Here is a 113,929-nt window from a genome sequence, read left to right as displayed (position 1 = left end):
GGGCTGTGTCATGTGCCGATGGTAGAGCGGCACAGCGCAGGTCGAGGCCCGTAAAAACGCCCTTGCGTGGCGCGTTCGCGCTGCGCCTGCCCGCCCTCAGAGCGCAGGCACGCTCTGGCAGTGCGGCAAGGTGGCCGCGAGCTGCACCACGGCCTGCGCTGTGGGGGCATGGGCGCCGGGCTGGGTGCAAGCCAGAGCCCCGGCGGCCAGGGCCTGGCGCAGGTGCAGCTCGGGCGCGGCGTCGGGCTGCTGCATCAAACTGGCCAGCAGTGCCGCCACAAAGGCGTCGCCCGCGCCCACGGTGTCGGCCACAGCCACTTCGGGCGCGCGCCCTTGCCAGCCCTGGCGACCGGCCCACAAGGTGGCGCCTTGCGCCCCCTGGGTGCACACCACCAAGGCCTGTGGCGCCCACTGGCGCAGCTGCTGCAGGCCCTGCGCCAAATCCGTGCAGCGCAGCAGGCCCAGCACGTCTTCGTCAGAGACCTTGATCAGATGGGCCAGCGCGCACATCTCGCGCAGCATGGGGTCGTAGTCCGGGCCCATGCTGGCGCGGAAGTTGGGGTCGTAGCTGATGCGCACCCCGCGGGCCTTGAGCGCGCGGGCCTGTTCCAGCAGGCGCGCTGCCAGCGGCTCACGCGCCAGGCTGATGCCGCCAAAGTGCGCCCACTGCACGGCCGCCTGCCAGCCCTGGGGCAGCGCAGCGGGGTCGAAGTGCAGATCGGCGCTGTCGTCCCCGATGAAGAAATAGCGTGGGGGCGCCGTTTCATGCACCACGGCCAGCAGCGGTGCGTATTCGGTGCGCTGCAAAAAGCGCGCATCCAGGCCCGCCTCCAGGGAAGCCTGCCAGAGCTGCTGCCCGAACACATCGCGGCTGATAGCGCCCGCAAATCCGGTGCTCACGCCCAGCGCCTGAGCGGCACGCGCCACGTTCCAGCCCGCGCCGCCACAGCGGCTCTTCCAGTCCTGGGCGCCGACGCGGATCAAATCGGTGAGGGCCTCGCCCAGCACCACCAGCTGCGGCAGGGGTGCGGCGGGCGTCACGGCGCAGCTCCCACGGCCCCGTCAGCGCGCAGAGGCAAGGGCAAACGGCCGCCGCGCGGTGCACCTTGCAGCGCCCGCACCACCTCGTAGCAAGCGCCCATGGTGTGGTAGTCCACCTTGCCCGCCGGGCTTTTTTCGTCGGAGTAAGCGCGGCCTTCGCGGCTCTTGATGCGATACCAGGCGCCATGCTGGTGGTCCACAAAATGCGCCCAGCTGTAGGCCCAGATGCGGTCGTACCAGCTCCAGTAGCGCACGGCCTCGACCGCGTCGGATTGGCGCAGCGCCAGCAAGCCCGCCGTGGCCAGGCTCTCGGCCTGCACCCAAAAGTATTTGTCGCTGTCGCACCAGCTGCCATCGGGGCCAAAACCATAGACCAGGCCGCCGTGTTGCTCGTCCCAGCCGCGCTGCATGGCCACATCAAACAACTCTTGCGCGCGCGGCGCCAGCCAATGCACCTCAGCCCAGGGCTGCAACAGCACGGCAGGGTCGAGCTGGGCATGGGCTTGAATCTGGCGCTCCAGCGTGAGCAGCAGCTTGGCCCACTCCGTGAGGTGGCCGGTCTGAAAGCCCCAGGGGCGAAAGATATTGGTTTTGTCGTGGCGGTTGTAGTCCCAGTCGGGTTGCCAGTCGGCGTGGTAATGCTCCCAAATCAAGCCACCGGCCAGCGCAGCCTGACGCTGGCACATATGCCGCGCCAGCACCGCAGCGCGCTCCAGGTAGTGCGGCTGCGCCGTGGCTTCATGCGCGGCCAGCAAGGCCTCGCACAGGTGCATATTGGCGTTTTGGCCGCGGTAGCTGTCCAGCTGCGACCAATCGGCCGAGGCTTCATCGGCGTAAAGCCCGTGCTCCGGCTGCCAGAAGCGCGCCTGCAGCAAATCCCAGGTTTCTTCCAGCCAGGGCTGGGCTTGGGTCTGCCCGGCCATCACGGCGTGGGCGTAGGCCAGCATCACAAAGGCCAGGCCGTAGCAGTGGTTGGTGGCGTCGAGGCTCTGGGCGCGGCCATCGCGCCAGCTCAGCTGCCACCAGTAGCCGCCGGTGTCGCTTTGGCGGTGGGCCTGGCGCAGAAAACGCAGGCCGTGCTGCAACTGCTCCCCATGCTGGGGCTGGCCGAAATGGCGCCACGCCATGGCGGCGTTGAACACCATGCGGGTGCTGGAGACGAGATGACGCGTGTGGCGGTCATAGACCTCGCCATCGTCGCGGAAGAAGTGAAAGAAACCGCCGCTGGCGTCGACCGCCCGGGGGTCGTAAAAGGACAGCGTGTGCCGCACATGTGCCAGCAGCACAGCGGGGTCTCGAACGTCGGGCAGGGGTGGGTGGTTCATGCCCGAATTGGAGCGCAAACAGCCCCAGGCTGTCGCGCTGCCAGCGGGCTCACAGGCCCCGAGATTTTCTGCAGTCGGGCGCGAGTCCTGCTCGCGCCCGGGAAGGCCGCTGGCCTTACTTGATGGACTTGAAGCGGGCGCGCTTGGGACGTGCGCCTTCTTCGCCCAGACGCTTGACCTTGTCGGCCTCGTACTCGGTGAAGTTGCCGTCAAAGAAGGTCCACTTGGCGTCGCCCTCGTAGGCCAGGATGTGGGTGCAGATGCGGTCGAGGAACCAGCGATCGTGCGAGATCACCATGGCCGAGCCACCGAACTCCAGCAGCGCCTCTTCCAGCGCGCGCAGGGTTTCGACGTCCAAGTCGTTGGAGGGTTCGTCCAGCATCAGCACGTTGCCGCCCTGAGCCAGGGTCTTGGCCAGATGCAGGCGACCGCGCTCACCACCGGAGAGCTGGCCCACCATCTTCTGCTGGTCGTTGCCCTTGAAGTTGAAGCGGCCGATGTAGGCGCGGCTGGGCATGACAAACTTGCCCACCACGATGTTGTCCAGCCCACCCGAGACGTCTTCCCACACCGTCTTGTTGGCGTCCAGGCTGGCGCGGCTTTGGTCCACAAAGGCCAGCTTGGCGGTCTTGCCGATGACCACTTCGCCGCTGTCAGGCGTTTCGGTGCCCTGGATCATGCGGAACAAAGTGGACTTGCCCGCGCCGTTGGGGCCGATGATGCCCACGATGGCGCCAGGGGGCACCTTGAAGCTCAGGTCTTCGATCAGCACGCGGTCGCCAAAGCTCTTGGTGACGCCCTTGAACTCAATGACTTCATTGCCCAGGCGCTCGGCCACGGGGATGAAGATTTCATTGGTTTCGTTGCGCTTTTGGTAGTCCATGTCGGACAGCTCTTCAAAGCGCGCCAGACGCGCCTTGCTCTTGGCTTGACGGCCCTTGGCGTTGGAGCGCACCCACTTGAGCTCCTCCTTCATGGCCTTCATGCGCGCGTCTTCGGACTTCTGCTCCTGCTCCAGGCGGCGCTCTTTCTGGTCCAGCCAGTCGGAGTAGTTGCCCTTCCAGGGAATGCCGTGACCACGGTCCAGTTCCAGAATCCACTCCGCGGCGTTGTCCAGGAAGTAGCGATCGTGGGTGATGGCCACCACGGTGCCAGAGAAGCGCTGCAGGAACTGCTCCAGCCAGTGCACGCTTTCGGCGTCCAAGTGGTTGGTGGGTTCGTCCAGCAGCAGCATGTCGGGCTTGGACAGCAGCAGGCGGCACAGGGCCACCCGGCGCTTTTCACCACCGGAGAGGTTGTCGATCTTGGCGTCCCAGGGCGGCAGGTTCAGCGCGTCAGCAGCCAGCTCCAGCTGCAGGTCGGTGTTCTCCGAACCGGCTGCGGCAATGATGGCTTCGAGCTCGCCTTGCTCGGCGGCCAGGGCGTCGAAGTCAGCGTCGGGTTCGGCATAGGCGGCATAGACCTCGTCCAGGCGCTTCTTGGCCGCCAGCACGCCACCAATGCCCTCTTCCACGGCTTGACGCACGGTTTGATCGGGGTCGAGCTTGGGCTCCTGCTCCAGGTAGCCGATCTTGATGCCGGGCATGGGCACGGCTTCGCCTTCGAACTCCTTGTCCACGCCCGCCATGATTTTCAAGATGGTGGACTTGCCCGACCCGTTCAGGCCCAAAACACCAATCTTGGCGCCCGGGAAGAAGGACAGGGAAATGTCCTTGAGGATGTGGCGCTTGGGGGGAACCGTTTTGTTCACACGGTTCATTGAAAAGACGTACTGAGCCATGGCTGGGTGTCTTGTTGAGTCGAAAAATCTGGGGGCACGGGGCTGCCCCCGTGAAAGCGCAATTGTCGCAGCTTCCAATTCCGCACTGGCCATGCCCCTAAACTGCGCGGTTCCAGTCACAGACAAGAGAACACGATGCGCCTGCTGAACATCTGCTTGCTGGGAGCTGCCCTGTGCTTGGGTGGCGCGAGTTCCGCCCAGACCCTGCGCTGGGCCAGCCAGGGGGATATGCAAACGGCTGATCCGCACGCTCAAAACGAGGTGCTGACCAACGCCATGAACGGCCATGTGTATGAACGCTTGGTCTCGCGCGACCGGCTGCTGGCCATTGTTCCGGGCCTGGCCACGGAATGGGCACAGGTCAACCCGCTGCTTTGGCGCGTGAAGCTGCGCCAGGGCGTGAAGTTCCACGACGGCACCCCCTTCACCGCAGACGATGTGGTGTTCTCCATGATGCGCGCCCGCGCGCCCACCTCACAGCTGAGCAACTACGCCAACGCCCTGGGCACGCCCAAGCGCATTGACGACCACACGGTGGAGTTCCAGCTCGAGCGCGTCAACCCGGTGTTTTTGCAGCACCTCGACACCATCAACATCATGAGCAAGCGCTGGTGCGAGCAAAACCGCGTCACCCAGCCGCAGAACTTCAAAGACCGCGAAGAAACCTACGCCGCCACACGCGCCAACGGCACCGGCCCCTACATGCTGGCGGCACGCGAGCCCGGCATCAAAACCGTGTTCCGCCGCAATCCCAACTGGTGGGGCAAGTTCGAAGGCAATGTGCAGGAGGCCGTGTTCACGCCTGTAGGCAACGATGCCACGCGGCTGGCCGCCTTGGTCTCGGGCGAGCTGGACTTTGTGCTGGACCCCGCCCCGCGCGACGTGCAGCGCCTGCGCAGTACCACCGGTGTGAAGGTCTTGGACGGCCCGGAAAACCGCATCATCTTCATCGGCATGGACCAAGCGCGCGACAAGCTGCTGCACGCCAAAGTGCCTGGCGACAAAAACCCCTTCAAAGACATTCGCGTGCGCCAGGCGCTCTACCAGGCCGTGGACATCGAGGCCATCAAGAGCCGGCTCATGAACGGCCTGTCAGCCCCCACCGGCGCGCCCACGGCCACGCCGCTGGCCAACTTCCACGACGGTGGTATTGAAGCGCGCCTGCCCTACGACCTCAACAGCGCCCGCAAGCTCATGAGCGACGCCGGCTACGCCCAGGGCTTTGAGGTGACGCTGGACTGCACCAACAACCGCTACATCAACGACGAAGAAATCTGCCTGGCCCTGGCCTCCATGTGGCAAAAGATTGGCGTGAAGGTGCGCGTCAACGCCCAACCCCGCGTGCTGATGTTCCCCAAGCTCGAAAAGCTCGACACCAGCCTCTACATGTACGGCTGGGGCGGCTCCATCACCGACGCTGAAACCATCATGACCCCCGTGCTGCGCAATCGCGGCGACAAGGGCGTGGGCTACTACAACTACGGCAACTGGAAGAACGACAAGTTCGACCAGCTCGCCGCCGCCTCCAGCGTCGAGCCCGACGCCAAAAAGCGCGAGGAGCTGATCAAGAACGCGCTGCGCGAGTTCAAAGCAGGCCTGCACGTGCTGCCGTTGCACCGCCAAGTCATCCCTTGGGCCATGCGCCAAAACGTGCAAGCTGCACACCGTCCGGACAACTGGCTTTGGTTGCCCTGGGTGCAGATCAACAGCAAATAAGCATTCGCCCGGTACAATCGGGCCAATCGCCACGCGCGCAGTCTTGCCGTGGCGATTGTTTTTTGGGCCTTGTGCTCCTGCGGTCTCAAGACTGGCGCTGTGGCGCTTCGCATGCGAAGCCTTGGGCGCGGCCGCGAAGCTGACTCGCCGTTGCTGCCGGGGCGCCCCACTTTGGGAGGCCTGAGGCAGGCCGTGCCTTACCTACTCCACCGCACTCATGAGTTTTGATTCCCTGGGGCTGTCACAGCCTCTGCTGCGCGCCATTGCTGACGCCGGCTACACCTCCCCTACTCCCATTCAGGCCCAAGCCATTCCGCTGGTGCTGCAAGGAGGCGACCTGATGGCAGGCGCCCAGACCGGCACTGGCAAAACCGCAGGCTTCACCCTGCCCATGCTGCAGCGTCTGAGCACCGGTGCCCCGGTGCGCGATGCACGCGGCCGTCTGGCCGTGCGCGCCCTGGTGCTCACGCCCACCCGAGAACTGGCCGCACAGGTTGAAGACAATGTGCGCACCTACGGCAAGTACCTGCCGCTGTCGAGCATGGTGATGTTCGGCGGCGTGGGCATGAAGCCGCAAATCGACCGCCTGAGAAAAGGTGTGGACATCCTCGTGGCCACGCCCGGGCGGCTTTTGGACCACGTGGCGCAAGGCACGCTGGACCTCTCGCAAATCCAGATCCTGGTGCTGGACGAAGCCGACCGCATGCTGGACATGGGCTTCATCCACGACATCAAAAAAGTGCTGGCCCTGCTGCCCAAGAACAAGCAAAGCCTGCTGTTCTCGGCCACCTTCAGCGACGACATCAAAGCCCTGGCTGACCGGCTGCTCAATCAACCCGGCTTGATCGAAGTGGCGCGGCGCAATGCCACGGCCGACACCATCGACCAGCTCATCCACCCGGTCGACCGGGACAAGAAAAAAGAGCTGCTGGCCCACCTCATTGAGCGCCACGACTGGCACCAGGTGCTGGTGTTCACGCGCATGAAGCACGGCGCCAACCGCCTGGCTGAGTTCCTGAACAAAAACGACATCACCGCCATGGCCATCCATGGCAACAAGAGCCAGGGTGCACGCACCAAGGCGCTGGCCGACTTCAAAAGCGGCGCGCTCAAGGTGCTGGTGGCCACGGACATTGCCGCGCGCGGCATCGACATCGACCAGCTGCCCCACGTGGTGAACTACGAGCTGCCCAATGTCAGCGAAGACTACGTGCACCGCATTGGCCGCACCGGGCGTGCGGGCGCGCAAGGCCAGGCTGTGAGCCTGGTGTGCGTGGACGAAGAGGGCTTTCTGCGCGACATCGAAAAACTCATCAAGCGTGAGATTCCGCGCCAAGTCATCGCCGGTTTTGAGCCCGATCCCAACGCCAAGCCCGAGCCCATCGTGATGGGCCGCATGGTGCTGCACGGCGGTCTGGGTGGCGGCGGAGCCAAGCGCAGCGCCCCCGGCGGTGGTGGCGGACGCGGCGGCCCAGGCCGTGGCGCTCCAGGCGGTCCACGCCAGGGCGAAGCACGTTCAGGCCATGGCGGCGGCCGCGGCGGCGCGCCCAAGCCCGCAGGAGGCCGTCCCGCACAAGGTGGCCGGCCTCAGGGTTCGGGCGCTGCGAATGGGCAAGCAGGTTCAGGCCGTGGCCCCGCTTCTGGCGGCCGCCCTGCCAACGCAGGCGCAGGCACCGGTGGCAACAATGGCGGTAACGGTGGCAATGGTGGCCAGGGTGGCAACGGTGGCCGTGGTGGCCGCAGCGCCCAGGCCGGCACAGGTGGCTCGCGCCTGCTGCAACCCAAGCGCTAAACCCGGCACGAGCCCTGCCATAGGCCACAGCCATGCCCGCGCCTTTGCAAGCTGCCGAGGTGGATTTCAGCGATGCCAGCGCCCCCCAGGCGCCGGCCTATGGCGATGTCTACCACGCGCGCGCAGGAGCACTGGCACAGGCCCAGCACGTCTTTCTCGCTGGCAACCGCCTGCCGCAGCGCTGGCAATCGCGCCCGCGCTTTGTGGTGCTGGAAACCGGCTTTGGCCTGGGCAACAACTTTCTGGCCACCTGGGACGCCTGGCGAGCTGACCCGCAGCGCTGCGAGCGGCTCGTCTTCATCAGCGTCGAAAAACACCCTCTGCGCCTGCAAGACCTGCAGCGCGCCCATGCGCATTCACCGCTGCCTGACTTGGCCCAGCAGCTGCAGGCCCTGTGGCCAGCGCTGACGCCCGACCTGCACCTGCTGGACTTTGAAGGCGGGCGCGTGCAGCTCATGCTGGCACTGGGCGAGGCGCAGCACTGGCTCGCCCAGCTGCAAGCCCAGGTGGACGCCATCTATCTGGACGGCTTCGCACCCGCGCGCAACCCCGATTTGTGGTCGCCCACCGTGTTCAAGCAACTGGCACGCCTGGCCGCCCCGGACGCCACGGCCGCCACCTGGAGCGTGGCGCGCAGCGTGCTCGACGGCCTGCAAACCGCCGGCTTTGACGCCCAAAAAGTGCCTGGCTTTGCCAGCAAAGGGCAGATGTGTATGGCGCAGTTGCATGCCGCGCGGCGTGCCTCACCGCCACCGGGCCGCCAAGCGCTGGCCCCACAGGCCCGCCATGTATTGGTGCTGGGCGCGGGGCTGGCCGGTGCCGCCTGCGCCCGTGCCCTAGCCCGCCAGGGCTTGTCCGTGACGGTGTTGGACGCACGCAGCGCGCCCGCGCAAGTGGCCTCGGGCAACCCCGGCGGGCTCTACCACGGCAGCTTGCATGCCGACGACGGGCCGCACGCACGCTTCAACCGCGCCTGCGCCTTGCGTACAGCACAAGAAGTGGCGCGCATCGGCTCCGCGCTGAGCTGGCATCAAGCAGGCATGCTGCGCGTGGAGCGCAAGCCTCAGGCGCTAGAGGCCATGCAGGCCCTGCTGCAGCGCAGCGCCCTGCCACCGCAGTATGTGCAGGCCCTCGCGCCCGAAGCGCTCAACACCATGACAGGCCTGCCCTTGAGCGCCCCGGCTTGGTTCTACCCCACGGGCGGCGCCCTCTGCCCGGGTGAGCTGGCGCGGCTGTGGCTGCAAGAAGCGCAGGCCCAGCTGCTCATGGGGGTGCAAGTGCACAGCCTGGAGCCGCTTGCGCACGCTCAAGGCTGGCGCGTGCTGGACGGCGCTGGCCGCCCCCTGGCCCAGGCCGATGCCCTGGTGCTGGCCGCGGGCACCGAAAACGCGCGCCTCGCCGCCCCCTGGGTAGCCGGCCCTGCCCTGCCCTGGGTGAGCCAGCGCGGCCAGCTGAGCATGGCCACGGGCACGCAGCTGGCAGGCATGCCCAGGCCACCCCTGCCTCTGGCCGGGGTGGGCTATGCCTTGCAAGGGCCTGATCAAGCGCTCTGGTTTGGCGCCACCACCCAGGCCCATGACCCCGAGCCCGAACCCCGGCCGAGCGACCACGCGCAAAACCTGCAGCGCCTGCAGCAGCTCATGGGCCACAGCCTGAGCGACGCCGAGCTTGACGCGCAAACCCTGGCCGGGCGCGTGGGGTGGCGCAGCCTGGTGGCGGACCGCCTGCCCCTCATCGGCGGCCTGCCCTGTGCCGTACCCGCACAGCGGGCCGAGCAGGCCCGTTTCTGGCCACGCCACGCGGGGCTGCTGTTGTGTGGGGGGCTGGCCTCGCGGGGCATCACCTGGGCCACCCTGGCCGGAGAGCTGGTGGCCGCGCAACTGCTGGGTCTGCCCATGCCATTGGGCGCCGATTTGCTCGACGCCGTCGACATAGCACGCTTTGCGGCACGAGAGCATCGCTGACACGAACTAGCACCACTGCCAAGTCATCAAATCTGATTACTTGCCACTCAAGTACCGGGGTTTACGCTGCGCCTCGTTTTCCGAGTCGTTGGGACAGTTGGAAAACACCTACCCAGGCAATTTCGCCTGTTTGGGTCACTTTCTCTCTGATAACAAGCATCTAGGAGACTGACTATGCAGCATCGCCGTGTTACCAAACACAGCGCCCTTGCGCTTGCGGCCGCTACCTTGGCCCTGTCGTTGAGCCCCCTGGCCGCCTCGGCACAGAGTGCAGCCAAAGATCTTGGTTTGGTCAAGCAAGGCGCGGAGACCCGCGCCCGCGCCCACGTTGAGGCCTTCCGCGGCCTGAGCTGGAATGGCCCTGAACAAAGCTACACCGTGCGCGACACCCACATCGACCCCGATGGCACCGAACACGTGCGCATGGACCGCAAGTTCAAGGGCTTGCGCGTCATCGGCGGCGACTTGATCGTCAGCTCCGATGCGCGCGGCACCCTGCGCGCCATGCAACACACCCTCTCGCGCGCCCCGGAAGTTGAAACCAAGCCCACCGTACCCAGCCTGCGTGCCGTCAAACACGCAGTGCGGGCCAACGAAGGGTCCAGCCTCTTAGGCACCCCCGAGCTGGTGGTGTACGCCCGCCAAGACCTCCCCCGCCTGGCCTGGGACGTGCTGGTGGTGGGTGACGAGGCCGACGGCACACCGTTTGAGCGTCACGTCATCGTTGACGCACACACCGGCCAGCAGCTCGACAGCTGGAACGACATCCACACGGCCGCCGCCAATGGCACAGGCAAGACGCTCTATAGCGGCAATGTGCCGCTGACCACCAACAGCCGCACGACGGGCGGGTTTGAGCTCAAAGACCCCACGCGTGGCAACACTTACACCCTGAACATGAGCAACCGCACCAGCGGTGGCGGCATCGTCACCGATGCCGACAACACCTGGGGTAACAACGCCACCTCTGACAGCGCCTCCGCAGCCGCTGATGCGCAGTACGGCACCGCTGTGACCTGGGACTATTTCAAAAACGTACACGGCCGCTCGGGCATCCGCAACGATGGCGTGGGCGCCTACAACCGCGTGCACTACGGCCGCAGCTACGCCAATGCGTTTTGGTCGGACAGCTGTTTTTGCATGACCTATGGCGATGGCGACGGCCGTTCGCTGCGCCCCCTGGTGTCGCTGGATGTGGCCGGTCATGAAATGACCCACGGCGTCACCAGCCGCACCGCTGGGCTGATTTACTCGGGCGAGTCCGGTGGGCTCAACGAAGCCACCTCCGACATCTTCGGCACCATGGTGGAATTCCATGCCGCCAGCGGCACCGATGTGGGCGACTACCTCATCGGGGAAAAAGTCATGATCAGTCGCGCCTATCTGCGCAATATGGTCAAGCCCAGCGCCGATGGCTCCTCCGCCGACTGCTGGTACAGCGGTGTGGGCAATCTGGACGTGCACCTGAGTTCAGGCGTGGCCAATCATTTCTACTTCCTGTTGGCCGAAGGCACGCAAAGCAGCTACGGCGCCAGCCCCACTTGCCGCAGCACGGACACGCGTGTGGCCACGGGGTCGGACGCTTTGAATGGCATTGGCCGCGCCAAGGCTGCGGCCATTTGGTACCGGGCCCTCACCACCAAGATGACCTCCAACACCAACTTCGCCGCTGCACGCCGTGCCACCGTGGCTGCGGCTGAAGAACTCTACGGCATCGGCAGCACCGAATCCACCGCCGTGGCCAGAGCGTGGACTGCAGTGAACGTCAACTAAGCCTGAAGCAAGACCGAGCAGCGCACTGCTTGCCGATGCGCTGCGCACAAAAAGGGCAGGTGCCGCACTCAGCGGCCCTGCCCTTTTGAATAGCTGCAGCGGAGCTGCCGCCTCAGAACTGCAGCTGCTGCACGCCCGTGGGCGTGCCCAGCAAACACACCTGGGCTTTGTTGCGGGCAAACACGCCCACACACACCACGCCAGGCCATTGGTTGATGTCGCGCTCAAAGGCCACTGGGTCGGTGATGGACAGGCCATGAACGTCCAAGATGAGCCCACCGTTGTCCGTGACCACGCCTTCGCGCAGCTTGGCCTGGCCACCCAGTTCAGCAAAGCGTCGCGCAATCTGCGCCGCAGCCATGGGAATGACCTCCACGGGCAAGGGGAACTTGCCCAGCACCGGCACTTGCTTGCTGGCATCGGCAATGCAGACAAAAGTCTGGGCCAGATCAGCCACGATTTTTTCGCGCGTCAGCGCCGCGCCGCCGCCCTTGATCATGTGGCCTTGAGGGTCGATTTCATCGGCACCGTCGATGTAGACACCCAGCGCAGGCACCTCGGAGGCCTCCAGCACCGCAATGCCCAGCGCGCGCATGCGCTCGGTGGAGCGCACCGAGCTGGACACCGCGCCCGCGATCTTGATGCCGCTGGCAGCCAGCGCGTCGATGAACTTGTCCACCGTCGAGCCCGTGCCCACGCCGATCACGGTGTCGGGCTTCACGTATTGCAATGCCGCCTGGCCCACCAGGGCCTTGAGTTCGTCTTGATTCATCGCTTCCTACCGTCAGAGAAAAATTCGGTGCACGCTTTCCTATGCTCAGCGCTGGCGTGCGCTGCGCCGCTGCGCCACGGCCTGCGCCAGGCGGCGCAGCAGGGGTTCGGTCTGCTCCCAGGAAATGCAGGCGTCGGTGATGGAGACGCCGGGCTTCAAATCAGCCTTGGTCTGGCCCGGGCCGAGGTCTTGGCGGCCGCCGTGCAAATGGCTTTCGATCATGACGCCGCAAATGCGCCCCTCGCCCGCGGCGATTTGCTGCGCCACCTCCTCACCCACCACCAGCTGGCGTTCGTGCTGTTTGCTGGAGTTGGCGTGCGAAAAGTCGATCATGAGGGGCTCGCGCAAGCCCGCCGCCGCCAACTGCGCGCAGGCGGCCTGTACCGATGCTGCGTCGTAATTGGGCGCTTTGCCGCCGCGCAGGATGAGGTGGCAGTCCTCGTTGCCGCGCGTCTCGAAAATCGCGGCCACGCCCATCTTGGTCATGCCCATGAAGGCGTGGCTGGCGCGTGCTGCGAGCACGGCGTCAGCCGCCACTTTGATGCCGCCATCGGTGCCGTTTTTAAAGCCCACCGGGCAGGACAAGCCCGAGGCGAGCTGGCGGTGGCTTTGGCTCTCGGTGGTGCGCGCACCAATGGCGCCCCAGGCGATGAGGTCCGCGATGTATTGCGGCGAGAGCAGGTCCAAAAACTCCGTGCCCGCCGGCAGGCCCAGCGCCGTGATGTCCAGCAGCAACTGCCGCGCCAGGCGCAGGCCTTCGTTCATATTGAAGCTGCCGTCGATCTGCGGGTCGTTGATATAGCCCTTCCAGCCGACCGTGGTGCGGGGCTTTTCGAAGTAGACCCGCATCACCACCAGCAGGTCCTGGCGCAGCTCTTTTTCGGCAGCCTTGAGCAGGCGGGCATAGGCCATGGCCTGGTCATGGTCGTGGATGGAGCAAGGCCCCACCACCACCAGCAAACGGTCGTCAAGGCCCTGCAGCACATCGCTGATCTCGCGCCGTGAGCGCTCCACCAGCTCCAGCGCCGCGTCACCAATGGGCAGCTCGTCCTGCAGCAGGGCGGGCGAGATCAGGGGGCGCACCGCACCAATGCGGGTGTCGTCCGTGCGGGTGGTGTCCACCGTGGCATCCCGCGAGCCGGCTTCACGATCGTGCAGGGGGTTGTCCAGGGGTTTCATGCGCCAGTGCTCCTTGGGTGAGCCTGTCATTATCGGCGCTGCGCCAGCGCAAAGCTGCTGGGACTGCGGCGTCCGCCTGCGACAATCCCACCCCATGTCGCTCCTGCCCTACTCCCTCACCCGTCCTTTTTTGTTCGGCCTAGACCCCGAGCACGCCCACGAACTCACGCTGGGCACCATAGCCCGCCTGCAGAACACACCGGCGCAATGCCTCTGGGCCCAAGCCCGCATTGCCGACCCTGTGAATGTGGCCGGACTGAAGTTCCCCAACCGCATTGGTCTGGCGGCTGGCCTCGATAAAAACGGCCGCTGCATCGACGGCCTGGGCGCCATGGGTTTTGGCTTTATCGAAGTGGGCACCGTCACGCCCAAGGGCCAGCCCGGCAACGACAAGCCGCGCATGTTCCGCCTGCCCGAAGCCAGTGCGCTCATCAACCGCCTGGGCTTCAACAACGAGGGCTTGGAGAGCTTTATTGCCAACGTCAAGCGCTCACACAGCTTCCGCGCGGCAGGCGGTCTGCTGGGCTTGAACATTGGCAAAAACGCCATCACGCCGATTGAAAACGCGGTGGACGACTACCTCATCGGGCTCGAAGGCGTGTTCCCGCACGCGGACTACATCACCGTCAACATCTCCAGCCCCAACACCAAAAACCTGCGCGCGCTGCAAAGCGACGAGGCCCTGGATGCGCTGCTGTCGCGCCTGCAAACGCGCAAGCTGCAGCTGGAGCAGCAGTCGGCGCGCAAGGTGCCGATGTTTGTGAAGATTGCGCCGGACTTGGACGAAGCCCAGGTGGGCGTGATTGCCCAGACTCTGCTGAAAAACGGCATCGACGGCGTGATTGCCACCAACACCACCATCTCCCGCGAGGCCGTGCAAGGTCTGCCGCACGCCGATCAAGCCGGAGGGCTCTCTGGCAAGCCGGTGTTCGAGGCCAGCAACCGCGTGATTCGCCTGCTGCGTGCGGCGCTGGGGCCCAAGTACCCCATCATCGGTGTGGGCGGCGTGATGAGCGGTGCCGATGCGCGCGCCAAGCTGCAGGCCGGAGCCGATTTGGTGCAGGTCTACACAGGCCTGATTTACCGGGGCTCGGCCCTGGTGCCGGAATGCGCGCGCGCTCTGGCCAAAGTCTGAGTCATCCAAACGAAAAAAAGCCGCCCCGAAGAGGCGGCCATTTTCATATCAGAGCGCAAGCCTGAAGCACGCCCTGTGTGTTCAGTTCTTTTGACGGCGACGCATGTACGCCACGCCAACCAAACCGCTGAGCATCAAAGCCATGCTCTCGGGCTCAGGAACTGGAGTCACAGCCAAATTGCCGCCGTAAGACACGGTGCCAGCATTGTTGTTCACACCGGCCACCGACAGCACATAGCTACCTGCGCCCAGATTGGTCACGCCCGCAGCAGTCTGCACCAACACATTGGTGCCGACCACGCTGGTGGAGATTGGAACCGGAGTGCCGTTGAGGGTCACCGTGAAGTTGCTGATGTAATTGAACTCGGTCAAACCAAACTGGAAGAACACGTTCGTCACCGACGCAGCCACCCAGGACTGCTGCCCCAATGTGAACGAGTAATCGTCTTGAAAGAGACCCCCAGGGTTGACCGTGGAATCAAACGACGCCGTGCCAGGGCCATTGAAAGTACCCAGGTTGTAAGAAGTGGCCGACGCGACCCCCGCTACCAAGGTCAAAGCCGCCGCTGCAATCTTCAGTGCATTCATGTATGCGCTCCCTAGCAGATCACCATGCCTGCTATGGCTTGAAGTGTGCAGCTTTTCACGTTAATGGACACCCCCTTGCCTGAAGGGGGTGCGATGCTTCCAAGGGGTTACAGCAGTCGTAACACCTTGAGCAAACCCTCTACCGGCTTGCCCTTGCGAGCGCGCTTTGCCGCATAAGCCGCCAAGGCGGCACCCTTGAGCAACTCCTCCTTGGGCTTGCCTGCGCGCCCACTGCCCTGAACCAGCAGTTGCTGGGCATAGGCGGCCACGCTCAGCAGCGCGTCCTTGGGCTCCAGGTCCATCAAGGTCAGGCCGCGCCCGCCCTTGGGCTGGTGCTTGAGCTCGTCCAGCGCAAAACTCAGCAAACGCCCCTGCAAGCTCAGGCAGGCCAGGTGCAGCGCGCCCGGCGCGTTGGGTATGAGGGCCGGTGGCAGCGGACGCTCTTCTCCCTCCAGGCTCAAAAAGCCCTTGCCAGCTTTGTTGCGGCCCACCAGATCGCCCACCTCGGCAATCAGACCGAAGCCACCCGTGCCAGCCAACACAATGCGCTGATTGGCCGCAGCGGCAAGGTAATGCGCGGCCTGGGTGCTGCGCTCCAGGTCGATGAGCGCAGTGATGGGCTGGCCGTCGCCGCGGCCGCCGGGCAGGCTGGCCACGGGCACGGAGTAGGCCCGGCCATTGCTGCCCAGGACCACCAGCGGGTCCACGCTGCGGCAGGGGAAGACGCCGTAGAGCGCGTCGCCCGACTTGAAGCTCAGGGCCGCAGGGTCAATCTCGTGGCCCTTGAGCGCACGCACCCAGCCCTTGAGGCTGACCACCACAGTCACGGGCTCGTCCACCACACGCACTTCCACCACGGCGCGCTTGTCTTCCTGGATCAGGGTGCGGCGCTCGTCACCAAACTGCTTGGCATCGGCTTCGATTTCCTTCACCACCGTGCGGCGCAGCGTGGCGGGGCTGCCCAGAATGTCTTGCAGCTTGGCCGCGTCCTCGCGCAGGGCGCTGAGTTCTTGCTCGATCTTGATGGCTTCCAGCCGTGCGAGCTGGCGCAGCCGGATGTCCAGGATGTCGTCGGCCTGGCGCTCGCTCAGCGCAAAGCGCTCGATCAACGCGGGCTTGGGCTCATCGCTCTCGCGGATGATGCGAATCACCTCGTCGATATTGAGCAGCACCAGCTGGCGGCCTTCCAGCACGTGGATGCGGTCCAGCACACGCTCCAGGCGGTGGCGCGTGCGCCGCGTGACGGTGTCAAGGCGGAAGTCCAGCCACTCGCGCAGGATTTCGCGCAGGTTTTTCTGCGTGGGGCGGCCATCTGCGCCCACCATGGTGAGGTTCAGCGGCGAGCTGGTCTCCAAGCTGGTGTGCGCCAGCAAGGTGTTGATCAGGTCTTGCTGCTCGATGCTGCGGCTCTTGGGCTCGAACACCAGACGCACCGGCGCGTCTTTGCTGGACTCGTCGCGCACGCCGTCCAGCACCGCCAGCACCACGCCCTTGAGCTGGATCTGCTCGGCGCTGAGTGCTTTTTTGCCCGTCTTGACCTTGGGGTTGGTGATCTCTTCGATGTCTTCGAGCACGCGCTGCGAGGACACGCCGTGGGGCAGCTCGGTGACCACCAGCTGCCACTGCCCGCGCGCCAGCTCTTCGATCTTCCAGCGCGCGCGCAGCTTGAGCGAACCGCGTCCACCGCGGTAGGCCGCGCGGATGTCTTCAGCTGCCGAAATCAGCTGCCCACCGCCGGGGTAGTCAGGGCCGGGCAGCAGCTCAAACAAGGCCTCGTCGCTGAGGTTCTCGTCCTTGAGCAGGGCCACCGCCGCGGCGGCCACTTCGCGCAGGTTGTGGCTGGGGATTTCCGTGGCCATGCCCACGGCAATGCCCGAAGCGCCGTTGAGCAGCACAAAAGGCAGGCGCGCCGCCAGCTGCCGAGGCTCTTCGGTCGAGCCGTCGTAGTTGGACTGGAAGTCCACCGTGCCTTCGTCGATTTCATTCAGCAGCAAGCTGGCGATGGGCGCCAAGCGGGCCTCGGTATAGCGCATGGCTGCTGCGCCATCGCCGTCGCGGCTGCCGAAATTGCCTTGGCCGTCGATGAGCGGGTAGCGCTGGCTGAAGTTCTGCGCCATGCGCACCAGCGCGTCGTAGGCCGCCTGGTCGCCATGCGGATGGAAGCGGCCCAGCACATCACCCACCACACGCGCGCTCTTGACGGGCTTGGCGCCATTGGCGCCGGTGTAGCTCAGCCCCATGCGCTGCATGGCGTAGAGGATGCGCCGCTGCACGGGCTTTTGCCCATCGCTGAACAGGGGCAACGCACGGCCCTTGACCACCGACAGCGCGTACTCCAAATAGGCTTGTTGGGCGTAGTCACCCAGGGTCAGGGAAGGCCTGTCGTCCTGCGGGCCGCCAGCCGATGCGGGCGGATCGAAATCAAAAGTTTCTTGGGTCGTCATCTCACTCACACTGCGCGTAACAGGACTCAGACGTCCACTTCCACACCATCACCGTGCAACTCCATGAGCTCGCGGCGCGAGGAGGCCTCGCCCTTGCCCATGAGGCGGTTGATGGACTGCTCGGTCGCCCCCATGTCCAGCGCGCCATAGCGCACTTGCAGCAGGCGCCGCGTGTCGGGGTTGAGCGTGGTGTCCCACAGCTGCTCGGCGCTCATCTCGCCCAGGCCCTTGAAGCGGCTGATGCTCCAGGAGCCCTCGCGCGCGCCTTCTTTGCGCAGCTTGTCCAAAATCGCGCCCATCTCGCCCTCATCCAGGGCGTAGAGCTTGGCGGGCGGCTTTTTGCCACGTGCCGGCGCATCCACCCGGAACAGCGGCGGGCGCGCCACGTAGATGTGGCCGGTCTCGACCAACTTCGGAAAGTGGCGGAAGAACAGCGTGAGCAGCAGCACCTGGATGTGCGCGCCGTCCACGTCAGCGTCTGACAGGATGCAGATCTTGCCGTAGCGCAAGCCGCTGAGGTCGGGCGAATCGTTGCGGCCATGCGGGTCCACGCCGATGGCCACGGCGATGTCGTGGATCTCGTTGTTCTTGAACAGCAAGTCGCGCTCGACCTCCCAGGCGTTGAGCACCTTGCCGCGCAGCGGCAGCACGGCCTGGGTTTCCTTGTTGCGGCCCATCTTGGCACTGCCGCCCGCAGAGTCGCCCTCCACCAGGAAGAGCTCGTTGTGCAGCAGATCGCGGCTCTCGCAGTCGGTGAGCTTGCCCGGCAGCACGGCCACACCCGAGCCTTTGCGCTTTTCCACCTTTTGCGCGGCGCGCTGGCGGGTTTGCGCCTGCTTGATGACCAGCTCAGCCAGCTTTTTGCCGTGCTCCACATGCTGGTTCAGCCACAGCTCCAGCTGCGGTTTGACAAAGGCGGCCACCAGACGCAGCGCGTCGCGCGAGTTCAGCCGCTCCTTGGTCTGGCCCTGGAACTGCGGGTCCAGCACCTTGGCCGACAGCACAAAGCTGGCGCGCGAGAACACATCGTCAGGCATCAGCTTCACGCCCTTGGGCAGCAAGCTGTGCAGCTCGATAAAGCCTTTGATGGCGCCAAACAGGCCGTCCTTCAGGCCCGACTCGTGCGTGCCACCGGCCACGGTGGGGATGAGGTTGACGTAGCTCTCACGCATGACTGCACCGTCTTCGGTGAAGGCCACGCACCAGGCCGCGCCCTCGCCTTCGGCAAAGTTCTCGCTCTCCTGCGCCGAGGCGTATTGGGCGCCCTCAAACAGCGGCACCAGAGGTTCGGCGTTGAGGCTTTGCATGAGGTAGTCGCGCAGGCCCCCTTGGTAGAGCCAGCGCTGCTCGTCGGCCGTCTTCTCCTGGCGCAGCGTCACCGTCACCCCGGGCATGAGCACGGCTTTGGAGCGCAGCAGGTGCACCAGCTCGGCGCGCGGCAGCTCGGCACTTTCGAAATACTTGGGGTCGGGCCACACGCGCACCGTGGTGCCTTGCTTGCGATCACCGGCCTTGAGGTCGAGCTTGCGCACCTGCACGGGCTGCACCACATCGCCGCCGGCAAACGCCAGCGTGGCCACCTGGCCTTCGCGGTAGACGGTCACCTCCAGGCGTGTGGCCAGGGCATTGGTCACCGACACACCCACGCCATGCAAACCGCCGGAAAAGCTGTACGCACCGCCTGACCCTTTGTCGAACTTGCCCCCGGCGTGCAGGCGCGTGAAGACGATCTCCACCACCGGCACCCCTTCTTCGGGGTGAATGCCATAGGGAATGCCGCGCCCGTCGTCCTCCACGCTGACCGAGCCGTCGGCGTGCTGCGTCATGGCAATGCGCCGCCCGTGCCCGGCCAGGGCCTCATCGGCGGCGTTGTCGATGACTTCTTGAATCACATGCAGCGGGTTGTCGGTACGGGTGTACATGCCCGGCCGCTGTTTGACGGGCTCCAAACCCTTAAGCACACGGATAGAGCCCTCGCCGTAGCTGCCGGGCGCACTGGTAGTCACTGCTTTGCTTGCCATGGGGCGGCATTCTATGCAGCGGGTCACCCCCCTCACTCGGGCCTGCGCCACAAGGCCCGGCTGCGCTTAATATGGCGCCCCCGAAATGGCACCGCCACTGCAGCGGCGCGTCGCAGCGGTTCAGCTCCGCCCCTCATTGTGGAATTTTGTGTGTGCAGCAGTCTTTTGATGTCCCGCCCATGAACTTGTCGACCCCTTGCCTCCGTGCGCGCCACACCGCCTGGCGCTCGCGGTTTGCCACGGCTTTGCGCCACATCGGGGTTTGCGCGCTCCTGGGCTTGCAAGGCTGGCCCACTGCGCAAGCCCAAGACAACACCAGCAACAGCGCCGCCCTGATGTGGCAACTCGGCCCCAGCCTCAGCATGGAGTTGAAAAACGCGCGCTGGTTCGATGGCAAGGGCTTTCAAAAAGGCACGCTGTGGGTGGTGGACGGTGAATTCGTCGCCAAAAAGCCCGCCAAGCTGCACCGCTACATGGACCTCAACGGTCAATATCTGGTGCCCCCGCTGGCCGATGCGCACAACCACAACCTGGCCAACGGCTGGGCCTATGAGCGATTCAGCCAACGCTATTTGCAAGACGGTGTGTTCTACGCCGCCATGCTGTGCACCCAGCCCAGCGCCGTGGCTGAGGTCGAAGCCAAAGCCGAAGAGCTCGATGGGCCCGACCTGGTCATGGCCGCCAGCTGCATCACCTCCAGCGACGGCCACCCCTTGGCGGCCATGATGGGCCCGCCCGACGAGCAAGGGCAAACGCCCGTCAAGCGCGAGGACCTGCAAGACAAGGCGCTGATCCTGGCCGACAGCGTGGAGTCGGTGCGGGCCCAGTGGCCCAAAATCCTGCAACGCCAAAAGGCCGCCGAGTCGGAGTGGATCACCGTGGTCATGAGCCACCACGACCACCCCGAGTTGCGCGCTCGCCCCGAAATGCAAGGTCGCCTCGGGCTGCAGCCCGATGTGGTCAAGGCCATCGTGCGCCTGGCCCACGCGGCACAGCTCAAGGTCAACGCCCAGGTCGACACCGTGGCGGACTTTGCCGCTGCGGTCAGCGCAGGCGTGAACCAAATTTCGCACCTGCCAGGCTATATCAATCAACACGGGTTTGCGCCGCAGGATTACCTGCTCTCGCCCGAGCTCGCGCAGCAAGCGGCACGCGCCAAGGTGCGGGTGGTCACTGCGACGGCCAGCACCACCCTCTTCCCCACCGACCCCACGCAGCTCGAACAGCTGCGCACCGTGCAGCGTCACAACCTCAAGCTACTGCATGCCGCAGGGGTAACGCTGCTCAGTGGCTCAGACCTTTTCACCGGCACGGTGATGCAAGAGTGGCTCAACCTCAACCAGCTCCAGGCCCTGCCCAGCGCAGAGCTGCTGAAGATGGCCAGCATCACCACCCCGCAGGCTCTCTTCCCTGATCGACGCATTGGCTGCTTCGCCCCGGGTTGCGAGGCCAGCTTCCTGGTTTTGGTGAACAACCCGCTGGAACAAGCCGAGGCCCTGAGCACCCCCATGCTGCGCGTGATGCAAGGCGCGCTGCTGACGCAGATAGAGCAAATCGCCCAATCCGCCGGCACCGAGCAAGTATTGCCCTCACGCAAGCCTGTTGCGCGCAAGCCTGCGCTAAAAAAAGCCAAAGGCAAAAAAATCATCAAGGGCAAATCCAAGGCCTCAGGCAAACAGGGCAAGGCCTCGACACGCGCCAGCGCCAAGGGTTCGAGCAAAAAGTCCGGCGCCAAAAACCGCAGTTCCCGCTAGAGTCGAATCATGACTATCGCCAGCCCCGCTCCATCTCTTCGGCAATTGCTCTTGTGCGGTGCGGCCATTGGCGCTCTGTCCATGGGGGTGCGGCATGGGTTCGGCCTCTTTCAGGCCCCCATCACCATGGATCATGGCTGGAGCCGCGAACCCTTCTCTCTAGCCATGGCGGTACAAAACTTAGCCTGGGGCTTGGCTGGCCCGGTGGTGGGGATGTTGGCGGACCGCTTCGGCGCTTGGCGCACGCTCATCGTCAGCGCGCTGCTTTATGCCCTGGGCCTTGTGGCCATGGCACTGACCACCAGCCCCATGACCTTTTTACTCGGTGCCGGTGTGTTGATTGGCGTGGCGCAGGCCGGTTGCACCTATGCCGTGATTTTCGGCGTGCTGGCGCGGCAAGTTCCAGCCGAACGCCGCTCCTGGGCCATGGGCACCGCTGCCGCGGCCGGATCTTTCGGGCAGTTTTTGATGATGCCTGTCTCCAACTGGCTGATTGAAAGCGTGGGCTGGCAAAACGCCTTGCAGCTGCTGGCGCTGGCGGTCTGTCTCATCGTGCCGCTGGCGTTGGGGCTGCGTGAGCCCCCAGCCCAGCCCCAAACCCCAGAAGCCAACGCACCTCCGCAGCGGGCGGGCGCCGCTTTGCGCGAGGCCATGGGCTACCGCAGCTTCCAGCTGCTCATGCTGGGCTATTTGGTCTGCGGCTTTCAGGTGGTGTTCATCGGCGTGCACCTGCCAGCCTTCCTCAAAGACAGCGGCCTGTCCTCGCATGTCGCCCCTGCGGCCTTGGCCTTGATCGGCCTGTTCAACGTGGTGGGCACCTACGCCGCAGGCGCCCTAGGCCAGCGCTGGCCGCGCCGCTATTTGTTGGCAGGCATTTACAGCGCACGCGCGCTGGCCATCGCCTGCTTCATCAGCCTGCCACTGAGTCCGCTGAGCGTCTATGTGTTTGCCTCGGTGATGGGGCTGCTGTGGCTCTCTACCGTCCCGCCCACCAATGCCATCGTGGCGCAACTCTTTGGGGTCAAGCACCTCTCCATGCTCAGCGGCTTGGTGTTTTTGGGTCACCAAATCGGCAGCTTCATGGGTGTGTGGCTGGGCGGGCGGCTTTATGACCTGCAAGGCAGCTACACCCTGGTGTGGTGGTTGACCGTTGCCCTGGGCTTGATCTCCGCTGGGCTCAACCTGAGCTTGCGCGAAGACCCGGTGCAGCGACTGCCCGCAGGAGCGGTCTCGGCCTAAGCCCCATGAAGCCCATCTGGCGTCAACTGGCCCTCTATGCCGCAGCCCTGGTGGTGCTGATCCTGGTGGCCCTGGCCTATATGCAACCCGAGCTCATGCGCGTGCTGGCCGATCAGGTCTGGCGCTGCGCCTGAAGGCGCGACCGCGCCCGCGGCACCGCCATCCTGCTTTCACGCCCTACTTTTGCGCTCCCCCATGTCTGGTTTGCACGTCTCAACTGCGCTTTCGTCCCGGCATCAACTCAGTGCCCCACCCAGCCCCTGGTTGTTGCGCTGGGCTCAGGCCTGGCAGCAAGCGGGCGCCACCGCGCTGGACTTGGCCTGCGGCAGCGGCCGCCACGCCCGGCTGCTGCATCAAGCGGGATTGAAAGTCACGGCACTGGACCGCGACCGTCAAGCCTTGCAGCAGCTGCAGCAGGTCTGCCCCGATGCCGAAATCATCGAAGCCGACATCGAGCAGGGCCCCTGGCCTTTTGAAACACGCCAGTTCGATCTCGTGCTGGTCACCAACTACCTCTGGCGCCCCTTGCTGCCCGCCATCGTGGGCAGCGTCGCCCCCGGGGGGTGGTTGATTTACGAAACCTTTGCCCACGGCCAGCAAACCATAGGGCGGCCCGCACGCCCCGACTTCCTGTTGCAACCCGGCGAATTGCTGCAAGCCTGTGCGGGCCTGCGCATCGTGGGCTATGAAGATGGTTTTGAAGCTTTGTGCGCGCAAGGCACAAAGGCCCCAACAGAGGTCAACGGCCGCTATGTGCAGCGCGTTGCTGCGCATCGCAGCAAGCCTCTTGACGAGCCCTTCGCCAAGTACTGGCTTGTCACGGCACCACGGGCGCCATGCCAGGCGCTGGAGTCCCCGGCGCTTCAGTAGAATCGCCCGCAAATCGAGGAACACCTGAATGAAAGCAATGGTTGGCAGCATCGTGGCGCTGGTCACGCCCATGCACGAAGATGGCCGTATCGACTTCGACGGCCTGCGCCGTCTCATCGACTGGCACATCGAACAAGGCACTGACGTGATCGGCGTGGTGGGCACCACTGGCGAGTCGCCCACCGTCTCGATGGAAGAAAACCGCGAAGTCATTCGCGTGGCTGTGGAACATGCGCGAGGCCGCCGTCCCGTGCTGGCCGGCACAGGCGCCAACTGCACCGCTGAAGCCATTGAGCTCAGCCGCTACGCCAAAGCCGTAGGTGCCGATGCCACGCTGTCCGTCGTTCCCTACTACAACAAGCCCTCGCAAGAAGGCATCTACCAGCACTTCAAAGCCATTGCCCAAGCCGTAGACATCCCCATGATGCTCTACAACGTGCCCGGCCGCACAGTGGCTGATATGTCGGTGGAAACCACCCTGCGATGCGCCCAATTGCCCGGCGTGTTTGGCATCAAAGAAGCCAGCGGCGACATCGAGCGCGCAGCCCAGCTCATCAAGCACGCACCGGCAGGCTTTGGCGTCTACTCTGGCGACGATGGCACCTCCGTGGCCCTCATGCTGCTGGGTGGCAAGGGCTGTGTCAGCGTCACCGCCAACGTGGCCCCACATGACATGCACCTCATGTGCCAGGCAGCCCTGGAAGGCCGCGTCAAGGAAGCCACAGCCTTGCACTTCAAGCTTTTGAGCCTGCACCAAAAACTGTTCTGCGAACCCAGCCCTGCCCCCACCAAGTGGGCGCTGTCACAGCTGGGCCGCTGCCCTAACCATTTGCGCCTGCCCCTGACGCCCTTGACCAGCGCGGGACAAGCTCAAGTCGCCCAAGCCATGCGCGACGCCAGCGTGCTCTGAGCACACCATTTTTGCCACGCCACACCTACATTGGAGACATCCAGCGTGACCCCTTTCGATTCCAACCGTGCCCCGCTGACGCCTGTGCGCCTGGCTTGCCTGACCCTGTTGGCCGCTTCACTGGCAGGCTGCAGCGCCCTGGATGGCGTCTTGGGTAGCGACAAGGTTGACTACCGCACTGGCGCCAAACAATCGACGGGCCTGGAAGTCCCACCAGACCTCACCCAGCTCAACCAAGACCAGCGCACACCAGCCCAAAAAGGGCCTATCAGCGCCTCAGAGATGCAGCGCCAGGCCGCTGAACCCGCGCAGCGCAACGCTGGCACAAGCCTGGGCAGCGTCGCCCCAGCCCAGGCCGGCGAGGTCAAACTGCAACGCGCTGGCGAACAGCGCTGGCTCAGCACCCCCCTGCCACCGGAACAAGTGTGGACTTCGGTGCGCAGCTTCTGGACCGATGTGGGCTTTGAGATCAGCAAAGAAAACCCACAGACCGGCACGCTGGAAACCAGCTGGGCGGAAAACCGCGCCAAGCTGCCGCAAGACGTCATTCGCCGCACCATTGGGTCGGTGCTGGACTCCTTCTACTCCACGGGCGAGCGCGACATGTACCGCACCCGCGTTGAGCGCAATGCCCAAGGTGGAAGCGACATCTTCATCAGCCACCGCGGCCTGCAAGAGGTCTACACCAGCGCCCAGCGCGAGCAAACCGTCTGGCAGCCCCGCCCGTCGGACCCCATGCTGGAAGCCGAAATGACGTCGCGTCTGATGCTGCGCCTGGGTGGCACCCAGGAAGCCGCAAAGGCTGTACTTGCCGCCGCGCCAAGCGCAGCCACCAAGACTACCGTGCTGGGTGGCCCGCAAATCGCAAGCACGCCCGCGGCGAACCGTCCTCTCAGCCAAGTGCCTGACACCTTGCAAGTGGCCGAGGGCTTCGACGGGGCATGGCGCCGCGTGGCGCAGTCGCTGGATCGGCATGGCTTCACCATTGAAGACCGCGACCGCAAACAGGGCCTGTTCTTCCTGCGCTACGCCGACCCCACGCAAGTGGGCAAAGAGGAGCCCAATTTCTTCGTCAAGCTCTTCACGGGCGCGAAGAACACCACTGCAGCGCGCTACCGCGTGGCCGTCAAGTCCGAGGGCAATGTCAGTACCGTCAGCGTTCTGGACGAAGCTGGCAAGCTCCAGACCAACGAGCAGGCCAAGCGCATCCTCAGCCTGCTGATGGACGACCTGCGTTAATCCAGTCGCTGCCTCAAGCACACAGCCACCCTCGCGGTGGCTGTTTTGCTTTTGGGGCTCTGCCCAAGGCTTCTTGCCCTGCAAAGATCCGCAGGCAGAAAAGACAAAAGCCGCCTGGGTTGCCCCAAGGCGGCCTTTGATGCTGTGGTCAGCCGTGCTTAGTTGCTGGCAGCAGCAGAAGCAGCGGGAGCCGAAGCGTCAGCAGCAGGAGCCGAAGCTTCCACAGGAGCGGAAGCAGCAGGAGCCGAAGCTTCCACAGGAGCGGGAGCAGCAGCAGGAGCAGCTTCTTCTTTCTTGCCGCAAGCAGTCAGAGCAGCAGCAGCCAGCAGAGATGCCAACAGGATCGACTTTTTCATACTTGTCCTCAAGTGTCTTGTAGACGAACGATTACCGGTAATTTTCAGAACACTCTGCTGTGCAGAATGTCCTTGACACAAGACGTGGAAACCTCGAGCGCTTCCCTCGCCTAGCCCTCGATTATAGCCATGCAATTTTTGGCAAATTGCAGAGCCATAGCAGTAACCCCAAAGCCGAGGGTACTTCGTTGCGAAGCTGCGTCACTCTGATGCAAGCATCGCACGAGCACCGCCCAGGCGCATGCGCCGCACCCCCTATTCGGGGGCCTCACAACACTCCAACCAACCATCCTCCACCCACTGCGCCAGCAAGTCCTGGGCACCGACGCTGAGCTGGGCCAACTGCAAGGCGCTGAGCCGTCGCGAGTCGGCCAGCGCGCGCATCAGGCGAAAGTCCTTGCCCGCTGCGCGGAAGGATTCACCGTTGATGAACACATGCGCGCTGTCGTACAGCATGCGGCTGCGGGCACTCAGCACCACAGATTGACCGGGCTGTAGTGCCCCCCCTGCCTCGAAATAGACACGGGGCTTGGGCTCGGTCAGTGCCTCGCCCAAGGCGCGCTCCAGGGCCAACGGAGTTTGGGCGGCTTTGAGCACCGCCGCGCGCGCAAAGTCCAGCAGAGCTTCGGGAATTTGGCCGGGCTGCACAGTCGCTTCCTGGCGCGGATCAGCATACATGCGGTCGCCGCGCGGCCGCTCGCCATCGGGGTCTTCGTCGGTGAGGCGCACCAGCAGCTCGTTGGCCAGCTCGCTGGCCCAAGGCGTGCGAAAGCCCACCGAGGCCGTCATGCAGCCACCGCCCTCGGCCACGCCGTCGTGCGCCCAACCCGGTGGCAGGTAGAGCATGTCGCCGGGCTCAAGCAGCATGTCTTGCTCGGGCTCGAAGTCGACCAGGATTTTGACCGGCACGTCGTCGCGCAGCTCACCGCTGGTGGCCACACCTTGGCGGCCGATGCGCCAACGCCGGCGGCCCGCGACTTGGATCAGGAACACATCGTAGGAATCGAAATGCGGGCCCACGCCGCCGCCATCGCTGGCGTAGGACAGCATCAGGTCGTCCAGCCGCGCATCGGGCAGGAAGCGAAAAGCGTCCAGCAGCGCGCGAGCCGAGGGCAGATGCAGATCCAGCCCCTGCACCAGCAGCGTCCAGTTGGGCTTGCTCCACGCCGGCAGCTTGCTCAAAGGGCCGTGGCGCAGCGCCCATTGCTGGTCGAACTGCGTCACCAAGCGGGACTCAACATCCGCACTGGTGGCCAGCGCAGCAAGTTCCGCGCGCTCGGCAGGCGGCACGATACCGGGGAAGGCTTGACGCACCAGCAGCGGCTTTTTTTGCCAGTGGCGGCGCATGAACTGGCTGGGGCTCAAACCGCCCAGCATGGGTGTGGGTGTGTCCAAATTCATGGCGGCAATTGTCGGCGCTGCAAGCCTGGGTGCGCCAACGCTGCGTGAGACAATTTGCCCCATGCTGATTTCTGCCCCCTGTGTAGTCTCCCTGACGTGGAGACTGGAAGACGCCCAAGGCCACGCCATCGAGACCTTGGATGAACCGATGGAGTTTCTCTACGGCGGTGACGACCTGTTTGAGAAGGTCGAACAAGCCTTGGCCGGCCAGGAAGCAGGCTTTGAGACCAGCATTGCGCTGCAGCCCGAAGACGCCTTTGGCGACTACAACTCAGAGCTGGTGTGCTTTGAAGCGCGCAGCGTCTTTCCTGAGGCGGTTGAGGTGGGCATGCAGTTCGAAGGTCTGCCCGAAGACGCCACCACGCCGGACATGCCCGCCGACCGGATTTACACCGTGACCGAGGTCTACCCCGAGCACGTGGTGCTGGACGGCAATCACCCGCTGGCGGGTATTGGGCTGCGCATGCACATTCAGGTGCGCGGCGTGCGCGCGGCCACCGAGGAAGAAGCCGAAGCGGGCACGCTGGGCGAGTTGGGCCTGAGCGTGCTCAGCGGCCCGGGCTCGCAAGACACCCTGCACTAACGCGCCGGGCCAGGCGGCAAGCCTGGCACTGGGCGCTGTGAAGTGGGCTCAGGCCTTGCCGGTTGAGCCAAAACCGCCTTGGCCGCGCTGGCTGCTCTCGAAGTCCTCGACCAGGCGGAACTGCGCTTGCACCACGGGCACGACGACGAGCTGGGCTATGCGCTCCATGGGCTCGATGACGAATTCGCTATGGCCACGGTTCCAGACACTGACCATGAGCTGGCCCTGGTAGTCGGAGTCGATGAGCCCGACCAAATTCCCCAGCACGATGCCGTGCTTGTGGCCCAGACCTGAGCGCGGCAGGATCACGGCCGCCAAACCCGGGTCACCAATGTGAATGGCCAGCCCGGTGGGCACCAGCACGGTTTGACCAGGCGCCAGGCGCAGCGCCTCATCCAAGCAGGCACGCAGGTCCAGGCCGGCACTGCCGGGGGTGGCGTAGCTGGGCAGTTGCTCGCGCATGCGGGCGTCCAGCACTTTCAGATCAATCGTGGTCATGGGCAGAGAGAGGCTTGGGGCTGAAGGTTCAGCTCAGGGTTGATCCAGGCGCAGTGCGATGTCGCGCACGAGTTCGCGCGCCAGCGAGAGTTTGTCTGCGCGTGATAGTTCGCGCTGGCCGCGCGCGTCCACCAGCAGCAAGGCGTTGTCGTCCTGCCCAAAAGTGGCCGGACCGATATTGGCCACGATCAGCGGCACTTGCTTGCGCACCAGCTTCTCGCGCGCATGTTTGAGCAAATCGTGGCTCTCCGCCGCAAAGCCCACACAAAACGGCGCCGCAGGCAGGCGCGCCACCTGGGCCAGGATGTCGGGGTTTTCTGCCAGCTCCAGCTGCGGCAGCTTGGCCTGACCAGCTTCGGCATTTTTCTTGAGCTTTTGCTCGTGGGCCTGGGCCGGGCGCCAGTCGGCCACGGCCGCTGTGGCGATGAAGACGCTGCAGTCAGCCGCGCGTGCCATGACGGCGGCATGCATGTCTTGCGCACTGAGCACATCCACGCGCTGCACGCCCAGGGGCGTGGGCAGGTGTACCGGGCCCGCCACCAAGCACACCTCGGCACCCGCATCTGCACAGGCGCGCGCCAGCGCAAAACCCATCTTGCCGCTGGAGCGGTTGGTGATGCCGCGCACCGGGTCTATGGCTTCGTAGGTGGGGCCTGCGGTGATAAGCACGCGGCGGCCTTGCAGCAGCTTGGGCTCAAAGGCCGCCACCACCAGGGTGAAGAGCTCGTGGGGTTCGAGCATGCGGCCATCGCCCACTTCGCCACAGGCCTGGTCGCCACTGGCCGGGCCCAGCACCTGGGTGCCGTCTTGCAGCAGCTGCGCCACATGACGCTGTGTGGCGGGGTGGCTCCACATCTCGCGGTTCATGGCCGGGGCCACCAGCAGCGGGCAGCGCTCACGCGGGCGGGCCAGCGCGGTCAGGCTCAGCAGCTCGTCAGCACGGCCCAGCGCCAGCTTGGCCAGCATGTCGGCGCTGGCCGGGGCAATCAGCATCAGGTCCGCTTCGCGGCTGAGGTTGATGTGGGCCATGGCGTTGTCTGGCCGCGCATCCCATTGGTCCACATACACCGCCTGCCCTGAGAGGGCCTGCAGCGTGGTGGGTGTGATGAAGGCCTGGGCGGCAGCGCTCATCATGACTTGAACGCGCGCGCCAGCTTTCACCAGCAAACGAGTCAACTCCGCGACCTTGTAGCAAGCCACCCCGCCGGAAAGCCCCAGCAGGATGTGTTTGCCACTCAAGGGCTGGACCTCACTCATACCCACCTCAGTTCTTGCGTCTGAACACCAAATCCCACACCCCATGCCCCAAACGCAAGCCCCGAGCCTCGAACTTGGTCAAGGGCCGGTAGGCGGGTTTGGGGGCATAGCCCTCGGAGCTATTGTGAAGCATGGGCTCGGCGCTGAGCACTTCCAGCATCTGCTGCGCGTACGGCTCCCAGTCCGTGGCGCAGTGCAAATAGCCGCCGGGCGCCAGGTATTGCACCAAGCGGCTGACGAAGGCGGGTTGGATGAGGCGGCGCTTGTGGTGGCGCTTTTTGTGCCAGGGGTCAGGGAAGAAGATGTGCACGCCTGCCAGCGTGCCCTTGGGAATCATGTGCTCGAGCACCTCTACGGCATCGTGCTGGAGGATGCGGATATTGCCGATCTGCTCCTGGCCGATGAGCTTGAGCAAAGCGCCCACGCCGGGCTCATGCACCTCGCAACCGATGAAGTCGTGGTCGGGCAAGGCTTGGGCAATCTGTGCTGTGGCCCCGCCCATGCCAAAGCCGATCTCCAGCACCACGGGGGCTTGGCGACCGAAGGTGGCGGCCATGTCCAGCGGCGCTTGGGCAAAGGGCAGCACAAAACGCGGACCCAGCTCGGCCAGGGCTTTGATCTGGCCCGTGCCCATGCGCCCGGCACGCACCACAAAGCTGCGAATGGCGCGGGGCTTGGCTGTCTCGTGGGGCTCGTTGGTCGTGGTTTCGGGGTGAACGGGGTCAGTCTCGGGGTGACTCATTACAGAATTTCCAACACAACGGGAGCGGCAGCGGGCGGTGCATCGCCCAGCTCGTAGGCCGCCAGGAAGCTGGCCTGGGCTTCGTCAGCCTGGGCTGGGGTGCGGGCGTGCAGCAGTGCCAGCGGCTCGCCCTGGCGCACCGCACTGCCCAGCGGCAGCACCTGGGTGAGGCCCACGGCGAGGTCGAGCTGATCGGTGGGCAAGCGGCGCCCGCCGCCCATTTGCACGATGAGCACGCCGATGTCACGCGTGCGCACGGCGCTGACAAAGCCCGAGCGCGGTGCGGCAATGGCGCGCACCACTGGGGCTGCTGGCAGATAGGCTTCTGGGCGATCAAACAAATCAGCCGGGCCACCCAGGGCGCTGACCATCTGGGCAAATTTCTCAGCCGCAGCCCCGCTGTCGAGCGCCTGCTGCAGCCGCGCATGGGCCTGGGCCTTGTCTGCCGCGAGGCCGCCCAGCAGCAGCATTTCGGCAGCCAGCGCCATGGTCACCTCATGCAAGCGCGCTTCACGGCGCTTGCCGCTGAGGTAGTCCAGCGCCTCTTGCAGCTCCAGCGCGTTGCCCACGGTGTCACCCAGCACCTGGTTCATGTCGGTGATGAGGGCCCGTGTGGGCAGGCCCGCGCCAGCAGCCACATCGACGATGCTGTGCGCCAGTTCGCGGGCGAACTCGGGCGTGCTGGCAAAAGCGCCGTTGCCCACCTTCACATCCATGGCCAAGCCCTGCAGGCCCGCTGCGAGTTTTTTGGACAGGATGGACGCGGTGATCAGGGGCACGCTCTCGACGCAGGCGGCGACATCGCGCGTGGCGTAAAAGCGCTTGTCGGCCGGTGCCAAATCGGCGGTCTGGCCAATGATGGCGCAACCGAGCTGGCGCACCAGCGCATCAAAGCGACTGGCCTCAGGCGCGGTTTGATAGCCCGCAATGGCTTCGAGCTTGTCCACCGTGCCGCCGGTGTGGCCCAGGCCGCGCCCGGCAATCATGGGCACATAGCCGCCGCAGGCCGCCACCATGGGCGCCAGCATGAGGCTGACTTTGTCGCCCACGCCGCCGCTGGAGTGTTTGTCCAGCACGGGGCCGGGCATGTCGGGCCACTGCAGCACGCGGCCTGAGTGCATCATGGCGCGAGTCAGGGCCACGATTTCCGCGCGGCCCATGCCGCGCAAAAACACCGCCATGCCCAGGGCGGCCACCTGCCCTTCGCTCCAACTGTGATCGACGAGGCCGCGCACGAATTGCTGGATCTGGGCCTCGCTGAGCACGCCGCCGTCGCGTTTGGTGCGGATGATTTCCTGGGGCAGCATGGGGTGCTCCTTGCTCTCAATAGGTGTTGGCAGCGCCGGCTGTCGCGGCAGGGGCGGCTGCGCCGCCGAGCACGCGCTCGATATCGTCCAGCAGGCTGCTGGCACCCAGGCGCAAGCGGCGTGGGCCCAAAGCCTGGGGCCCGAGAATTTCAGACACGAGCTGGATGTAGATTTGGGCGTCAGCCACGCTGCGCACACCGCCCGAGGCCTTGAAGCCGCTGGCCGAAATGCCGCTGGCCTTGAGCACTTCGAGCATGGTGCGCGCTGCTGCGGCGCTGGCACCTTGGGCGGTTTTGCCCGTGCTGGTTTTGACAAAGTCAGCCCCGGCTGCCAGGCACAGGCGCGTGGCGTCGGCGATCAGCCCGGCCTCGCGCAGCTCACCGGTTTCCAAAATGACTTTGAGCGTGAGCGCTTCAGCGGCGTAGCGCACTTCCTGCAAAAACTCGGCCACCTCATCGGCCTGGCCTTGTTGCAGGGCACGGTAGGGCAGCACCACATCCACCTCCTGGGCCCCCGCCTCGCCAATGGCGGCCACTTCCGCGCGCACGCGCGCGATGTCGGCACTGCCATCGGGGAAATTGGCCACCGCGGCCACACGCACGTCAGCGGGCAAGGCCGCGCGGGCCTGCGCTACGAAGCGCGGCCACACACACACGGCAGCCACGTTGCCGTGCGGCGTCTGCGCGCGGCGGCACAGGGTCTCGATATCGGCGCTGCTGTCGTTGTCGTTGAGGCTGGTCAGGTCCAGACACTGCAGGGCCAGCCGGGCGGCATCACTGAGGGTCAACAAGGTGGTGGTGCTCATGGTGTGGGGTACTCCTCCCTGGCGCCACAGCGCGGGTGCACACCCTCGATGCGGCCGGTTCTTATCAGTTTTTCAAGCTCTCCAAAGTGCCCATCTGTGCCAGAACCTGTGCCAGGAACTCAGCGGCAGCGGCGCCTGAGGCGGCAGCTTGGTGCAAGGTGTGTTCGTGGGTGATGGCTTCTTCCTGCATGCCCGCGGCCATATTGGTCATGAGCGCCATGCCCATCACCCGCAGGCCCGCGTGGCGCGCCAGAATGGTCTCAGGCACCGTGCTCATGCCCACGGCGTCAGCGCCCCAGGCCGCGAACATGCGGATTTCCGCCGGTGTTTCGAACTGCGGCCCCAGAGCCCAAACGTAAACGCCCTCGCCCAGGAGCTTTTGCTCGCGCTGCGCCACGGACAAAGCCGTCTGGCGCAGCTCCACATCATAGGCGCAGCTCATGTCGGTGAAACGGTCGCTGCCAGGCACGCCCACCAGCGGCGAGCGCTGCGGTGCGTTGATGTGGTCGGTGATGAGCATGAGGCTGCCCGGCGGCAGATCGCGCCGCAGCGAGCCCGAGGCGTTGGTCAGCACCAGCACTTTCACCCCCCAGGCTTTGAGGGCGCGGATGGCGCCAGCCATGCCGGTGCAGTCGTTGCTTTCGTAGGTGTGGGCGCGGCCGCGCAGCATGGCCACACGCTGGCTGCCGATGCGCCCGACGGCGATCTCGGCCACATGGCCTTCCACCTTGGGCTGGGGGAAGGCGCTGAGCTCAGCGTAAGACAGGCTTTGTGCATCAGCCAGCTGGGCCGCGGCACCGGCCCAACCTGAACCCAGCACCACGGCCACTTCAGGAGCTTGAGCGCCGAAATGGCTGCGCAGGCGTTCAAGGCTTTGGGTGATGGCGCTGTCCAAGGCGGCGCCGCTCAGGATGTTGCTCATGGGGAGTCTCCTTCGTCAGAGGGGGTGCGCGGTCAGTGCAGTCGACGGCGCCGGGGTCAGTGAAATTCGCAGCCTCAGCCTTGGGACGAGCGCAGGTGCTCGGGGCCAAAGCTGTGGGGCAGCAACTGCTCCAGGGTCCACACCTGGCGCAGGCCTTCAGGGTCAGCGGCCAACACATGAAAGACGCTGGGCTGGGCAAACTCGCGCAGCTTCTGGCGGCAGCCGCCGCAGGGGGTGATGATTTCGGGGCCACGCCCCAGCACCAGCATGGCACGGGCTTGGGTCTGCCCGGCCAGCACCATCTGGCCCAGGGCCGTGGCTTCGGCGCACCAACCCTGCGGGTAGGCCGCGTTCTCGATATTGCAGCCCGCATGAATGCCGCCTTGCAGGTCCAGCACCGCCGCGCCCACCGCATAGCCCGAGTACGGGGCATAGGCACGCAGGCGCGCTGCCGTGGCAGCCTGCAAGAGCTGGGCCACCAGGGCTGGCGTCAAATCGGGCGGCAAGAGCAAAGCCATCAGCGTTCTTTCACATAGGGCCGACCCAGCGCCTTGGGCGCCAGGGCCTGGCCAATAAAGCCAGCCAGCAGCACCACGGTGAGGGCGTAGGGCAAGGCTTGAATGAGCTGCACGGGCACCTCACCCCCACCCAACCATGCAGGCAATGCCAAGCCTTGGAGCCGTATCGCTGCAGCGTCCATGAAACCAAACAAAAGGCAGGCGGCCAAGGTGGGCACGGGCTTCCATTTGCCAAAAATCATGGCTGCCAAGGCGATAAACCCCCGGCCGGCCGTCATATTGGGCGAGAAGGCGGCGTTTTGTGCAAGCGTCAAATACGCACCAGCCAGACCGCACAGGGCGCCGTTGAGCATCAAGGCGCCATAGCGCAGGCCCAGCACCGACACGCCCGCCGCGTCCACCATGGCGGGGTTTTCGCCCACAGCGCGCCAGCGCAGCCCTGTGCGCGTGCGGTAGAGCCCCCACCACACCAGCGGCACCGCCAGCAACGCGCCGTACACCAGCAGGTTGTGGCTCAGCAGCCCATAGCCCAGCACCGAGGCCCACCACTGGCCGGGCTGAGGCGCTGCCCACTGCGGCTGCCAGGTCGTGAGCAGCCCGGTGATGCGCTGCGCCTCAGCAATGGGCGGGGTTTGACCGCCCTGCGCAAACCAGGCTGCGCCCAGCACCACGGTCAGACCCGCGGCCACCATATTGAGCGCCACACCGCTGACCACCTGGTCCCCGCGGTGCGACACGCAGGCAAAGCCATGCGCAGCCGAAAAGCTGCAAGCCACCAGCACGGCAGCGAGCACACCCAAAGCCGTGGAGCCGGTGCTGGCTGTCATGGCCGCTGCAGCAAAGGCGGCGGCCAGCATCTTGCCCTCCAAGCCCACATCCACCACGCCCGCGCGCTCAGCCAGCAGGCCCGCCAGCGCCGCCAAAATCAAAGGCGTGCTGACGCGCAAGGTCGAGGCCAGCACCGATGCGATCAAGACCTCATCCATGCTGCGCCTCCTGAACTGCTGCGCCACGGCGCGTGCGGCAGCACAGCGCATAGAGCCGCGCAAACAAGGGTGCGCTGACCATGGCCATGGCACCCGCGAACAACACAATCAAACCCTGCACCGTGACCACCATATCGCGGGTGAAGGCGGGCATCTCGAACGACAGCTCCACACCGCCTTGGTAGAGCACGCCAAAGAGCAAGGCCGCCAGACCAATGCCCAGCGGGTGGTTGCGACCCATCAGGGCCACGGCAATGCCAGTAAAGCCCGCACCGGCCACAAAGTCCAGCGTGAGCTTGCCCTGCACGCCCGCCAGTTCGTTCACCGCCACCATGCCTGCCAGCGCACCAGACAGACCCATGGCCAGCAAGGTCTGCTGGCGCGGCGCCATGCCCGCGTAATGCGCAGCACTGGGGCTGGCGCCCACGGCGCGCAGCTCATAGCCGGGGCGGCTGCGCCACAGCCACCACCACACGCCCACGCTCAACAAAAGAGCCAGCACAAAAGACAGGTTCAGCGGCGAAGACGGCCACTCCAGGCCCAGCCAGGCTGCCATTTCGTGCAGCGCGGGCATGCGCGCAGAGTCGGCAAAGGCCGCGCTCTCCACGGACATGGAGCCCGCCGGGCGCAGCCAGTTCACCAGCACATAGCCGTTGAGTGCGGCCGCCAGGAAATTGAACATGATGGTGGTGATGACCACATGGCTGCCGCGCCAGGCCTGCAAATAGCCCGGCACCGCGCCCCACAACATGCCACCGGCCGCAGCGGCCAGCACCATCAGGGGCAGCATCAGCGCAGCGGGCAGGTGCGGCGACAGCCACAAGGCTACGCCCCCCATCACCAAGCCACCCAGCACGGCCTGCCCTTCCCCACCGATATTGAACAGCCCCGCGTGCAGCGCCACGGCCACGGCCAAGCCGGTGAAGATGAAGGTGGTGGTGTAGTAGAGCGTGTAGCCCAAACCGCGCGGGCTGCCCAGCGCGCCCTTGAGCAGCACTTGCAAGGCCTCCCAGGGGTTTTGGCCGATGACCAGCACCACACCGCCAGCCACCAAGAGGGCCAGCGCCAGATTCCACAAAGGCAGCAGCACCAGATCCATCCAGCGCGGCATCGAAAGGGCTTGGGCACTCATGCCTCGGCTCGCTCCTGATGGGGGTGTTCGGGTTGGGCCGTCATGAGCAGGCCCAGGCTTGTTTCATTGCATTGCGCCAGCGCCAGCTCACCGGTGATGCGCCCTGCGTTCATGACCAGCACGCGGTCAGACAGGGCCAGAATCTCGTCGAGCTCGCTGGAGACCAAGAGCACCGCGCAGCCGCTGGCACGCAGGCGCCGGAGTTGGTCGTGGATGAATTCGATGGCGCCGATGTCCACGCCGCGTGTGGGCTGGCCCACCAGCAGCACGGTGGGGGCCTGATGGATTTCGCGCGCCAGGATGAGCTTTTGCTGATTGCCACCCGAGAACTTGGACGAGCCCAGCGCCACCTGGCGCGGGCGCACGTCGAACTGCTCCATCATCTGCGCCGTCTGGGCGCGCAGCCGCTCCTGGTGCAGCCCCAAGCCCCAAGGCGCGGCGCGGTATTGCGCCTGCTGGTGGTAGCCCAGCGCCACCGACTCCCAGGCCGGGAAAGGCAGCACCATGCCGTGGTGGTGGCGGTCTTCGGGCACATGGGCCAGCTTGAGCTGGCGGGCCTGTGCGGGGTTGAGCCACTGTGCAGCCTCAAAGCGCTGCGGGCCCAGCATCAGTGCGCCCGACTGTGGTGCCTGCATGCCTGCCAGCACGGCCAGCAGCTCGCTTTGGCCGTTGCCCGACACACCGGCCACGCCCACAATCTCGCCCGCATGCAGGCTCAAGCTCACGTCTTTGAGCACGGCCACACCGGCGCTGTTGCGCAGGCTCAGGCCCTGGGCCTGCAGCACCACGGGGCCGGGCTCGCTGGCTGGTTCGGCCGGGCGGGCCAGATTCACGCGGCGGCCCACCATGCTTTGCGCCAAGTCTTCGGCCGATGTTTCGCCAATGGCACAGGTCTTCACCACTTCGCCAGCACGCATGACGGTGACGGTGTCGCACAGCGCCATGACTTCGCGCAGCTTGTGGGTGATGAGCACGATGGTGGTGCCACGCTCGCGCAGGCCGCGCAGCACGGTGAAGAGCTGGTCGGTTTCCTGCGGGGTGAGCACCGCCGTGGGCTCATCCAGAATCAAAATGCGCGCACCACGGTAGAGGGCTTTGAGAATTTCCAGCCGCTGCAGCTCGCCCACGGGCAGGTCGGCCACGCGCTCGTCCAGGCGCACTTGCAGCCCGGTGTCGCGCATGAGCTGCTGCAGCTGGGCGCGCACACGACGCCGCGCCGCGCCGAGGAAGAAACCGCCCTCAGCGCCGAGCATGACGTTGTCCAGGCAGCTCAGTGTCTCCACCAGCATGAAGTGCTGGTGCACCATGCCTATGCCCTGGGCAATGGCTTGGTGGGCGTTGCCGATGTGAACGCGCTGGCCATCAATCTCGATATGCCCCTCATCGGCCTGGTAGTAGCCGTAGAGAATGGCCATCAAGGTGCTTTTACCGGCACCGTTTTCGCCAATCAAACCGTGCACGCTGGCGCGCGCCACGGACAAATCCACAGCGCGATTGGCCTGCACGGCCCCAAAGCGCTTGGAAATACCACGCAAGCGCACCGCCGATACATCGGGCGCGGCCAAAGTCTTGGACACCATGGGCTTAGGGAATTCCGTAGGCAGTCACGCGCAGCCAAACCACTGGCTGCAAGCGCGAATTTATGGCTTGCAGGCGTTATCGGCCATGAAGTCAGCCACTTTGATCTTGCCGCTGATGATGTCTGCACGCATGGCTTCGAGCTTGGCGCGCACCGCAGCGGCAATGAGTTTTTCGTTGTGCGCATCGACGGCGTATTCCACACCGCCTTCCTTGAGCCCCAACACCTGAAGGCCTGGTTTCCAAGCCTTGAGGGCGTTGTACACAGCCACATCCACGCGCTTGACCATGGAGCTCAGCATGGTGCCGGGCTGTAGATGGTTTTGGTTGCTGTCCACGCCGATGGCGAACTTGCCCGCGTCTTTGGCAGCTTGGTAGATGCCCATGCCAGTGCCACCGGCCGCAGCAAACACCACATCCACGCCCTTGGCAAATTGGGCGCGGGCGAGCTCACCACCGCGCGTGGGGTCGTTCCAGGCCGTGGCCGTGGTGCCGGTCATGTTCTTGAGCACGTCCACCTTGGGGTTGGCCGCGCGCGCACCCTGCTCGTAGGCACATTGGAATTTGCGGATCAGCGGAATGTCCATGCCGCCAATAAAGCCCACCTTGCCGGACTTGCTGCTCATGGCCGCCAGAGCACCCACCAAGTAGCTGCCTTCGTGCTCTTTGAAGATCACGGACTGCACATTGGGCATGTTGACGCGCTCGTCGACGATGACGAACTGGGTCTTGGGAAAATCTTTGGCCACCTGCTGCAAGGCAGTGGCCTGCGCAAACCCGACCGAAATGATGGGGCTGGCGCCGCGCTCAGCCATGCGGCGAATGGCCTGGGCACGCTGGGTTTCGTTGCTGATTTCAAACTCAAGCACACGGCCCTTGGTCTCGTTCTTCCAGCGCTCCATGCCGCGATAGGCGGCTTCGTTGAAGGACTTGTCGAACTTCCCCCCCATATCAAAGATGACGGCGGGTTGAGCCTGGGCTTGTGCCGCTCCTGCCAACCCGGCACACATCAACGCTGCAGCGCAGCGCAGTGACATTTGCTTTGAGAAGATGGGCTTCATCGTAGGGGACCTGAAGACAAGAGGGGGAGGGAGCAGCATGCACCAAGAGCCGTCAGGCAGCCCCCCCCCTGAACACGGGAGGTCGACAGCACAGGCGCGAAAGGCCGCAAGTGTAGTGCAGTCGGGGGACAAACGCTCAACCCAGATGCACCCACGGCGGCGCGCCCAGCGCCTTGCCTGGGGCGCCAACAATACGGGCTGTCACGCAGGTGCCAGCACCGCCCAAGGCCCTATGCTGAAGTGCAAGATGCGCCCCCAGGCCGACAAGGCCCGTCGACACCCCTACAAGCCACTCACAAAAAGAACCCACACCGTGAAATCCAACCTGTTGCAACTCTGTGTGCTGGCTGCTGCTTTGAGCACAGCACCCGCTGCCATGAGCAAACCCCTCAGCCCTGCCCCACAGGCCAGCACTCAGGCACCCATCACGGCAGCCGACTTCGCGCGCCTGAGCCATGAATTTTTGGAGGCCTACTGGCAGCTCGAGCCCGAGTACGCCGTGGCCATGGGGCGCTTTGACTTGGCCGCCAAAGCCAGCGTGCCCGACGCCGCCCAGCGCCAGCGCGAAGCCCGCTTTGCCCAGCACTGGCTGGCGCGCCTGCAGCGCCTCAACGCCAGCGCCTTGCCCGCGGCGGCCCAAACCGATCTGGGGCAGATACTCAACACGCTGCGCTACCAACTCTTTGGTTTGAACGAGCTGCGCCAGTGGAGCTGGGACCCCTCGGCTTACAACATCGCCAGCACGCTGGACTTGCTGCTCAACACCGACTACGCGCCGCTGGAGCAGCGCTTGGTGGACATCAGCCAGCGCCTAGCCCGCACCCCGGCCTACTACCAGGCCGCACGCGCCGCACTGCAACAGCCCACCCAGGTGCACACCGAGCTGGCACTGGAGCAAGTGCCCGGCGTGCTCAGCGTGCTGGACGAGGTCGGGCGCCAGGCGGCCACATCCACGCTCAGCCCCGCGCAGCGGCACACCCTGGCGCAGCGCATCAGCGCCGCGCGCGAGGCCGTGACGGCCTATGGCAAGCATCTGCAAGCCCTGCTGCCCCAGCTCGGTGGTGAGCATGCGCGCAGCTTCCGCCTCGGTGCGGCGCTGTACGAGCCCAAATTCGCCTTCAGCATTCAGTCGGCGCTCAGCGCCGAACAAACCTACCGCAACGCCCTGGCCGAGCGCGAGCGGCTCTACACGCAGATGGAGCAGCTGGCCGACCAGCTCTGGTCCACCACCATGGGCCTCAGCGCCAAACCCAAAGACCGCATCGAGAAAATCGCACGCATCATCGACCAGCTCTCCAGCCAGCATGTGCGGCGCGAAGACTTTGTCAGCGCCATCCGCGCGCAAATCCCCGAGCTGGAGCGCTGGGTGGCGCAGAAAGACTTGCTCAGCCAAGACGCCTCCAAACCCCTGGTGGTGCGCGAAACCCCGGTCTACCAGCGCGGTGTGGCCGGTGCGGGCATCGAAGCACCGGGGCCCTACCGCCCGCAAGGCAACACCTATTACAACGTCACGCCGCTGGACGACCTCACCGACGCCGAGGCCCAAAGCACCCTGCGCGAGTACAACCACTGGATCTTGCAAATCCTGAACATCCACGAGGCCGTGCCCGGGCACTACACACAGTTGGTGCACGCCAACAAATCGCCCTCGCTCATCAAGAGCATTTTTGGCAACGACGCCATGGTGGAGGGCTGGGCCGTTTACAGCGAGCGCATGATGCTGGAGTCAGGCTACGGCGGCAACGCCCCCGAGATGTGGCTGATGTGGTGCAAGTGGAACCTGCGCGCCGTGACCAACACCATCCTGGACTACAGCGTGCACGTGCTGGGCATGGAGCGCGAAGCGGCGCTGGACCTGCTGCAGCGCCAAGCCTTCCAGACCGAGCGCGAAGCCACCGAGAAATGGCGCCGCGTGCAACTCACCTCCGTGCAGCTGACCAGCTACTACAGCGGCTACGCCGACATCATGGCCCTGCGCCAGGCCCGCCAAGACGCCCTGGGCAGCGGCTTCAAGCTCAAAGACTTCCACGAGGAATTCCTGAGCCATGGCAGCGCGCCGGTGGCCACCATTAGGCGCTTGATGCAGCGCTAAGCCCCGCACAGAGTCAGGGCAAGAGCTGGCCTTGCGCATCAAAGCACAGGGCCCAGGCCGCATCAGGCACCAAACCCACGGTCTGGCCCTTGCTGCAGCTCATGTGTGCGGCGCCGACCTTGGCGTTGATGAGCTCGCTCAAGCCCTGCACCTGCAGGTGCAGGATGGAGGAGTCGCCCAGGTGCTCGGCCAGCACCACTGTGGCCGGTATACCCTCGCCCGCATTGGCAATGCGGATGTGCTCAGGCCGCAGCCCTGCACGCACCGCTGCGGCGTTGGCGCCCCCGCCCAGCGTGTTCCAGAGCAAGACATGCTCGGGCGTGGCGCCTTGGGTGCTGGGGCGCGGCACCAGGTTGATGCGCGGCGAGCCCAAAAAGGTGGCCACAAACTCATTGGCTGGCCGGTTGTAGAGCGCCATGGGGGCGCCCAGCTGCTCGACCCGACCTTTGTTGAAAACAGCAATGCGGTCCCCCATGGTCATGGCCTCGACCTGGTCGTGGGTGACGTAAATCATGGTGGTTCCGAGCTCCTGGTGCAGGCGTGAGAGCTCGATGCGCATATTGGCACGCAGCGCCGCGTCCAGGTTGGAGAGCGGCTCGTCAAACAAAAACACCTTGGGCTTGCGCACGATGGCGCGGCCAATGGCCACGCGCTGGCGCTGGCCGCCTGAGAGGTCCTTGGGCAGGCGCCCCAGCAGCTCGGTGATGCGCAAGGTCTCGGCAGCGCGGCGCACCTGCTCCTCGCGCTGGGCCCGGCCCACACCGGCCATCTTGAGCGCAAAGCCCATGTTTTCGGCCACGGTCATGTGCGGGTAGAGGGCGTAGCTTTGGAACACCATGGCCGTGCCACGGTCAGACGGCCGCAGCTCATTGGCGCGCTGCCCATCGATCAGCAGCTCGCCGCCGCTGATGCTCTCCAACCCGGCAATCATGCGCAGCGTGGTGGACTTGCCGCAGCCCGAGGGGCCAACGAAGACCAGGAACTCGCCGTCACGCACCTCCAGCTCAATGCCACGGATGACATCGGTGCTGCCATAGCTCTTTCGAATGTCGCGCAGTGAAACCTGGCCCATGTCAATCCCCTGTGAGCGCCGCCTCGGCGGCATGGCGTGCTGCGCGCTGGCGCTGCAAAAAGTCCCGGTACCAGCGCCCGCTGTCCTTGAGCGTGCGCTGCTGGGTGTCGTAGTCGACGTGCACGATGCCAAAGCGCTTGTCGTAACCGGATGCCCATTCAAAGTTGTCTAGCAAGCTCCACACCATATAGCCCGCCATGCACACGCCTTGGCGCATGGCTTCTTGCACGGCGGCAATGTGCTGCGTCAGGTAGCGCGTGCGCGCGGCATCGGCCACACGCCCCTGGCTGAGCTGGTCTTTGAAAGCGCCGCCGTTTTCGGTCACATACATGGGCGGCAGGCGGTAGTCCTGGTGCAGGCGCAGCAGCAGCTGCGTCAGCCCCTCGGGGTAGACCTCCCAGCCCATTTCCGTGAGCTCGCGCCCACCACGCTTCACGTCCCAAGGCCCTTCAGCGCTGACCACGGCGCGCGTGTAGTAGTTCAGCCCCAGAAAGTCCATGGGCGTGGCCATGGCCTCCATATCCCCGGCGCGCACCTGCGGCGCGTCAGCGCCGAGGTGCTCCAAAACGTCCTGCGGGTAGCGGGCGTGAAACAGCGGGTCCATGTACCAGCGCAGCAGCATGCCGTCTTCCAGGCTCGCCTTCTGCACGTCGGCGGGGCTCGCACTGGCAGGCTGCACGGGCGAGAGGTTCAGCACAATGCCCAACTCGCAGCGGCTGCCATCAGCGCGCAAGGCCTGCAGCGCCAGCCCGTGGCTCAGCAGCAAATGGTGCGACACCTGCATGGCCGTGGCTCGGCGCTTGAGGCCGGGCGCGAAGATGCCGCTGTCGTGGCCCAGCATGGCAATCACCCAGGGTTCGTTGTGGGTGGTGATGCTGCTGAGTCGGTCCCCCAGCAGCGCCTGCACCCCTTGCGCGTACTCGACAAAGCGGTGGACCGTATCGCGCTGGGCCCAGCCGCCTTGATCCTGCAGGGCCTGAGGCAAGTCCCAGTGGTTGAGGGTCAGGTAGGGCTTGATGCCACGCGCCAGCAAGCCATCGACCAAGCGCTCATAAAAGTCCAGGCCCTTGGAATTCCATGCCCCCGAACCCGTGGGCCGCACGCGTGGCCAAGACACGGAAAAGCGGTAAGCGTCCACACCCAAATCGGCGACCAAGTCCAGGTCCTGCGCCCAGCGCTGGTAGTGCTCGCAGGCCTGGCTGCCGTCGCTGGCATCGGCAATGGCGCCGGGCACGCGGCAAAAGCTGTCCCAGATCGACGGCCCCCGACCGTCTTCGGTGGCTGCGCCTTCGATTTGGTAGGCACTGGTGGCAACACCCCAGACAAAGTCAGGAGGAAAGTTCATGGCAGATTGAGGGTCCAGAGTCATATCACTTCACAGCACCTGTCGTCAGGCCAGAAATGAGCTGGCGCGAGGAGACGACGAACAAAACAATCAAAGGAATGGTGGCAATGGCCGAGCCCACCATCAGCGCGCCCCACTGCGTGTCCACAGGGCTTTGCAAGCTGCGCAGCGCCAGCGGCAGGGTGTACATCTCCGGGCTGCGCATCACGATCAGCGGCCCGATGAAGTTGTTCCACGAGGCAATAAAGGCAATCAGCCCCAAAGTACCCAGGGCCGGCCTGAGCAGCGGCAGCACGATGCGCACGTAAATACCCAGCTCGCCACAGCCATCCATGCGCGCGGCCTCGATGAGGTCTTTGGGCACAGCCGTGCTCACAAACTGGCGCATCAAAAAGATGCCAAACGCACTGGCCGCACCAGGCAGGTACAGCGCGCGGGGCTGGTCAATCCAGCCCAACACGTCCATCACCATAAAGGTCGGGATCATGTTCATGAACGAGGGCAACAGCATGGTGCCCATCACCAGGCCAAACAAAGCGTTCTTGAAGCGGAACTCAAACAGCGCAAAGGCATAGCCGGCCATGGAGCAAAACAGCAGCGTCAACGCCGTGGAGGCCAGCGCCACATACAAGCTCCAGCCGAGGTTGCGCCAAAAGGGCAGGCGCTCGGTGAGCAGATTGAGGTTGTTGAGAAAGTCGTCGCCAAAGAACAGCGGCGGCGGCAGGCTCAGGATCTCGGTGCGTGAGTGCGAGGCAAACACGAACATGAAGTAAAACGGTGCGAGCATGATGAGCGCGCCCACGCCCACGATGGCGTGCGCGGCCCAAGGTGCCAGACGGTGTGTGGTGCTCATGCAGCGCGCTCCTCAGCCCTTGCTTGCACGCGGTGCAAAGGCGCGGTTGGTCAACCAGGTCAGCAGTGCGACCACAAAAAACAGCAACCAGGACATGGCGCTGGCGGCCCCAAAGTCGTTGAAATCAAAGGCCATGCGGTAGAGGTAGATGGCGGTGGTCATGCCTGCCTGATCAGAGCCACCGCGCCCACCTGTGAGGATGAAAGGCTCCTCAAACAGCTGAAGCCCGCCGATGACGCTGAGCGTCACGCCAAAGAAAATCATGGGCTTGAGGCTGGGCAGCGTGATGTGAAAGAACTGCTGCAAGCGCCCTGCCCCATCCATGGTGGCAGCCTCGTAGAGGTCTTTGGGAATGGTTTGCAAGGCCGCCAGGTACAGCACCACGTTGAAGCCCACGTAGCGCCAGAACACGATCATGGCTATGGCGGGCTTGATGTGTTGCGGCTGCCCCATCCAGTCCACCGCCTCAGCGGGCACCAACGCACCGAGCAGCGGCACATGCCCCAGCAGTTGCAGGCCTTGGTTGATGAGGCCATAGTCCTTGGAGAACATGGCGCTGAACATGATGGCAATGGCCACCGTGGAGGTGATGTAGGGCAGAAAGTAGGCCCCGGTCACCGCATCGCGCAGGCGGTGCAGCCGGTTGTGGATGAACACCGCCAGCGGAATGGCCACCAGGTGCTGCGGCACGCCTGCAGCCAGCGCCAGCCACAGCGTGTTCTTGAGCGACTTCCAAAACCACTCGTCCTGCAGCGCAAAAGCAAAGTTCTCCAAGCCCACAAAGCGCATGGCCTGTAGACCGCTGGTGGGCTCCCAGGTCTGGAAGGACAGGTAGAGCGAGAACAACAGCGGAAAGAGGCCAAAGGTGCAAAACAGCAGCACAAAGGGGCTCAGCAGCACATAGGGGGTCCATTGCGGCGTCAGACGCAGGGCGGTGGGCAGCTTCATGGCGGTGTGTGGTGATATCGAGGTGAGAGCCCGGCTGAGCCTGCGCCCTAGCGGTGGGCGCGGCGCTCCAGCAGGCGCTGCGCGTCGGCCAGCGCCGTGGCGATGTCTTTGTCTTGGTCCAGCACCTTGTCCAGTTCGGTGTTGACCACTTCCTCAGCAAAGTCGTCCTGTTTGTGCACGCTCACGGCACTGATGTGGGCGGCTGCGTCGCGCCACTGACGCCGCGCCACCTGTCCGCCCAAAAAGGCCAGAGGCTGGTCGAAAAAGGCGTCGTCCTGGGCCGCCAGCAAGGCAGGAAAAGCGTCCTGAGACTTGAAGGCGGCCAACTGCTGCTGGCGGTCCAGGCACAAAAACCGGATGAACTCCCAGGCCAGGGCTTTGTTCTGTGCCGGGGCGCTGCGTGCAATGGCCAAGAACGTACCCCCAAACGCTGCATAAGCACCCTCGGGCAGCGGCGCGGCGCGCCACAAGCCGCGCGTGCCTGGGGCCAGCCAGTTGTTGAGGTGGCCAGCCATCCAGGCGCCGCTCATCTGGGTGGCCAAGCTGCCGCGCTTGAAGCCTTCAGACCAGTCGTTAGACCAGGCATTGACCTTGGCATCGAGCTTCAGGCGCCGCACCTGACGCGCCAGCTCAAAAGCGCGCCTAAAACGCGGGCTGTTGACCAGCACGCGCGAATCGCGGTCGAAGTACAGGCCCTCGCCCGGCGCCACGCCGGTGCGGATCAGGATGTCTTTCATGTCTCTGGCATGCGCCAGCAGAAATGCGCCCGTGGCAGCCTTAATGCGCACGCCTGCGGCCACATAGCTGTCCCAGCTCTGCGTGAGCTCACGCTCGCTCACCCCGGCTTTGGCCAGGATGTCGGTACGCACAAGCAAGGTGCCCGGGCCGATGTCCATGGGAGCGGCCACCACAGCACCAGCACGGTTGGTGGCTTGGTCGTAGGCATAGGGCACCCACTGCGCGCGGTGCTGGGCAATCGCATAAGGCGGCTTGGACAAATCTTCCAGCCCCCCACCCTGAGCAAAGCGTCCCACATAGGAGACCTCCAGCACCATCACATCGGGCAGGTAAAACGAGGTGGACAACGCCGTGGTCATGGCGGTGTGGTGATCGGTGATTTGGCGGCTCACCACCTTGATGTCCACATCGGGATGACGCTGGCGCCAAGCCGGCAGCGCAGCGCGCACGATCTGATCCACAGCCGGGAACGCCGCTACCGTGAGCGTGCGCGTTTGTGCCGCGCACGGCGGCTGCACCACCGCCAGCAAGGCCCCCAACACCGCAACAGGCCACAGCCCGCGCACTCCCAACCCGTCCAACATTTGATGCTCTCCGTTTTGCGCCCGTGTTTGATGGCGCCCATGGCCTGCAGCCGCTGGCTTGCAGCAGCACCGCTGGTGCCCTCGTGGGCTGTAGCGAGTGGCGCATTCAAGCCAATATGAAAGCGCTTTCAGAATATAGAGAGCGGCCGCCGCGCTGTCAATCAAGGGTAACTGCGGGGCTGCGGTCGTTCAGCGCGCCGGGGGCGCGCAAGACTCGCGCACGACGATCTCGGGCGCAGGCGATTGCACAGCAGGCTTGACACCCCGCAGCAAGTCCAGCATGGCTTGTGCTGCCAGCCGACCGATGTCTTGCGCTGGGTGGCGCACAGTGCTGAGTGGGGGCAAGGCGTAGCGCGATGCGGGCAAATCATCAAAGCCCACCAGCGAAATATCTGTGGGCACGCGCAGACCGCGCCGATGCAAGCCCAGCGCCGCGCCGCGAGCCATCTGGTCATTGGCGGCAAAGATGGCGGTGAAGCGTCGGCGCGTGCGCAGCAAGGCCTCCACCGCGCTGAGGCCGCTGTCCTCCTGGTACAGACCTGGCGCCACCAGCTGCGGGTCGTAGCTCAACCCGGCCTCCTCCAACGCCGCCTGATAGCCACGCTGGCGCTGAGTGGCGTCGGGGTGCAGCGGGTCGCCCGCGATGAAGGCAATATGGCGGTGCCCCAGCTCGATGAGGTGGCGCGTGGCCAGGCGTGCGCCTTCGAAGTTGTCAAAGTTCAGTGCCACCAAGCCCGGGGCTTTGAGCGAGCGGCCCGTGACCACCACGGGCAGCGACTTGGCATAGCTTCGCAGCGCTTGATCGCTGAGCCGCCCGGTCAGCACGATGATGCCGTCCACCCGGCGCGAGCGCAGCACGTCAATGCAGCGCGACTCCTCGGCCGCATTCCAGTGCCCGCTCACGAACAGCGGGCTGTAGCCTGCCGGGTCCAGCGCCTCTTCAATCCCACGCATGGCCGTGCCATAAAAAGGGCTGTCGATGGACTGGGTGATCACCCCCACGCTGAGGGTGCGGCCTCCGGCCAAACCGCGCGCCACAGGGTTGGGCACAAAGCCCAGGCGCGCAATGGCGTCGTCCACCGACTGGCGCTTGAGCTGGCTGACCGCCGCCGTGCCATTCAAGATGCGCGACACCGTGCTGGCCGACACCCCGGCGGCCTCGGCCACCATCTCCAGCGTCACCGTGCCCGCGTCACGGCCCTGAGCTACTGCTGCTTTTCTTCGCATCAAACCTTACCCCCGCGCGGCCCAGTTTAGCCGCGCGGCCCATGGTTTTATTTGGCCCAATACACCGCGTCGATGTAGAGCTTGGGCAGGTTCTGGGTGTTGGCGGCCTTGCCGGTTTGGCTGTAGATGTCGCGCACCATGAAGGGGGTGAGCACCGCGCGCAAATCGAGTTTGGGGTTGACCGCCACAAAGGCCGAGATGGGGATGCTGACCTTGCACCAGGCATTGGTGTTGCAGTAGCTGTAGTCGCCCGGCATCAAGGTCACCACCGCTTCGGCGCCCTTGCGATCAGCGGTGTCGCTGCTGATGCCAATTTGCAGCTTGCCAGGGTAGCCATCGGTCTTGATCCAGGCGTTGAGCGTGCCGCCGGCAAAGCCCGAGAGGTTGACCGACGCGCCGCTGGCGCTGTGGCGCAGCAGCCCCCAGCCGTAGTCGGCCGGCTGGGGCGTCAGCTCCAGACTGTTAGGCCCGTCCTGGGGTGCGGCCGTGCTGGTCACGCTGGGATAGGCCGCCGTGACACCCCCGGCGTTGTTGCCAAAAGCATCCCATTGCGCGCTGGCCAACAAAGCCTCCCCGGCTTGGGCCACATCGGCCCACAGCGTGAAGCGCGCAGCGGTCTCGGCCGGTTTGACGCTCAGCTCCACAAAGTGCAAGGCATCAGCGGCGGCGCAGGACTGCGAGGTGTCCCACACCCAGCTGGCACTTTGGGGCTGCAGCTCCTGGATCATGCAGCGCGCCTTGCGGTCCACGGTGAACATGCCCCAGAAGTTGTCGTCCAGCTTCCAAGGCTCGTCAAAAGCCTCGAAGTAAAAGATGGTGCGCGGCCCGTTGCTATTGCCGCTGCGGCTCTGGGACTCCCAGCTGCGCAGCCGGTCGTAAAACATTTTTTGGTTGGCAGCACTGGCGCGAAACGGCAGATTGCCGCCCGCGTTGCCGGTGTTGACAGCATGCCAGCCAGTCTCGCCAATCAGAATGGGCTTGGCCGACAGGCCCAGCTCATCGAGGTGGCTGCGCACCACCGCGTACTGCCGCTGCGTGGCCACCAGGGCTGCGTCCATCATGGCCGCGGCGCGCTGCGCGGGCGCCACCGCAGTTTGCTGCCAGTCCCACAGGCCTTCGGCGTAAATGGTGTCCAACTCCACGTAGGTGTGCAGCGCGACAAAGTCCACGGCATTGGTAATGACCGGGTCGGCCGTGCGCCACCAGGCGTAGTTTTCGTCCGTGGTCACGGGCTGGTTGATGGCGCTGCGCACCTGGGTGATGTACTGGGCCAGCGTGGCGGGGCTGTCGATCTTGTTGAAATCAAACAGCAGCATCTCATTGCCCACACTCACCGCCACAACGATGGCGCTGAACTGGTTGGCCAGAGCAATGGCACGTGCCACCTCGGCATCGTTGGTCGCGCTCTTGCTGTTGGCATAGCCTTGCAGGTAGGCGCCGAGGTAGACCTTGATGTCGAGGTTGTTGTCGCGAATCACCTCCAGCGTCTGTTTGGCCACCATGTCCGAGCTGTCAAACAGCCGAATCAGCCCAAAGCCCGCAGCGGCCAACAAGTCCAAATCCTGTTTGATATTGGCTTTGCTGACGACTTCGGTGTCGCGGTGATAGGTGCGAAATGGCGAGTAGTTGACGGCCTTGCGCGCACTGAAGGCAGCCGGGAGCGTGCGCTGGGGCTGCACGGCGTTGACCGGCGTGGTGCCGCCCCCGCCACCGCAGCCACTGAGCGTGGCGAACATGGTCACGGCCAATGCGGCAGTGACCCAGCCAAGGTGGCGCGACAAAAAACGAACTGTGCTTGAGAACATGGCTTGAACCCTGAACTTGGACATGTCAGAAGGCGTAGACCGCGCCCACGGTGATCCACGTGCCCCGCGTCTTGAGCCGCGAGTCGATGTTGGTAAAGGCTGAGTTGCTGGGCATGGACAGCGGCGAGAGGCCCTTGCGCGCGTAATTGACCATGCCTGCCGAGCCGTAGACCTGGGCACCGTTTTTGAAGTCGTAATTCAGCCCAAGCGTGTTGACAGTGGCGGCATTGGACTGCCCACGGTCATCGGGGTTGGCAGTGGCCGCTGCGCCCAAGTGCACCATGCCCGCACTGGCCGTCCAGGGGCCCCAGCGGTAACGCGCGCCCAGCAGCACATCCAGCGAGGTGGCGGGGTAGCCCTTGTAGACGCCGCCGCCGAGGTCCTTGCTCCAGTCCACATTGAACATCTCGTTCCATTGCGCCAGCTGCGCCACGCCGCTGCCGGTGTTGTATTGGGCAGGCACCGTGACACGTGCATAGGCCCCGCTCCAGCGGTTGCCACGCATGCCGCCAGAAACCTCCAGGCGCGAATCCACCTGGTAGCGCGCCATCACCATGGCAATGCCCTGGCTGGAGCTGCCCAGCAAGGCGTCGTCACGCGGGAAGGGGGTCAAACCCGTGAAGGGGCCATGACCAAAGGCCGAGGGCGTGCCGTTTTTGGTGTCTTGATACATGGCGTCCACCACCAAGTCGCCACGGTGGTATTGGGCGTAGAGCTCCACAAAGCGCGGCTTGTTGATGTGCCAGCCCGGGCGGCCGCGGTCGTAGCTGGCCTCCAGCACCAGGTCCCCGTCGGCCACATCCAATACGCGGCTGGTCACACGCAGAGCCCGCGTCAACAGCCCATAGCCCGCCCCGCTGGCACCCCAGGCGTCTGCCACACCGACATTGGTGCCATAGGGGTAGTCGGCCACGCTCCAAGCGCGCGTGGTCATGGCACCCACACGCACACTGCCCCAATCGTCATGGCTGAGGTAGAGATTGCGGTCATACCAAAAGCCCTTGAAGTCAGGCTTGCCGTCGCGCCAGCGCTGGCTCAACAAGCCGCCCACCTTGAAGCCATAGGGCACATCAAACTTGGCCCCCAGATAGGGTTGCACCAGCGTCACATGCGTGGTGCCTCGCCCGTACTCCACCCCTTGAACCAGGGGGTCAGCCCATTGGCGCTGTTTGCCCTCACCTTCGAGCGCCTGGCAGTGCGCGCACAGCGCGGAGACGGAAGTCCATTCCGCCTTGGCAAATCCGTTCAGCGAAAAGGGACCATAGTCCACAGCCTGTGCACTGCCACACAGCAGCAGCCCAACGGCCAGCACGACAGGGTCCAGGGTGCGCGGAGGGAATGATTGGTTCATGCTGGTAGCGCCAGTGGGAGTTCAAAAACAAGGTTCGGTGAGCGCTTAAAAAGCTCAAACAACATGCAGATTTGAAAGCGCTTTCAGCAGCGTAGTCGATAGCCTTGGGCAGCGTCAACGCAAAGCCTACCCCGTACTTTCCCGATACAGCCCGCCAAGCGCAGCCAAGCATGGGGAAAACCACGATCCGTAAATTTGAAAGCGCTTTCAATAATCCTCCCCATCGCGCCGCCAAGGCGCACTGGAAGGGCTTTCGATGTCGCTTTGCACGCGCTGGGTCTGCCTGTTGGCACTGCTGCTGGCCAGCGCTGGGCCATGTTCGGCTGTGGATCAAAAGCTGGGCGCAGGCACGCTGTTGCAAGCCCCCCGCGGTGCAGACAAACGCCCGCCTTCTGCGCCCCATCGCAGCGCGGCCTTGCTGGGCCAGGCCGCGCCCACCAGCCAGTGGTATTCCTCCCTCATTTTCAACCCACAGCCCGACCCCATTTACGCGCAACCGCTGAGCATCAAACCCAGCCCTGGCGGTTTTGAACTGGCCCTGCCCAGCAAGGTGGTCGTGCCCACCGAGCGGGGTGACACCGAGATCCACTACCCCCACCGCGACGCGCTGTTGCTGGCCCCTGCGGCCTTCACGCCCGGGCCTGCCGTGCTGGACAAGGTCTCGGACTGGGCCATTGACATGGCCATGCGCGAGGGCAGCGACGAGATGCGAGCCACCGTGGCCCACGGCAGCCCCTACGCGTACTTCAAGCTCAGCCGCGGTGATGTGCGCATCAGCCTGCCCGCAGCAGGCCAGCGCTTGAGCGAGGGGGCCGACCCACGTGTGCTGGTGCTGCGCGTCAATGGCAAGGTCTACGCCGTTTTCGGCCCCAGCGCCGTGCGCTGGGAGCAGCGCGCAGCCGACCAATGGCTGGGGCACCTGCCCGCTGGCAGCGGCTACTTCTCAGTGGCCGCGCTGCCCGACGACAGCGCGCAGACCCTGCAGCTCTTGACGCGCCATGCCTACGCCTTTGTGCGTGACACCCGCGCCGACTGGCACTACGACAAGGCCAGCAGCACCGTGCGCACCACTTTCAGTGTCAGCACACAGGTGATGGAAGGCCCGGACAACGGCCCCCTGCTGGGCCTGTACCCCCACCAGTGGCACAACAACCCCAGCGTGCAAGACCGCCTGGGCCCGAGCTTTGACACCGTGCGCGGCAAGATCCGACTGCTGGCGGCCCCGCAATTCAGCGTGCAGCGCCGCTACAGCGGCTTTGTGCCGCACTGGCCCAAGCTGGCAGAAGGCCCGCGCTTGGCAGAATTCAACGAGCAGTTCAAGCGCGACCTGCGCCGCCGCCGCAGCCTCATCCCGGTGCGCGAGAACCCCGACGATTGGCGCGTCAGCGTCTACTGGCAAGGCAAGGGCCTGACCCGCGTCACGCAGCTGGCCGCCATTGCCGAGCAACAAGGTGACCTGGAAGCCCGCGAACAGCTGCTGGCCGTGGCCAAAGAGCGCATGGCCTGGTGGTTCAGCGCCCAGGGCAAGCGCAGCTACTTTCACTACGACAAGGGTCTGGGCACGGTGGTGGCCTACCCGGATGAGTTCTTCGCCGTCGAGCAGATGAACGACCACCACTTCCACTACGGCTACTGGATACGCGCAGCGGCTGAAATCGCGTTGCGCGACCCGGCCTGGGCCGCCCAAGATCAATGGGGTGCGATGGTGCAGGCCTTGGTGGCCGACATCGCCACGGCGCAGCGCGGCCGTGCCGACTTTCCCTTCCTGCGCAACTTCGACAGCTATGAAGGCCACTCCTGGGCCGTGGGGGTGGGTGGTGCGGGCAGCTACGGGCAATGGGGCAACAACCAAGAGTCCTCCAGCGAAGCCGTCAACGCCTGGGCTGGGCTGATTCTGTGGGGCGAGGTCACCGGCCAGAGCGAGCTGCGCGACCTGGGCGTCTACCTCTACACCAGTGAGATTGAGGCCATCCAACACTACTGGTTTGACATCCACCACCTGGTCTTTGCCCCTGAGTACCAAAGCACCCATGCCAGCATGGTGTTTGGCGCCAAGTACGCACACAACACTTGGTGGACCGACGAACCCCGCCAGATTCACGGCATCAATCTGCTGCCCGTGGCCACCTTTTCCACCTACCTCGGGCGCGACGCGGACTTTGTCAAACGCAAACTCGCCGCCATGCAGCGCGAAAGCGCCGCCTACCAAGCGCGCGGCAAATTCCCCAAGAACCCGCCGCCACAAGACGTCTGGCAAGACATTTTTTGCAAGCACCTGGCGCTGGTGGACCCCGTGGCAGCCCTGGCGCAGTGGAAGCCCAACGGCAGCGTGGAGGACGGCGAAACCGCCACCCACACCCTGCACTGGATGTTGAGCCTGCAAGACATGGGCACACCCGACACCAGCGTGAGCGCCGACACCACGCTCTACCAAGTCTTTCGCCGCCCCGATGGGCAACGCACCTATCTGGCCTACAACGCAGGCAAAACCCCCATCACCGTGCACTTCAGCGACGGCAAGGTGCTGGACGTCGCCCCAGCCACGCTGGCGCGCGGCCGCTGAGAAGAAAGCGCGCCACAAGCGCACTTCGGGAAAGTCACCACCACCCTGCCCTTGCAAGCCAACGCGCCCAAACCTACTATTTCTGAAAGCGCTTTCACGTTCCTTTTCGCCCAACCCTTGAGCCTCAAAAGTGGGCTCACAGACTTTGCGACCGCACGCCCTCAACATTGCCGGGCAAGTCGGTTCACCCTAGCTGCCAGGAAGACACCATGAATCGAATCTCCAAGCTCGTTGTAACGGCAACCTGTGTTGCGGCAACCACGCTGCTCATGACGGCTTGCGGCGGGGGCGACGCTGAACCGCCCCCCAACGCTGCAGGCAACACCGGCAATCCGCCAGCGGGGCCTGACACCGTTGCGCCCGCGCTCAACATCTTCAGCGACCTCAGCGGTGCCAAGGCCACGGGCCCGGTCACTTTCACCTTTGTTTTCACCGAGGACGTTGGAGCCAGCTTCACCAGCAGCGACATCACCGTCACGGGCGGCACGCCGGGCACGCTGACCAAGGTCAGTGCGCAGCAATACACCCTGGTTGTCACCCCGCCTGTGGGCAGCTCGGGCACCCTTGAGGTCACGGTCGGCGCAGCCTCCTTCAGCGATCTGGCAGGCAACGGCAACACACAGGCCCCGGCCAGCGTGAAAGTGCCGTTTGACACCGTGGTCAAAACCCAGATGGCCTTGCCGGTGAGCTTTGACAGCCCCAGCGTGGGCTACGGCTTGATTGGCTTTGCTGGCGCTGAGGACTCAACGCTGGCACCTGACCCCACCAACCCCGCCAACACCGTCGCCAAGGTGGTGCGCGCGGCCGGTGCCGAGAGCTATGCCGGCACCACCATCAGCGCCGCAGCGGGCCTGGGTTTCACGCCCAAAATCCCGTTCAACGCCAACGACACGCAGATTTCGGTGCGCGTGTGGTCGCCCGACGCGGGCATTACCGTGCGCCTGAAGGTGGAGGACCACACCGACCCCACCAAGTCCGTGGAAACCGACGCCACCGTCACCACCGCCGCAGGCTGGCAGACCCTGACCTTCAACTTCGCCCCTGGCAAGCAAGCCAGCGGCACGGCGGCCATCAACTTCGCCAGCACCTATGACAAAGCCACCTTGTTCTTCGACTTCGGTCGCAACAAGGGCTCGGCGGTGCAAAAGACCTACTACTTTGACGACATCACCTTCGTGCCCGGCGGCGGCTCCACGCCCAGCAGCGGCGCGCCCACACAGGCGGCCCCCACCCCGCCTGCGCGCGCCAGTGCGGACGTGCTGTCCATCTTCAGCGATGCCTACACCTCCATCGCCGGCTTGGACCTCAACCCCAACTGGGGCCAAAGCACCGAGCCCAGCACCGTGGCCATTGCAGGCAACAACACGCGCAAATACGCCAAGCTCAACTACCAGGGCATTGACTTTGCGGGCAACCCGATCGACGTGACGGGCTTTAGCAAGCTGCACCTGGACTACTGGACGGCCGACGTCAGCAGCGTCAAGGTCTCCATCATCTCCGCAGGCCAGGAAAACGCCGTCACGCTCACGCCCACACCCTCGAGCTGGAACAGCACGGACATCGACCTGGCCCAATACACCGCCCCCAACAAGGCGGCCATCATCCAGGTCAAGATCGAGGGCAGCCCCAGCGGCGGCACGCTGTACTTCGACAACCTCTACTTCTGGAAGAGCGGCAACAGTGGCGGTTCCTCCTCGCCTGTGGTGTTCTCATCCGGGTTTGGTGGTGGCAACGCCACGCTGCTGGCCGGTGCCTTTGGCGGCTACAGCGGCAGCAGCGTTGACAGCTTCAACTGCGGTGCGCCCGCCTCCTGCGGCAGCGGTGGCAGCTTCGCGCCCAGCACCACGGCGGCGGACAGCAGCTATTACTACTACTACCAAACGCCCTCACCCGTGACCTCGCTCTACGCAGGCATCTACGTGCAAGCCCCGGGCCTGAGCACGGGCCTGAGCGCCACCGCCGACACACCGGGCCTGTCCATCGCGGGCAAAACCGCCATGAAGTTCAAGTTCGGCCAAAACCCGGAGTGGTTCAACAGCCCGACCAACAACTTCGGCGTGATCCTGACCCTGGGCAAGTTCTATGACCTGGACCCCGGCAGCGCCGTGCAGGCCTGCAACATCAAGCTGCTGGCGGTGGTCAGCCCCAGCAGCGCCACCACCAGCAGCTACACCGTGCCCCTGAGCGCCTTTGCCGTCATCCAAAACTGTGGTGTCAATGGGCTCACCCCCGCATCTGCCCTGGCGCTGTCACCGCTGTCGCAGGTGGACTTCCAGGCCGTGGGCAGCGGCAACCCTCTGCCCGCGGTTGGCGGCAAGCTGGTAGGTGCCAATATGAGCGTGGGCGTGGGTTCACCCGCCGTTTACCCCACCACGCTGGCCGTGCAAGGCCCGATCACCTTCGAATGACGCTCTTTGGCGGGGCCCTCACGGGCCCCGAATCTCTCCCCATGCCCACAGCTCTTTTTCCACGCCTGCTGGGCGATGTCGGCGGCACCAACGCCCGCTTTGCCTGGCAGTCCCGAGTCGGCGCGCCGCCCAGCCACATCGCCAATTTGCTCTGCCAAGACCATGACTCGCTGCTGGCGGCCATACGCCACTACCTGCACCAGCATGGGCTGGAGGCCCCACAGGCCTGCGCCATTGGCATTGCCAACCCCGTCACCGGCGACTGGGTGCAGATGACCAACCACCACTGGTCCTTCTCCATTCAGGCGCTGCATGCCCAGCTGGGCGTACAGCGCCTGCAGCTCATCAACGACTTCAGCGCCATTGCCCTGTCCCTGCCCGAGCTGCCTGCACAAGACCTGCACCTCATCGGCCCAGCGGATTGCGCCGCCGCGCCAAATCAGCCCATGGCGGTGTTGGGTGCGGGCACGGGGCTGGGTGTGTCTTGCCTGCTGCCCACCACCGGCCAAGCCATCACCGGCGAAGGCGGCCACTGCACGCTGGGTGCTTGCACGTCCGACGAAGCCGAACTCCTGCGCCTGCTGGCCCAGCGCTTTGGCCATGTCTCGGCCGAGCGTGTGCTCAGCGGCCCCGGGCTGGTCAACCTCTATCAGGCCTGTGCCACCCGCTACGGCCTCATGGCCCAGCCCCTGGCACCGGCTGACGTGGTGCATCGCGCCCTCACGGGGGCCAACCCCCTGTGCCTCGAAGCCCTCGATCACTTCTGCGCCTTCCTGGGCAACTTCGCCGGCAATATGGCGTTGACCTACGGCGCACGCGGTGGCGTCTACCTGGCTGGTGGCATTGCGCCGCGCATCATCGACACCCTGCGCCAGTCCAGCTTCCGTGCCCGCTTTGAAGAGAAAGGCCGCCTCAAGCCCTACCTCAGCCCCATCCCCACCTGGGTCATCGCCTCCACCCACTCACCGGCCTTTTTGGGACTGTCCCAACTGTTGGACCAGCCCGGCTGAAGGCGGCAAGTGGGGGGCATGGCTGTGCTCAGTGCACCACCCGCCCAAAGCTGAACTGGCCTTCGGCCTCGGGGTCCACGCCCACGGGGATGAGGTCTTTGGGGCCGAAGCGGCCTTGCAGGATGAGCTTGGAGAGCGGGTTTTCAATGCGCTGCTGGATGGCGCGCTTGAGCGGCCGGGCACCGAAGACGGGGTCGAAGCCGACTTTGGCGAGTTCGTCCAGCGCGGCTTCGCTGACGTCGAGCTTCATGTCCAGCTTGGCCAGGCGCTCTTCGAGGTGGCGCAGCTGGATGCCAGCGATGGACTTGATGTGCGCCGCGCCCAGGGCGTGGAAAACCACGGTCTCGTCGATGCGGTTCAAGAACTCGGGGCGGAAGTGTTGTTTGACTTCGGCCCAAACGGCTTCGCGGATGACTTCCTCGTCCTGCCCGGCCAGGGCCATGATGTGCTGCGAGCCCAGATTGCTGGTCATGACGATGACGCAGTTTTTGAAGTCCACGGTGCGGCCCTGGCCGTCGGTGAGGCGGCCGTCGTCCAGCACCTGCAGCAGCACGTTGAACACGTCCGGGTGGGCCTTCTCCACCTCATCGAGCAACAGCACGCTGTAGGGCTTGCGGCGCACGGCCTCGGTGAGCGTGCCGCCCTCTTCATAGCCCACATAGCCCGGAGGCGCACCGATGAGGCGGCTCACCGAGTGCTTCTCCATGAACTCGCTCATGTCGATGCGCACCATGTGGTCTTCGCTGTCAAACAAGAAGCCCGCCAGCGCTTTGCACAGCTCGGTTTTGCCCACGCCCGTGGGGCCCAGGAAGAGGAAGGAGCCCAGCGGGCGGTTGGGGTCTGAGAGGCCCGCGCGGCTGCGGCGGATGGCGTCGGCCACGGCGGTGATGGCGTCGTCCTGGCCCACCACGCGCTCGTGCAGGCGCGCTTCCATGCGCAGCAGCTTGTCGCGCTCGCCCTGCAGCAGTTTGGAGACAGGAATGCCGGTGGCGCGGGCCACGACTTCGGCAATTTCCTCGGCCCCCACCTGCGTGCGCAGCAGCTGGTTACCTCGGCCGTTGTTGCTGCCACCGGCCTCCTGAGCCTGGGCGTCTTTGAGCTTTTTCTCCAGCTCGGGCAGCTTGCCGTATTGCAGCTCGGCGACTTTGTTGAAGTCGCCCTTGCGCTTCCACTCCTCGATCTGGAACTTGATGCGGTCGATGTCTTCCTTGACCTGCGCCGAGCCCTGAGCCTGGGCCTTTTCGTGGGTCCAGATGTCTTCGAGGTCGTTGTACTCGCGCTGGAGTTTGAGCAGCTCTTCCTCGATCAGGCCCAGGCGCTTTTGCGAGGCTTCATCGGTTTCTTTCTTGACGGCCTCGCGCTCGATCTTGAGCTGAATCATGCGGCGATCCAGCCTGTCCATGACCTCGGGCTTGGAGTCGATTTCGATCTTGATCTTGGCCGCGGCCTCGTCGATCAGGTCAATGGCCTTGTCCGGCAAAAAGCGGTCGGTGATGTAGCGGTGGCTGAGTTCGGCCGCGGCCACGATGGCCGGGTCGGTGATCTCCACGCCGTGGTGCACCTCGTACTTTTCCTGCAGCCCGCGCAGGATGGCAATGGTGGCCTCCACCGTGGGCTCATCCACCAGCACTTTCTGGAAGCGGCGCTCCAGCGCGGCGTCTTTCTCCACGTACTTGCGGTACTCGTCCAGCGTGGTGGCGCCAATGCAGTGCAGCTCGCCGCGCGCCAAGGCGGGCTTGAGCATATTGCCCGCGTCCATGGCGCCTTCGGCCTTGCCCGCGCCCACCATGGTGTGAAGCTCGTCGATGAACAGAATGATCCGGCCCTCGTCCTGCGCCACTTCCTTCAGCACGGACTTCAGGCGCTCTTCAAAGTCGCCCCGGTACTTGGCCCCGGCCAGCAGCCCGGCCATGTCCAGCACCAGCACGCGCTTGTGCTTGAGGGACTCGGGCACCTCGCCCGCCACAATGCGCTGCGCCAACCCTTCGACGATGGCGGTCTTGCCCACGCCGGGCTCGCCAATCAGCACCGGGTTGTTTTTGCTACGGCGCTGCAGCACCTGGATGGCGCGGCGGATTTCGTCGTCGCGCCCAATCACCGGGTCGAGCTTGCCCTGGCGCGCACGCTCGGTGAGGTCCAGCGTGTACTTCTTGAGGGCCTCGCGGTTGCCCTCGGCTTCTTGCGAGTCCACCTTTTGCCCGCCGCGCACGGCCTGCACGGCCGCCTCCAGCGCCTTGCGCGTGAGACCAAAGCCGCGCGCCACACCGGCCAGGTCGGACTTGGCGTCGCACAGCGCCAGCAAAAACATCTCGCTGGCAATGAAGTGGTCACCCTGCTTGGCGGCCTCCTTCTCGGCGCCCTGCAGCAGGCTCACCAGCTCGCGCCCGGCCTGCACCTGCTGGCCCTCGCCCTGCACCTGCGGCTGATTGTTCACCGCGGTTTCCAGCGCGGTTTTGAGCGGCCCCACCTGCACACCAGCACGCTCCAACAAGGCCCGCGGCCCCTCGGGCTGCGCCAGCATGGCCAGCAACACATGAGCGGGCTCGATATACGGGTTGGAGCGCGTCACGGCCAAGCTTTGCGCATCGGCCAGGGCTTCTTGGAAACGGGTGGTCAATTTGTCGAGTCGCATGGCATGGGTCCTTCCTAGACACCCTCTGACTTAGGGCCAAGCGCCAAGCTTTCAAGAGGAAGATGCCAATAAACATCATCAACGGGTGCGCCTGCCAGAGGGGGAGGCGACTTGGGTTCATCTACAGCGGCAACTCCCTCATATGAGTCTTACCGGGCTTGTCCAACAAACGGCTCAGGTCGCGGCTTCGCACGACCTAGCCTTATCCGTTAGGCCGCTGCGCGAAGGTGCCATCTAGCAGGCCAACTCCATTTCAGCCACCGAATGATGAAACGGGAAGATAAGCCTCACCTGTTTGGGAGGCATGGCGACGAACTCTCCGAACGACATCGAGGTATTGCATGCCACCTGTGAGGATGAGATACATGTGGGAGGCATCGAGCAGTAGCAACGTGCTCTTCTTGCCAGACGCCTCTTTCAGAGCAACCGAAGAGTAGCCGGCCATGGACAAAAATATACCCATTGTGTTATCGGCTTTGCTTTCGACTTTGCCGCGAAATACGTCAATGTCGGGCCCTCCGGCTTGATCTGCTGTGAACTTCAATTCGACGAGGTAGGTGGTTCCGTCAACTGTGACTGAGCCGTCGATTTGCCTGCCACCCGTGTTGTACGGGCGGCGATGCTCGACTTCCGCGAATGTGAGGAAGTCATAGAACCAATCTTGAAAGGCATACCCGCCCGGCGCAGTGCCCATCTGTGGCGCAAGCTCATTGAGCCGGCGCATTAGATCTGAAAGGCTCGTCTGTTCCCTCCGAACGGCATCGCGCTCTTCTCGGGCCTTAGCCTTCGCTGCTTCACGCTCTCGCTCTGACCGAACTTCCTCGGTTTGACGCGCAATAAGTGCCTTTAACTCGGCAACAGCTTTGAAAGCATCTTGGATCTTGGTGGCGGAGTCTTCCCAGTTGCGAAGATCTGGAAAAGTGGTTTGCTCTGCCAGAAATAGTGCCATTTCACCAATGACAGCTTTGCCTTTGTCCGACCGCTGCAAAGAAGCAAAAGTCCTGTCCAGGAAGTCTCGCTTGCTCTCTTCTGCTGCCCAAGTGGACAGGTGTGATTCCGCGACATGCGATTGCCGCAGAAATTTACGAAGAGATTCCTTTCGCCAAAATGATTTGAGCGCGGCCTCGTATACGAGCTGAACGAGATGCGGCGTAACTTTGATTGCCATACGGTGAATAGTAGCTCTGCTAAGTTCTCAGATGCCTAACGACGCTGGGCAATAGCCCGATTTCCGGGTGCTGCGCAGTGACGGTTGAATGGTGAGGAGGATTGATTCTTCATCGCGAAACCGGGCTGATTGATCCGGGTCGACGGCCCCATTCTGATCGAAGTCTCGAGCTTGCCAACGTGACCTGCTCCCTCCCACCCCTGCCACTGCGGCAGGTTTTGAAGGGGAAGCCAATGAAGAAATGGCCCGCATTGCGGGCCATCAGGGATTGGTTTGGCCCGACGGGCTGGGAAGCCATCGCAGTTGGAATTAACCCGCCGCCGGAATGCCGAAAACATGGAGGGAACCCAAGTCCAAGTTATGGGCGGCCAGGCTTACTGAAAGGCCGGGCCGCACACAAGACAAGGTTTTAGGCTCGCAAAATTAGCAACCACCATAATTCTTTCGACCACTCTTGGTGAGTGTGTAAGTACCGCCTCGCGGCCCCACATAACAGCCAGGAGGAAGTGAATTTGACGCCGACGGAGACGAGTTTTTGGGTTGCATTTTTTGACCAGCACTTAAATCTTCTGATTTTGATTTACCACCATGGCAGTGATAATCACCTGTTTTCTTGTTTGTATGGCAGCCTTCAGCATTAACCCCACCTCCATGTGCGAAAGCATTTATGCTAGCAGCCACCAGCAACGTGGCTAGTGAAATTTTCAATATGAGCATAGAAATATTATGTAAATTTTGCACCGGGATTTTGGACACACTTGAACATTCATTGAAAGTTGGTTATACGTCACCCACCAGCGGCCTTGATGTTAGTGATGCCAAATGGGATATGGACCGACGGAACCACCTTCGCCGCAGACTCGAGATGACCAGACTGGTCGTCGAAAAATATGTGAGGCCGCAAAACACCGAGCACCTTGCCTTTCTCGATACCACCGAGAAAGAAGCCATCATTCGCCATAACACCCCAACTCTTCAAAGTGTTTAGTGCCCGCTCATGAGAAGGAGCGTTTCGCGCGGTGACGATAGAAACTCTCAGCCGGTTCTTATATTCTGGGTCGTTTCGCTTTTTCCGCTCTTCAGCCGACTGAATCGCTGATATCTGAACAAGAAACTGTTTCAGTGGCCCGGGATTGTGAGGTTGGAGTACGTTTCGGACCTCATGCGCATGGAACTCATCAAGGTCTCTCGTTGTTTGCATAACAGTCTCCGACTCGTCATCTGCCAGTACGCCATCAAAGTCAAACGCAATTCGAAGACCTTCGTCACCGTCGTCGTCCACGACGGACGAAGTCATTACATGCCCTGCGGGGAACTGCTTTCGGATGGCAGCCTCCACGTCTGATTTGCTACCGGACAGGAAGAGCGAGATATTGAGCGCGGGGATGTACTCATAAGGTGAATTGCCTTGCATGAAGATCGCGCGCGTCATACCAAGACCATAATGCTGAATTGACTTCATAACTCTTAGCCCAGTATCAGGGTCATTTTTTGAAAGTAGAACGACCTCTACCAATGGATCGCCGACAGGATCTGCACTTAGATCATTAAATGAAAGAAGTCGCTTAATAAACGAGAAGGCAACACCTTTTGGCAGGATGTTGTTTAGATTATTTTCCTGGTACTTCCGGTATTGCTCCTCGCCCTCGCGCTTAAAAACAGCGTCCGATTCAGAGAGATCAAAAATTGCGCTGGAAGCGACACCAATAACAAGGCGTTTTTCAAGATCGTAGGGCATAGTGTGATTTTTCCAGTGAAGCCGAACAGTAAGCGTTTATCTGCCGCCGCACGGCGCCGCCAAGCAGCCCAGGGTGGCTTGCGGCAGATAAACCGCGTTGAAAAAACCCGCCACCCCGAAGGTGATTAAACCGGCTCCTGGATAAGGGGGTTTGGTCATTCTTACTTTGGGCATCGACCTCGCCAAGAACGCCAGCCGCCGATTCAGGCTCGGATCAATCTACAGCGGCAATACCCTCATCTCAGTCTCACCGGGCTTGTCCAACAAACGGCTCAGGTCGCGGCTTCGCGCGACCTAGCCTTATCCGTTAGGCCTCAGTTGACCTCCTGCTATTCAGTTGGGGGAGCTGGCTTCTTGATGGCTCTGAGTCGGGTCATGACGTTGTCCCCATATGGAGTTAGGGTCCAGTAGGTGGCTGTATCCTTAACGCTTCTACTCTTCGTGCTCTTGGTGATGAGGCCAAGGGCTCGCAATTGGATTTTGATGGTTTGAAAATCGCCGCTCATTATCTTGAAGTTTAGAAGATTCAACCCTTTCAGGTTCTTTTCGTTTTGTAGTTGTTGAGGGGCTAATGCAGCGATCAGATCATTTGTCGCCCGCGCCAAGTTCGCCTCGCTGCACTCGTCGATCATGTGTGGCGAGAGGGCTCCAAAAATGGTTTTCCATGAAATGCTAATTTTTGACTCGAACCTGGTGCCATGGTGAGTCCATTCATCACGAGAAGCGACAAAAGAAAAACCAGCCTCATAGCTATCTTCTCCTTGCGCAAGGGTTGATGTGCCTTCTGGTCCTGTGGTTTGAGATGCTTGCAGTGCTGCTTGCAACTCCTCGACTTGACGCTTTAAGTTGAGGATTTCTTCCGTTGCACTTTCATCCGGGACAAGATCGCCTCGCACCCACCCGATGCCAGGGCTGGTTTTGATCAGCTTGACTAAGCTGCGGCTAACTTGGCTTCCGAGATCTGCGGGGGTTTCCCAAAACCTGCACATCTTCTTTTGAACCAATTCCCGAAATGCCTCTAGCTTTTGCTTTCCGGCCTCTGTGGTTTCAGATCGATTGGCCGCCAATTCTCCAGGTGTTTTATGAACAAAACCCAAGATTGGCTTCCCAGACTCGAGTGCGTAGCGGTACTCCATTTCCGTATAGCTAAGTCCATCCGGCCCAATAGAGCCATAGCGTCCCGCCAAGATGACCATGTAGTAATCACAATCGTCAATGACCTTCTTGATTAGAGTCCATTGATCCTCATCCGCTGCGGGGAACATTTCCATCCCTGCGGGGATGCACTCCAACTCCAGTAAAGCCTGAATCACCTCTTGGCGTTCAGTTTGCAAATCGGAGAATGTCGAGCTGACAAAGACTTGGTATCGCTTTTCCATGGTCTGTTTTCGTAATATTGCTTATGCGCGGATGAGGCCTAACGAATGAAAGGGACTTCCCCGTCCCGGGCGAGTCACATTGCGGCAAACGGCAACTGAGTATCACGATGGGAGGTACGGTATCTCATCAACTGACTCGAAAGGGGAAATTATGGCCATTCTGACTGTGGGCATCGACCTCGCCAAGAACGCCAGCCGCCGATCCAGGCTTGGATCAATCTACAGCGGCAATACCCTCATCTCAGTCTCACCGGGCTTGTCCAACAAACGGCTCAGGTCGCGGCTTCGCACGACCTAGCCTTATCCGTTAGGCCTCGGCGTCATACCGGCCGCCTGCCTTGAGGTCCAGCGCCATGAGCTTGATGATTGCCGCGGCGACAGACTCCGGGCTTGATAAGCCTCCGTCTTGCTTTCGCTTAGTAAACCGTTCAACGTCCGGAAAATCAGCAACAGAAGTTGCTCTGATTAGTGCCTGCATCTCCGTATCGATGACCCCCGGATCGATCGAGACGCAGACGAAGGGCTGATCTTGATGCTGCTCTTCTGCGGCCAGAGCCCTGACAAAGCCCTCCATTGCGGCCTTTGCCGCACAGTACAAAGACCAACCTGCGTAGCCCTTGATTGCCGCTCCTGAGGTGACGTTGACAATCAACTTTCGACATGGTGCATCTCGGAAATGACGCATCACTTCCGAGATAACCAAGATCGCAGCTGTGAAGTTAGTATTCAGATTTGCGACGACATCCACCGGTGACTTCTGCCATATCGGGCCGATGGGCGTGAGCGTCCCAGCGTTGTTGATCAAAAGTAGCTCGTTGCATTTTTTCGGATCAATCGACTGAAGCGAAAGTTGCGTCGATTTCCTTGCTGCTTCAGGTTGTGCCAGATCGAGGTGGAATGAATAGGCGTGTGGCGCACTACGGGAGAACTCGATGACCAAAAAACCTTGATTGCTCAGCTGCGTGCATAGCGCACTCCCGAGACCTTTGGAGCCGCCAGTGACGATTGCGATTCGCATGAATGTGTTTCCGTGGCCTAACGCCGAGTTCAGCGGCGGGTTTAAAGTTGATTTTTTGTGATGAAGTGAGCGCAGCGAGCCAAAAAAAAAGCGACTTAAAACCGTCCAAGGAGCGAAGCGACTGGTGCTGCAACGACTTGTTAATCTTTTTTGCTTATTTTGATTTATTGGATTTTCCGCTTTTTTCTAGCAAAATAAGCATTTCTTTTGCCACCAATGCAGCTGATGGCAGGAACATCGTTGAGACAATCCGATCATCAATAATTACATCACGTTTATCGGCAATATTGTCCTTATTTATTATTAAAGCGCCATTTTTCCGAAGTTGATCTTCAATGAAAAATGGCAGCAGTGTGCCCTGCTTAGCCCAATCTTTCTCCCTTTCTGTAGAATTTGGAAATCCAGCAACTCGCTTTCCTTGAACCAAAAAGTTGCCATTTTTAAGTTTAACATTAGCAAAAGCCCCCGCTCCGTGGCCACAACTCCCTATAACCCCACCGCTTTCATAAATTTTCGCCATAATATCAAGGAGCTTTTGATTCGAAGCCACATCGAATAATGTCCCGTAGCCCCCACCTATAAAGACAGCAGCATAGTCCTTTGAGTTAACTTGATTCGGATTCAGTGAACTATTAGCTCGATCAAGAAATCCTTCGTATTTTATTGTGTAACTGCTAATACCAATAGGGTCCATCGAGAACGGCACTACACCTCCGACAGGAGAAGCAAAATCAACAGCGTAACCATGAGAAATGAAAATATGATACGGAGGTGCGTATTCCCACAGATTATTTCTGGCATCATGCTTTTCAAGATCACCCATATCCTCGAGATTTGAAGCAATAATTAGAATTCTTTTGGCTTCACTTGCGGCAGCTGGCAGAACAAAGCTAATTAGAATAATTCCAAGCAGTTTAATTAAATGCTTCATATTCACTCCATTGTTTTTACTTTGGCTTAACGTTGAAGCTAACCGGCCTGCGACGGCAGGACGCCGCAGGGCCAGAATGAAATGAGGCCCGAAGGTGGAATGCCGTTGCGGGTCCGGTTGAGCGAGTGGTTAGGGCGCCGACTACGCATTCGCTTTTCGATTGAGGTTGGTGACGGTGACAACAACGTGCCTTGTTTTGCGATTCACTCGCGCCGAAGCAATGACGATCGCGTCAGCTGGGCGCTCGCCAGGTACGTACAGCTCAAACACTCGATCATCGCCTTCGAATAGCGTTCCGAGTGTCAATGCTTTGGCCCACTCGCTCGGGACCGGGTCGTACAAAGACAAGGCCTTGCGCGTTTCAACACGCGCAATTTCCTGCAGTTCATCGAGTTCCTTGTTCGGCATGGCGGTCGCACTCGCAATTGGGACTTGGCGCTCTAACGTTTGAATTCACCGGCCTGCGCGGCTTTTCGCGCAGGTCCGGTGGAATGATGGGTTGGGCGGCAATCGATCATCGGTTCTGCTCCCAGTTATCTGCGGAGTTTGAGAGAACTTCGCAGTCGCAAAACCCACCGTGCTCGCGTAACCAAGCAAGAATTTCCGCCTCCGGTTGCTTGTGTTCTGCAATCCATGACTGAGTGAATCGCAATGTGTGGTCGCAGCCCGAGTTCTCAACTTGAGCATCCACAGCCTTGAACAGCGACTCCAGCAGCGCATCGGAGATTGGAAACGCGTCCTGCGCAAGCTTCCGCTGTTGCAGCTTCCAGGCCTTCTTTCGATCTCGGTCACTTGCGTCCATCAGCTTTCGCTCCTTGCCGCCCAACGTGAAAGTGAGCGGACGCCGCAGGCGGTCCGCTCCAATGGAAGGTTAAAGCGCATCAGCTCACCGACCAATCTAGGAAGAAATGAGTCACACCGGTTGGCGCCGTTAGCCACACGTCTAGCCCATCGAACCATCCGCGCGTCTCCGGTATCTCGCAATGAAGCGCCGCATCGGGGTGAAACCGTTGAATGAGTTCGAGAAAGCGCTCGACCACATAGGTCGCCTCTTGCGGTCGCGACGCAGACGTGTTCGACAGCGCGCAGACGAAGAAGCTTTTCAGCGCTTCTGAGTTCGCGCTCTCCGACTTTGTTGGCTGCGGCGCTTCTTCGCCGTATGTCGGTCCACGAAGGTACATCCCGTACTCCGGATATCTAGTGACCGAAGCGGCGCAGAGCCCTTCCAAAAAGCCAATCAAGTGGGGATGCAGCTGCGGCATTGATGCGCTTTAACGTGATATAGGGAGACAGGCACTGCGCCCTAACGTCGGCGCGTGCTGCATAACTTCGGGCGCTGGCGTGCGCTTAAGTGATTGATTCAAAACGTTTTACCTGGATTTTTTGCGCGTTCATACAGTACTAAATTTGCCTGCAAATCCGGCAGTTTGTTACATCCACCTTGGTTCCGGCCAGCGCGCAGGAGCGCCGCATGTTCCATCAATTCCAGGGGGATTGCCATCGCGTAGCTGCCCATGCACCAAGAGTTTGGGGCGCTGGTGGCGGGCGGGCTCAGTCCAGCCCAAGCTGCATCAGCCGCAAGCCCAGCGCGGCTGATGCCAGCGCGCCCAGCACGTGCAGCGCGGTATGCCCCAAGGCCAGGCCGTAGTGACCACGCTGCAGCAGCGCCAGTGATTCCGCCGAGAACGCGCTGAAGGTGGTGAAGCCGCCCAAAACGCCGGTGACCAGGAGCAGGCGCAGCAGCTCGCTGCGGCCTTCGAGCCAAGGCAAGGCCAGGCCGATCAAAAAGCCGCCCAGCACATTCACGGCCAGCGTGCCCAGCGGGAAGCCGGCCCACAGCGGGTTGAGCGCACGGCCCAGGCCCCAGCGTGCCAGCGCGCCCGCGGCGGCGCCAGCGGCCACGGCGCTGGCTTGCAGCAGCGTGGCGGCATTCATGCCTGGGGCGCGGGCTGGCCCACACGGGCGTTGTCAGATGCCAAGCCCCAGCGGCGCAGCGCGGCGTCGTCGGCCTCGCGGGCGTCCACCCAGCGCGCGCCCTCTGGGCCGTGCTCTTTCTTCCAGAATGGGGCTTGGGTTTTGAGGTAGTCCATGAGGAACTCGCAGGCTTGAAAAGCCGCATGGCGGTGGCGGCTGCTCACCAGCACCAGCACGATGTTGTCGGTGGGGCGCAGCGGCCCCACGCGGTGCACCACGCGCGCACCGAGGATGTCAAAGCGCGCATGGGCGGCGTCGATCATGGCCTCGATGGCGGCCTCGGTCATGCCGGGGTAGTGCTCCAGCTCCAGCAGCTGCACATCGTGCGGCCCGCCGCGCACGGTGCCCAGAAAGCTCGCCACCGCGCCCACGCCGCCGTCTTGGGCGTGCAGGGCCTGGGTTTCCAGCTTGAGGTCGAAGTCTTGGGTCTGGATGCGAACGCGGGCGGCAGTCATGGCGCCGGATTGTGGCACCGCCTGCCAGGCGCCCTGCACTTCGTAAAAACAGGATGAACCCACACACCTGCAACAGAGCAAACCACCCCATTTAGGGCGTCCGCCTGACCCGGGTGGCTCAGCGATACTGCCCCTGCGGTTGAGACTTGACCGCGCCACTTTTGACGAGCACACGCCATGGCACTGATGGACTTCATCAAGAAACAGTTCATAGACATCCTGCAGTGGACCGAGGACGGCAATGGCACGCTGGCCTGGCGCCACCCCATGCAGGATTTCGAAATCCAGTACGGGGCGCAACTGGTGGTGCGCGAGTCGCAGATGGCGGTGTTCGTCAACGAGGGCAAGGTGGCCGATGTGTTTGGCCCCGGCACCTACAAGCTCACCACCCAGACCCTGCCGGTGCTGACCTATTTGAAGAACTGGGACAAGCTGTTTGAGTCCCCCTTCAAGAGCGATGTGTATTTCTTCAGCACGCGCCAGCAAATCGACCAGCGCTGGGGCACGCCCCAGCCCGTGACCATCCGCGACAAGGACTTTGGCGCGGTGCGCCTGCGCGCCTTTGGCAACTACGCCTACCGCATCACCGACCCCAAGGCCTTTCACACCGAGATCTCGGGCACGCGCGAGCGCTACACGGTGGAAGACCTCGACGGCCAGCTGCGCGGCTTGATCCTGCAGCACATCAGCGACGCCGTGGCGCAAAGCGGCATTCCCTTCCTGGACCTGGCGGCCAACCAGATCGAGTTTGCCCAGCAGCTGCAAAACGCCACCAGCGCCGACTTTGCGCGCTACGGCCTCAAGCTCGAAGCCGTGACGCTGCAAAACGTCTCGCTGCCGGACGAGCTGCAAAAGGTGCTGGACCAAAAAATCGGCATGGGCATGATCGGCCAGAACATGCAGCAGTTCATGCAGTACCAAACCGCACAGGCCCTGCCCAAGCTCGCTGAGGCCGCGGGCCAAGGCGGCGGCGTGGCGGGCGACGCCATGGGCCTGGGCGCCGGTGTGGCCATGGGCCAGATGCTGGCGCAGCAGCTGCAGCAGGGGCTCAACCCCACTGCAGCGGCCGCACCCGCTGCTGCTGCCGCGCAGGCCGACGAGGTCATGGCGCTGCTGGAAAAGCTCGGTGAGCTCAAGGCCAAGGGCATCCTCACAGAAGAAGAGTTCAGCGCGAAAAAAGCCGAGCTGCTCAAAAAACTGGGCTGATCAGGCATCTTGAGCAACACCTCTGTGCAGCGCCGCTGGGAGGCGGCCTGCCCCAACTGTGGCGCGCCCGTGGCTTTTGCCTCGGCCGCCTCCACCAGCGCCACCTGCAGCTATTGCCGTGCCACATTGCTGCGCGACGGGCAGGCGCTGTCGCGCATCGGCCAAAGCGCCGAACTCTTCGAGGACTACTCGCCCCTGCAACTGGGCGTGACGGGCCGCCACCAAGGCCAGGCCTTCACCCTGGTGGGGCGTGTGCAGCTGCGCCAGAGCGAGGCCAGCTGGAACGAATGGCACGCGCTGTTTGACAGCGGCAAAAGCGCCTGGCTGGCCGAGGACAACGGCCGCTTTGTGCTGAGCTTTGACAGCCCCGGCAGCAGCGCACTGCCCGACCCACGGCGCCTGAGCCTGGACCAAAGCTGCACGCTCCTGGGCACGCCGTGGCAGGTCAGCGCCGTGGTGCAAGCCACCGTGGTGGCCAGCCAGGGCGAGCTGCCCGCCCCCGCGCCCACCCAAGCCTTCACCCTGGTGGAGCTGCGCAATGCGCAGGGCGAAGTGGCCAGCCTCAGCGCCGCCAGCCCTGCCCCCAGCCTGAGCGTGGGCCGCGAGGTGGCGCTGGCCAGCCTGGCCCTGCAAGGCCTGCGTGAGAGCAGCCAGGCGCAGCTGGGCTCGCAGTCCCTGAGCTGCCCCAGCTGCGGCGCGAGCCTGGAGCCCAAGCTCGCCACCAGCCTGAGCATCAGCTGTGGGCAGTGCCACGCCGTGGTGCAGCTCGCGCGCGACGCCAGCGGCATGGCCAGCGCGCTGCGCACCCATCAGCAAGAAGCCTGTGCCCAGCCGCTGCGCATGGCGCTGGGCACGACCGGGCAGCTGGCCGTGCACGGCGGCACGCCCCTGCCCTGGCAGATCGTCGGCTATATGGAGCGCTGCAACCTGCCCGAGGACGAGGACGACGAGCAAAGCTTCTGGGGCGAGTACCTGCTCTACCACCGCGAGCAGGGTTTTGCCTTTTTGGTGGATGCCGAAGACGGCTGGAGCCTGGTGCGCCCCATCACCGGTTCGCCCGCCAAGGGCGACCCGGCCAACCTCGAGTACGAGAACAAGCGCTTCAGCAAGCGCTGGACCTACACCGCCATGACCACCTATGTGGTGGGCGAGTTCTATTGGCGTGTGCAGCGCGACGAGCGCGTGCTGGTGAGCGACTACCTCTACAGCGCGGCCTCACGCACCGAGCTGCTCACGCGCGAGCTCAGCGGGAAAGAGGTGGTATGGAGCCACGGTCGGCGCCTCAGCAGCGCCGAAGTGCGCACCGCCTTTGATTTGCAAGACCTGCCCCAGCGCCTCATGCCCAGCGATGTGGGCAGCACGCAAAACCCCTACAGCACGGCCGAATGGATCAAGGGCTTGCTGTGGTTTGGCTTACTGGCCGTCATGATCGTGCTGCTCTTCAAGGGCTGCAGCAGCGACGACTGCGAAGACACCCGCCGCACCTTTGGGGCCGACAGTGCCGAGGCCCTCCAGTGCGAGCGCAACGGCGGCCAAAGCAGCGCCTACCGCGGCGGCAGCTACGGCGGCTGGGGCAGCGGCGGCGGTGGGCACAAGTAAGGCCGGGCTCAAGGTTTTCATGGGCGTATGGGAATGAGCTCGGCGTCGGCCATGCCCACCAAGAGGGCGCGGCCATCGGGCAGCACGCGGAACTCCCCAAAGCGTGCGGCTTCAAAAGCCTGGGCCTGGCCTTCGGCAAAAAACCAGGCATCAGTGACCAGCACCCAGCGCCCATCTTTGGGCGTGAGTTCAAGCCAGATTTCGCCCTCGGCCAAGCCCGTGGCGCCCTGCGGCAGGCGCAGCTCGGTGACCACGCCCTGCGCATTCAAGCGCGCCGCCAGGCGCAGGCGCTGGCCCCATGGCTGCAGCAGGCGCTGCTGTGCCAACTCGCTGGGCAGGGCGAAGTTCAGCTGCATGTAGTCGCCCTGCATGAGCGAGCGCGGGTCCACCGGGGCCAGGTGTACATAGACCGGCTGGCCATGGCGTATCAGGGACTGCTTCTGCCAGATGGCCGCGTTGACCACCACCAGCACCAGCAGCAGACCGCCCCCCAGCAGCCAGCGCGCAGGCTGGGCCCCCGTCGCGGGCGGGGTGGCTGCCACCCCTGCCCTGCGGCTGGCCCACCAGGCCCGCAGGGCCAGCAGCGCACCCAACACCACCAGGAGCTGGGCTTTGTGCGCCAGAGGCCATTCCAGCTGGTAGTAGAAGCTGCCCACCATCCAGGCGCAGGCCACGCCCGCGGCCACCGCCTGGCGCCAGCTGTGGCTGAGTGCGGCCAAGCACAGCACCAGCAGGGCCGCCCCCAAAGTGGGCAGCACCCCGGCCAACACCAGCAGCGCCAGTGCGGGGCCTAGCAAGCTGGCACTGCGCGCAGCCGTCCAGCTCCACGCCAGCAGGCCCAAGCCCAAAAGGGCCGCGCCCACCGACAAGGCTGGAGCCAAGCACCCCGGAGCCCGGCCGTCGGCGCATGCGTGCAGCACGGCAGGCACACCGCCGTCGCCCACCGCATCGCCGAGCAAAAAACTCGGGCCGGCCCAGACGCACAGCTGCAACAGCAGCACCATGGCCCAGCCCGCAGCGAAATGGCTCAACACTGCGGCCCAGCGCAGCGCCGGCCAAGCCGGTCCCCAGCCCTGCAAGCAGCCCCAGGCCAGCAGCCACAAGAGCAGCAATGGCGTGGGGTGAGGCGTCAACACCGCCAGCAATGCAGCCGCTGCCGCGCCCAACAGCGTTTGCAGCCAGGCGCGCGGCAAGTACAGCGCCAAGAGCAGGCACATGAGGGCCAGCACCGCCAGCGCGAGGTCTCTATCCCCATGGTGGGCCAAGCCAAACCCCAGCAAAGCCATGCCCACCCCGAGCAGGGACAAAGCCAGCTGTTCCCAAAACATGGGCATGGTCGGCTGGCGCAGCACCCCTAGGGCTGCGACCAGCGCCAGGCCACCCAAGGCGTAGGAAATCGGGGGGTCTCGGCTGACATCCCCCAGGGCTACAAAGACCATGAGCAGGAGCAGCAGCGTCACGACCCAGGCGCCCACGGCCATCAGCAGCAGCAGCGGCCAGGGTCGCTGCTGCTGCGCACGGGGGGCGTCGGCCAGCGTCGCCTCGGGGGGCAGCAGCCCTTCAGCCACGGCGGTGTTGAACCAGGCAGGCGCGGGCTTCATGGGTGTTGCGCCTGGGGGCGCCCATGCTGAAGAATCAAACGCACCGAAGCGGCCATCAGCCCCAGGCTGAGCAGCGCCATCACGCCCAGCCCCAACAGCCGCTCCAGGGTGCCGCTGGCGCCGCTCAAGACCCAACGCCCCAAGCCGACCACCAACAGAATGTTGAGCCCACCGGCCACGGTGCTGAGCACAAACACATCCGCCAGCGCGCGGCGCAGCAGCGGCCCCGCGGCGGCCGTGGCCAACACCAGCACGCCCAGGCCGTACTGGGGCCCCACAGGTGTTTGAAACAGTGCGCCCAGCGCTATGGAGACCACGCTGAGCATGCTCAACAAGGCCACCAGGCGCAGCGACCACAGGCCCGCCCCCGCATGGCGCCGCAGCGGCAGGGCCAGAGCCGCACCCAGCGCCAACATGGCGCCAAAGCCCAGCAGGTGCACCGAGACATCGCCCACATGGTGACCCCAGCGCGGGGCCGCGTGGGTGTAGGTCCACAAGGCAATGGCCAACATGGCCACCAGCGCCCAGGGCGTCCACAGCAAATCCGAGCGCAAGCCCAGCACCAGCGGCAGGCCCAGCAGCGCCCACAGCGCAAACAGCTGCCAGGCGTCAGCCCCCGTCTGATAGGTCTGGCCGAAGTAGGCCAGCAAGGCGCCAAGGGCCACAAAGGCCAGCAGCGTCAGCGGTGGGCGCGCCGCGGGCCGCGCAATGGCCCCCAGGCACAGCGCCACGATGAGGCCTTGCAGCAAAGCAAAGCGCGGCAGGCGCCCCAGCTCAGCCCAGTTGGCCGCCACCCACATCACCAGGCCCAGCCCGCCCAGGGCCGCGCCCAGCAGCGCAGCCAAGCGCCCCAGCCAAGGCCCGAACTGTGACGGCGCCTCATGCACCCCCGCCAGCTGCTGCAGCCGCGCCAGGGCCGCGGCATCGAGCCCGTGGCGCTGCGCCAGCGTCAAAATTTGCAGTCTTGTGTTCATGCAAGCCATCTTAGAAGTGCCTGTGCCGCCCAGGCGTCCTGAGGATGGGCTCCAATACCCTCATGCAATCCAACCCCACACCCGAGCTGCAGCGCCTGGAAGCGCGCATCACCGAGCTGGAGATCAAAGCCAGCTTTGCCGAAGACTTGGTGGACCACCTCAACCAAACCGTGGTGCGCCAGCAGCAGCAAATTGAGTTTCTGGCCGCGCAGCTGCGCGAGCTCAAGCAGCAAAGCGCCAGCGACGGTGGGCCCGCCACGCGCAGCCTGCGCGACGAACTGCCACCACACTACTGACCCCAGGGGCCCCTGACTGAGGGGGGCAATGTCGCGCCCCCGGGTGACGGTTGCCGCACGGCCAGGGGTTGGCGCTGTAGCCTGGGCTGGCACCGCATGCACGCTGCGGCGCCTATCGAGGAGCACGCCATGAGCCCCCAATCACGCCACCGCCGCGCCCGACGGCGTCTCCAAGCCTGGTGCTTGGCCGCACTGGCCAGCCTGAGCGTCGCGGCTGCGGCTGCCAACGACGGCCCCGGCTGGGCCCAGCCCAACGACTGGCCGCAATACCACCGCAGCCACAACGCCTGGCGCTTCAGCCCGCTGCAGCAAATCAACAAAAGCAATGTGCAGCGCCTGCGCGTGGCATGGGTGCACCAGCCCGGCTCCATCACGCATGGGCTGCAGGCCACGCCCATCGTGGTGGACGGCGTGATGTACACCGTGGGCCCGGACAACAACGTCTTCGCGCTGGATGCCGCCAGCGGCGCGGTGCTGTGGCGCTACACGCCCAAGCTCGACCCCATCGTGCGCGAGGTGTTCTATGGCTCGGCCAGCCGCGGCGTCACCGTGGGGCGCGGCAAAGTGTTTTTGGGCACGCTGGACGGGCGCATCGTGGCCCTGGACCAAAAAACCGGCAAGCCGCTGTGGGACACCCAGCTGACCGAAAAAGTGAAAGACCGCGGCGCGCTGTTTTCCTCGCCCCCGCAGCTGGCGGGGGACATTTTGTTTGGCGGCACCACCGGCGGCGACCAGCCCATCATCGGCAAGATTTTTGCCGTGCGTGCCGACACCGGCGAGCGCGCCTGGACTTTTGAAATCCCCAGGGACGACCCCAAGAGCTGGCCGGGCAAGAGCCGCGAGAGCGGCGGCGGCTCGGCCTGGCTGCCCGGCACCTACGACCCGGCCACCGACACCATCTACATCGGCACCAGCAATGCCGCGCCAGACTTTGACCGCAGCGAGCGCCGCGGCGACAACCTCTACACCGCCACGCTGCTGGCGCTGGAGCCCAAGACCGGCAAAGTCAAATGGCACCGCCAGGAAGTGCCCAACGACAGCTGGGACTTTGACGCCGCCTACGAGGCCCTGGTGGTGCCCGATGGCCGGGGCCGCAACGTCATCGTGCACCTCAACAAAAACGGCTTTGTCTACGTCATGGACAAAGACAAAGGCAGCTTGCTCAACGCCTGGCAGTACGCCGAAAACCTCAACTGGGCGCGCGGCGTCGACCTCAAAACAGGCCTGCCCATCGACCCCGTCTACCCCGAGGAAGGCCAACAAAAACTGCACTGCCCCAACCTGCTGGGCGCGCGCAGCTGGAACCACGGCGCCTACAACCCGAAAACGGGCTACTGGTACAGCCACGGCATGGAGGTGTGCAACACCGTGACCAGCGCCAAACAAGGGCCCACGCCCTTGGCCGGTCTCTCGCTGGGCCTGAGCGAAATCACCCTGCTGGACCCTCCGGGCAAAAAGGCCGATGGCTGGTTTGGCGCCATGGACCCCATCACTGGGCGCTCCATCTGGCGCGTGCGCTACGAGCTGCCCGCACTGGCCTCGGTGCTGACCACCGCAGGCGGCCTGGTCTTCACCGGCGATATGGAAGGCCGGCTCTACGCCTACGACGCCGACAACGGCCGCGAGCTGTGGAAGTTCAACGCCGGTTCAGGCTCGCGCGGCGGGCCCATCAGCTACGCCGTGGGGGGCAAGCAATACATCGCCATCCCCACCGGCCTGGGCTCGCACGCCGTGGGCTTTCTCAGCGGCGTGTTCCCGAAAATTCGCGAGCTGCCCGGCGGCGCAGCCCTCATCGTCTTCAGCCTGGACTCAGCGCCATGAAGCGCCGCGCCACGGCCCTGAACCTGGGCGTGGGCCTGGGCCTGCTGCTGCTGGCCACAGGCCTGAGCGCGCAGGGCCAGGAAGCCGCGCCGCCCAAGCCCCCCTTCCCGCTGCAAGACCCGCAGCGCATCAACGCCGGCAAGCTGCGCTTTGGCGCCACCTGTGCCGCCTACTGCCACGGCAGCGAAGGCCGCGGCGGCAAGGCACCGGCCTTTCGCGGGCGCAATGACTTTGCACCCGCCGAAGCCTTCAGCGTCATCAGCCAAGGCCGCCGCGGCGCCGACATCATGCCGCCCTGGGGCAACGCCTTCAGCCCCGACGAAATCTGGGAGCTGGTGGCCTACTTGCAGCACCTCTCCACGCTGCCGCCTTGAGGTCTGGGGGGCGCGCGGCTCTGTGCCATCGCCCACGCACTGGGCCTGTGCCGCGCCACCAAATACAGCCACATGAGGCGCCACGGCATCGTGGCCGCGCACAGGCCAAGGGTCTAATCGACGGGAAGTGCTTGCCGCTTTGGGTGCTCAGCACGCATCCGCCTCAACACCCCCTGACAACGCTCCCATGCCCTGGATTTCTTTTCCAACGCTGGCCATCAGCCTCACACTGGCCCTGTGCACAATCCTGCCCCCCGCCCACGCCGAGCCTGCGCTGACCGTGCAAGAGCGCCAGGAAGGCCTTGAGCTCATCTGGCGCCAGGCCTTGAAGAGCTTCCCCTTTCGGGAGCGACTGCCTGCCTTCAAGCAAAAGCTGGAGGCCGCAAAGGCCGACGTGCTGGCAACAGAAGACACCGCGCGCTACTACGCCCGTCTGCAGCAGCTGACGGCCACCCTGAACGACGGACACACCTTTGTGCTGGCGCCGCGCGGTGCGGCCTACCAACGCGCCAAGCCCAGCGTCGGCATTGAGCGGGTGGGCGGCGTGCCCGTGATCACCTGGGTGCGCAGTGATTTGATCGCAGCCACACCCTTGGGCAGCCGCGTACTGAGCATCGACGGCCGGTCGGTGCAATCCGTGGTCGCCGAAAAGCTGGCCCAGGTATCTGCCTCCACGGAGCATCATAGGCTGGACATCGCCACCTCCATGGCTTTTGAAGGCCAAAGCGGCAGCTGGGTCAGCATCGAATACCAAACCCCCAGCGGCGAGACGCGCACAGCCCGCTATCAACGCGCAGAGGCTTGGCCCGATGGCACCTCGCTGCGCCTACTCGAGCCTTGGGTCAGCGTGCGCACCGACTTTCGCGTCTACGACGAGGGGCGCGTGGCCTATTTCGCCGCCCGCGACTTCAATGACATGACGGTCTACCAAGCCTTCGCCAAACACCTCCAAGCGCTGCAAGGCGCGCAAGCGCTCATCGTCGATATCAGGCAAAACTCTGGCGGCAACTCCGCCGTGGGCTATGCAATGCTTTCGCACTTACTCACCCGTCCGGTACTGGAGGGACGGTCACGCGCCGTCCCGCCCGAAAGTGCGGCCCCTGAAAGCACCGCACCCGACCCCATCCACACCCGCCTGTCTGAACTGCCACGCATGACGATTGAGCCCAAGGCCGAGCACATTCCTGGGCGCCTGCTGGTGCTGACCGACCACGCCACCATCTCAGCCGCCGAAGACTTTCTCAGCCTGGCGTTGCTGATCGGCGCTGTTCAAGTGGGCCAACCGACGGCAGGCAGCACCGGCGAAATGGTCCGCACCGCACTGCCCGGCGGCGGCAGACTGCTGCTGGTGTCCAAATGGGACCAAGCAGCCACCGGCGAAGAATTCGTTGGTTCGGGCTTCACGCCCCACATCCCCGCCGCCCCCACACCCCAATCCCTGGTCTCGGGTGAAGACCCCATCCTCAACGCCGCCCTGCGCACGGCCCGTGAATGGCGGACACAGCCTCAGCACCGCGCCGACCCAGCCCCAGCCGCCCATCGATGAGCGACTTGGCCTGGCAGCTCGGCGGCGCGCTTGAGCAGGCCGTGCAGGTCGGTGTTGATGCGGGCTTGCAGGCGGGCGGTGCAGGGGGAAGGCATGGTGGGATCTCCTGGGACCCCAAATTGCACGGCTGACTGCCATGGGGTTGCAAGAACGTCGGTAGACGGCCTAGCACAGGCCGGTCGGTCTGCCCCCTCCCCCCAAGAGAGGGGCAGCACCACAGGCACACTCCCCCCGATCCCAGCGACCCGCTCCCGACAGGGCACAGAGATACTCCTGCCCCTTCAGGCGTGCGCCATCAAGCAGTCCAAACACAGGCGCCGCAACACGGGAGGTGATGGTGGTTGGGTTGAAATGGATAGCGGCTTTGAGTGCCTTGATCCTGGGCACTTTGATTGCGCCCGAGCTTGGCGCAGCCCTGGCCCTGGGGCTGGGCAGCTGGTGGGTGCGAGGCGTGGTGATGCGGCGCCAGGCGGCGGCGCAAGACAGTGGCACAACGGCCGGTTTGAGCAACGATGTGATCTGGCTGCGCCAGCAGTTGGTGCAACTCACACAGCGTGTAACGACCCTTGAGAGCCGCTTGCCGCCCTCAGCGGCAGCAGCCAAGACTGAGGGGACGGCGGTCGCTGCCAAGCCAGCGCCGCAGCCCTCGACCGCTGAGAGCCCCATCGCACAAGCCCTGGTGGTAGCGCCACAGCAGGCGATACCGCCAACCACGGCGACGGCGACGGCGACGGCGACGGCGACGGCGACCCCGACCCCGACTCCAACGCCGACGCCGACGCCCCGCCCTGTCGTTGCGCCCCTGGCCAGCACGGCAGTGCCAGTACAGGCACCTGCACCGATGAAAGAAGTGCCGCCTCCATTCGTGCCGGTGCGTCTTCCCCCCGTACCTGCACCGGCCCCCGCGCCCAGCTTGATGGAGCGCCTGCCCGAGCCGGTGCGCGAGTTCATCGTGGGTGGCAACACCTTGGTCAAAGTGGGTGTGCTGCTGCTGTTTTTGGGGCTGGCCTTTTTGCTGCGCTACACGGCCGAGCGCGTCAGCGTGCCTGTGCCGCTGCGCTACGCCAGTGTGGCCCTCGTCGGCGCGGCGCTGCTGGCCCTGGGCTGGTGGCTGCGTGAACGGCGTCAGTCCTACGCGCTGGTCCTGCAAGGCGCTGGCATCGGGGTCTTCTACCTCACCACGCTGGCGGCCATGAAGCTGCACACGCTCATCGAGCCCGGCATGGGTTTGGCATTCCTGGTGGGTGTGACGCTGCTCAGCGGCGTGCTGGCGGTGCTGCAAAACGCCCAGGCTTTAGCCCTGGTGGCGGCGCTGGAGGGTTTTGCTGCGCCCGTGCTGGTGTCCAGCGGTTCCACCAGCCCCGTGGGCCTGTTCAGCTACCTCACGCTGCTGAACCTGGGTGTTGCTGGCATGGCCTGGTTCAAGGCCTGGCGGCCGCTGCACCTGATCGCCCTGACGGGCACCTTGGCGCTGGCCGGAGGTTGGGGGCGTGCCCGCTATACGCCGGAGCACTACCTGGTCACCCAGTCCTTCCTGATTTTGTTTGGCATGCTGTTCTCGGGCATGGGCCTGATGTTTGCTCGCCGCTCTTTGCTGGACGGCGGCGTGGACGCCACCGCCTCGCTCGTGCAGCGCGCGGGCCAGGCTTTGGTGCGTGTGGGTCGGGTCGATTCCGCTTTGGTGTTTGGCGCGCCGCTGTCGGCCTTTGCGCTGCAATACCTGCTGGTGCGTGAAATGCCCCTGGGCCCGGCCCTGGCTGCCGTGGGCTTTGGCCTCTTTCACCTGCTGTTGGCCCGCCTGGCCCTGGCGCAGCGCCAGGCTGGGCTGATGCTGTTGGCCGAAGCCTATGTGATCGTGGCCGTGTTGTTTGGCACCTTGTCCATTCCCCTGGGTCTGGAAGGTCGCTGGACGGGTGCGGCCTGGGCCGCGGAAGCGGCGGGCATGTTCTGGCTGGGTCTGCGTCAGCAACGCCCATATGCGCGCTTGTTTGCGCTGATTGTGCTGGGCGGCGCCAGCTGGAAGCTGCTGGGGGAGATCACGCTGGACATGCAGCCTGGTGCGCCCTGGCTGCAGGGCTCTTACTTGGGGCCGCTGCTGCTGGCGGGCAGCTGTGCCGCAGTGCTGTGGATGGCTGCACGCCACAACCAGGCGCCACAAACCACCAGCGCCCAGCCCCAGAGCCTGCAAATCCTGCTCGAAGCCCAGGGCCTGGCGCTGCTGCCTTGGGTGGTGGTGGGAGCACTCAACCTGCTGCCCTGGCTGGCCTTGCCGCCCATCTGGGCTGCATCGGGGTCGGCAGCCTTGGCCTTGGGCCTGTATGCCGCCGCGCAGCGTTGGTCTTATGCGCCGCTGCGCCCGGCCCTGCTGGCCTTGCAAGGTGTGGCCGTGCTGGGTTTGTTGGCAGCGGTGCAGCCCTCTGCCGATGGCAGCGCGGTGTTGGCCGAGGGCTGGCAAGCCCTGAGCAGCGGCGTCTTCATCGCCCTGAGTCTGATTGGCACCGCTTGGCTGGCCGCGCGGCCCACCTGGCTGGAAGCCAAGACCCAGGGCCTGCCACCGCAGTGGCAGCTCTCGCAGCTGCTGGGCCTGGTGTGTGGGGCAGCCCTGTTGCACCTGACCGTCTTGTTCGTGGCCCCATGGCCCACGGTGGCCTGGGTCTGGCCGCTGATGGCCCTGGCCACGCTGTGGGCAGGTGCGCACGGTGTGTTGAGCCCGCTGGTGGTGCTCAGCGCCACGGTGCAGGTCTGTGCGGGCCTGGTGGGCTTGTACTTGAGCCTTGACGGCCAGCCGGACTGGCGCGTCGGGCCTGCCTTCCAGTCGACGCAGTTTCTCGCCACCTTGGTGCAGGCGGTGGTGGCCTTCTCCAGCCTGAGCTTGCTGCACGACATGGGCCGCCGACGCCAACGCGAGCTGGCCGATGGCAGCAGCCATATGCTGCAGCCCCTGGCTTGGTGCGACATGCCCGTGCTGCGCTGGGTCGGGCTGTGCGGTGCCCTGCTGTGGTGGGGCTATGCCTGGCTGCCGGAAGTCAATACGGCCTTGATGCAAACCGAGCACCATCGGGGCTGGATATTCAGTGCCTGGATCGCCTCATTGCTGCTGAGCGCTGTTTTGATGCAATGGGTCGCCCGGCGCCGCCAATGGCCAGAAATGGGGGCCAGCACGCTGGCGGTGTTGCCTGGCTTGGCCTTGCTCGCCGCTCTCAGTTGCACCCTCTACATCCCGTCCTTTGAGGCCCTCCGCTGGTTGCCCTCAGCCAACCTGGGCTGGTTGGTTTGGCCTCTGGCTTTGGGCTGGCACCTCGTCAACCTCAAAACCCGCCCCGACAGCTGGCCCGGGCAGCGCTGGGTCAGCACTTGGCACACCCTGGGGTTGTGGCTGTTCACGGCCCTGGCCGCGACCGAAGTCAGCAGCCGACTCAGCCTCTGGAGCATGCCGGACCCCCTTGGGCCCGTGAGCGACACGGTGTGGCCGGTGCTGGGCAGCGTGGCAGTGGTGGCGCTGGTGCTGTGGGGCCTGAGCCACCCGGCCTTGCAAGCCCGCTGGCCGCTGTCGGCCCAGCGCCGCGCCTATGTGCATGTGGGCGCACTGCCGCTGGCACTGTGGAGCCTGGCATGGCTGTGGCTGTCCAATGCATCGAGTTCAGGCGATGCCGCTCCGCTGCCCTACCTGCCGCTGCTCAACCCGCTGGAGTTGGCCCATGGCCTGGTGCTGATGGCCTTGCTGCTGTGGCAGCGCGGCCTGCCGCAGAGCAGCCGCCTGCGCCTGCAAGGGCTGGTGGCCAGCGTGCTGTGGGGCAGCACCGCGCTGGCCCTGTTGACGGGCGCGGTGCTGCGCGCCTGCCACCACCTGGCAGGCATTGACTGGCGCCTGAGCGAGCTCATGGCCTCCACCCTGGCGCAGGCCGCGCTGTCCCTGACCTGGACGCTGTGCGGCGTGTTGGTCATGGTGCTGGGCAACAAACGCGGGTCCCGCCCGGCCTGGGTGGCCGGTGCAGTGCTGCTGGCGGTGGTGGTGCTCAAGCTCTTCTTTGTGGAGCTGGCCGACCACGGCAGCCTCTACCGCATCATTTCCTTCATGGGCGTGGGCGTGCTGCTCCTCTTGGTGGGCTACTTCGCCCCTGTGCCCAGCAAACAAAGCGCCGCTCAAACTCCATGAACATCGCCTCCTGCCGGGCCTGGGCGCCCGCACTTGTCGCCCTGGCCAGCGCGGCAGCACTGGCCGGTCCCGGTAGCACGCCGCTGCAGTTGAGCGGCACCGGGCCCTATTACCGCGTCACCCTGCCAGCGGCGCTCTACCCCTTGGCCAAGGACATGGCGTTGTCAGACCTGCGCCTGCACAGCGCCCAAGGCGCACCCCTGCCCTGGGCCTGGGCAGACGCCACCGACGCCCCTGCCCCCGCCATACGCCGCCACAACGCACCGCTGTTCCCGCTCACGGCTGCGCCACGCTCCGGCGCCAGCACCGACGCCACCATGCAGCTCAACGTGCGCCCCGACGGCAGTCTGGCCTGGCGTCAAGCCCAAGCCAGCGCCCCGGCCCGCAGCGACTGGATCATCGACACCCATGCGGCCAAAGGCAATCTGCTGAGCCTGGTGCTGACGCTGGCGCCACAAGATCAAGGCCTGTACAGCTTCAGCCTGGAAGCCAGCGAGGACCTGCGCCAATGGCAGCTGGTCTTGCCCCAGGCCGATGTGGTTCAGCTCACCCATCAGGGCCAGCAATTGCAGCAAAACGAAGTGGACCTCGGCGGCCTGCGCGCACGCTATCTGCGCCTGCGCTGGCTGGGCGATGGCCCTGCCCCCAGCTTGCGCAAGGCCGACATCCAGGCCTACGAAACCCTGCTGCCCAGCCCACCCCCGCTGCAATGGCAGACCCTGGGCCCCGCGCGCTGCGAAGCCGCCGCCTGCACCTGGACCCTGCCCGCCCACCTGCCGCTGGACGCCGTGCGCCTGAGCCTGAGCGACCCCAACACCGTGGCCACCGTCACCCTCCTGGGCGAAACCGAGCAAGCACCAAGCGCAGCGGCCCAACCACACCGCCACCGCCTCTTCAGCCGCCACCGTGAGCCCACCCCCACTGCGGCCGCCTCCAGCCACAGCGTGCTGCGGCAGGTGCTGCTGAGCAGCACCCTCTACCGGCTCAGCCTGCCCGGCCAACCCGAGCGCCTCAACCCCGACCTGCCCGTCGATGGCAACAGCTACCAGCGCCTGCGCCTGGAGGCCCGCCACAGCATCCAGGAATGGGGCAGCAGCCCACCCCAACTCAGCGTCGGCAGCCGTGGCCGCGAAATCATCGTGCTCGCCCGCAACCCCGACCAAGCCATGCTGAGCTGGGGCCAACCCCAAGCCCAGGGCAGCGCCCTGCCCCTGACGGAGCTCATGCCCCTGGGCACCGCCCAAGCCACCGGCCAAGGCAGCCTGACCCTGCCCAGCACCACGCCACCCGCGCCCGCCGCAGCGCCCAGCGCCGCAGCCCCGCCCTCGGCCACAAGCAACCACACCCCCTGGCTGTGGGCCGCGCTGATCGGCGGACTGCTGCTACTGGGCGCCATGGCGGCCAGCCTACTGAAAAAGGTTCAGCCCCAGAGCTAAGCCCCAAATAGCCCCGATCAACCTGACCAGACTCCATGGCTCTACGCTGGTCGCTTCAGCGCCATCGTGGCGCCGCACCGGGTTTGATTGGACGGTCTCATCGGCGGGCCGTGTTGGGCCTGTAGTCCGCTCCCGCAACGAGGGGCAGCGCCGCCTTGAGGCAGCCGCAGCACCCCCCAACCTCAAGTGCCACGCCGCCCCCAGTTCGGCTTGGGTTTGCAAGCACAATCTCGGCACTGCATGGCCTCATGTGCAAGGAGCAAATCTATGTCCGGATTCGAGTGGCTCAAGCCCGCGGTGGTGTTGGGCTCGGTGTTGTATGCCGTGATTGGTGTGGTGGTGCTGTGGGTGAGTTTTGTGGTCATCGACAAGCTCACGCCCTACAAGCTGTGGGAGCAGATCGTGGAGCACAAAAACCTGGCGCTGGGCGTGGTGGTGGCGGGCATGTTTGTGGCCATCGGGCAAATCGTGGCGGCGGCTATCCATGGCTGAGGCGCGCGACTATCAGGCCCTGACGGCCAACCAGCACGAGACCTGGACGCTGTTTGCCGTGCGCATGCACGACAAGCCCAATAGCGCAGCGCTGCGTGCGCAGAACCTGGCCGCCCACCTGGCGTGGGTGGAGGCCCATGCCGAGCAGGTGCGCGCGGCAGGCTCGCTGCGTGAGGACCCGCAGGCCACGCCCGTGGGGGGGCTTTGGGTGGTGCGCGCGGCGGACAAAGCGGCGGTGGAGGCACTCATTGCCACTGACCCCTTCACCACCTGCGGGCTGCGCAGCCACTGGGACATCTTCTACTGGAGCCAGGCCATTCCTGGCCCGAAATCGTTTTGAGCTTGCCGCCCAGTCCTTCTGAGCCGCACGCAGGGGCGCAGGCCACCGAAGGCCGCGTGCCGCTGCAAGACCTCGTGCTCATGGCCGGGGTCATCGTCATTGCGGCCTGCGGGCTGGTGTATGAGCTGTGCGCGGGCGCGCTGGCCAGCTATTTGCTGGGCGATTCGGTGCTGCAGTTCTCCACCATCATCGGCACCTATTTGTTCTCCATGGGCCTGGGCTCGTGGGCGTCCAAATACATCGAGCGCCAGCTGGTGGCGCAGTTCCTGCGTGTGGAGCTGCTGGTGGGGGTGATTGGCGGGCTCATGCCTGCGGGGCTGTTTGTGGCGCACAGCCTGCTGCCGCCGGGCGAGATGGCGGGCTTTCGGGTGCTGCTCTATGGCCTGATCGTGCTGCTGGGGGCGCTGGTGGGTTTGGAGATCCCGCTGGTGATTCGGGTGCTCAAGCGCGAGTCGCGCCGCCACTACGCGCTCAAAGACCTGGTGGCACAGGTGCTGGCCTTTGACTACCTGGGCGCCTTGGTGGTGGCCGTGGCCTTTCCGCTGCTGCTCATTCCGCACCTGGGGCTGGTGCGCACGGGGCTGCTGTTTGGGCTCATGAATGTGGGCGTGGCCTGCTGGACGGTGTGGCTGTTCCGGGACGAGCTGCGCGCGCTCAAAAGCCACATCGTCAGCTGCGTGGCCTGTGTGCTGGTGCTGGTGGCGGGCTTTGTAGGGGCCGAGCAGCTCAACAGCTGGGCCGAGCAGCGTTTTTACGGCGAGCACATGCTGCTCAAGCGCAGCACGCCCTACCAGCGCATTGTGGTCACCGAAGGGCGCGGGGGCTTGCGGCTTTTTCTCAACGGCAATTTGCAATTCCACACGCGCGACGAGTACCGCTACCACGAGGCCCTGGTGCACCCCGTCATGGCCGCGCACGGCGCGCCCAAGCGCGTGCTGGTGCTGGGCGGGGGCGATGGCATGGCCGTGCGCGAGGTGCTGAAGTACCCCAGCGTGGAGTCCGTCACCTTGGTGGAGCTGGACCCGCAGATGACCGAGCTCTTCACCCACATGCCGCGCCTGGCCGAGCTCAATGCCCATGCGCTGCGCCACCCCAAGGTGAAGATCGTCAACGCCGACGCCTTCACCTGGCTGGAGAAGCACCCGGGGCAGTTTGACGTGATCCTCATCGACTTCCCCGACCCCTCCAACTTCTCGCTGGGCAAGCTCTACACCACCACCTTCTACGAGCTGGTGGACCAGCACCTGGCCGCCAGCGGCTATGCCGTGGTGCAAACCACCTCGCCCCTGGTGGCGCGGCGCAGCTATTGGACCGTGGCCAGCACGCTGGAGGCCGTGGGGCTGCGCACCACGCCCTACCACGCCCATGTGCCCAGCTTTGGTGAGTGGGGTTTCATCATCGCCAGCCGCCGGCCCTATGCCATGCCGCGGCAATTGCCCGCGGGGCTGCGCTTTCTCACCCCCGAAGCGCTGCCACTGCTGATGGACTTCCCCGCCGACATGGCGCGTGTGCCCGCTGAGGTGAACCGCCTCTCCAACCAAGCCCTGGTGCGCACCTTCGAAGCCGAGTGGGGCAGCGCACACTGATGCCACCGCCGCCAAGCACAAGCACCGCGCTCAGCCGCCGCCACCTGCTGCAAGCCAGCGCCGCCTGGCTGCTGGCAGGCTGCCAGGGCGACCCAGCCCCGCAGCTGCGCTGGGTGGGCCCCAGCCCCGAGCGTGGCCACCTGCTGCGTGAGCCCGCACAGCGCCAGCGCCTCATCAGCCAGGCGCGCCAGCAAACACCGCGGCGCAGCACCGTGCTGGTGGCCGGTGGCGGCGTGGCGGGCCTAAGCTGCGCCCGCGCGCTGCACAGCAGCGGGGTGGACGTGGCCCTGCTGGAGCTGGAAGACGAAGCCGGCGGCAATGCACGCGGCCACCAACTGCAAGGCCTGCCCTGCCCGTTGGGCGCGCACTACCTGCCCGTGCCCGACGGGCCGCACGGCGAGCCCGTGCGCCAACTGCTGGCCGAGCTGGGCATTGCGCGCCTGGAGCTGGGCCGCTGGCGCTACGACGAACGCCACCTCTGCCACAGCCCGCAAGAGCGCGTGTTTCACCAAGGCCAGTGGTTTGAGGGCCTGCTGCCCCCGCCCGATGGCCCGGCCGCCCAGCAGCAGCGCACACGCTTTGAAGCCGCCCTGCAGCGCGTGCGCGGCATTGGCTTTGCCATGCCTACCCACGCCCTGCCCTGGCGCGCCGAGCACGCCGCACTGGACGCCCAAACCTTTGCCCACTGGCTGGACCAGCAAGGCCTCACCGACCCGCTGCTGCGCTGGTATTTGGACTACGTCTGCCTGGACGACTACGGCGCCCCGGCCCACACCGTCTCGGCCTGGGCTGGGCTGCAGTACTTCGCCAGCCGCCACGGCGGCGCCACCCACAGTGAGCACGAGGCCGTGCTCACCTGGCCCGAGGGCAACGCCTACCTCACACGCCGCATGGCCCAGGGCCTGAGCGAGCAACTGCACACCGCACGCGTGGTGCTGGCGGCCGAGGCCACGCGCCACGGCGTCACGCTGCTGGCCTACAACACCCACACCCAAAGCACCGAGCACTGGCAGGGCCAAGCCCTGGTGCTGGCCACGCCGCTGTTCATCAGCGAGCGCCTGCTGCTCAATCCCCCTGACGCCTTGCGCAGCGCCGCGCAGCAGCAGCAACGCGCGCCCTGGCTGGTGGCCAATCTGCTGCTGGACGGCCCGCTGCTGGAGCGCGTGGGCGCCCCGCCCGCCTGGGACAACGTGCTGGCCCACCACAGCGCGCTGGGCTACGTCAACGCCCAGCATCAGCGCCTCACACCCGAGCCCTTGCGCGGTGCGCAGCTCATCACCGCCTACCAGGCCCTGAGCCCAGCGCGCCGCCCCTGGCTGCTGCAAAGCGCCCCGCACGAAGCCCTGGCCCAGGTGCTGGAGCCGCTCTTGACCGTCCACCCCGACCTGCGCGAGCAGCTGCGCGCCGCCCACCTCACACGCTGGGGCCATGCCATGAGCATCCCCACCCCAGGGCTGCGCAGCCACCCTGCCCTGACCGCCCTGCAACAAGCCCACGGCCGCCTGCACTTCGCCCACGCCGACCTCAGCAGCTATTCGGTGTTTGAAGAAGCACAGGCTCAAGGCCTTAGGGCAGCACGGCAAGTGCGGATGGGTTTGGGCTAGAACCTCTCAATCGGGCAGGGTGTAGGTGAAGCGGCATGAGCGCTGATTGAGTTGCGCCGCCAATTGCTGCCCCATCAGTGCCGCGCTGCGCAGGTCTGCCGGATGCGCTTGCGCGGCATCCGACCAAGCTGCCACGCCCAGACCGCTGCCCAAACGGTTGTGACCCTTGCTGCCCTCCCGACGCAAGGCGCTCATCGGCACCCACAGCATGCCGTGTTGGGCGGCGAAGGTTTGAAAGTACTGCAGCGTACACGTCAGCTCCCCACCGGGGCTGCTGCCGGTGGTCAAGCCTGCCGCCCATTTACCGGCCCAGGCGCGCGCGGCCCAGCGTTCGCTGCTGGCATCGGCCCAGGCTTTGAACTGCGCCGCAGGCCCGCCCATATAGGTGGGTGAGGCCAACACCACGGCCGCAGCTTGATCCACCACGGCCAGCGCCGCCTCGTTGCGGTAGCGCCCGGCATGAATGTCGGCCCCTTCGATGGGCACGCAGCGTGCGCGCCACTGCTTGCTGGTCGGTGTCGTCAGGGGCGCCGCGGCTTGCGTAAAGGCCTGGGCCAAAACTTGCGCCAACTCTGCAGTGCGACCCCCTGCGCTGAAGTACACCACCGCCAGCGCTGCAGCACCTTCGCACTCAAGCAGTGCGGCCATAGCAGGTGATTTCATAGGCGTTGCCATCGGGGTCTTGGAAGTAGAGGGACTGCGAGAGGCCGTGGTCCTCTTCCTCCACGGCCAGGCCCGGTGTGGCTTGCAGGCGGGCGCGCCATTGCGCATAGGCTGTGGGGCTGACGCGCAGGGCCACGGTGGCGCCGGGTGTGGGCGCGGCGTGCTCAAAGAGGGCCAGCTTGATTTGGCCGCTGGCGTTGCGCAGCGTCAGCGGGCCGCCGTTTGGCGCCCAGTGCAGCAGCTGGGCATCGGCCGTGAGGCCCAGCGCCTGGGCGTACCAGCGCTCGGCCTGGGCGCGGTCGCGCACCTGCACGTGGATGTGGTCCAAATCGTCCAGCGGCGGCGGTGCGCAACGCGCCTCACCCCAGAGGCGCAGCGCAGCGGCTTGGCGCCAGCGTGGGTCGCTCTGGCGAGCGTCTTCTTGCCAGCCGCAGTGAACGAGCTTGAGCGTGTGCTCGTCGTACTGAGCCAAGGCCGCAGCACGCAGCACTGGCCAGTCAGGCAAAGGGCTGGGCGCTTCCGGCAAGGGCCGAGCGCGCGCCACGCCTGAGGCCATCAACGCCGCCAGCGCGCTGCGCAGCCACACGGCTTGCAAGTGCGCGTCAAGCGCCGCGCTGGCCTCCACCCAGGGCAGCAGCACGCGCAGCGCGCGTGTGGCGGTGAGCAGGTGCAGCACGGTGAAGTTGCCCGTTTGCACATAGAGCGTGAGTGAGCGGCCCTGCAGCGCCTGGCACAGCTGAGCCAGCGATCCCTGCGCCTGCGCGGCCTCGGCCAAGCCTTGGTAGAGCGGCGCCTGCGTGGCGGCCTCCATGCGGGTTTGAATCATGTTTTGCTCGGCCTGGAACTCGCCCAGCTCAGCGCACACCGCCGCCCACCACGCCTGCAAGGGCATGGACTGCTGCGGGGTTTGGCCCTGGGGCAGCGGCGCCCAATCGCAGGCCCAGGCCGCCAGGGCGCTGGCCAGCTCGCCCAGGTGCGCGCTCTCCCAGGCATGGGCGGTGCGTATCAAGCCATGAAAGGCCGTGCTGTGGGCCGACCCCAGCAGCGGCACCAAGCACTGGCGCAGCACCGCGTCGGGGCCTTCCTGCGCTATTTTTTGCTGCAGGCTGGCGCGCAGCGCCGCATAGGCCTGCGCCTGGCCCAGACCCTCGCGCCAGTCGTCCAAGGGCTGCGCGGCGCTGAGCTCGGGCAGGGGCTGCAGCTCAGGGGTGTCGTGCGCCAACTGGGCCTGCAGGCGCTGCGCATCTGCCCCCAGCTGCCAGGCTGCATGCAAGGCCATGGGCAGGTGGTTGCTGTAGAGGCCGTCGTAGGTGGGGGCATAGGTCTGGCAAGCGTCCAGGGCCTGGTGCAGCGCGCTCAGGGGCGGCGTGGGTGCTGTGCTTGGGTTCATCATGCAGTGCTTGGCAATGCGTCAAAGTGCTGGCATCTTGCAAGTTCAAGTGAACTTGAAGTCAAGCGCTGATTCACAAAAAATACGGGCCATGAGCACAAGCACCGCCACAGACTCGCACACGCACAAAGACTGGATTGCCATTGGCGACTTCGCCCGCCGCAGCGGTGTGGCCGCCAGCACGCTGCGCTTTTACGAAGATGCCGCGCTGCTGCATAGCCAGCGCGCAGCCTCGGGCCGGCGCCACTACCGGCGCGCCGACCTGCGCCGCGTGGCCTTCATCCGCATCGCCCAAAGTCTGGGCCTGAGCCTGGACGATGTGCGCCGCACGCTGGCCTCGCTGCCGCAAGAGCGCACGCCCACGGCGGCCGATTGGGCGCGGCTTTCGCGCCAGTGGCGGCCGCTGCTGGACGCGCGCATTGCTGCCCTCACCCAGCTGCGCGATCAGCTCGACAGCTGCATTGGCTGCGGCTGCCTGTCCATGAAAAAGTGCGGGCTCTACAACGCCCAAGATCGCGCCGCCGCACAAGGCCAAGGCGCTTGCTACTTGAGCAGCAGCACGCCCTCAGACATGGGCTAGGCAGCGGGCGGCCCCGCACCCCATACTGGGCGCCTCAACCCGTTGCGGAGCGCCCATGCCAAGCCTTGAGTTCTGGTTCGATTTCGGCAGCAACTACAGCTATCTCAGCGTCATGCGCATCGAGGCCGCGGCGGCCCAGCGCGGTGTTGCCGTGCAGTGGCGGCCCTTTTTGCTGGGGCCGGTGTTTCAGTCGCTGGGCTGGCGCACGGCGCCCTTTTTGCAGCAAGAACTCAAGCTGGCCTATGTCTGGCAAGACATGGTGCGCGAGTGCCGCAAGTACGGCCTGCCCTGGCAGCAGCCCAGCGTCTTTCCGCGCAAGGCGGTGCTGGCGCTGCGCGTGGCCCTGTGGGCGGACGAACAGCCTTGGGTGGGTGAGTTTTGCAGGCGCACCATGGCGCTGAATTTCGGGCAGGACCGCGATGTGGAGAGCGAAGCCAGCGTGCGCGCCACGCTGCAAGCCATGGGGCTGGACGCCGACAGCGTGATTGCCCACGCCCTCTCAGAGCCCAACAAGCTGCGGCTGCGCACCCAGACCGAAACCGCCATGGCCAAAGGCATTTTTGGAGCGCCGACCTTTTTTGCGGGCCAAGACATGTTCTGGGGCAACGACCGGCTGGACGACGCCCTGGCCCACTGCCAGGCCCTAGAGCACTGAGGGGCGGCCGCGCTGCAGGCGCTGGCACTGCTGCTCTTGCGGCGCAAAGGCCTGCACCAGCTGCTGCAACAGGGCTTCGGCACGCGCGCTGTTGTCGCGGCCCAAGTTGCAGGCGTACACATCGAGCGTCACACTGGCCAGCTCCGGCCAGGTGTGGATGGCCAGGTGCGACTCAGCCAGCAAGACCACGCCGGTAATGCCGCTTTGCCCCGCATCGGCTGCTGGCGTGAAGCGGTGAAACAACTCCGCCACCGCCCCCAGGCCCGACTGCGCCACGGCACTCAGGCACAGGCGGCGCAGGGCCTCGGGGTCGGTCATCTCGGGCAGGCTTGCGGCCACGCCGCCCAAATCGGCCACCAGGTGCAGGCCTTGCATGGGTTTCATCCGCCCGTCACGGGCGGGAAAAAGGCCACTTCAGCGCCCGCGGGCACCACAGCGCTCTCGTCCACCAAGACATGGTTGAGGGCACAGCGCACGGCACGGCCTGCGGCCAGGGCCTCGGCGTGTGCGCTGTCTTGCGCGGCCAGGGCCTGGCGCAGGCCGCCCACGGTCAGCCCCTCTGTGTGAGGCCATTGCGCCTGCGGGCCCAGGGCCTCGCGCAGGCTGGCGAAGTAGCGGATGTTGAGCTGGCTCATCTCACCCTCCTTCTAGCGCAGCTGCGAGAGCGGCAGAAAGCGCACCGGCTGCCCCGGCTCTATGGTCTGACCCGCGGCCACGTCCACCAGGCCATCGGCCCACACGGCGGAGCTGAGCACGCCCGAGCCCTGGTTGCGAAAGAGCTCCAGTGCGCCTTGATCGTTGAGGCGGGCGCGCAAGAACTCGCGGCGCTTATCCGGGCGCGGCCAGGCAAAGGCGGCGGGCAGCTGCAGTGCTTGGGGCTGCAGCTCGCTGGCGCCTTGCAGGCGCAGCAGCAAAGGGCGCACGGTCAACAGGCAAGTCACCCAGCTGGAGACCGGGTTGCCCGGCAGCCCCACAAACCACACGGGCTGCTGCGCGGGCCCGACTTGGCCAAAGGCCAGCGGCTTGCCGGGCTTCATGGCGATTTGCCACAGCTGCAGGGCGCCTTCGGCTTGCACGGCGGCTTTGATGTGGTCTTCCTCACCCACGGACACGCCGCCCGTGGTGAGCACCAAATCAGCCTGCGCCGCGGCCGTGCGCAGCGCGGCACGCGTGGCGTCGAGCTGGTCGGGCACCATGCCCAGATCCAGCACCTCGCAGCCCCAGTCCTGCAACAAGGCCTGCAGCAGCGTGCGGTTGCTGTTGTAGATGGCGCCCGGACGCGGAGCGTCGCCGGGCTGCATGAGTTCGTCACCGGTGCTGAAGAGCGCCACGCGCGGGCGGCGGCTCACCGTCACGCTGGCGTGGCCCGCAGCGGCGGCCAGGCCCAGTGCACCGGCCTGCAAACGCAGGCCCGCGCTGAGCACTTCGTGGTCGGCACGCAAGTCCTCGCCGCGGCGGCGTATGGCCTGGCCTGGCGTGGGCGCGGCCAGCAGACGCACCTGCCCAGGCACGCCGGGCTGCAGGACTTCGGTCTGCTCTTGCATCAGCACCGCATCGGCCCCCGGGGGCACAAAGGCGCCGGTGAAGATGCGCGCTGCCGTGCCCGGCTGCAGCGGCTGCGGCAAATGCCCCGCGGCCACGCGCTGCGACACCGGCAGCACCACCCCGGCCTCGGGCCAGGGTTGGGGCCAATCAGCCAAGCTCAGGGCGTAGCCGTCCATGGCGCTGTTGTCCTGGGGCGGCACATCAATGCGCGCATGCAGTGGCTGGCGCAGCACGCGGCCCAAGGCCTGGGCCAGCGGCAGGGTTTCCACATCTGCCAGCGGCTGCACCTTCTGCAGCATGTGCTGCAGGGCGTCGTCCAGGCTCATCAGGGGTTGGGCAGGCTTCATGCGCACACCAAGAATTCAAACAAGGCGTGCAATGTAGTCCTGAACGGCGGCCACATCTGGCCGCATCACGCACACGCGTTTGGGCAAGGCTTCAATCCCCTGCAAATGCGCGGGGCGCGGCGGCTGCTGGCCCAGCGCTTCCACGATGGTGGCTGCGAACTTGGCGGGCAGTGCGGTCTCCAGCACCAGCATGGGCGTGGCGGCATGGGTGTGGGCTTTCGCCACCGCCAGGCCGTCGGCCGTGTGCGGGTCCACCACCACACCGTGGGCGGCATGCGTGGCCTGTATGGTGGCCACACGCGCGGCATGGTTGCTGGCACCGGAAGCAAAGCCGAACTCGGCAATGCGCGCGTGCTCTGCCGCACTCAGCACAAACTGGCCCTGCTCGGTCAGCGCCGCACCAAACATGGCGCGCACGCGCTGGCCGTCACGGCCCAGCAGGTCGAACACAAAGCGCTCGAAATTGCTGGCCTTGGAGATGTCCATGGAGGGGCTGGAGGTCTCGTGCGTCTGCGCACTGGCACGCGGGCGGTAGACGCCGGTGCGGAAGAACTCGTCGAGCACATCGTTCTCGTTGGTGGCCACCACCAGCTGGGCAATGGGCAGACCCATCATGCGCGCCACATGGCCCGCGCAGACATTGCCAAAGTTGCCCGACGGCACCGTGAAGCTGACCTTCTGGCCGTTGGCCGAAGTAGCTTGGAAATAGCCCGCAAAGTAATACACCACCTGGGCCAGCAAGCGCGCCCAGTTGATGGAGTTCACCGTGCCAATGCGGTAGCGCTGTTTGAACGCGAGGTCGTTGGAGACGGCTTTGACGATGTCTTGGCAGTCGTCAAACACCCCCTCGATGGCGATGTTGTGAATGTTGGCGTCTTGCAGGCTGAACATCTGCGCCTGCTGGAAGGGGCTCATGCGGCCGTGGGGGCTCAGCATGAACACATTCACGCCCTGCTTGCCGCGCATGGCGTACTCGGCCGCGCTGCCGGTGTCGCCGCTGGTGGCCCCCAGGATGTTGAGCGTCTGCCCGCGCCGCGCCAGCTCGTACTCAAAGAGCTGGCCCAGCAACTGCATGGCCATGTCTTTGAAAGCCAGCGTGGGACCGTTGGAGAGCCCCAAAAGCCCCAGCCCCGGCTTGAGCCAGGTCAGCGGCGTGATCTGCTCGCTGCCAAACACCTCGACCGTGTAAGTGCGGCGCACGATGGCGCGCAAATCCTCGGCCGGGATGTCGTCGATATAGAGGCTCAGAATCTCAAACGCCAAGTCGGCGTAAGACAGCTCCCGCCAGCGCGCCAGCGTGGCCGCATCCACCTGCGGGTAGTGCACGGGCAGATACAGCCCGCCGTCCGGCGCTAGGCCTTCGAGCAGGATCTCGCAAAAGCGGCGCTGTGTTTGGTCGCCGCGGGTGCTGGTGTATCGCATGCTCAGGCCAACTCTTCCTTGCGCAGCCGCACGATGGGGGCCAGCACGCTGGGCAGGCCTTGCATCTGAGCCAGGGCTTGGTTGACGCGGCGCTCTTGCGTGTCGTGGGTGAGGATGATGAGGTCGGTCTGGCGCTCGCCTTCGGCGGACTCGCGCTGCAGCACGGCGTCGATGGAGATGTCGTGCTCGGCCAGGATGGTGGTGATGCGCGAGAGCACGCCCGCCTCGTCAGCCACGCGCAGGCGCAGGTAGTAAGCGCTGTGCACCTGCTCCATGGGCAGGATGGGCAGATCGCTCATGGCATCAGGGCGGAAGGCCAGATGCGGCACGCGGTGCTCGGGGTCAGCGGTGGCCAGACGGGTGATGTCCACCAAGTCAGCCACCACGGCCGAGGCCGTGGGCTCGGCACCCGCGCCCTTGCCGTAGTAGAGCGTGGTGCCCACGGCATCGCCCTGCACCACCACGGCATTCATGGCGCCTTCGACGTTGGCAATGAGGCGGTGCGCCGGAATCAGCGTGGGGTGAACGCGCAGCTCCACGCCTGTGTCGCGGCGCCGGGCAATGCCCAGCAGCTTGATGCGGTAGCCCAGCTGCTCGGCGTACTTGATGTCCGCGGCCTGCAGCTGGGTGATGCCCTCCACATGGGCCTTGTCAAACTGCACCGGAATGCCAAAGGCAATGGCGCTCATGATGGTGGCTTTGTGTGCCGCGTCCACGCCTTCGATGTCGAAGGTGGGGTCGGCTTCGGCATAGCCCAGGCGCTGCGCTTCCTTGAGCACGGTGGCGAAATCCAGGCCCTTTGAGCGCATCTCCGAAAGAATGAAGTTCGTGGTGCCGTTGATGATGCCGGCGATCCACTCGATGCGGTTGGCCGTCAGGCCTTCACGCAGCGCCTTGATGATGGGAATGCCCCCAGCCACAGCCGCCTCAAAAGCCACCATCACGCCCTTGGCATGCGCCGCGGCAAAGATTTCCGTGCCATGCACGGCCAGCAGGGCCTTGTTGGCCGTGACCACGTGCTTGCCCGCGGCAATGGCTTCGAGCACCAGGGTTTTGGCCACGCCATAGCCGCCGATGAGCTCGACCACGATGTCAATCTCGGGGTTGGCAATGACTTGGCGGGCGTCCGTCACCACGGGGCAGGCATCGCCCACGATGGCGCGCGCGCGCTCCACGTCCAGGTCCGCCACCATGGCGATTTCAATGGCACGCCCCGCGCGGCCACGAATTTCGTCCTGGTTGCGACGCAGCACTTGAAACGTGCCGCCGCCCACAGTGCCTATGCCCAGCAGACCAACTTTGATGGCTTTCATATCGTTCTCTAGCAAATGGTTTGAATTCAACGCGCGTGGCGGCGACGGTACTGGTGCAAGAAGCGCTCGATGCGCACGATGGCTTCGGTCAAATCATCGGCGTGAGGCAAAAACACCAGCCGGAAATGGTCCGGCGACTTCCAGTTGAAACCCGTGCCCTGCACGATCAGCACGCGCTCTTCGGCCAACAGCTCATAGGCAAATTGCTGGTCGTCCTCGATCGGGTAGATCTTGGGGTCCAGGCGCGGAAACATATACAGCGCGCCCTTGGGTTTGACCACGCTCACGCCGGGAATTTGCGTGAGCAGCTCGTAGGCCAGTTCGCGCTGGCGCGCCAGACGCCCGCCCGGCGCCACCAAGTCTTTGATGCTTTGATAGCCGCCCAGCGCAGTCTGAATGGCCAGCTGCCCAGGCGTGTTCGCACACAGGCGCATGGAGGCCAGCATGTTCAGGCCGGTGATGTAGTCCTGTGCATGGCGTTTGTCGCCCGACACCACCATCCAGCCCGAGCGAAAACCACAGGAGCGGTAGTTTTTCGACAGCCCATTGAAAGTCAGCGTGAGCACGTCTTCCGACAAGGAACCCATGGCCGTGTGCACCGCACCGTCGTACAAGGTTTTGTCGTAGATCTCGTCGGCCAGCACCACCAGCTCATGCTGGCGCGCAATCTCCAAAATCCCCAGCAGCAGGTCTGTCGGGTAGAGCGCGCCGGTCGGGTTGTTGGGGTTGATGACCACAATGGCCCGGGTCTGCGGCGTGATCTTGGCGCGAATGTCGTCCAGATCAGGCAACCAGCCATTGGCCTCGTCGCACAGGTAGTGAACCGGGCGCCCGCCCGACAGCGCCACGGCGGCGGTGTAGAGCGGGTAGTCCGGCATCGGCACCAGCACCTCCATACCGTCGTCCAGCAAGGCGTTCAAGGCCATCACGATCAACTCGGAGGCGCCGTTGCCCAGGTAGACGTCTTCCACGCCCACGCCCTTGATGCCCTGCTCCTGGCAGTAATGCACCACCGCCTTGCGCGGGGCAAACAGGCCTTTTGAATCGGTATACCCCGCCGCCGTGGACGATGGCAGATTGCGAATCATGTCCTGCACAATCTCGTCCGGCGGCAGCAAACCAAAGGCCGCCACATTGCCGATATTGAGCTTGATGATTTGCTGGCCCTCGTCCTCCATCTGACGCGCCTTGTCCAGCACCGGCCCGCGAATGTCGTAGCAGACATTGGAGAGTTTGCTGGATTTGGAAATGGACTTCAAAGCTTGGCTCCTGGGTGACCGGCGGGGTGCACACCCCCCAAAAAAACTGTGTGCGATACAGCATTGGGTTGAATGGTCGATTTGACCACAGGGGCAATGCACGACCGCCTTGGGCCAGCCTTCACTACTGCCAAAATGTCAGTCAATGAAATTTCAACTGGATCAGCCGCAGGGCGGCAACACCATTTCCAAACACCAGGAAGGTTGCGTGTGGGTCAATGCCCGCGCCTACCAGCACAGCCTGCTCGTGCCCTGGCAAGGCGATGTGCAAGCGTGGCCCGCCACGCGTCTTGACGAGCTGCAAGAAAGCCACTTTGAACAGGTCTTGGCTTTGCGGCCAGAACTGGTGGTGTTTGGCAGCGGCAGCCGCCTGCGTTTTGTGCACCCGCGCCTGTACCGGGCGCTCATCGACGCGCGCATTGGTGTAGAGACCATGGATCTGGCCGCCGCCTGCCGCACTTACACGGTGCTGGCCAGCGAAGGCCGCTCGGTGGTGGCTGCTTTGCTGCTGGAAACCGTCTGAAAGCACGGTTTTTGCCACTGCGCGGGCGTGGGTTACGCGGCCTGTAGACGCCTTGACATGCGCGTGGCGAACGCGCCCACGCTAAATCCCTGCACATCCGGCATTGGCGGTGTTAGTCTTGCCGCCGCGCTTCGCGTCAAGTCCCTTGGGGACGGTTTTTCTGTAGCTTGCGCCACATGCCACACCCAGGCAGAGCCGGGTGCGCCGGTGCGCTTTGCGGATGCCCGTATAATGGCTGGCTGTGCCCGGCTGGGCTCTCAACACTAAAACGCCACATGACGCCAGCGCTCAACAAACCTCTACCGGACATTGAAGCTCTTGCAACGGGAGGCGTGAAGTTCACACCCCAGGCCTTTTTGGGCAAAGTGGTGGTGCTGTACTTCTACCCCAAGGACAACACGCCTGGCTGCACCACCGAAGCGATGCAGTTCCGTGACCATCACAAAGACTTCCAGAAAGCCGGCGCCGTGGTGCTGGGCGTGTCGCGCGACAACATGGCCTCGCACGACAAATTCAAGCAAAACCTCGAGCTGCCCTTTGAGCTGATCGCCGACACGGAAGAAAAGCTCTGCCACATGTTCGGCGTGGTCAAAAACAAGATCATGTACGGCAAAAAGGTCAAAGGCATTGAGCGCTCGACCTTCCTGATCGACGCCCAGGGCATCCTGCGCGAAGAGTGGCGCGGCATCAAAGTGGCGGGCCATGTCGAGGAAGTCTTGAAGGCCGTGAAGTCGCTCAAGAAAGAAGCTGCCTGAGCACCGAGCATGGCCCACGGGCCATGTTTGCGCTGCAGTGCACCAAACCAAGCCGACCTTGCCTGCATGGCAGCGTCGGCTTTGTTGCTTGTGGGCAGCAAATCCGCACCCTCACAGCCAGCATGCACGCTTTGTGCATAATGGATTCATGCCTTCAAGCCGTACTCAGCCTCTAAGCCGCACCCTCAGGGATGCGGCTTTTTGTTTTGTGCGCCTGAAGGCATTGCGGCCCCAGACTTCTAGGGGCCACCCCACCACGCTCCCAACGCCCATACCCCCATGCCTCTGCCAAAGCCTCCGACCAAGCGCGCCAGCCGCCTAGAACCCGAAGCCTTTGCCACGACACTCACCCCCAGCAAGCGGGCCCGCACACCCGCGCCACTGGCCACGCCGCCCAGCGTCGTTGCAGCGGCACCGGTGCAGCCCGCAGCTGCAGCACCAGCAGCACTGCTGAAAAAATCCACACCGCCCGCACCGCTTTCTCTGGTGGACACCCAAGCCGCAGCCAGCCCCGCGGCTGCGCCCAAGGATGCGACCAAACCCAGCCGCACCAAAGCACGCAAGAGCCAGGGCGCACCCAAGCTCTTTGTGCTGGACACCAATGTGCTGATGCACGATCCGACCTCGCTGTTCCGCTTTGAGGAGCACGACGTCTATCTGCCCATGATCACGCTGGAGGAGCTCGATGGTCACAAAAAGGGCATGACCGAAGTGGCGCGCAATGTGCGCCAAGTCAGCCGCGAGCTCGACCAGCTGGCCGCGCACCACAAGGCCAGCTCCTTGCAGGCCATGGCCGAGGGGCTGCCGCTGGACGCCACAGGCCACCGCGAAGCCAGCGGCAAGCTGTTTTTCCAGACCCAGCTGGTGGACGTGGCCCTGCCCCAGGGCCTGCCCCAGGGCAAGGCCGACAACCAGATTCTGGGCGTAGTGCAGGCCCTCAAAGCCCAGCAACCCGAACGCGAAGTGGTCTTGGTGTCCAAAGACATCAATATGCGCATCAAAGCGCGCGCCCTGGGCTTGCCGGCTGAGGACTACCGCAACGACAAAACCCTGGAAGACGCCGACCTGCTCTACACCGGCGTGCAGGCCCTGCCCTCCGACTTCTGGGAGCGCCATGGCAAGACCATGGAGAGCTGGAACCAGGCCGGCATCACCTACTACCGCATCAGCGGCCCGCTGGTGCCCTCGCTGCTGATCAACCAGCTCGTTTACCTGGAAGCCCCCGGCGCCGCGCCGCTGTACGCCAAGGTCAACGAGATCACCGGCAAAACCGCGGTGCTGCGCACGCTGCGCGACTACAGCAACCCCAAGCACGCGGTGTGGGGCGTGACGGCGCGCAACCGCGAGCAGAACTTCGCCCTGAACCTGCTCATGGACCCGGACTGTGACTTCGTCACCCTCACCGGCTCGGCGGGCACGGGCAAAACCCTGCTGACCCTCGCCGCCGGCTTGCATCAGGTGCTGGATGACCGGCGCTACAGCGAGATCATCGTCACGCGCGTGACCGTGCCCGTGGGCGAAGACATCGGTTTTCTGCCCGGCACCGAGGAAGAAAAAATGGGCCCCTGGATGGGTGCCCTGGACGACAACCTCGAGGTGCTGGCACGCGGCGACAGCTCGGCCGGCGAGTGGGGCCGCGCCGCTACCAACGACCTGGTGCGCAGCAAGATCAAGATCAAGAGCCTGAACTTCATGCGCGGGCGCACTTTCTTGAACAAGCTGGTCATCATCGACGAGGCGCAAAACCTCACGCCCAAGCAGATGAAGACGCTCATCACCCGCGCTGGTCCGGGCACAAAAATCGTGTGCCTGGGCAACCTCGCACAGATCGACACGCCCTACCTCACCGAAGGCTCTTCGGGCCTGACTTATGCGGTGGATCGCTTCAAGGGCTGGGGCCACAGCGGCCACGTGACGCTGGCCCGCGGCGAGCGTTCACGCCTGGCCGACTTCGCCTCCGAAGTCTTGTAAAGACCACAGCCGCACAGCGGCTGCCACTACAGCAAGCGCGTCACCCCGCACAATGCCGGGGTGACGCGCTTTTACGTTTCTGACCTCGATGGCACGCTGCTGAACCCGCGCGCCGAACTCTCTGCCACCACCCGCGCGGGCTTGCATGAGCTGCTGCTGCAGGGCCTGACCTTCACGGTGGCCAGTGCGCGCAACGTCATCTCCATGCGCCGCATCCTCCATGGTCTGCCACTGTCGCTGCCCCTGGTGTCGTCCAACGGCGCCTACTTGAGCGACTTCGCCACAGGCCGCTACGAGCTGGTCAACGCCATCGAGTCCGATGTGGCCCAAGCCCTGCTCGCGCTGGTGCGCCGCCACCGCCTCATGCCCTTTGTTGCCACCTATGGTCGCTCAGGCGAGCAGCTGTTCTGGCAGGAGGTGTGCAATGCCGGCCAGCAGCGCTTTGTGGACGAGCGCCAAGAGCTGGCCGACCCACGCCTGCGTCACTGTCATGCGCTGGAGCGGGTGCTGCAGGAGCCCATGGTCACCTTGCTGGTGGTGGACAAAACCCAGCCGCTGCAAGACCTGCAACAGGCGCTGCACGAGGCGTTTGCGGGATTGATCACCTCCCACCTGGCAGAGGACATGTATATGCCCGGCTGGGCCTGGCTCAATGTACATGACCACCGCGCCAGCAAGGACCAGGCCATTGCCGAGCTGGCACGGCGCTATGGGCTGTCCTCACACCCGCTGGTGGTGTTCGGGGATCAAAGCAATGATTTGTCCATGCTGCGCGCCGCCCACCACGCCGTGGCCGTGGCCAATGCCAGCGACGAAGTCAAGCGCAGCGCCCACCAAATCATTGGCCACCACGCGCAGGACGCGGTGCTGAAGTTCTTGCAGGACGACTGGCAAGCCAGCCGCCCGCGCTGAGCCGCGCTCAGCGGCGCAAGAGGTCCTGGATGTGCGCCAAAGCGCTGGGGTCCTCGATGGTGGACAAGTCACCCGGGTCACGCCCCTCGGCCAAGGCCTGCAAAGCACGGCGCAAGAGCTTGCCCGAGCGCGTCTTGGGCAAAGCGCTGCAGCAGTGCACGCGCGAGGGCCGCGCCACGGCGCCTAACTCCGCATCGACCCTTTTGAACAGCTCCACCTCCAGCGCCTGAGCCAGCTGCGGCGTGGCGGCACGCGCCGGGTCGCGCAGCACGGCAAAGGCCATGGCCACTTGGCCTTTGAGCGCGTCGGCCACACCCACCACCGCCACCTCAGCCACGGCAGGGTGGCCGCTCAGGCACTCTTCAATTTCACGCGTGCCCAAACGGTGGCCCGCGACGTTGATGACATCGTCGCTGCGCCCCAGGATGTAGTAGTAGCCGTCTTCGTCGCGCAGGGCCCAGTCGAAGGTGGAGTAGTAGTGGCGGCCGCCCTGCTCGCGCCAGTAGGTGCGCACAAAGCGATCGTTATCACCCCAGACGGTTTGCAAGCAGCCCGGGGGCAGCGGGCCTTCGATGACCAGCAAGCCTTTTTGCTGCGCCGCCTGCAGCGCCTCGCCGGTGTTCTCGTCGATGAGCTGCACGCGGTAGCCATACATGGGCACGCCCGGCGAGCCGAGCTTGGGCGCGGCATCGGTGAGGCCACGCGCCAGCGTCAGGATGGGCCAACCGGTTTCCGTCTGCCAGTAGTTGTCGATGATGGGCTTGCCCAGGCCCTCGGAAATCCAGCGCGCCGTGGGCTCATCCAGCGGTTCGCCCGCCAGGAACAGCGCGCGCAGGGAGCTCAAGTCATGCTGACTCAGGTGCGCAGGGTCGTGCTTTTTGAGCACCCGCACCGCCGTGGGCGCGCTGAACATCACCGTCACACGGTGGCGTGCCACCAGCTCCCACCAAATGCCTGCGTCGGGCTGCACGGGCAGCCCCTCGTACATCAGCGTGGCCATGCCGGCCAACAAGGGTCCGTAGACGATGTAGCTGTGCCCCACCACCCAGCCAATGTCGCTGGTGGAGAAATAGGTTTCACCGGCACGCCCATCGAAGATGTACTTCATGCTGGCGGCCAGGGCCACGGCATAGCCACCGACATCGCGCTGCACGCCTTTGGGCTTGCCCGTGGTGCCGCTGGTGTAGAGGGTATAGCTGATCTCGTTGGATTCCAGCCAGGTGCAAGGCACCTCGGCCTGCGCATGCTGAGGGTGCAAGCTGGCGTAGTCGTGGTCACGACCCGCCACATGCTCAAACGCAGCCAGGCCGCGGTCCACCATCAGCACAGCCTGCGGGCGGTGGGCGCTGCGCTCCAGCGCCTCGTCCAGCAAGGGCTTGTAGGGCACGACCTTGCCGCCGCGGCTGCCCGCGTCAGCGCTGATGACGAGCTTGGGCTGGGCGTCGTCGATGCGGTTGGCCAGAGCGTGGCTGGCAAAGCCGCCAAACACCACCGAGTGAATGGCCCCGATGCGGGCGCAGGCCAGCATGGCAAACGCCGCCTCGGGAATCATGGGCATGTAGATCAGCACCCGATCGCCGCGCTGCACGCCGAGCTTTTGCAAGATGGCGGCCATGGTCTGCACCTCGCGGTGCAGCTGCGCAAAGCTGTAGATACGCTCTTGCTTGACCTCGGTCGACACCCAGATCAGCGCTGCCGCGTCGGGGCGCTGCTGAGCGTGGCGGTCCACGGCGTTGTGGCAGAGGTTGGTGGTGCCGCCCACAAACCAGCGCGCAAAGGGGGCCTGCGTGTAGTCACACACCTCATTGAAGGGGGTGTGCCAGTCAATCAGGGCTGCCTGCTCGCGCCAGAACCCTTCGGGGTCCTGCACGGAACGTTGGTAGAAGCTGGTGTAGTCGGTCGTGCTCATGGCGCATGCTTTCTGACAAAAGCCCAATCACAAAACAGCGCTGGGCCTATGCGGCTGCACTTTCAGCCCAGGCACTGACGGCAGTCTGACCCGTCGCCCGGGCACCCCTCAGGACTTCCCCGCATGCGGTGCTGGCATCTGCTTCCAAACTGAGCCACATCAAGCCATTTGTGTCAGAACGTTCGGGGGTGGGGGCTTTGAAACCGCTTTGTGTTCCAATACGGCCCGAGGATTCGTTTCAGGGCATGCCTGAAGCGAATAGGGAGCGGCCAGATGCGCACTCAGTGTGCGCGCATTGTGCAAACCCCAGAAAACCCAGGTGTAGGACCTGTCAGCCCTTGTGGCTGGCTGGGCTGTGCGCCATATGACATGAGCGATTTGATCTCTTCGTCCACCACGAAAGCTGTCGCCTGGCTGGCCCACCTCAGTGTGGGCGCGGCCCTGTTGCTCACTGTCAGTGCAGCAAAGGCACAGAGCGCGCAGCCAGCGCCCCCCAAGCCTGCGGCCTCCGCTGCGGGCTCCCTGACGCCGCCTCCGGGCACCATGATGGGCGCCTACGGCCAGAGCCTGGCGCAGCAGCAGCCCGCTGCGGATGCCTCGTCCTCGGGTGACGTCATCACGCGCTTTTTGATGGAGCGCAATCTCATCCCCGGCGCCAACAACCCCGTACTGGCACAAGTTCGGGACACCGCCTCTGACTTGGTCATGGCCGCCATGAATTTCCTGGGCGTGCCCTACAAGCTCGGTGGCAAATCCATCGACAGCGGCTTTGATTGCAGCGGCTTCACGCGCCACATCTTTGAAATCAGCCTGGGCCTGATCCTGCCCCCTCGAGCTGAAGAGCAGGCGCGGCTGTCCAGCCTGATTCCCATCCGGCGCGAAGACCTCAAGCCCGGTGATCTGGTGTTCTTCAACACCATGCGACGCACGTTTTCCCACGTTGGCATTTACGTGGGCGAAGGTAAATTCATCCATGCCCCCCGCACAGGTGCGGCGGTGCGCGTGGAGGACATGCGCGAGTCATACTGGGCCACACGGTTTACCGGAGCCCGGCGTGCCGATGTGGCTGCGGCAGACCCCAATGCCGACCCGCGCAAGCCCCGCTGAGGCTTGACCCCGCCTGTTGCAGGGGGTCGGGCGCTGTGCGTTTTTGACCCACATCAACCCCTTGGGGTTGGCCAGACTGGCAGGATGTCAACATGCCCTACACCCAACAGGCCCTGAACGAGTCTCGACGCTTTGGCGTGCGCCCGGTGCCCACATTGCGGCCCCTGGCGTGGTTGGGGCGAGGATGGCAGGACTTGCGCCGCTGCGCGCTGCTGTCTTTGCTGCAGGGCCTGCTGCTGCTGGGCGGGGGCGTGATCATCTACCGTGTATGGGGTGATCACTTCGGGCTCTTGGCCGGCGCCTTCAGCGGGCTCTTGCTGGTGGCTCCCGTCTTGGCCACAGGCTTTTACGCCAGCAGCCGCGCGCTGGAGCGGGGACAAAAACCCGGCCTGCACACGCTGGTTCAGGCTTTCTGGCCCGGGCATGTGCAGCTCATCAAGTTCGGGCTGCTCTTGGGTCTGGCGGGTGCGGGCTGGATGCTGTGCTCGGCCGCCTTGATCACACTCATGGCCCCCGGCGCGGTGCACACCCCGACTGAGTTCCTGTACCGCGTGGTGCTGGCCGAGGACAGTTTGCTGTTTCCCCTCTGGCTGGCCTTGGGTGCGCTACTGGCGGCCCCGGTGTTTGCTTCCAGCGTGGTGGCTGTGCCCTTGCTGATGGACCAACGCCTTCGCGTGCTGGCCGCAGTGTTTGCGAGCTGGCGCGTGGTGATGGAGCACCCCGCACCTTGCGCCTTGTGGGCGTTTTTGATCATGGCCCTGGTCGGCCTGGGTATGGCCACCGCCATGTTGGGCTTGGTGGTCATCCTGCCTTGGTTGGGCCATGCCAGCTGGCACGCCTACCGCGACCTGGTCCGTCAACCCGTGGAGCATTGAGTTGTTCGGATACACCGAGGAGCAGATCGCGCAGTTTGGGCTGACCGTGGGCGTCAGCGCCTTCATGCTCTACATGCTGTTCATCATTCTGCAGCTGGCCAAGGAGTCCAAGGCCGGGCGCTTTGGTACGTTTGTGCTGCTGCTGGGCCTGGGCTTTGGCATGGTGGGCTTTGCGGCCAAGGGCATCATCAAGTACTTCATCGCGGGTTCGGGGGGGTGAGCGACTGGCGCGATGCGCGCCACACCCCAGACCCGACACCCCCGGCTGCAGCTATGCTTTGCGCACCTTGCTGCACTCACTCAAGCTCCCATTCACCAGCCGGCAACAGACTGCCGTGCGCACAGGCCGCACCGCCCAAGATCAAGCCAGGCGGCAGTCCGACGCCAGCTTCGGCCAGACCTTGCTGCTGGCTGTGTTGCTGCATGTCTGGCTGATTTTGCTGCTGGGCAACGCTGTCAACGGCCGCTCGGCCCAAGGGCTGGAGCGTGGGCCAGGCTTGCAGGTGTCGCTGCGCGGGCTCATACCCGGCGCAGCGCTGGCGGGCAAGGCCACGCAGGACCTGCCCGGCGCAGCCCGGGGCACCCCGACAGCACCCGCTCAGCCCCCCAACTCGGCCGCGCCTGGCTCGCCCCGCCAAGGTCTGCATCAAGAGCAAGAACAAATCAAGCAAGACCCTTCGCTGGACGAGTTGCTGCGCGAGCGCCTGGATCTGCAGGAGCTGGCCCCCACACCGGACCTGCAAGCTCCGCCCCTGCGCGAGCTGGCCCCGAGCCGATTGAGCGATCTTGGTGCAACACCCCCCCGGCCCCAGGCCCAAACGCTGCAGCGCAGTGCGCCACTCAAGCTCGACAACCCCGCCCCTGTCGAGGCCTTGCAACTGCCCGAACCCGCGGCCCAGCTCAAAACGCTGAGCGCGCCAAAGGCTGACAGCGCGGCTGCGCCCAAAGTGCAGACCGGACGCATCAGCGCGATGGACGCCAGCGTACTCAAAACACCCGCGATCAGCGCGGCACCGGCGCTGCCCCCGCTGGAGACGGCCGCACAGCCACAGCCACAAACTCAGACGGCAGCAGCACCGGCCCCAGCGGCCTCAGCGCCTGAGACCCCCTTGGCCCACCCTGAACCGCCCACACCGGTGCAAACACGCCGCCTGCCCGAATTGCCGCGCAGCGCGACACCCGTGGTGACGCGGGAAGTCGCGCCCCAGCTCAGCACCCGGGTGCTGAACGAACCCTTGCAGACCGCGCCGGCCCTGCCCAGCTTGCCTGCAGCCCAGGAGCAAGGAACACCGCTGCCGCAAGCGCAAACACAAGGCCGCGTGGATCTGACAGGAGCCACCCAAACCCAGACCGGCGGCGCCGGGGCTGTTGCCCCCGTGGTCGGTGGGCCTGATGCGGGGCGCCGCCAAGGTGCGACACCGCCCGAGCCCGCAGCCTCGAGCGCAGCCACCCCCAAAGCGCCGCTGGACCTGCGCCTGCCCGTGGGCACGCAGGCACCGGCGCGTCAGTCCTCAGGCATTGGCTTGATCAAAGCCCTGCCCACACCTCCGGCGAAGAAAAGTGCGCTGGAAAAAGGCATGGAAGAGGCCGCGCGGGAAGAGTGCCGCAAGGCCTACGCCCAGCAAGGCCAGCTCCAGGGTGTGGCGGCGGCCCTGCCCTTGCTCAACGACACGCTGCGCGACAAGGGCTGCCGCTGGTAGCCCTTGTCTGTGCCCTGCTGGCGTGTTCAGAACAAGCCGCTGATGCGGCCTTGCGCGTCGACGTCAATGCGTTCGGCTGCGGGCGCTTTGGGCAGGCCGGGCATGGTCATGATGTCGCCGCAGATGGCCGTCACGAACTCTGCACCCGCGTTGAGTCGCAGCTCACGCACCAAAATCTCGTGGCCTTCCGGGGCGGCCAGCAGCTTGGGATCCGTGCTGAAGGAGTACTGCGTCTTGGCAATGCACACCGGCAAATGCTCCCAGCCCTGAGCTTTGAACTCCGCCAGCTGCTGCTGGGCCTTGGCTGAGAACTGCACGGCGCGGGCGCGATAGACCTTGCGCGCCACGGCCTCGATCTTGTCTGGCAGCGGCATATCATCCGTGTAGATCGTGGCTGGGCGGGCCTGACGCGCTTGGCACACCTGCACCACGGCCTGCGCCAGGGCCTGTGCGCCACGGCCGCCATCAGACCAATGCGTGGCCAGCACGCAGCGCACCTGCCAGCGCGCACACGCCGCCTGGACCAAGGCCAGCTCCTCGGCGCTGTCAGCGTCAAAGCGGTTGATGGCGACGATGGCCTCCAGGCCGTAGTGCTGCTGGATGTTCTCCACATGGCGCTGCAAATTGGCCATGCCTGCTTCCAGTGCGGCCAGGCCCTGCGCCGGTGCGCCATGGTGTTTGAGCGCACGCACCGTGGCCACCACCACCGCGCAAGCGGGCTGCAGCCCCGCTTTGCGGCACTTGATGTTGATGAACTTCTCGGCCCCCAGGTCGGCACCAAAGCCAGCCTCCGTGACCACGTAATCCGCCAGCTTCAGGGCCGTGCGGGTGGCGATGACGGAGTTGCAGCCGTGGGCAATATTGGCAAAGGGCCCGCCGTGTACCAGGGCGGGCGTGCCCTCCAAGGTCTGCACCAGGTTGGGGGCCAGCGCGTCTTTGAGCAGCGCGGCCATGGCGCCGTCGGCCTGGAGCTGGCGCGCGGTCACCGGGCGCTTGTCGGCGGTGTAACCCACCACAATGGCACCGAGACGCCGCTTCAGGTCTGACAGCGAGGTAGCCAGGCACAGAATGGCCATGACCTCGGAGGCCACCACGATGTCGAAGCCGTCTTCGCGCGGGTAGCCGTTGCCTGGGCCACCCAGAGCCACGGTGATGTGGCGCAGCGCGCGGTCGTTCATGTCCACCACACGGCGCCAGCTGATGCGCCGCACATCCAGGCCCAAGGCATTGCCGTGGTGGATGTGGTTGTCCAGCATGGCCGCCAGCAGGTTGTGCGCCAAGCCCACGGCGTGGAAGTCGCCGGTGAAGTGCAGGTTGATGTCCTCCATGGGCACCACCTGCGCATGGCCACCACCGGCCGCCCCGCCCTTCATGCCGAAACACGGGCCCAGGGAGGGCTCGCGCAGGCAGATCATGGCGCGCTCACCGATGTGGGCCAGCGCATCGCCCAGGCCCACGGTGGTGGTGGTCTTGCCCTCACCCGGCGGCGTGGGCGTGATGGCGGTGACCAGCACCAAATGGCCGTCTGGACGCGGCTGCAGGCTGTCGATATGGCTGAGGCTGAGCTTGGCCTTGTAGTGCCCGTAGGGGCTCAAGGCCTCTTCGGGAAGTCCCAGCCGTTGCTGAGCCAGGGGGATGATTTTTTGCAACTGCGCCGCTTGGGCGATTTCGATGTCAGTAGGCATGCGGCCATTATCAGCATGGCCAGGTCCGCGGTCTGGGGAACAAGGGCCCCAAGGAGTCAACCCAACCACCCCACCATGAGCCCGATCAAACTCAGCGCACCAATGGCTGCCACCCACAGCTCGGCGCGGCGCGCGGCTTGCAGCAACTGCTGCCCGCGCCGACGCGCCGATGCGGGCAGCAGCGGGTCGTAATGGCTGCGAAAAGCAAGCCGTGACGCACCACCGGGCGCCACCAGAAACGGCGTGGGGCTGGCGTGGGACACGAGGGGCATGGGCGTACAGTTCATGGCGGCGTCACTCCCGAAGTTGCGGCTGTCTTGCGTCGATGTGCAGTCATGCTACTGTTTATTTATACAGTATCGAAGCCGGTATAAACCCGCAAAACATCACGCCACAGCCGTACGACCGCCCCCTAGAATGACGGCATGCCTCTGCGTTTGCGTCACGTGTTGATGTGCCTGCTCATTGTTTTGCTGCCGCTGCAAGCGGTGGCCGTGAGGGGCATGGGGCTGTGCGCAAACATGCATTCCGGGCTCGCAGTCAAAGCGCCCGCAGCCCCCTGCCCCCCTGCCCAAACTGCGGCCACCGAGGCGGCTGCGCCGGAATTCGATGCGCTTCATGCAGCTCACGACGGGGCTGAGGCGCCCCCATCGCCCTCGGCTCACTGCCATGGGTCTGAGCATGCCGGGTCGGCCCATGAGGCCTCGACCACGGACCACGGCGACGCTGACAGCTGCGGGTTTTGTGCGGACTGCTGCGTGGGAACGCTGTTGTTTCCCACGCCCATGAATTGGGTGGGCCCCTCTCCCAACTCGCCTGCTCCTTCGGCAGTACCGAGTCAGTTTGCTGACGCTCCTCAGCAAACGCTCAAGCGCCCTCCACGCCTTCGCTGAAGCGGACACCTCTGTCCAAGAGGTGAAACGAGCCCTGCGTCGTCTCGAGTTGAACTCGGCAGCGCTGGGCAAAGACCGGTCCTGTGCGCCCGCACGGACCGAGCGTTTGGTAGTTTGGAGCGTTCTCCATGCAAACTTCTCGTAGATTCCCGTCGGCCATGCGGCTGACGGCCCTTGCGCTGGCCTTGGTCTTGAGCGGCTGTGCCAGCCTCAGCCCCGATGGCGGCAGCGCCCCGCTTGATTCGCTGGCCAAGCAGCATTTTCAGCAAGGCCTCAAACCCCAGACTTCGGAGCAAGACCGCGCTGCCCTTGAGGCCCGAGTTCAGGAATTGTTGGCGCAGCCCTTGAGCGCCCAAAGTGCCGTCCAACTGACGCTGCTGCGCCACCAGGGGCTTCAGGCCCAGCTGCAAGCATTGGGAGTGGCCGACGCACAGCGCGTGCAAGCCAGTCAGCTGCCCAACCCCGGCCTGCACTTTGGCCGTTTGCAGCGCCAGGGCGAATCGGGTCCAGCCATTGAGTATGAGCGCGGCTTCTCGCTGGCCTTGAGCCAGTGGCTCACCCTGCCATGGCGCGCCCAGCTCGAACAGCGCCGTTTTGAGGCCCAGCAGCGCCAAGCCGCAGTCAATATGTTGCAACTGGCCGCGCAGACTCGCAAAGCCTTCTACCAAGCGGTGGCGGCCGACCAAACGCTGCGCTACATGAAAGACGCCTTGCTGGCTGCAGAAGCCGGGGCAGAGCTGGCTCGGCGCATGAAGAAGGCTGGCAACTTCAACCGCCTGCAGCAGTTGCGCGAGCAGTCATTTCTGGCCGACGCCCAGGCAGGCGTGCTGCGCGCGCAGGCCCAGCAGGTGGCTGCGCGTGAGCAGCTGCTGCGCCAGCTGGGGCTGGAGAGCGATGCCGCCATGCGCCTGCCCGAGCAGCTTCCGGAGCTGCCCAAAGCCCTGCCCGAGCGAACAGGACTTGAGCAACAGGCCTTGAACGAGCGCCTGGATGTGCAAGCCGCCAAAGCCCAGACTGAAGCCTTGGCACGCAATCTGGGCCTGACACGAAGCACACGTTTGATCAATGTGCTGGAGCTGGGCTATGCACACAACAGCGCGACGGCCGAGCCCAGGCAAACCGGCTACAGCGTGAGCCTGGAGCTGCCGCTGTTTGACTGGGGTGGCGCCCGCGTGGCGCAAGCTCAAGGCCTGTACATGCAAAGCCTGCACGAGACCGCCCAACTGGCGCTGGAAGCCCGCTCGGAAGTGCGTGAGGCCCACCAGAACTGGCAGCTGGCCTGGCAGCTGGCGCGACACCAACAGCAGCAGGCCCTGCCCCTGGCGCGCGAGATCTCCGACGAAAACCTGCTGCGCTACAACGGCATGTTCATCGGTGTTTTTGAGCTGCTGGCCGATGCACGCAACCAGATCAGCGCCGTGCAAAACGCCATCCAGGCGCAGCGCGATTTCTGGCTGGCCCAAACTGATTTGGACATGGCCTTGCTCGGGCGCCCCAGCATGAGCCGCATGGCTGCGCCCTCGGGTGCGGCTCCCGCCGCAGCTGGCGGCCACTAAAGCATTGACTGGAGCACACACCCATGGTTTCCCGACGTGATTTCCTGCGCAGCAGCGGCGCTGTGACCGCTGCCGTCTCGGCCGCCTCAGTCAGCACGGTGGCCCTGGCCGCCCTGCCTGAACCCGTGCTGCAAGCCAGCGCCGACACCCAAGTCCCGCTCGTCCCCCAGACTGGCCGGCCCTACAACCCCGTGGTCACCCTCAATGGCTGGACCCTGCCCTGGCGCATGAACCAGGGCGTGAAAGAGTTCCATCTGGTGGCTGAGCCCGTGGTGCGCGAACTCGCCCCCGGCATGAAAGCCCACCTGTGGGGCTACAACGGCCAAAGCCCCGGGCCCACCATCGAGGTGGTCGAAGGCGACCGCGTGCGCATCTTCGTGACCAACAAACTGCCCGAACACACCAGCGTGCACTGGCATGGCCAGCGCCTGCCCAACGGCATGGACGGCGTCAGCGGTCTGACGCAAAAAGCCATACAGCCAGGCAAGACCATGGTGTACGAGTTTGTGGCGCGGCGCCCCGGCACATTCATGTACCACCCGCACGCTGATGAGATGGTGCAGATGGCCATGGGCATGATGGGCTTTTGGGTCACGCACCCGCGCCAAAAGCACCCGCTCATCAGCGAGGTGGACCGGGACTTCTGCTTCTTGCTCAATGCCTTTGACATCGACCCGGGCAGCGCCACGCCCAAGATCATGACCATGCTGGACTTCAACCTCTGGTGCTGGAACAGCCGCGTCTTCCCCGGCATTGACACCCTCAATGTGCGCCTGGGCGACCGCGTGCGGCTGCGTGTGGGCAACCTCACCATGACCAACCACCCCATCCACCTGCATGGCCATGAATTTGAAGTCACTGGCACCGACGGCGGCCCCGTGCCCAAATCGGCGCGCTGGCCGGAGGTGACCACCGATGTGGCCGTGGGCCAGATGCGCCAGATTGAATTCCTGGCCGATGAGCCCGGCGACTGGGCCATGCACTGCCACAAGAGCCACCACACCATGAACGCCATGGGCCATGGTGTGCCCACCATGATTGGCGTGCCGCACCACGACCTGGCCGCCAAGATCCAAAAGCTCGTCCCCGACTACATGGCCATGGGCGAGAAAGGCATGGCTGAAATGGGCGAAATGGAAATGCCCCTGCCCGACAACACCCTGCCCATGATGACCGGCCAAGGCCCCTTTGGCGGCGTCGAGATGGGTGGCATGTTCAGCGTGCTGAAGGTGCGCAAAGACCAAAAGCCCGGCGACTACCGCGACCCGGGTTGGTACAAGCACCCCAAGGGCGAAGTGGCCTTCGAGTGGAGCGGCGCCCTGCGCGAGCCCGCGCGCTTTGCCGCCGAAGGCGGCACCGCACTCAAGCCCGCTCACACGGGCGAAGCCCTTGAGCTCAAGGCCCGCAAGCCCAGCAGCCACGGTTCACATTGACCCCCACCGGAGCACGCAACATGACCCACTCATGCAACACCCAAGACGCGCTGCGCTTCGCCTCGGTGCGCCGCCTGCTGCCCCTGGCCCTGCTCTTGGCGCTGGGGCTATCCCCACTGCCCAGCCTTGCCCACGGGGGTGACACCCACAGCCCGCGCCCCAGCGCCGCGGCCGAGCAAATGCCCTGGGGCATGGCCGGCACAGCGCAAGCCAACACGCGCACCATAGACATCCGCATGCAAGACCGCATGCGCTTCACACCGCAGAAGCTGCGCGTGCGCGAGGGCGAAACCGTGCGGCTGCGTGTGCACAACGACGGCCAGCTCATGCACGAAATCGTGCTGGGCACGCGCGCCACGCTGGATGAACACGCGCTCCAAATGGAGAAGTTTCCCGACATGGAGCACGACGCACCGTACATGGCGCATGTGCCGCCCGGCCAGTCTCAAGACATCGTGTGGACCTTCAACCGCGCCGGGAATTTTGAATTTGCCTGCCTGATTGCCGGGCACTACCAAGCTGGCATGCGCGGCAGCATCAGCGTGCAGCCCAAACCCCTTTGACTCGGAGACATCCCTCATGAAACTCACACACCACTTGATTCTTTGCACCCTGGCCCTCACCGGACTGAGCGCCCAAGCCCACCACCATGATTCGGCCGAGGCTCCCGCCGCCACGGCCAGCGCCGCGCAAGGCGAGGAATGGGTGGCCGCCGAAGTGCGCCGCATCGACCCCGAGCAGCGCAAGCTCACCCTGCGCCACGGCGATATCAAATCCATGCAGATGATGGGCATGACCATGGTCTTCAAAGCAGATGCCGGGGTGTCGCTGGAGGGCCTGGCCGTGGGCGACCGCATTGAGTTCCGCCCCGTGCGGCGCAGCGAGGGCTTTGTGTTGCTGGCCTGGCGGCGCCAGCCCTGAGCGCTGCGGCACCCTGGCGGGGCCACACGCTCGCCAAGGTGCCGCCGTTCATGCCTCGGTGACCGTCGTTCGTCCGCTGTAGGGCAGTGCCGAGGGTGCACCCGCACTGGGCGCGGGGGGTGCTTGGCCTATGCTGGTGGGCTGTCCTGGAGCCGTGCACACATCCATGAAAAACCACCGCCCTCTACCCTTGACCCGCCACCGTCTGTCCTGGGCCCTGTGCTTGTTGAGCTTGTCCAGCGGCGCTGCGCTGGCCGCGCCCGACAGCGCCAAATGGAACGTCAACCAGCCACCCGGCCCCGTGCAGCGTGCGCAGCTGGATGTGCGCAGCGGCACCTGGATGAGTGTCGACGTCAGCCCCGATGGGCGCTGGCTGCTGTTTGACCTGCTGGGTGACATCTACAAGCTGCCCATCGAAGGCGGCCAGGCGCAGGCGCTGACGCATTCCATGGCCTGGGACATGCAGCCGCGCTTCTCGCCCGATGGGCGCCAGATTGCTTTTGTCAGCGACGCGGGCGGCGGCGACAACGTGTGGGTGATGAACGCCGACGGCAGCCAGGCCAAGGCGCTGAGCACCGAAGACTTCCGCCTGCTCAACAACCCCGTGTGGCACCCCAGCGGGCGCTATATCGCAGCGCGCAAGCACTTCACGGGCACACGCTCGCTGGGCTCGGGCGAGATTTGGCTCTACCACCTCGACGGCGGCAAGGGCCAGGCCCTCAACGACAAACCCAGCTGGGAGAAAGACCGCGGCGAGCCCGCACTGTCACCCGATGGGCGCTGGCTGTACTACTCGCAAGACGTCACCCCCGGGCGCAGCTTTGAGTACAACAAGGACAGCAACACCGAGATCTTCCGCATCTTCCGCCAGGACCTGCGCGAAGGCCACACCGAAGCCCTGGTGCAAGGCCCGGGTGGCGCCATACGCCCCACCCCCTCGCCCGATGGGCGCTGGCTGGCTTTTGTGCGGCGCGTGCGCGTGAACACCGAGACCGGGCGCGACCAGCAACGCACGGCGCTGTTTGTCAAAGACCTCAGCACCGGGCGCGAACGCCAGCTCTGGGACGGGCTGGAGCGCGACATGCAAGAGGCCTGGTCGGTGCACGGCGTCTACCCCGGCATGGCCTGGACGCCCGACAGCCGCGAGCTGGTGACCTGGGCGCAAGGCAAGCTCTGGCGCGTGGCGCTGGAGGGCGGTGCGGCGCGCGAGATTCCCTTCCACGTCAAAGACGAACGCGAGCTGCGCAGCGCGCTGCGCCAAAACGTCAAAGCGCTAGAGGGCTGGCAGCTGGACGCGCCTTTTGACGCCCACATGCTGCGCTGGGTGCGTGTCTCGCCCGACGGCAAGCAGGTGGTTTACAGCGCCGCCGGTCAGCTCTGGCAGCGCGCCCTGCCCGAAGGCCAGCCACGGCGGCTGCGCGCCGACGACGGCGCGGTGGAGCTCTTCCCGGCCTTCTCGCGCGACGGGCGCCAGCTCGTGTTCCTGCGCTGGCAGGACGCGCAGC

Annotated in this window: 99 protein-coding genes (2 of these 99 cut by a window edge); 44 read left to right on the top strand and 55 right to left on the bottom strand. The window is 64.8% G+C overall.

The annotated features are described in order from the left end of the window. From ACG0Z6_RS04055 to ettA, 4 genes are all read right to left on the bottom strand, one after another. A protein-coding gene (locus ACG0Z6_RS04055) for an amino acid ABC transporter substrate-binding protein (RefSeq protein ID WP_394458782.1) crosses the window boundary here: on the bottom strand, nt 1–12 show its 5' portion. It extends 942 nt beyond the left edge of the window; 12 of the gene's 954 nt are visible here — the first part of the coding sequence; it begins with the start codon at nt 10–12; its stop codon lies beyond the left edge, outside the window. Between the two features lie 84 nt (nt 13–96). Beyond that, nucleotides 97–1,041 carry a carbohydrate kinase family protein gene (locus ACG0Z6_RS04050; protein WP_394458781.1) on the bottom strand — a complete coding sequence of 315 codons (945 nt, stop codon included), beginning with the start codon at nt 1,039–1,041 and terminating at the stop codon, nt 97–99. Further along, on the bottom strand, nt 1,038–2,366 hold the full coding sequence (locus tag ACG0Z6_RS04045) for an AGE family epimerase/isomerase (RefSeq protein ID WP_394458780.1): 1,329 nt from the start codon (nt 2,364–2,366) through the stop codon (nt 1,038–1,040). The genes ACG0Z6_RS04050 and ACG0Z6_RS04045 overlap by 4 nt, the downstream gene beginning before the upstream one ends. Before the next feature lie 115 nt (nt 2,367–2,481). Next, nucleotides 2,482–4,146: an energy-dependent translational throttle protein EttA gene (gene ettA / locus ACG0Z6_RS04040; protein WP_394458779.1), complete on the bottom strand. Its 1,665-nt coding sequence runs from the start codon at nt 4,144–4,146 to the stop codon at nt 2,482–2,484. A gap of 135 nt (nt 4,147–4,281) precedes the next feature. Here ettA and ACG0Z6_RS04035 point away from each other — a divergent pair, with 135 nt between their 5' ends. The 4 genes from ACG0Z6_RS04035 (at nt 4,282) to ACG0Z6_RS04020 (ending at nt 11,391) form a co-directional block, all read left to right on the top strand. After that, the gene (locus ACG0Z6_RS04035; protein WP_394458778.1) at nt 4,282–5,862 is read left to right on the top strand and encodes an ABC transporter substrate-binding protein; all 1,581 of its coding nucleotides are present in this window, start codon (nt 4,282–4,284) and stop codon (nt 5,860–5,862) included. A 217-nt stretch (nt 5,863–6,079) separates the two neighbouring features. Beyond that, complete coding sequence (locus tag ACG0Z6_RS04030; protein ID WP_394458777.1) at nt 6,080–7,654, top strand: DEAD/DEAH box helicase; 1,575 nt, start codon at nt 6,080–6,082, stop codon at nt 7,652–7,654. A gap of 32 nt (nt 7,655–7,686) precedes the next feature. Then, nucleotides 7,687–9,618, top strand: coding sequence for a bifunctional tRNA (5-methylaminomethyl-2-thiouridine)(34)-methyltransferase MnmC2/FAD-dependent 5-carboxymethylaminomethyl-2-thiouridine(34) oxidoreductase MnmC1 (gene mnmC / locus ACG0Z6_RS04025; RefSeq protein WP_394458776.1), 1,932 nt, complete (start codon nt 7,687–7,689; stop codon nt 9,616–9,618). Nucleotides 9,619–9,792: 174 nt separating this feature from the next. Then, the gene (locus tag ACG0Z6_RS04020; RefSeq protein WP_394458775.1) at nt 9,793–11,391 is read left to right on the top strand and encodes a M4 family metallopeptidase; all 1,599 of its coding nucleotides are present in this window, start codon (nt 9,793–9,795) and stop codon (nt 11,389–11,391) included. Nucleotides 11,392–11,503: 112 nt separating this feature from the next. On the opposite strand, the gene rpiA is transcribed toward ACG0Z6_RS04020, so the two are convergent. Both rpiA and ACG0Z6_RS04010 read right to left on the bottom strand, forming a co-directional pair. Beyond that, entirely contained in the window at nt 11,504–12,163 is a 660-nt protein-coding gene (gene rpiA / locus ACG0Z6_RS04015) for a ribose-5-phosphate isomerase RpiA (protein ID WP_394458774.1), read from the bottom strand. Between the two features lie 45 nt (nt 12,164–12,208). Continuing rightward, entirely contained in the window at nt 12,209–13,342 is a 1,134-nt protein-coding gene (locus ACG0Z6_RS04010; protein WP_394458773.1) for a 3-deoxy-7-phosphoheptulonate synthase, read from the bottom strand. 94 nt (nt 13,343–13,436) lie between these two features. Between ACG0Z6_RS04010 and ACG0Z6_RS04005 the strand changes: the two genes are divergently transcribed. Next, nucleotides 13,437–14,477, top strand: coding sequence for a quinone-dependent dihydroorotate dehydrogenase (locus ACG0Z6_RS04005; RefSeq protein ID WP_394458772.1), 1,041 nt, complete (start codon nt 13,437–13,439; stop codon nt 14,475–14,477). 81 nt (nt 14,478–14,558) lie between these two features. Here the strand turns inward: ACG0Z6_RS04005 and ACG0Z6_RS04000 are convergent, their stop codons facing one another. From ACG0Z6_RS04000 to ACG0Z6_RS03990, 3 genes are all read right to left on the bottom strand, one after another. Further along, nucleotides 14,559–15,065 carry an FxDxF family PEP-CTERM protein gene (locus tag ACG0Z6_RS04000; RefSeq protein ID WP_394458771.1) on the bottom strand — a complete coding sequence of 169 codons (507 nt, stop codon included), beginning with the start codon at nt 15,063–15,065 and terminating at the stop codon, nt 14,559–14,561. A 107-nt stretch (nt 15,066–15,172) separates the two neighbouring features. After that, on the bottom strand, nt 15,173–17,509 hold the full coding sequence (gene parC, locus ACG0Z6_RS03995; protein ID WP_394458770.1) for a DNA topoisomerase IV subunit A: 2,337 nt from the start codon (nt 17,507–17,509) through the stop codon (nt 15,173–15,175). A 26-nt stretch (nt 17,510–17,535) separates the two neighbouring features. Next, the gene (locus ACG0Z6_RS03990) at nt 17,536–19,530 is read right to left on the bottom strand and encodes a DNA topoisomerase IV subunit B (RefSeq protein WP_394458769.1); all 1,995 of its coding nucleotides are present in this window, start codon (nt 19,528–19,530) and stop codon (nt 17,536–17,538) included. A 179-nt stretch (nt 19,531–19,709) separates the two neighbouring features. Between ACG0Z6_RS03990 and ACG0Z6_RS03985 the strand changes: the two genes are divergently transcribed. The 6 genes from ACG0Z6_RS03985 to bamC all read left to right on the top strand — a co-directional run bounded on the left by ACG0Z6_RS03985 (nt 19,710) and on the right by bamC (nt 25,542). After that, the gene (locus ACG0Z6_RS03985) at nt 19,710–21,284 is read left to right on the top strand and encodes an amidohydrolase family protein (RefSeq protein ID WP_394458768.1); all 1,575 of its coding nucleotides are present in this window, start codon (nt 19,710–19,712) and stop codon (nt 21,282–21,284) included. Between the two features lie 9 nt (nt 21,285–21,293). Then, a complete protein-coding gene (locus ACG0Z6_RS03980) occupies nt 21,294–22,523 on the top strand; it encodes an MFS transporter (RefSeq protein WP_394458767.1) in 1,230 nt (409 codons plus the stop codon). 5 nt (nt 22,524–22,528) lie between these two features. Then, the gene (locus ACG0Z6_RS03975; RefSeq protein WP_394458766.1) at nt 22,529–22,657 is read left to right on the top strand and encodes a hypothetical protein; all 129 of its coding nucleotides are present in this window, start codon (nt 22,529–22,531) and stop codon (nt 22,655–22,657) included. Between the two features lie 61 nt (nt 22,658–22,718). Continuing rightward, nucleotides 22,719–23,393 carry a class I SAM-dependent methyltransferase gene (locus ACG0Z6_RS03970; protein ID WP_394458765.1) on the top strand — a complete coding sequence of 225 codons (675 nt, stop codon included), beginning with the start codon at nt 22,719–22,721 and terminating at the stop codon, nt 23,391–23,393. Between the two features lie 28 nt (nt 23,394–23,421). Then, nucleotides 23,422–24,303: a 4-hydroxy-tetrahydrodipicolinate synthase gene (gene dapA, locus ACG0Z6_RS03965; RefSeq protein ID WP_394458764.1), complete on the top strand. Its 882-nt coding sequence runs from the start codon at nt 23,422–23,424 to the stop codon at nt 24,301–24,303. 45 nt (nt 24,304–24,348) lie between these two features. Then, entirely contained in the window at nt 24,349–25,542 is a 1,194-nt protein-coding gene (gene bamC / locus ACG0Z6_RS03960; protein ID WP_394458763.1) for an outer membrane protein assembly factor BamC, read from the top strand. A gap of 158 nt (nt 25,543–25,700) precedes the next feature. On the opposite strand, the gene ACG0Z6_RS03955 is transcribed toward bamC, so the two are convergent. Both ACG0Z6_RS03955 and ACG0Z6_RS03950 read right to left on the bottom strand, forming a co-directional pair. Further along, nucleotides 25,701–25,898 (bottom strand): hypothetical protein, encoded by a 198-nt coding sequence (locus tag ACG0Z6_RS03955; RefSeq protein ID WP_394458762.1) that lies wholly within the window; start codon nt 25,896–25,898, stop codon nt 25,701–25,703. 255 nt (nt 25,899–26,153) lie between these two features. Further along, nucleotides 26,154–27,299, bottom strand: coding sequence for a JmjC domain-containing protein (locus ACG0Z6_RS03950; protein WP_394458761.1), 1,146 nt, complete (start codon nt 27,297–27,299; stop codon nt 26,154–26,156). Between the two features lie 61 nt (nt 27,300–27,360). On the opposite strand from ACG0Z6_RS03950, the gene ACG0Z6_RS03945 reads away from it, so the two are divergent. Then, nucleotides 27,361–27,882: an FKBP-type peptidyl-prolyl cis-trans isomerase gene (locus ACG0Z6_RS03945; RefSeq protein ID WP_394458760.1), complete on the top strand. Its 522-nt coding sequence runs from the start codon at nt 27,361–27,363 to the stop codon at nt 27,880–27,882. 48 nt (nt 27,883–27,930) lie between these two features. On the opposite strand, the gene dut is transcribed toward ACG0Z6_RS03945, so the two are convergent. The 11 genes from dut to ACG0Z6_RS03890 form a co-directional block, all read right to left on the bottom strand. Next, nucleotides 27,931–28,380, bottom strand: coding sequence for a dUTP diphosphatase (gene dut / locus ACG0Z6_RS03940; RefSeq protein ID WP_394458759.1), 450 nt, complete (start codon nt 28,378–28,380; stop codon nt 27,931–27,933). Nucleotides 28,381–28,413: 33 nt separating this feature from the next. After that, nucleotides 28,414–29,637, bottom strand: coding sequence for a bifunctional phosphopantothenoylcysteine decarboxylase/phosphopantothenate--cysteine ligase CoaBC (gene coaBC, locus ACG0Z6_RS03935; RefSeq protein ID WP_394458758.1), 1,224 nt, complete (start codon nt 29,635–29,637; stop codon nt 28,414–28,416). Nucleotides 29,638–29,644: 7 nt separating this feature from the next. Continuing rightward, nucleotides 29,645–30,271 carry a tRNA (guanosine(46)-N7)-methyltransferase TrmB gene (trmB, locus tag ACG0Z6_RS03930; RefSeq protein ID WP_394458819.1) on the bottom strand — a complete coding sequence of 209 codons (627 nt, stop codon included), beginning with the start codon at nt 30,269–30,271 and terminating at the stop codon, nt 29,645–29,647. Nucleotides 30,272–30,378: 107 nt separating this feature from the next. Further along, nucleotides 30,379–31,686, bottom strand: a complete 1,308-nt coding sequence (gene deoA, locus ACG0Z6_RS03925; RefSeq protein ID WP_394458757.1) for a thymidine phosphorylase — start codon at nt 31,684–31,686, stop codon at nt 30,379–30,381. 16 nt (nt 31,687–31,702) lie between these two features. Then, nucleotides 31,703–32,491, bottom strand: coding sequence for a deoxyribose-phosphate aldolase (deoC, locus tag ACG0Z6_RS03920; RefSeq protein WP_394458756.1), 789 nt, complete (start codon nt 32,489–32,491; stop codon nt 31,703–31,705). Nucleotides 32,492–32,555: 64 nt separating this feature from the next. After that, a complete protein-coding gene (locus ACG0Z6_RS03915) occupies nt 32,556–33,413 on the bottom strand; it encodes a purine-nucleoside phosphorylase (protein WP_394458755.1) in 858 nt (285 codons plus the stop codon). A 74-nt stretch (nt 33,414–33,487) separates the two neighbouring features. Further along, nucleotides 33,488–33,931 carry a cytidine deaminase gene (gene cdd, locus ACG0Z6_RS03910; RefSeq protein WP_394458754.1) on the bottom strand — a complete coding sequence of 148 codons (444 nt, stop codon included), beginning with the start codon at nt 33,929–33,931 and terminating at the stop codon, nt 33,488–33,490. Then, on the bottom strand, nt 33,931–34,917 hold the full coding sequence (locus ACG0Z6_RS03905) for an ABC transporter permease (protein ID WP_394458753.1): 987 nt from the start codon (nt 34,915–34,917) through the stop codon (nt 33,931–33,933). The genes cdd and ACG0Z6_RS03905 overlap by 1 nt, the downstream gene beginning before the upstream one ends. Beyond that, complete coding sequence (locus ACG0Z6_RS03900; RefSeq protein WP_394458752.1) at nt 34,910–36,049, bottom strand: ABC transporter permease; 1,140 nt, start codon at nt 36,047–36,049, stop codon at nt 34,910–34,912. Before ACG0Z6_RS03900 ends, ACG0Z6_RS03905 begins: the two co-directional genes overlap by 8 nt. Further along, nucleotides 36,046–37,626, bottom strand: coding sequence for an ABC transporter ATP-binding protein (locus ACG0Z6_RS03895; RefSeq protein WP_394458751.1), 1,581 nt, complete (start codon nt 37,624–37,626; stop codon nt 36,046–36,048). Before ACG0Z6_RS03895 ends, ACG0Z6_RS03900 begins: the two co-directional genes overlap by 4 nt. A gap of 63 nt (nt 37,627–37,689) precedes the next feature. Continuing rightward, on the bottom strand, nt 37,690–38,664 hold the full coding sequence (locus tag ACG0Z6_RS03890; protein WP_394458750.1) for a BMP family lipoprotein: 975 nt from the start codon (nt 38,662–38,664) through the stop codon (nt 37,690–37,692). Nucleotides 38,665–39,001: 337 nt separating this feature from the next. On the opposite strand from ACG0Z6_RS03890, the gene ACG0Z6_RS03885 reads away from it, so the two are divergent. Continuing rightward, nucleotides 39,002–40,780 (top strand): DUF885 domain-containing protein, encoded by a 1,779-nt coding sequence (locus ACG0Z6_RS03885; RefSeq protein WP_394458749.1) that lies wholly within the window; start codon nt 39,002–39,004, stop codon nt 40,778–40,780. Nucleotides 40,781–40,793: 13 nt separating this feature from the next. On the opposite strand, the gene ACG0Z6_RS03880 is transcribed toward ACG0Z6_RS03885, so the two are convergent. The 8 genes from ACG0Z6_RS03880 to ACG0Z6_RS03845 form a co-directional block, all read right to left on the bottom strand. After that, complete coding sequence (locus tag ACG0Z6_RS03880) at nt 40,794–41,852, bottom strand: ABC transporter ATP-binding protein (protein WP_394458748.1); 1,059 nt, start codon at nt 41,850–41,852, stop codon at nt 40,794–40,796. Nucleotide 41,853: 1 nt separating this feature from the next. Next, a complete protein-coding gene (locus tag ACG0Z6_RS03875; RefSeq protein ID WP_394458747.1) occupies nt 41,854–43,197 on the bottom strand; it encodes a GH1 family beta-glucosidase in 1,344 nt (447 codons plus the stop codon). A gap of 25 nt (nt 43,198–43,222) precedes the next feature. Continuing rightward, nucleotides 43,223–44,050, bottom strand: a complete 828-nt coding sequence (locus ACG0Z6_RS03870) for a carbohydrate ABC transporter permease (protein ID WP_394458746.1) — start codon at nt 44,048–44,050, stop codon at nt 43,223–43,225. 12 nt (nt 44,051–44,062) lie between these two features. Further along, nucleotides 44,063–44,998 carry a carbohydrate ABC transporter permease gene (locus tag ACG0Z6_RS03865; protein WP_394458745.1) on the bottom strand — a complete coding sequence of 312 codons (936 nt, stop codon included), beginning with the start codon at nt 44,996–44,998 and terminating at the stop codon, nt 44,063–44,065. A 47-nt stretch (nt 44,999–45,045) separates the two neighbouring features. Beyond that, a complete protein-coding gene (locus ACG0Z6_RS03860) occupies nt 45,046–46,320 on the bottom strand; it encodes an extracellular solute-binding protein (RefSeq protein ID WP_394458744.1) in 1,275 nt (424 codons plus the stop codon). 189 nt (nt 46,321–46,509) lie between these two features. Next, the gene (locus ACG0Z6_RS03855) at nt 46,510–47,547 is read right to left on the bottom strand and encodes a LacI family DNA-binding transcriptional regulator (protein ID WP_394458742.1); all 1,038 of its coding nucleotides are present in this window, start codon (nt 47,545–47,547) and stop codon (nt 46,510–46,512) included. A gap of 47 nt (nt 47,548–47,594) precedes the next feature. Continuing rightward, entirely contained in the window at nt 47,595–49,376 is a 1,782-nt protein-coding gene (locus tag ACG0Z6_RS03850) for a glycoside hydrolase family 17 protein (protein WP_394458741.1), read from the bottom strand. Nucleotide 49,377: 1 nt separating this feature from the next. After that, nucleotides 49,378–50,703: a porin family protein gene (locus ACG0Z6_RS03845; protein WP_394458740.1), complete on the bottom strand. Its 1,326-nt coding sequence runs from the start codon at nt 50,701–50,703 to the stop codon at nt 49,378–49,380. Between the two features lie 256 nt (nt 50,704–50,959). Here ACG0Z6_RS03845 and ACG0Z6_RS03840 point away from each other — a divergent pair, with 256 nt between their 5' ends. The 3 genes from ACG0Z6_RS03840 to glk all read left to right on the top strand — a co-directional run bounded on the left by ACG0Z6_RS03840 (nt 50,960) and on the right by glk (nt 56,684). Continuing rightward, complete coding sequence (locus ACG0Z6_RS03840) at nt 50,960–53,266, top strand: glycosyl hydrolase (RefSeq protein ID WP_394458739.1); 2,307 nt, start codon at nt 50,960–50,962, stop codon at nt 53,264–53,266. A 209-nt stretch (nt 53,267–53,475) separates the two neighbouring features. Continuing rightward, nucleotides 53,476–55,674 (top strand): Ig-like domain-containing protein, encoded by a 2,199-nt coding sequence (locus ACG0Z6_RS03835; protein ID WP_394458738.1) that lies wholly within the window; start codon nt 53,476–53,478, stop codon nt 55,672–55,674. Between the two features lie 41 nt (nt 55,675–55,715). Next, a complete protein-coding gene (gene glk / locus ACG0Z6_RS03830) occupies nt 55,716–56,684 on the top strand; it encodes a glucokinase (RefSeq protein WP_394458737.1) in 969 nt (322 codons plus the stop codon). A 28-nt stretch (nt 56,685–56,712) separates the two neighbouring features. Here glk and clpB read toward each other — a convergent pair whose 3' ends face one another. The 12 genes from clpB to ACG0Z6_RS03770 form a co-directional block, all read right to left on the bottom strand. Then, nucleotides 56,713–59,316: an ATP-dependent chaperone ClpB gene (gene clpB / locus ACG0Z6_RS03825; protein ID WP_394458736.1), complete on the bottom strand. Its 2,604-nt coding sequence runs from the start codon at nt 59,314–59,316 to the stop codon at nt 56,713–56,715. A gap of 253 nt (nt 59,317–59,569) precedes the next feature. Continuing rightward, nucleotides 59,570–60,484 carry a hypothetical protein gene (locus tag ACG0Z6_RS03820; protein WP_394458735.1) on the bottom strand — a complete coding sequence of 305 codons (915 nt, stop codon included), beginning with the start codon at nt 60,482–60,484 and terminating at the stop codon, nt 59,570–59,572. A gap of 423 nt (nt 60,485–60,907) precedes the next feature. Then, nucleotides 60,908–61,240, bottom strand: coding sequence for a YHYH domain-containing protein (locus ACG0Z6_RS03815; protein ID WP_394458734.1), 333 nt, complete (start codon nt 61,238–61,240; stop codon nt 60,908–60,910). 31 nt (nt 61,241–61,271) lie between these two features. Continuing rightward, on the bottom strand, nt 61,272–62,222 hold the full coding sequence (locus ACG0Z6_RS03810; RefSeq protein WP_394458733.1) for a 5'-nucleotidase: 951 nt from the start codon (nt 62,220–62,222) through the stop codon (nt 61,272–61,274). 329 nt (nt 62,223–62,551) lie between these two features. Next, complete coding sequence (locus tag ACG0Z6_RS03805) at nt 62,552–63,601, bottom strand: DUF4062 domain-containing protein (RefSeq protein ID WP_394458732.1); 1,050 nt, start codon at nt 63,599–63,601, stop codon at nt 62,552–62,554. Nucleotides 63,602–63,908: 307 nt separating this feature from the next. Next, nucleotides 63,909–64,619 (bottom strand): SDR family NAD(P)-dependent oxidoreductase, encoded by a 711-nt coding sequence (locus tag ACG0Z6_RS03800; protein ID WP_394458731.1) that lies wholly within the window; start codon nt 64,617–64,619, stop codon nt 63,909–63,911. A 154-nt stretch (nt 64,620–64,773) separates the two neighbouring features. After that, on the bottom strand, nt 64,774–65,550 hold the full coding sequence (locus ACG0Z6_RS03795; protein ID WP_394458730.1) for a type 1 glutamine amidotransferase domain-containing protein: 777 nt from the start codon (nt 65,548–65,550) through the stop codon (nt 64,774–64,776). 141 nt (nt 65,551–65,691) lie between these two features. After that, a complete protein-coding gene (locus ACG0Z6_RS03790) occupies nt 65,692–65,958 on the bottom strand; it encodes a hypothetical protein (RefSeq protein WP_394458729.1) in 267 nt (88 codons plus the stop codon). Nucleotides 65,959–66,064: 106 nt separating this feature from the next. After that, nucleotides 66,065–66,352, bottom strand: a complete 288-nt coding sequence (locus ACG0Z6_RS03785) for a DUF2695 domain-containing protein (RefSeq protein WP_394457956.1) — start codon at nt 66,350–66,352, stop codon at nt 66,065–66,067. Nucleotides 66,353–66,431: 79 nt separating this feature from the next. Further along, the gene (locus tag ACG0Z6_RS03780; protein WP_394458728.1) at nt 66,432–66,812 is read right to left on the bottom strand and encodes a hypothetical protein; all 381 of its coding nucleotides are present in this window, start codon (nt 66,810–66,812) and stop codon (nt 66,432–66,434) included. 289 nt (nt 66,813–67,101) lie between these two features. Then, the gene (crcB, locus tag ACG0Z6_RS03775) at nt 67,102–67,485 is read right to left on the bottom strand and encodes a fluoride efflux transporter CrcB (protein WP_394458727.1); all 384 of its coding nucleotides are present in this window, start codon (nt 67,483–67,485) and stop codon (nt 67,102–67,104) included. Next, nucleotides 67,482–67,979: a molybdenum cofactor biosynthesis protein MoaE gene (locus tag ACG0Z6_RS03770; protein ID WP_394458726.1), complete on the bottom strand. Its 498-nt coding sequence runs from the start codon at nt 67,977–67,979 to the stop codon at nt 67,482–67,484. Before ACG0Z6_RS03770 ends, crcB begins: the two co-directional genes overlap by 4 nt. A 177-nt stretch (nt 67,980–68,156) precedes the next feature. Here ACG0Z6_RS03770 and ACG0Z6_RS03765 point away from each other — a divergent pair, with 177 nt between their 5' ends. Together ACG0Z6_RS03765 and ACG0Z6_RS03760 are read left to right on the top strand one after the other, a co-directional pair. Beyond that, nucleotides 68,157–69,185 (top strand): SPFH domain-containing protein, encoded by a 1,029-nt coding sequence (locus ACG0Z6_RS03765; RefSeq protein WP_394458725.1) that lies wholly within the window; start codon nt 68,157–68,159, stop codon nt 69,183–69,185. Between the two features lie 9 nt (nt 69,186–69,194). Next, complete coding sequence (locus tag ACG0Z6_RS03760; RefSeq protein WP_394458724.1) at nt 69,195–70,784, top strand: DUF4178 domain-containing protein; 1,590 nt, start codon at nt 69,195–69,197, stop codon at nt 70,782–70,784. Nucleotides 70,785–70,801: 17 nt separating this feature from the next. On the opposite strand, the gene ACG0Z6_RS03755 is transcribed toward ACG0Z6_RS03760, so the two are convergent. Both ACG0Z6_RS03755 and ACG0Z6_RS03750 read right to left on the bottom strand, forming a co-directional pair. Further along, nucleotides 70,802–72,385, bottom strand: coding sequence for a GDYXXLXY domain-containing protein (locus ACG0Z6_RS03755; protein WP_394458723.1), 1,584 nt, complete (start codon nt 72,383–72,385; stop codon nt 70,802–70,804). Beyond that, nucleotides 72,382–73,359 carry a DUF2157 domain-containing protein gene (locus tag ACG0Z6_RS03750; RefSeq protein ID WP_394458722.1) on the bottom strand — a complete coding sequence of 326 codons (978 nt, stop codon included), beginning with the start codon at nt 73,357–73,359 and terminating at the stop codon, nt 72,382–72,384. Before ACG0Z6_RS03750 ends, ACG0Z6_RS03755 begins: the two co-directional genes overlap by 4 nt. Before the next feature lie 44 nt (nt 73,360–73,403). On the opposite strand from ACG0Z6_RS03750, the gene ACG0Z6_RS03745 reads away from it, so the two are divergent. From ACG0Z6_RS03745 to ACG0Z6_RS03695, 11 genes are all read left to right on the top strand, one after another. Next, on the top strand, nt 73,404–73,655 hold the full coding sequence (locus tag ACG0Z6_RS03745) for a SlyX family protein (protein WP_394458721.1): 252 nt from the start codon (nt 73,404–73,406) through the stop codon (nt 73,653–73,655). A gap of 129 nt (nt 73,656–73,784) precedes the next feature. Next, entirely contained in the window at nt 73,785–75,476 is a 1,692-nt protein-coding gene (locus ACG0Z6_RS03740; RefSeq protein ID WP_394458720.1) for a pyrroloquinoline quinone-dependent dehydrogenase, read from the top strand. After that, complete coding sequence (locus ACG0Z6_RS03735; protein ID WP_394458719.1) at nt 75,473–75,850, top strand: c-type cytochrome; 378 nt, start codon at nt 75,473–75,475, stop codon at nt 75,848–75,850. Before ACG0Z6_RS03740 ends, ACG0Z6_RS03735 begins: the two co-directional genes overlap by 4 nt. 187 nt (nt 75,851–76,037) lie before the next feature. Further along, complete coding sequence (locus tag ACG0Z6_RS03730) at nt 76,038–77,396, top strand: S41 family peptidase (protein ID WP_394458718.1); 1,359 nt, start codon at nt 76,038–76,040, stop codon at nt 77,394–77,396. After that, entirely contained in the window at nt 77,393–77,527 is a 135-nt protein-coding gene (locus tag ACG0Z6_RS03725; protein WP_394458717.1) for a hypothetical protein, read from the top strand. Before ACG0Z6_RS03730 ends, ACG0Z6_RS03725 begins: the two co-directional genes overlap by 4 nt. 233 nt (nt 77,528–77,760) lie before the next feature. Further along, a complete protein-coding gene (locus ACG0Z6_RS03720; RefSeq protein WP_394458716.1) occupies nt 77,761–81,552 on the top strand; it encodes a DUF2339 domain-containing protein in 3,792 nt (1,263 codons plus the stop codon). Then, entirely contained in the window at nt 81,549–82,988 is a 1,440-nt protein-coding gene (locus tag ACG0Z6_RS03715; protein ID WP_394458715.1) for a DUF3999 family protein, read from the top strand. The genes ACG0Z6_RS03720 and ACG0Z6_RS03715 overlap by 4 nt, the downstream gene beginning before the upstream one ends. Nucleotides 82,989–83,255: 267 nt before the next feature. Continuing rightward, the gene (locus tag ACG0Z6_RS03710; protein WP_394458713.1) at nt 83,256–83,480 is read left to right on the top strand and encodes a DUF350 domain-containing protein; all 225 of its coding nucleotides are present in this window, start codon (nt 83,256–83,258) and stop codon (nt 83,478–83,480) included. Further along, complete coding sequence (locus tag ACG0Z6_RS03705) at nt 83,473–83,820, top strand: YciI family protein (protein WP_394458712.1); 348 nt, start codon at nt 83,473–83,475, stop codon at nt 83,818–83,820. Before ACG0Z6_RS03710 ends, ACG0Z6_RS03705 begins: the two co-directional genes overlap by 8 nt. Then, complete coding sequence (locus ACG0Z6_RS03700) at nt 83,817–85,406, top strand: polyamine aminopropyltransferase (protein ID WP_394458711.1); 1,590 nt, start codon at nt 83,817–83,819, stop codon at nt 85,404–85,406. Before ACG0Z6_RS03705 ends, ACG0Z6_RS03700 begins: the two co-directional genes overlap by 4 nt. Then, a complete protein-coding gene (locus tag ACG0Z6_RS03695; protein ID WP_394458710.1) occupies nt 85,406–87,010 on the top strand; it encodes a flavin monoamine oxidase family protein in 1,605 nt (534 codons plus the stop codon). Before ACG0Z6_RS03700 ends, ACG0Z6_RS03695 begins: the two co-directional genes overlap by 1 nt. 6 nt (nt 87,011–87,016) lie before the next feature. Here ACG0Z6_RS03695 and ACG0Z6_RS03690 read toward each other — a convergent pair whose 3' ends face one another. Next, nucleotides 87,017–87,658, bottom strand: a complete 642-nt coding sequence (locus ACG0Z6_RS03690) for a flavodoxin family protein (protein WP_394458709.1) — start codon at nt 87,656–87,658, stop codon at nt 87,017–87,019. Continuing rightward, entirely contained in the window at nt 87,642–89,063 is a 1,422-nt protein-coding gene (locus tag ACG0Z6_RS03685; RefSeq protein WP_394458708.1) for a questin oxidase family protein, read from the bottom strand. The genes ACG0Z6_RS03690 and ACG0Z6_RS03685 overlap by 17 nt, the downstream gene beginning before the upstream one ends. A 91-nt stretch (nt 89,064–89,154) precedes the next feature. Here ACG0Z6_RS03685 and soxR point away from each other — a divergent pair, with 91 nt between their 5' ends. Continuing rightward, nucleotides 89,155–89,643, top strand: a complete 489-nt coding sequence (soxR, locus tag ACG0Z6_RS03680) for a redox-sensitive transcriptional activator SoxR (RefSeq protein ID WP_394458707.1) — start codon at nt 89,155–89,157, stop codon at nt 89,641–89,643. Between the two features lie 55 nt (nt 89,644–89,698). Beyond that, on the top strand, nt 89,699–90,298 hold the full coding sequence (locus tag ACG0Z6_RS03675) for a 2-hydroxychromene-2-carboxylate isomerase (RefSeq protein WP_394458706.1): 600 nt from the start codon (nt 89,699–89,701) through the stop codon (nt 90,296–90,298). Here ACG0Z6_RS03675 and speD read toward each other — a convergent pair. The 6 genes from speD to ACG0Z6_RS03645 are packed head-to-tail and all read right to left on the bottom strand — an operon-like array spanning nt 90,287 to nt 96,184. Continuing rightward, nucleotides 90,287–90,682, bottom strand: coding sequence for an adenosylmethionine decarboxylase (gene speD, locus ACG0Z6_RS03670; protein WP_394458705.1), 396 nt, complete (start codon nt 90,680–90,682; stop codon nt 90,287–90,289). The genes ACG0Z6_RS03675 and speD overlap by 12 nt on opposite strands. After that, entirely contained in the window at nt 90,679–90,933 is a 255-nt protein-coding gene (locus tag ACG0Z6_RS03665) for a MoaD/ThiS family protein (protein WP_394458704.1), read from the bottom strand. The genes speD and ACG0Z6_RS03665 overlap by 4 nt, the downstream gene beginning before the upstream one ends. Nucleotides 90,934–90,945: 12 nt before the next feature. Then, on the bottom strand, nt 90,946–92,190 hold the full coding sequence (locus tag ACG0Z6_RS03660; RefSeq protein WP_394458703.1) for a molybdopterin molybdotransferase MoeA: 1,245 nt from the start codon (nt 92,188–92,190) through the stop codon (nt 90,946–90,948). A gap of 15 nt (nt 92,191–92,205) precedes the next feature. Next, nucleotides 92,206–93,612 (bottom strand): threonine synthase, encoded by a 1,407-nt coding sequence (thrC, locus tag ACG0Z6_RS03655; RefSeq protein WP_394458702.1) that lies wholly within the window; start codon nt 93,610–93,612, stop codon nt 92,206–92,208. A gap of 2 nt (nt 93,613–93,614) precedes the next feature. Beyond that, a complete protein-coding gene (locus tag ACG0Z6_RS03650; protein WP_394458701.1) occupies nt 93,615–94,925 on the bottom strand; it encodes a homoserine dehydrogenase in 1,311 nt (436 codons plus the stop codon). 26 nt (nt 94,926–94,951) lie between these two features. Beyond that, nucleotides 94,952–96,184, bottom strand: coding sequence for a pyridoxal phosphate-dependent aminotransferase (locus ACG0Z6_RS03645; protein WP_394458700.1), 1,233 nt, complete (start codon nt 96,182–96,184; stop codon nt 94,952–94,954). A gap of 145 nt (nt 96,185–96,329) precedes the next feature. Between ACG0Z6_RS03645 and ACG0Z6_RS03640 the strand changes: the two genes are divergently transcribed. From ACG0Z6_RS03640 to ACG0Z6_RS03625, 4 genes are all read left to right on the top strand, one after another. Next, nucleotides 96,330–96,707, top strand: a complete 378-nt coding sequence (locus ACG0Z6_RS03640) for an Mth938-like domain-containing protein (RefSeq protein WP_394458699.1) — start codon at nt 96,330–96,332, stop codon at nt 96,705–96,707. A 275-nt stretch (nt 96,708–96,982) separates the two neighbouring features. Further along, nucleotides 96,983–97,462 (top strand): peroxiredoxin, encoded by a 480-nt coding sequence (locus ACG0Z6_RS03635; protein WP_394458698.1) that lies wholly within the window; start codon nt 96,983–96,985, stop codon nt 97,460–97,462. A 279-nt stretch (nt 97,463–97,741) separates the two neighbouring features. Then, nucleotides 97,742–99,433 carry a PhoH family protein gene (locus ACG0Z6_RS03630; RefSeq protein ID WP_394458697.1) on the top strand — a complete coding sequence of 564 codons (1,692 nt, stop codon included), beginning with the start codon at nt 97,742–97,744 and terminating at the stop codon, nt 99,431–99,433. Between the two features lie 60 nt (nt 99,434–99,493). Further along, nucleotides 99,494–100,345 (top strand): HAD family hydrolase, encoded by an 852-nt coding sequence (locus ACG0Z6_RS03625; RefSeq protein ID WP_394458696.1) that lies wholly within the window; start codon nt 99,494–99,496, stop codon nt 100,343–100,345. Nucleotides 100,346–100,352: 7 nt separating this feature from the next. Here the strand turns inward: ACG0Z6_RS03625 and ACG0Z6_RS03620 are convergent, their stop codons facing one another. Beyond that, nucleotides 100,353–102,254, bottom strand: coding sequence for a propionate--CoA ligase (locus ACG0Z6_RS03620; protein ID WP_394458695.1), 1,902 nt, complete (start codon nt 102,252–102,254; stop codon nt 100,353–100,355). A gap of 369 nt (nt 102,255–102,623) precedes the next feature. Here ACG0Z6_RS03620 and ACG0Z6_RS03615 point away from each other — a divergent pair, with 369 nt between their 5' ends. From ACG0Z6_RS03615 to ACG0Z6_RS03600, 4 genes are all read left to right on the top strand, one after another. Beyond that, entirely contained in the window at nt 102,624–103,361 is a 738-nt protein-coding gene (locus tag ACG0Z6_RS03615; RefSeq protein WP_394458694.1) for a C40 family peptidase, read from the top strand. A 92-nt stretch (nt 103,362–103,453) separates the two neighbouring features. Beyond that, nucleotides 103,454–104,236 carry a DUF2189 domain-containing protein gene (locus tag ACG0Z6_RS03610; protein ID WP_394458693.1) on the top strand — a complete coding sequence of 261 codons (783 nt, stop codon included), beginning with the start codon at nt 103,454–103,456 and terminating at the stop codon, nt 104,234–104,236. Nucleotide 104,237: 1 nt separating this feature from the next. Next, nucleotides 104,238–104,456 carry a DUF2788 domain-containing protein gene (locus ACG0Z6_RS03605; RefSeq protein ID WP_394458692.1) on the top strand — a complete coding sequence of 73 codons (219 nt, stop codon included), beginning with the start codon at nt 104,238–104,240 and terminating at the stop codon, nt 104,454–104,456. Nucleotides 104,457–104,571: 115 nt separating this feature from the next. Continuing rightward, entirely contained in the window at nt 104,572–105,936 is a 1,365-nt protein-coding gene (locus ACG0Z6_RS03600; protein WP_394458691.1) for a hypothetical protein, read from the top strand. 26 nt (nt 105,937–105,962) lie between these two features. Here ACG0Z6_RS03600 and ACG0Z6_RS03595 read toward each other — a convergent pair whose 3' ends face one another. Both ACG0Z6_RS03595 and ACG0Z6_RS03590 read right to left on the bottom strand, forming a co-directional pair. Continuing rightward, the gene (locus ACG0Z6_RS03595) at nt 105,963–107,621 is read right to left on the bottom strand and encodes a formate--tetrahydrofolate ligase (protein ID WP_394458690.1); all 1,659 of its coding nucleotides are present in this window, start codon (nt 107,619–107,621) and stop codon (nt 105,963–105,965) included. Between the two features lie 56 nt (nt 107,622–107,677). Further along, nucleotides 107,678–107,893, bottom strand: a complete 216-nt coding sequence (locus ACG0Z6_RS03590; protein WP_394458689.1) for a hypothetical protein — start codon at nt 107,891–107,893, stop codon at nt 107,678–107,680. Between the two features lie 749 nt (nt 107,894–108,642). On the opposite strand from ACG0Z6_RS03590, the gene ACG0Z6_RS03585 reads away from it, so the two are divergent. The 5 genes from ACG0Z6_RS03585 to ACG0Z6_RS03565 all read left to right on the top strand — a co-directional run. Next, the gene (locus ACG0Z6_RS03585) at nt 108,643–110,070 is read left to right on the top strand and encodes a TolC family protein (protein ID WP_394458688.1); all 1,428 of its coding nucleotides are present in this window, start codon (nt 108,643–108,645) and stop codon (nt 110,068–110,070) included. 23 nt (nt 110,071–110,093) lie between these two features. Continuing rightward, on the top strand, nt 110,094–111,503 hold the full coding sequence (locus ACG0Z6_RS03580) for a multicopper oxidase family protein (RefSeq protein WP_394458687.1): 1,410 nt from the start codon (nt 110,094–110,096) through the stop codon (nt 111,501–111,503). A gap of 20 nt (nt 111,504–111,523) precedes the next feature. Continuing rightward, complete coding sequence (locus ACG0Z6_RS03575; protein ID WP_394458686.1) at nt 111,524–112,066, top strand: cupredoxin domain-containing protein; 543 nt, start codon at nt 111,524–111,526, stop codon at nt 112,064–112,066. Between the two features lie 16 nt (nt 112,067–112,082). Next, nucleotides 112,083–112,424, top strand: coding sequence for a copper-binding protein (locus ACG0Z6_RS03570; RefSeq protein ID WP_394458685.1), 342 nt, complete (start codon nt 112,083–112,085; stop codon nt 112,422–112,424). A 166-nt stretch (nt 112,425–112,590) separates the two neighbouring features. After that, a protein-coding gene (locus tag ACG0Z6_RS03565; protein WP_394458684.1) for an amidohydrolase family protein crosses the window boundary here: on the top strand, nt 112,591–113,929 show its start. 1,979 nt of this gene lie beyond the right edge of the window; only the first 1,339 of its 3,318 coding nucleotides appear in the window; the start codon lies at nt 112,591–112,593; its stop codon lies beyond the right edge, outside the window.

The sequence above is a fragment of the Roseateles rivi genome (genome assembly GCF_043555845.1).
In the GTDB taxonomy this organism is placed as follows: domain Bacteria; phylum Pseudomonadota; class Gammaproteobacteria; order Burkholderiales; family Burkholderiaceae_C; genus Roseateles; species Roseateles rivi.
This window is presented reverse-complemented; position numbering and strand designations above follow the sequence as displayed.

Excerpts from the sequence above, each read along its gene's own strand:
- ACG0Z6_RS04045 (WP_394458780.1), bottom strand. The coding sequence starts at position 2,366 with ATGAACCACCCACCCCTGCCCGACGTTCGAGACCCCGCTGTGCTGCTG.
- ettA (WP_394458779.1), bottom strand. The coding sequence starts at position 4,146 with ATGGCTCAGTACGTCTTTTCAATGAACCGTGTGAACAAAACGGTTCCC.
- ACG0Z6_RS04035 (WP_394458778.1), top strand. The coding sequence starts at position 4,282 with ATGCGCCTGCTGAACATCTGCTTGCTGGGAGCTGCCCTGTGCTTGGGT.
- ACG0Z6_RS04030 (WP_394458777.1), top strand. The coding sequence starts at position 6,080 with ATGAGTTTTGATTCCCTGGGGCTGTCACAGCCTCTGCTGCGCGCCATT.
- mnmC (WP_394458776.1), top strand. The coding sequence starts at position 7,687 with ATGCCCGCGCCTTTGCAAGCTGCCGAGGTGGATTTCAGCGATGCCAGC.
- ACG0Z6_RS04020 (WP_394458775.1), top strand. The coding sequence starts at position 9,793 with ATGCAGCATCGCCGTGTTACCAAACACAGCGCCCTTGCGCTTGCGGCC.
- rpiA (WP_394458774.1), bottom strand. The coding sequence starts at position 12,163 with ATGAATCAAGACGAACTCAAGGCCCTGGTGGGCCAGGCGGCATTGCAA.
- ACG0Z6_RS04010 (WP_394458773.1), bottom strand. The coding sequence starts at position 13,342 with ATGAAACCCCTGGACAACCCCCTGCACGATCGTGAAGCCGGCTCGCGG.
- ACG0Z6_RS04005 (WP_394458772.1), top strand. The coding sequence starts at position 13,437 with ATGTCGCTCCTGCCCTACTCCCTCACCCGTCCTTTTTTGTTCGGCCTA.
- ACG0Z6_RS04000 (WP_394458771.1), bottom strand. The coding sequence starts at position 15,065 with ATGAATGCACTGAAGATTGCAGCGGCGGCTTTGACCTTGGTAGCGGGG.
- parC (WP_394458770.1), bottom strand. The coding sequence starts at position 17,509 with ATGACGACCCAAGAAACTTTTGATTTCGATCCGCCCGCATCGGCTGGC.
- ACG0Z6_RS03990 (WP_394458769.1), bottom strand. The coding sequence starts at position 19,530 with ATGGCAAGCAAAGCAGTGACTACCAGTGCGCCCGGCAGCTACGGCGAG.
- ACG0Z6_RS03985 (WP_394458768.1), top strand. The coding sequence starts at position 19,710 with ATGAACTTGTCGACCCCTTGCCTCCGTGCGCGCCACACCGCCTGGCGC.
- ACG0Z6_RS03980 (WP_394458767.1), top strand. The coding sequence starts at position 21,294 with ATGACTATCGCCAGCCCCGCTCCATCTCTTCGGCAATTGCTCTTGTGC.
- ACG0Z6_RS03975 (WP_394458766.1), top strand. The coding sequence starts at position 22,529 with ATGAAGCCCATCTGGCGTCAACTGGCCCTCTATGCCGCAGCCCTGGTG.
- ACG0Z6_RS03970 (WP_394458765.1), top strand. The coding sequence starts at position 22,719 with ATGTCTGGTTTGCACGTCTCAACTGCGCTTTCGTCCCGGCATCAACTC.
- dapA (WP_394458764.1), top strand. The coding sequence starts at position 23,422 with ATGAAAGCAATGGTTGGCAGCATCGTGGCGCTGGTCACGCCCATGCAC.
- ACG0Z6_RS03955 (WP_394458762.1), bottom strand. The coding sequence starts at position 25,898 with ATGAAAAAGTCGATCCTGTTGGCATCTCTGCTGGCTGCTGCTGCTCTG.
- ACG0Z6_RS03950 (WP_394458761.1), bottom strand. The coding sequence starts at position 27,299 with ATGAATTTGGACACACCCACACCCATGCTGGGCGGTTTGAGCCCCAGC.
- ACG0Z6_RS03945 (WP_394458760.1), top strand. The coding sequence starts at position 27,361 with ATGCTGATTTCTGCCCCCTGTGTAGTCTCCCTGACGTGGAGACTGGAA.
- dut (WP_394458759.1), bottom strand. The coding sequence starts at position 28,380 with ATGACCACGATTGATCTGAAAGTGCTGGACGCCCGCATGCGCGAGCAA.
- coaBC (WP_394458758.1), bottom strand. The coding sequence starts at position 29,637 with ATGAGTGAGGTCCAGCCCTTGAGTGGCAAACACATCCTGCTGGGGCTT.
- trmB (WP_394458819.1), bottom strand. The coding sequence starts at position 30,271 with ATGGGCACGGGCCAGATCAAAGCCCTGGCCGAGCTGGGTCCGCGTTTT.
- deoA (WP_394458757.1), bottom strand. The coding sequence starts at position 31,686 with ATGCTGCCCCAGGAAATCATCCGCACCAAACGCGACGGCGGCGTGCTC.
- deoC (WP_394458756.1), bottom strand. The coding sequence starts at position 32,491 with ATGAGCACCACCACCTTGTTGACCCTCAGTGATGCCGCCCGGCTGGCC.
- ACG0Z6_RS03915 (WP_394458755.1), bottom strand. The coding sequence starts at position 33,413 with ATGAGCAACATCCTGAGCGGCGCCGCCTTGGACAGCGCCATCACCCAA.
- cdd (WP_394458754.1), bottom strand. The coding sequence starts at position 33,931 with ATGGCTTTGCTCTTGCCGCCCGATTTGACGCCAGCCCTGGTGGCCCAG.
- ACG0Z6_RS03905 (WP_394458753.1), bottom strand. The coding sequence starts at position 34,917 with ATGGATGAGGTCTTGATCGCATCGGTGCTGGCCTCGACCTTGCGCGTC.
- ACG0Z6_RS03900 (WP_394458752.1), bottom strand. The coding sequence starts at position 36,049 with ATGAGTGCCCAAGCCCTTTCGATGCCGCGCTGGATGGATCTGGTGCTG.
- ACG0Z6_RS03890 (WP_394458750.1), bottom strand. The coding sequence starts at position 38,664 with ATGTCACTGCGCTGCGCTGCAGCGTTGATGTGTGCCGGGTTGGCAGGA.
- ACG0Z6_RS03880 (WP_394458748.1), bottom strand. The coding sequence starts at position 41,852 with ATGGGCCAGGTTTCACTGCGCGACATTCGAAAGAGCTATGGCAGCACC.
- ACG0Z6_RS03875 (WP_394458747.1), bottom strand. The coding sequence starts at position 43,197 with ATGAACTTTCCTCCTGACTTTGTCTGGGGTGTTGCCACCAGTGCCTAC.
- ACG0Z6_RS03870 (WP_394458746.1), bottom strand. The coding sequence starts at position 44,050 with ATGAGCACCACACACCGTCTGGCACCTTGGGCCGCGCACGCCATCGTG.
- ACG0Z6_RS03865 (WP_394458745.1), bottom strand. The coding sequence starts at position 44,998 with ATGAAGCTGCCCACCGCCCTGCGTCTGACGCCGCAATGGACCCCCTAT.
- ACG0Z6_RS03860 (WP_394458744.1), bottom strand. The coding sequence starts at position 46,320 with ATGTTGGACGGGTTGGGAGTGCGCGGGCTGTGGCCTGTTGCGGTGTTG.
- ACG0Z6_RS03855 (WP_394458742.1), bottom strand. The coding sequence starts at position 47,547 with ATGCGAAGAAAAGCAGCAGTAGCTCAGGGCCGTGACGCGGGCACGGTG.
- ACG0Z6_RS03850 (WP_394458741.1), bottom strand. The coding sequence starts at position 49,376 with ATGTCCAAGTTCAGGGTTCAAGCCATGTTCTCAAGCACAGTTCGTTTT.
- ACG0Z6_RS03845 (WP_394458740.1), bottom strand. The coding sequence starts at position 50,703 with ATGAACCAATCATTCCCTCCGCGCACCCTGGACCCTGTCGTGCTGGCC.
- ACG0Z6_RS03840 (WP_394458739.1), top strand. The coding sequence starts at position 50,960 with ATGTCGCTTTGCACGCGCTGGGTCTGCCTGTTGGCACTGCTGCTGGCC.
- ACG0Z6_RS03835 (WP_394458738.1), top strand. The coding sequence starts at position 53,476 with ATGAATCGAATCTCCAAGCTCGTTGTAACGGCAACCTGTGTTGCGGCA.
- glk (WP_394458737.1), top strand. The coding sequence starts at position 55,716 with ATGCCCACAGCTCTTTTTCCACGCCTGCTGGGCGATGTCGGCGGCACC.
- clpB (WP_394458736.1), bottom strand. The coding sequence starts at position 59,316 with ATGCGACTCGACAAATTGACCACCCGTTTCCAAGAAGCCCTGGCCGAT.
- ACG0Z6_RS03820 (WP_394458735.1), bottom strand. The coding sequence starts at position 60,484 with ATGGCAATCAAAGTTACGCCGCATCTCGTTCAGCTCGTATACGAGGCC.
- ACG0Z6_RS03810 (WP_394458733.1), bottom strand. The coding sequence starts at position 62,222 with ATGCCCTACGATCTTGAAAAACGCCTTGTTATTGGTGTCGCTTCCAGC.
- ACG0Z6_RS03805 (WP_394458732.1), bottom strand. The coding sequence starts at position 63,601 with ATGGAAAAGCGATACCAAGTCTTTGTCAGCTCGACATTCTCCGATTTG.
- ACG0Z6_RS03800 (WP_394458731.1), bottom strand. The coding sequence starts at position 64,619 with ATGCGAATCGCAATCGTCACTGGCGGCTCCAAAGGTCTCGGGAGTGCG.
- ACG0Z6_RS03795 (WP_394458730.1), bottom strand. The coding sequence starts at position 65,550 with ATGAAGCATTTAATTAAACTGCTTGGAATTATTCTAATTAGCTTTGTT.
- ACG0Z6_RS03790 (WP_394458729.1), bottom strand. The coding sequence starts at position 65,958 with ATGCCGAACAAGGAACTCGATGAACTGCAGGAAATTGCGCGTGTTGAA.
- ACG0Z6_RS03785 (WP_394457956.1), bottom strand. The coding sequence starts at position 66,352 with ATGGACGCAAGTGACCGAGATCGAAAGAAGGCCTGGAAGCTGCAACAG.
- ACG0Z6_RS03780 (WP_394458728.1), bottom strand. The coding sequence starts at position 66,812 with ATGCCGCAGCTGCATCCCCACTTGATTGGCTTTTTGGAAGGGCTCTGC.
- crcB (WP_394458727.1), bottom strand. The coding sequence starts at position 67,485 with ATGAATGCCGCCACGCTGCTGCAAGCCAGCGCCGTGGCCGCTGGCGCC.
- ACG0Z6_RS03770 (WP_394458726.1), bottom strand. The coding sequence starts at position 67,979 with ATGACTGCCGCCCGCGTTCGCATCCAGACCCAAGACTTCGACCTCAAG.
- ACG0Z6_RS03765 (WP_394458725.1), top strand. The coding sequence starts at position 68,157 with ATGGCACTGATGGACTTCATCAAGAAACAGTTCATAGACATCCTGCAG.
- ACG0Z6_RS03755 (WP_394458723.1), bottom strand. The coding sequence starts at position 72,385 with ATGAAGCCCGCGCCTGCCTGGTTCAACACCGCCGTGGCTGAAGGGCTG.
- ACG0Z6_RS03750 (WP_394458722.1), bottom strand. The coding sequence starts at position 73,359 with ATGAACACAAGACTGCAAATTTTGACGCTGGCGCAGCGCCACGGGCTC.
- ACG0Z6_RS03745 (WP_394458721.1), top strand. The coding sequence starts at position 73,404 with ATGGGCTCCAATACCCTCATGCAATCCAACCCCACACCCGAGCTGCAG.
- ACG0Z6_RS03740 (WP_394458720.1), top strand. The coding sequence starts at position 73,785 with ATGAGCCCCCAATCACGCCACCGCCGCGCCCGACGGCGTCTCCAAGCC.
- ACG0Z6_RS03735 (WP_394458719.1), top strand. The coding sequence starts at position 75,473 with ATGAAGCGCCGCGCCACGGCCCTGAACCTGGGCGTGGGCCTGGGCCTG.
- ACG0Z6_RS03730 (WP_394458718.1), top strand. The coding sequence starts at position 76,038 with ATGCCCTGGATTTCTTTTCCAACGCTGGCCATCAGCCTCACACTGGCC.
- ACG0Z6_RS03725 (WP_394458717.1), top strand. The coding sequence starts at position 77,393 with ATGAGCGACTTGGCCTGGCAGCTCGGCGGCGCGCTTGAGCAGGCCGTG.
- ACG0Z6_RS03715 (WP_394458715.1), top strand. The coding sequence starts at position 81,549 with ATGAACATCGCCTCCTGCCGGGCCTGGGCGCCCGCACTTGTCGCCCTG.
- ACG0Z6_RS03710 (WP_394458713.1), top strand. The coding sequence starts at position 83,256 with ATGTCCGGATTCGAGTGGCTCAAGCCCGCGGTGGTGTTGGGCTCGGTG.
- ACG0Z6_RS03705 (WP_394458712.1), top strand. The coding sequence starts at position 83,473 with ATGGCTGAGGCGCGCGACTATCAGGCCCTGACGGCCAACCAGCACGAG.
- ACG0Z6_RS03695 (WP_394458710.1), top strand. The coding sequence starts at position 85,406 with ATGCCACCGCCGCCAAGCACAAGCACCGCGCTCAGCCGCCGCCACCTG.
- ACG0Z6_RS03690 (WP_394458709.1), bottom strand. The coding sequence starts at position 87,658 with ATGGCCGCACTGCTTGAGTGCGAAGGTGCTGCAGCGCTGGCGGTGGTG.
- ACG0Z6_RS03685 (WP_394458708.1), bottom strand. The coding sequence starts at position 89,063 with ATGAACCCAAGCACAGCACCCACGCCGCCCCTGAGCGCGCTGCACCAG.
- soxR (WP_394458707.1), top strand. The coding sequence starts at position 89,155 with ATGAGCACAAGCACCGCCACAGACTCGCACACGCACAAAGACTGGATT.
- ACG0Z6_RS03675 (WP_394458706.1), top strand. The coding sequence starts at position 89,699 with ATGCCAAGCCTTGAGTTCTGGTTCGATTTCGGCAGCAACTACAGCTAT.
- speD (WP_394458705.1), bottom strand. The coding sequence starts at position 90,682 with ATGAAACCCATGCAAGGCCTGCACCTGGTGGCCGATTTGGGCGGCGTG.
- ACG0Z6_RS03665 (WP_394458704.1), bottom strand. The coding sequence starts at position 90,933 with ATGAGCCAGCTCAACATCCGCTACTTCGCCAGCCTGCGCGAGGCCCTG.
- ACG0Z6_RS03660 (WP_394458703.1), bottom strand. The coding sequence starts at position 92,190 with ATGAAGCCTGCCCAACCCCTGATGAGCCTGGACGACGCCCTGCAGCAC.
- thrC (WP_394458702.1), bottom strand. The coding sequence starts at position 93,612 with ATGCGATACACCAGCACCCGCGGCGACCAAACACAGCGCCGCTTTTGC.
- ACG0Z6_RS03650 (WP_394458701.1), bottom strand. The coding sequence starts at position 94,925 with ATGAAAGCCATCAAAGTTGGTCTGCTGGGCATAGGCACTGTGGGCGGC.
- ACG0Z6_RS03640 (WP_394458699.1), top strand. The coding sequence starts at position 96,330 with ATGAAATTTCAACTGGATCAGCCGCAGGGCGGCAACACCATTTCCAAA.
- ACG0Z6_RS03635 (WP_394458698.1), top strand. The coding sequence starts at position 96,983 with ATGACGCCAGCGCTCAACAAACCTCTACCGGACATTGAAGCTCTTGCA.
- ACG0Z6_RS03630 (WP_394458697.1), top strand. The coding sequence starts at position 97,742 with ATGCCTCTGCCAAAGCCTCCGACCAAGCGCGCCAGCCGCCTAGAACCC.
- ACG0Z6_RS03620 (WP_394458695.1), bottom strand. The coding sequence starts at position 102,254 with ATGAGCACGACCGACTACACCAGCTTCTACCAACGTTCCGTGCAGGAC.
- ACG0Z6_RS03615 (WP_394458694.1), top strand. The coding sequence starts at position 102,624 with ATGAGCGATTTGATCTCTTCGTCCACCACGAAAGCTGTCGCCTGGCTG.
- ACG0Z6_RS03610 (WP_394458693.1), top strand. The coding sequence starts at position 103,454 with ATGCCCTACACCCAACAGGCCCTGAACGAGTCTCGACGCTTTGGCGTG.
- ACG0Z6_RS03595 (WP_394458690.1), bottom strand. The coding sequence starts at position 107,621 with ATGCCTACTGACATCGAAATCGCCCAAGCGGCGCAGTTGCAAAAAATC.
- ACG0Z6_RS03590 (WP_394458689.1), bottom strand. The coding sequence starts at position 107,893 with ATGCCCCTCGTGTCCCACGCCAGCCCCACGCCGTTTCTGGTGGCGCCC.
- ACG0Z6_RS03585 (WP_394458688.1), top strand. The coding sequence starts at position 108,643 with ATGCAAACTTCTCGTAGATTCCCGTCGGCCATGCGGCTGACGGCCCTT.
- ACG0Z6_RS03580 (WP_394458687.1), top strand. The coding sequence starts at position 110,094 with ATGGTTTCCCGACGTGATTTCCTGCGCAGCAGCGGCGCTGTGACCGCT.
- ACG0Z6_RS03575 (WP_394458686.1), top strand. The coding sequence starts at position 111,524 with ATGACCCACTCATGCAACACCCAAGACGCGCTGCGCTTCGCCTCGGTG.
- ACG0Z6_RS03570 (WP_394458685.1), top strand. The coding sequence starts at position 112,083 with ATGAAACTCACACACCACTTGATTCTTTGCACCCTGGCCCTCACCGGA.